The sequence below is a fragment of the Pseudomonas sp. GW821-FHT09A09 genome (assembly GCF_059418405.1).
This window is the reverse complement of sequence record NZ_JBWKPU010000024.1, coordinates 1-104,725: the sequence shown is the minus strand read 5'-3', so window position 1 is coordinate 104,725 and position 104,725 is coordinate 1. Positions and strand designations below refer to the sequence as shown.

The window sequence follows — 104,725 nt, the reverse complement described above, 5'->3', positions numbered from 1 at the left end:
GACATGCTCAAGGGCGCCATCGCCGGCAAGCCGGGCTCCTACAGGTCTCCTGTGGTGCTCGATAGGGGTGAAGGCAGCACTCGCCTGGTCGCGCGCCTCGCCGGCGACACGCACCTGCTGCTGGAAATCGGCGCGCCCGAACTGGACCTGGTGCTGCGCTTCCGCGCCCACGCCTTGATGCAAGCGCTGGAAGCCCGTGCCCTGCATGGCGTGATCGACCTGACGCCCGGCATCCGCTCGCTGCAAATCCACTACCAACCCGAGCAACTGCCCCTGGCCGAGTTGCTCACGCTAATCGCCAGCGAATGGACCGCCGTGTGCGCCACGCAAAACCTGCAGGTGCCGTCGCGCATCGTGCACCTGCCACTGTCGTGGGACGACCCGGCGTGCCAGCTGGCCATCGAAAAATACATGACCACCGTGCGCAAGGATGCGCCGTGGTGCCCGAGCAACCTGGAGTTCATCCGCCGCATCAATGACCTGGCCAATCTCGATGAAGTGCGCCACACGGTGTTCGATGCCAGCTACCTGGTGATGGGCCTGGGCGACGTTTACCTCGGCGCGCCCGTGGCCACGCCGCTGGATCCGCGCCATCGTTTGGTGACCACCAAGTACAACCCGGCGCGCACCTGGACGGCGGAAAACTCGGTGGGCATCGGCGGCGCCTATTTGTGTGTGTATGGCATGGAAGGCCCGGGGGGTTACCAGTTTGTCGGGCGCACCTTGCAGATGTGGAACCGCTATCGAGAAGTGGCGGCGTTCGACGGCAAGCCGTGGTTGTTGCGCTTCTTTGACCAGATCCGGTTTTACCCGGTGAGTGCTGAGGAGTTGCTGCGCATTCGTCGCGACTTCCCGCTGGGGCGCTATGACCTGACTATCGAGCAGAGCCAGTTGAACCTGGCGGATTACCAGGCCTTTTTGGCGTGCGAAGCCTCGGGCATCGACGCGTTTCGCGCGCAACAGCAGCAGGCGTTCAACGCCGAGCGCGAACGCTGGATCGCCAGCGGCCAGGCGCATTTCGACAGCGAGGAACTGGCGGCACCGCAGGCTGCGGACACACCGTTGCAGGCCAACGAGCACAGCATCGACAGCCCTATCGCGGGCAACCTCTGGCAGGTTCAGGTGGTGACAGGTGAGCGCGTGTCGGCGGGGGATGTGCTGGTGATTCTGGAGTCGATGAAAATGGAGATCCCGGTGCTGGCGCCGTTTGCCGGCGTGGTACGGGAAATCCCGGTGCAACCGGGCAGTGGCATCGGCGCCGGCCAACGGGTCGTGGTACTGGAACGGGACTGACCGGCGCTGTATCGTGCAGGCTCTGAACCGTCCTGCACGATACCCCCATGACCACACCCAGCCTCTGCCCGGCCTGCGGCGCCCGCAACGATTGCACCCTGGCCGACCCACGCACGGCCGACCAGGCGTGCTGGTGCTACAGCGTCACCATCGACCCTGCGGTGCTTGAAGCGTTGCCCGACGAACTGCGCAATAAAGCGTGCCTGTGCCCGCGCTGTGCCCAGGTGGACGCACAGTTACGCGGGGCCGAGCACTCGTAATGCGCGTTGATCGGTTCCTCAGCAATCTGCCGCGTTTCAATCGCAAGCAAGTCCGCCTGCTGTTGGTGGAACGGCGGGTGACGGTGGATGGCGCAGTGGTCAGCGATCCTCACCATGAGGTGCGGGCATTCAGCCGGGTGTGCGTGGGCGATGAGGTGCTGCAGGCGGGTAAGCCAGCGCGGTATTTCATGCTGCACAAACCCCAGGGCTGTGTGAGCGCCACGTCGGACCCGCAACACCCGACGGTGCTGGATTGGCTCGATGAGCCGGATAAGGATGAGCTGCACATTGCCGGTCGTCTGGATTTCAACACCACCGGTCTGATGGTCATCACCAATGACGGCCAATGGTCGCGCCGCCTGACCCAGCCCCAGACCAAGCTGCCCAAGGTCTACCTCGTCGAGACCGAACAGACCATCGGCGCCGAGTACGCTGAGACATTCGTCAAAGGCCTGTATTTCGCCTTCGAAGACCTCACCACCCAGCCCGCCGAGCTGGAGGTGCTGGGGCCGACCACAGCGCGGCTTAGCATTATCGAAGGCCGTTATCACCAGGTGAAGCGCATGTTCGGGCACTTTGATAACAAGGTGATCGGCCTGCACCGTGAGCGCATGGGGCCGCTGGAACTGGACGCCGCCCTGGCGCCAGGCGAGTACCGGGCACTGACCGACGACGAAATCCGACAGGTCTGATGACCGTTCGGCCGGTGATGGCAAAAACCCATTTGTGTGACTTGCGACATCCCGGGTCTGCTGCTTGAATCAAACCGTCAGCCAAATGATGACTGGCGAGTCACCCATAACCTCCAAGAGACACCTTGCCACGCCCGCGCTTGATCTACGGGCCTCTCAGGCAAACAGCCCGCCATAACAACACCCGTCGGCCAGCCGTCATCGGATCGACATGGGCCCACCTTTTCCAGGCGTATGCCTACCTGTCACAAAGCTCGTGCAGAGTGATCTGCGCGCCCTACCCGCTTGCCAGGAGTCTTACGACATGAGGCCAGAAATCGCTGTGTTGGATATACAGGGTCAGTATCGGGTTTACACGGAGTTCTATCGCGCGGACGCTGCTGAAAAGACCATCATCCTGGTCAACGGCTCGATGGCCACCACGGCATCCTTCGCCCAAACCGTGAAAAGCCTGTACCCGCAGTTCAATGTGGTTTTGTACGACCAGCCCTACGCTGGCCGCTCCAAGATCCATAACCGTCATGAGCAGATGCTGACGAAGGAAGTCGAAGGCCAGATCCTGCTGGAACTCATCGACCACTTCGCCGCTGAACACGTACTGTCATTTTCCTGGGGCGGCGCCGCCACCCTGGTCGCCCTCGCCCACCGGCCACGCCGTGTCGAGAAGGCGGTGATCAGTTCGTTCTCCCCGGTGATCAACGCGCCCATGCGCGACTACCTGGAGCGTGGGGTCGACTACCTCGGCAACCTCGACCGCGACCGCGTCGGGCACCTGGTCAACAGCACCATCGGCAAACACCTGCCGTCGCTGTTCAAGCGGTTCAACTACAAGCACGTGAGCAGCCTGGCCGAGCATGAGTATGGGCAGATGCACTTTCACATCAGCCACGTGCTCAACAGCGATCGCCTGTGCTACCTCAGGGCGGCCAAGCAGATCGACATCCCGGTGCTGTTCCTGAACGGTGAATGGGACGAGTACACCAGCGCCCAGGACGCCAAGCTGTTTGGCCAGCATGTGACCAACAGCAGCTTCAGCACCATCCAGGCCACCGGGCATTTCCTGGACATGGAGCACAAGGCGGCGTGCCGGGACAGCCGGGACGCAGTCGTCGGTTTCCTGAAACAACAGCGCCCGGTCAGTCGCTTGCGCTACCACCAGGGCCAGACGCAGCATGCCTTTGCAATCTGAAATGCAGTATCGGAGAGTTACCTGGTTATGCAGGAACTGGGCTCATGTGGGAGCTGGCTTGCCTGCGATAGCATCACCGAAGTGTGACTGACACACAGAAGTGCCGGTATCGCAGACAAGTCAGCCTCTGCACCTGTAACCCACACATTTTTGAAGAAAAACTTCAAATCCAGGCAAACATCTGGTACAAAGTCAGCCGCTCTGAGCGGGTATAGTTTAATGGTAGAACAGTAGCTTCCCAAGCTTCCGACGAGGGTTCGATTCCCTCTACCCGCTCCACTCAGATAGTGCGCCTCTGTCAGATTGATCTTGACGGAGGATGCGTAAAAAACCGGTCCTTGGTGGCCGGTTTTTTTATGGGCGCGATTTGATGTATCGGCTATTCGCCATGCAAAACCTGTACAAATCAAAATTTCTGTACAAGTATCAAGATTGGCGTTGGCGCTTCGCCGCGCGTGAACACGGAGCCGGGCAATGACACGTCTATTGGTTTCATTGTTGTTGGTATTGAGTGTGAGCAGTTGCGGCAACGTAGGGGTGGAGCACTACGCGGACCAGCAGCCGCAATTGGACCTGGTGCGATTCTTCAGCAAGCCCGTCAAGGCGTGGGGGATTTTCCAGAAGCGCTCGGGGGAAGTGGCCAAACGCTTTGAGGTCACTATCGCCAGCCGCCGCGAAGACAACGCGTTGATTCTTGACGAACGCTTCCTGTACAGCGATGGCACGCGCCAGCAACGGGTGTGGACGCTGACGCCGGATGGCCCGGGACGCTGGCGAGGGCGTGCCGGTGATGTGGTCGGCGAGGCGCTGGGTGAAGTGTCGGGTAACGCACTGCGTTGGCGCTACCGGCTGAACCTGCCAGTGGACGGCTCGGTCTACGAAGTCAGCTTTGATGACTGGATGTATTTGATGGACGACGACACCTTGATCAACCGTTCCAGCATGACCAAGTTCGGCGTCGAATGGGGCCAGGTCACGCTGTTCTTTCGTCGCCAATAAGTGACCCACAGCGAAGGTGAATCATGAATCTGCATAGGCTGACCGAACTGGCCGTGAACGGTGAGATACGCGAATTGGAACTGCTGTCTCTCGAGGGAGGTTTCTACATTGCGCGTGTCAGGCTGGAGCATGCCGAGGCGACACTGATGGACGATGATACCAAGCCACTGCGTATTGGCTCCACCACACATTTGCGCGGCCTGTTGAAACGGGTGCCGCCGTTTCCCTGTGTGCTGGTGCAGCACTGTGTGCACGACGAAATGTGCGGTACACGTGAAGGGCCCATCGGTGCAATGCGCATTCCGTTTTCGCTGACGTCGCCCCTTTAGATGCGCTGCAGTCAGTTAGCGACGCTAGTTGGGCAGGTTTTCGACAAACTCGCCGGTCATAGGGCCCGCGCCGGCGATCGCTTCCTAGGTGTTGGCGCAAGACTTTAAAACGCTCCAACTCTCCCGTTCCTACTGCAACTTTTGGCAATAGGAAACCCCTGAAGAACGTTTGAAACCGACACGCCCCTCGCATCATTCTCCCCCGCCTTCGACACAGTCATTTCTCTTGCCAGCTCGTATCCATATGGATACATTGAATTCCTGTGAGGCTCTTTGAACTATTTGATCCAGCAAACACAAACGTTCACGCACTGGCACTCAGCGATACGCGACCTGCGAGCAAAAATCGCCATTGCTCGGCGTATCGAAAGAGCCAGTCGGGGTAACCTGGGCGATATCAAGACGATGGGTGGCGGTATTTCAGAAATGCGGATAGACGTGGGTGTGGGCTATCGCGTGTATTTCACCTTGCGAGGCGGGGAGATCGTCATATTGCTGGCAGGCGGCGATAAATCTTCACAAGATGCCGATATCCGGCGAGCAAAGAAATTAGCAAAAGAGGTGTGATAATGACTCAAACACTGACGACATTTGATATGGCTGCACTGCTCGACAGTGACGAAGCGATCAGCGAATACCTCTCTCAGGTGCTTGCAGACGGCGACAACGAAGAGTTTCTTCGAGCCATCGGATACGTGGCCAAGGCCCGTGGAATGACGAAAATCGCTACAGACGCGGGCGTGGGCCGCGAGAGTTTGTACAAGGCATTTGCCCCTGGCGCGAAACCTCGCTTTGAAACGGTGCTCAAGGTGCTTCACTCACTCGGCATTGACCTATTGGCTCGGCCTGGTCATTGCACCCATCAACCCTCTTGAGAGGTGCAACCCTGCTGCACCACCCACGCCAACGGCAACGTCACCGACAACACCCCCGCCAACACCATCACCGCCACCGGCACGCCCAGCGCATCCCCCACGCCACCAAACACCACCGGCGCCAGCGCTCCGCCGCCGATGGTGCCGGTGTAGAACAGCGCAAACGCCTGCTCCCGCTTACCCGCGCCGGCCAGGTCGGGCACGGCGCCGTACAGCACCGAAGACGTGCCATTGAGCACCAGGCCGAGCAGCGGCAGCATCAGCATCAAGCCCTCCAGCGGCAGGTACACCGCCATAACGATCAGCGCGGCCGTGCTGGTTTCCGTCAGCCACACGGTCCTCATCATGCCGATGCGCGCGCCCAGGTAACCACAGAACAACTTGCCGAACGCACCGCCGATAAACAGCAGGGTCAGGGCCAGGCCGATGCCGGCGGTGCCAGCGCCTTTGGTTTGCAACAGGAACGGCAAGAACGTGAGGAAGCCCATGCGCACTGCGCTGTCGAGGGTGCCCAGAACGATCAAGGCCCGCAGGCCCGTAACAGAGCCGGCTCCGGCATGAAGCTTGGCGGCCACCGGGGCTGTGGCGATGCGCGGCTGACGGGGAATCAACCACCACAGTAACCCGGCCGATGCGAGCCCCAGCACGCCCAGCAACGTGGCGCTGGCGCGCCAACTGATCACCGTCAGCAGCAGGCCAACCAGGCCGGGCACCAAGGTCTTGCCGATATCGCCGGAAAAGTTGTACTGGGACAAGGCCTGCTTCACGCCCCCGCCGTCTTCGTAGGCATCGGTGATCATCGAGGAAGCCAGTGGATGTTGGGTACTGGCGCCCAGGCCGCCCAACAGCAACGCCAGGAGCAGCATGACCAGTCCCGTAGCTTGCCCAACGAGCAAGTAGGCAACCCCGGCCAGCGCAGTCCCGCCCACCAGCAACGGTACGCGGCCCCAGCGCCTGGCGGCTCGGCTTGCCATCAGTTGGAACACCGCCATCATCCCGGAATAGGCGCCGCGTAATAGCCCGATCTGAGCGTAGGACAAGGCGAACTGCGCTTGCCAGATCGGCAACAACACGTAGATCACATCGGTGAGACCATCGTGCACGGCATGGGCGCCGCAGCTGGCGACCAGGTGGCGACGGCGGGTGATTATTTCGCGGGCAGTCAGGGTCATGGTGTTGGGATCGGTTCAGATTTGGGGGGCTTCCAGCCGGTCAGGGCGATCAGCAGGGTCAACAGTTGAAAGGTGATTATCAGCACCACGCAGCCCGCCCAGCCCCAACGTTCCCAGATCAATGCCGGGACGATGGCGCCGCAACTGCCGCCCAGGTAATAGCAGGTCAGGTACACGCCCACCGCGCCGGCCTTGTTGTCGCGCGCAGTGGCGGTGGTAAAGGCATTCGCCGCCGCCTGCGCCAGGAACACACCGGTCGAACTGAGGGCCAGGCCCAACACGATGCACCACAAGGATGGCGCCAGGGTCAGGGCTGAGCCGACGACGCCCAGCACGGCGGCGATGCTCAGCAGTTCAGCATGGGGCCGGGCCTTGCTGAGACGGCCGGCGATGGGGATCACGATCAGCGCCAGCAAGAACACCATGTAAAGCGTGCCCAATGCGGCAGGCCCCAGGTTGAACGGCGGTAGGCCAAGGTACAGACCTGCGTAGGTAAAGGCGGCAACTTGGGAGAACAGCACGCAAAAACCGACGGCATAGGCAGCCAACAGCGGCCTGCGAAAAACACTCGAAACCGACGCGTTGACCTGCACAGGCCGAGAACGACTGGGCGGCAGCAGGAACTGAATGAACCCGCCCACCATCAGGCTCAGCACTGCCAGCAATTCAAAAGCCTCGCGCCAGCCCACGTATTCGGTCATCACGCCGGTCACGAAACGCCCGGCAAACCCACCCAATACGGTGCCCGCCACATACAGGCTGGTGACCTCCGTCACAGTGCCGCCGCGCCAGCGGTCGCCGATGTAAGCCACGCTGGTGGCAAACACCATCGGAATCAGCATGCCTTCGACAAATCGCCACACCAGCACTTCGGAAAAGCTGTCGGCATTGGCGGTCATCAGCGCTGGCACCGCCAGCAGCAACGCCGCCACGCTGATCACCGTTCGCTGCTCGAAACGGCCGGTCAGGCAGCTGACAAAGGGCGCGGTGATCGCCACGGCCAAGGTGGTGACGGTAATGCTCCACCCCGCCGCCCTGGCGCCGATATCAAACTGCGCGGCAAACACTTGGAGGATGCTCTGGGTGGCATAGAGGTTGAGAAACGCCGCGCAGCCACAGAGGAACAGGGCCAGGCGGGCACAATGCAGGTGCAGTTTCATGAAACCCCTCGTTTTATTTTGTGAGGTCTTTATAGAATGGCGGGCAGGTGCTGAACCAATACCGAATTCGGACCGATCAATACCCTGGGGCCAGGATGCTCGACCTACGCAAGCTGCGGTACTTTCTGACGGTCGCCGAAGAATTGCACTTCGGCCGCGCCGCCCTTCGCCTGCACCTCGCCCAGCCGCCGCTGACGCGACAGATTTCCGCGCTGGAAACCGAGCTGGGTTTCAAACTGTTTGATCGCACCAGCCGCACGGTGACCCTCACCGCGCAAGGCCGATCATTTCTGCCCTACGCGCGCGGTGTGCTGGAGCAAGTGGAGCTGGCGCAGGTGATCGCCGGCAAGCTCGCGGCAGGCACAGCCGGGCAGTTGGCGTTGGGCTATGTCAGCTCGATCGCCTTGTCGGACCTGTTCAGCCACGCCATCCAGGCGTTTGCCCAGCGCTTCCCGGACGTGCAACTGACCCTGGTGGAGTGCGCATCCGGCAGCCTGGGTGCTCAGGTCGCAGATGGCCGATTGGACATTGGCTTGAGCCGCCTGCTGCCCCAGGGCGACGAGGTCCAGGCGTTGTCCCTGGGTGAGGAACGCCTGGTAGCGGCAGTGTCCAAGGACAGCCCGCTGGCCGATCTTGATGCAGTCAGCCTGGCGCAACTCAGTGCCTATCCCTTGATCCTGTTTCCTGCCGATTATGGCTCTGGGCTGAACCAGTCCATCGAACAGCTTTACCGCCATCACGGCCAGCCCCTGCACCCAGGGCCGACCGGGCGGCAGATCACCTCGATCATTGCGCTGGTGGCGGCTGAGCAAGGCGTGGCACTGGTGCCGGCCTGTACGCAGAGCTTGATGAACAAGGGCGTGACATACAGGCCGTTGGTGGAGGTGGATGCGTGTGCGCAGTTGTTGGTGCTTACCCGAAATCAGGAACAAAGCTTATTGATACAAGCTTTTATGAACGTAATAAATGAAGCGACACAACCTCGTTAGCGCATTAAAAGCGCCACAAAACGCTCATACGCTTTTTTCGGAAAGTTCGTTCAATATGAATGGATACTGTCGCGTTGATTACCGGGTTTTGGTGGTTATAGTAAGTACCCTTTTGAGGGTTCAATGATGCTTTACCCCATCGCAATTTCAACCGGCGACGACGACCACGCATGGGGCGTGGAAGTACCGGACATCCCTGGCTGCTACTCGGCGGGTGACGACCTGGACAACGCCATGGCCATGGCTCGCGAAGCAATCGAAGGGCACTTCGAAATCCTTGCCGAAGATGGCGCACCGATTCCCACCGCGCAAAAAGTCACCTTGCATGCCGCCAACCCGCAATACGCGGGATGCACTTGGGCTGTCGTAGACATTGATGTCACCAAGTACCTGGGCAAGGCACAGAAGCTCAACATCACGCTGCCGGGTTATCTGCTCAACCGCATTGATGAATATGTACTGCACCACCCCGAAGAAAAAAGCCGCTCGGGCTTCCTCGCTTCGGCTGCGCTCAAGGTGCTCCAGCAGGCCAACTGACCGGGCCGAATTCAACCGCAAGAAACGTAGTTTGCCGATGTGCCCGTCGCCCTAGACTGCAACGACACCTCACCCAGGAGCCCGACCATGCTATTCCACTACACGCTCATGCCCTCCCCCGTCGGCCAGCTCACCCTGGTGGCACGCGACGGCAAACTCAACGCCATCCTGTGGGAAAAAGACCGGCCCAACCGCGTGCGCCTGGGGGATTTGCACGAAGCCAATGACAGCCCGGTGCTGCTGGAAACCCAGCGTCAGTTGAAGGAGTATTTTGCCGGCACGCGCAACCATTTCGAACTCGAACTGGACTTCACCGGCACCGATTTTCAGAAGCAGGTCTGGCAGGCGTTGTTGACCATTCCCTTCGGCGAAACCCGCAGCTACAGCGACATCGCCCGGCAGATCGGCAACCCGAAGGCCGTGCGTGCGGTCGGGGCGGCCAATGGGCGCAACCCCATCTCGATCATCGCGCCCTGCCATCGGGTCATCGGCGCTTCAGGCGAACTCACCGGTTTTGCCGGAGGGCTGGAAGCCAAGCAATATCTACTCGCGCTGGAAGGTACAGGCCAGGCGCGCTGGGCGTTCTGAGAAACCCTCCGACCCAAATGTAAAAAGAAATTTCAGAACGACCCTGCGGTCCATACTTTCATCACCCCCTTGTTCAAGGAATCACGGTCATGAAATTCTCCGCAGTGTCGCAATCCCTGTCCCGCTGGGCAGGCAGCCCCCGCACGTTCTACGCGGCGGTGGTGTTGATTCTGGCGTGGAGCCTGAGCGGGCCGTATTTCCATTACAACGACACGTGGCAGCTGATCATCAACACCTCGACCACCATCATCACCTTCCTGATGGTGTTCCTGATCCAGAACACGCAGAACCGCGACAACGACATCCTGCACATCAAGATCGACGAGCTGCTGCGGGTCTCCAAGGATGCACAGAATGCCGTGTTGAGCCTGGACGGCCTGGACCGCAAGGAGCTGGAAAAACTGCGCCAGGAATACCGCAGCATCGGCAACACCGGCACCGTGAACCTCAACAGCAGTTGCGGGCAGGCTGCCGATGATGCGGCGCCGAGCAAAACCGATTTGAACCAGGCCTAAAAAAACGGCGGTTGGAGAGAACTCTAACCGCCGTTTTTTTGTCAGGTGATGTGATCAACCGTCGCCTTGATGACCTTTGCCATAGGTCGACGCGAGGGCACGGGCTTTTTGCAGACGCTCTTCCAGCTTGGGCAGCGTCTCATCCACCAGTGCTTTTATTTCGGGCACATCCGACGCCGCGCCTTCCTGTTTGAACAGAGCGATGGCGTCTTCGTTTTCCTTGACCTGCTGGGCAGTGTAGGCGGCATCGAAGGAATCACCGTCCTTGAGTTCAGGCATCAAAGTCTCGGCCTTGTCGACGATCTTTTCCCGGGGCGCCACAGGCAAGTCGAGCTTCTTGGCGATCGCGGCCAAATGCTGGTTGGCCAGGGTGCGTTCGTTGATCACCTCGATGGTGTAGTCCTTGATTTCCTGGGACGAGGTTTTGGCGTGGGCCATGCGACTGGTTTCGATATCGGCCATACCTTTGGCCGAAGCCTGCTCGATGAATTCGGCAGGCGACTGGGCGAAAGCATTGCTGGCGCCGAGGCCCAGCAGCATCGCGAAACTGGCGGTGCGTAACCGGATAGCCATGCGGCTCATGATGGGTTCCTCCAGGGCAAAAATAAGTGCGGGGAGAATACGCCCCGCCCTGAATTCGAATTTTCAGGGCGGCAAAGGTTTAGAAAAAACTCGCCAGTGCGACGAACGGTCGTCGGTCTATCAGGCCGGTTTACTGCCAAACAGGCCCGGCAACGCGTGTGCCAGGGCATTGATGGCGAAACCGATGAACATCACGCCGCAGAGCTTGGTGATCAGGATTTCATGACGCTGGTACACCGTGCGCACGCGCTGGGCACCGACTACGCCGATGAGGATGGCGTAGGCCAGCAGACCGCCGACAAAGCTCAGGAAGATCAGCGAAGGCAGCATCGCCCAGGTCAACAATTCGGCGCGGCTGGACAGCAATGCCGTGAAGGTTGCCACTGCCACCGGGTAAGCCTTGGGGTTGGTCAGGCCAAACAGAATGCCGTGCCAGAACGGATGGCGGGCCGCCCCCTGGGGCGCATCGCTGCTGCGACGCTGGGTGCGGATCGCGCGCCAGCCGAGCCAGAACAGGTACAGGCCACTGAGTACGCCCAGCACATCAAACGCACTGCTGCCGACTTCCCGCGCGCCAACAATGGCGATCAGCGCCGTACTGCACCACACCACATCCCCCAGCAAGTGCCCGCACAGAAAACCCGCACCGGCACGACGGCCACGAGCGGCGCCAATACCGAATACGGCCAGTACTCCCGGGCCGGGTGTAATACCGTAGATAAAACCCGAAGCAAGGACGGCGAGCAGCAAGGATGGGGTCATGGGCGCGACTCAAACAAACGGTTGGAAGGTGATGGGATTCTGCACGTTCTGCCGAGGAGCGCAATCCTGAAAAAAACCCCGCCCTCCTGTAGGAGCCGGCTTGCCGGCGATTGGGGACTGTCAGGCAATACGTGGGCAAGCTGACCCGGCGCAATCGCTGGCAAGCCAGCTCCTACAGTTAGGGGGTGTAAGACAAGACGCCTTGCACCTGCTCGATCAACCATTGCAACCCCGAATCCCCGCCCCGCCGCGCATGCCACGCCAGTTCAACGGCAAACGAAGGAATATGAAACGGCGGCGGCACGCTCACCAGCGCCGGGTGATCGATGCTGAGCAAGCCCCGGGACGACACCGTCAAGATCAGGTCCGTGCCCTGGATCAACTGGGGCGCCACCCCCCAATGCGGCAGGCTGATTGCCACATGTCGCCGCTCACGAATGGCGCTCAGGGCGCGCTCGATTTCCGGCGTGCCGCTGCCGCGCATTTCCAGCAGTACATGGGGCCGCGACAGGTAAGTGGCCAACTCCAGCGAGCCGTCCTCCGGCAGGCTGCTGCGGTCCACCAGGCAGGTGTAGTGCTCTTCGAACAAGGGCGTGGTGCGTAATTCGGCGGGCATGTCGGGGAACACCCCGGCGGCCAAATCAAGGTCGCCATTGAGCACGCCATCGACCATGCCTTCACGGCTGGCCTGGACAATCTGCAAGTCGATACCCGGTGCTTCGCGGCGCAAGGTACGCACCAGGCCAGGCAGGAAAATCGCCGCGCTGTAGTCCGACATGGCCACCCGAAACCGGCGCTTGGCCGACGCCGGATCAAACCGGTTCGGCGCCAGCAGCGCCTGCACCTGCGCCAACGCCTCGGCCAGTGGGTTTGCCAGCTCCAAGGCACGGGCCGTGGGCACCAGGCTGCCGCCCTGGCGGACCAGCAGCGGGTCGCCCAGCAAGTCCCTCAAGCGCGCCAGCGCATGGCTCACGGCCGGCTGGCTCAGGTGTAAACGCTCGGCCGCGCGGGTGACATGTTGCTCAGTCAGCAACGCGTCGAGGATCACCAGCAGGTTGAGGTCGATGCGACGCAGATCATTCATCAGCTGCATGCTCACCATAAGAACTTGGAATTTAAATGTGCGTGACGAATACCTTAGAGTCCAGCAAAACCTCTGGGAGATTCGACATGACGACGTTGCATTGGGTGGGTTTGCTGGTGCTGGCAGTGATCGCCGGCGCGGTGGTGCCGTTTCAGAGCGCAATCAATGCCAACCTCGGGCGCGGGCTTGGCCACCCGTTGTGGGCCACCCTGGCCTCCTTGCTGGTGAGCATCATCGTGCTGCTGCCGGTGATCCTGGCACTGCGCCTGCCCTTGCCGAGCCTGGCCTTTATCAGCAAAGCGCCGCTGTGGATGTGGGCCGGTGGTGCGTTCGGCGTGTGCTTTATTTCCCTGGCATTGATGCTGCTGCCCAAGCTGGGCGCCTCAGGGTTTATCGCGCTGGCCATGGCCGGGCAAATTCTCGCCTCGCTGCTGCTCGATCACTTCGGCCTGTTCGGCCTGGTGGAGCGCCAACTGACAACGCCCCGCGTGTTGGGGGCGTTGTTATTGATCGGCGGCGTGGCGTTGATTCAGTTCAGCGCCACACCGGCCCGAGCCTTGGCAACGGCGGGCTGATCAGCCCTTGTCGAGGGTGCGCAATTTTTGCGGCAAGCCCCACAACAAGAGGGCCGCCGCCAACAGCGCACACACACCGATCACGTACAGCGCTGGTGTGGTACTGCCGGTCAGGTCCTTGATGCGCCCCACCATCACCGGGCTGACGATGCCGCCGAATTGCCCCAGCGTATTGATCACCGCGATGCCGCCCGCCGCACCTGCTCCGGCACCGGCCAGCAGCTTGGGTGGCAAGGTCCAGAAGGTTGGGATCGAGGCGATGATGCCGGCTCCCAACATGCCCAGGGCGATGATCAGGAAGGTGGTGTGGTCGGCAAAGATGCCGGCGCTGAAAAAGCCCACGGCACCGAGCAACACCAGGCCGCTGACAAACTTGCGTCGCTCGCCGGTAGCGTCCGACAAGCGCCCGATCACCACCATGCTGATCGCACCACATACATAGGGAATGGCCGTGAGCAAACCAATCATCACCGGGCTCTGGGTGCCGGCGCTGCGGATCAACTGCGGTGCCCAGAAGTTGAGACCGTAGGACGCGACCTGGATCAGGAAGTAGATAAAACCAAGCATCAGGAAACCGGGAATACGGATCGCCGACAGCAGCGAACCGCCGTGCGAGTTCGGCTCATGCTTGGCGATACGGCTCGACAGCAAGGCCTTCTCCGCCGTTGTCAGCCAATGGGCGTCTTCGATGCGGTCCTTGAGCAGGGTCAACACCATCAAGCCCAGGCCGATGCACGGCAAGCCGCCAAGCAGGAACAACCAGTGCCAGCCACGCATTTGCAGCACGCCGTCGAGGTGCTCCAGCACCAGGCCGGAAAACGGTGCGCCTACCAGCCCGGCAAAGGCCGAGGCCAGGAACAGCATCGAGGTGATGCGTCCACGGAAGTGTTGGGGAAACCACAGCGTCAGGTAATACAGCACGCCCGGCGCGAAACCCGCCTCCATGGCACCGATCAGAAAACGCAGCGCATAGAACTGCCACTCGGCAGTGACAAACACCATGGCCGCCGTGGCCAGCCCCCAGGACATCATGATCCGCGCAATCCAGCGCCGGGCGCCGACCTTGTACAGCATCATGTTGCTGGGCACTTCGAAGATCACATAGCCCACCACAAACAACCCGGCCCCCAGGCCGTAGGCGGTGTCGCTCAGGCTCAGGTCGGCCTGCAGCTGGAACTTGGCGAAGCTGATGTTGATCCGGTCAAAAAACGCGAACAGGTAGCACACCATGATCAGTGGCATCAGGCGCCAGGCGACCTTGCTGACCAGGGCTTTTTCCGCGTCAATCTCATCAGCCGTGCGCGCGCCAGCCTCTAACGTATTAGTGCTCATGGTTTCTCTCCAGCGGGCTGCTCACAGGCGCCCGATTGTTTTTGTTGTCTGGTGCGGCGTTACAACGTGGCGATGTACGCCGGTGGCGGATGCAGGTCGCAGTTGCGCCCGGCCTTGGCCACCTGGCCGGGTAATTCATGGCCCAGCAGGGCCGGCAAGCGACGAGACATGTCCAGCAGGTGCGGCAGGTCGATGCCGGTGGGAATGCCGACTTCGTCGCAGAGGTTCACCAAGTCTTCGGTGCAGATATTGCCCGATGCCCCCGGCGCGAACGGACAGCCACCCAGGCCGCCAAGGGCCGCATCAAAACGGCGGGCACCGGCTTCATAGGCGGCCAGCACATTGCATAGACCCAGGCCCCGGGTGTTATGGAAATGCAGGGTCAGGTCACTGGCGGGCACACGCTCCAGCACGCGTTTTACCAAGCGCGCTACCTGACGCGGGTTGGCCATGCCGGTGGTGTCAGCGAGGCTGATGCCCGGTATTCCCAACGCCAGGTAAGCGTCGACAATGTGCAGCACGCGGTCTTCATCAATCTTGCCTTCGAACGGGCAACCGAAGGTGGTGGCGATGCTGCCGTTAAGGCTCACCGGATGCTCGGCGGCAAAGCTGACAATGTCGCCAAACGCCGCCAACGACGCCTCGCAACGCATGCGCATGTTCGCCAGGTTGTGGGTCTGGCTGGCGGACATCACCAGGTTCAGTTCATCGGCGCGGGACTCGATGGCGCGCTGAGCGCCCTTGAGGTTGGGAATCAGCGCCACGTAGATCACACCCGGCGTGCGCGTGATGCCCTGGAACACCTGCTCGCCATCGCGCAGCGCCGGGATGGCCTTGGGCGAAACGAACGAGCCGGCTTCGATCCGCGAAAATCCGGCCTGGGACAGCCCGTCGATCAGGGCGATCTTGTCAGCGGTTTCAACCCAGGTCGGTTCGATCTGCAGGCCGTCACGCGGGGACACTTCCTGCACGATCAGCGCGTCGGAATAATCAGTAATCATTGCACCACTCCCGCGGTTTTCAGGCGTTGGATATCGGCCCCGGTCAGGCCCAGGCTGCCGAGGATATCGTCGGTGTGCTGGCCCAGGCTCGGCCCCTGCCAGTTCACGCCGCCCGGAGTTTCCGACAGCTTGGGCACGATGCCCGGCATTTTCACCGACACACCACCCGGCAGCTCGGCAGTGAGCAACATGTCGCGCGCCTGGTAGTGCGGGTCGCTGACGATATCGGCCACGGAGTAAATGCGCCCTGCCGGCACTTCGGCAGCTTCCAGGGCGCTGAGCACCTGGTCGATGGGCAAGCTGCTGGTCCAGTGGGTGATCGCCGCGTCGAGCAGACCGCTCTTGGCGGCGCGGCCATCGTTGTGGGCGAACTCGGGCGCGTCGGCCAGATCGGCGCGGCCGATGGTGGCCATCAGGCGCTTGTAGATCGGGTCGCTGTTGCCGGCGATCACCACATAGGCGCCGTCGGCGGTCAGGTAGGTGTTGGACGGCGCAATGCCGGGCAACGCCCCGCCGCTGCGCTCACGCACATGGCCGAGCATGTCGTATTCGGGCACCAGGCTTTCCATCAGGTTGAACACGCTTTCGGCCAGGGACACATCGACCACCTGCCCGTCGCCCTGCCCGGTCTTGACCCGCAGCAGCGACATCAGCGCGCCGATCACGCCGTGCAATGACGCCAGGGAATCGCCCAGGCTCACCCCGACCCGCGCAGGCGGTGAATCCGGGTTGCCGGTGGTGTAGCGAATGCCGCCCATGGCCTCGCCGATGGCGCCGAAGCCAGGACGATCGCGGTAAGGGCCGGTCTGGCCGTAGCCAGAGATGCGCACCAGGGTCAGCTTGGGGTTGATGGCCTGCAGCACATCCCAGCCCAGGCCGAGCTTTTCCAGGCCACCGGGGCGCAGGTTTTCAATCAGTACATCGGCGTCGCCAAGCAGTTGCTTGATCAGGTCCAGGCCTTCCGGGGACTTGAGGTCCAGGGCCAAGGACTTCTTGTTGCGCGATTGCAGGTACCACCACAGCGATGTGCCTTCGTGCAGCTTTCGCCATTTGCGAAGCGGGTCGCCCTGGCCCATGGCTTCGATCTTGATCACCTCGGCGCCAAACTCGGCCATCAGCCGGGCGGCGAACGGCGCGGCAATCAGGGTGCCGATCTCGATCACCTTGATACCGCTCAGGGGAGCCGTCATGGGGTGTACCTCTTGTTCTTGGAATGTGGGGCCAAGACTAGAGGGCAGCGCCAGGAGAAATCCAACCGTCAGTTGGCAACGAGCGTTCGCCAAACACGAACGATTAGGGAATTATCTGTAGGAGCCGGGCTTACCCGCGATGAGGCCGACAGGGTTTCAGTTACACCAGCGCCTTGCGCAGGTAGTCGTAGAGCAGGCGACTCACCGGCGACAGTTGCGCCTCATCGCGCACCACCAGGATCAGGCTGCGATCCGACCAGGCATCCGTCAACGGCACCGCGTGCAGGCCCAGCGCCCGCCCGAACAATTCATAGGCCTTGTGCGGCAGGATGCCAATGCCCATGTTCGCCTGGACCATCCGACACATCGCATCAAAGCCCGGCACATGAATGCGCAGGCGCAGCATCTTGCCCGCCTCGCGCGCGGCCGCGTGGGTGCGCATGTTGATCGAACTGGCGGCGTGCAAGCCGACGTAATCGCTGTCCAGAGTCTCGGCGAACGCCAGGCTGTCGCGCGTGGCCAGCGGATGATCGGCGGGCATCAGCACCACCAGTTTGTCGAGACGGTAGGTCACGCCGGGCAAGCCTTTGGTGTCGGTGTCACTGGAGCAAATGCCCAGGTCGGCCACGCCATCGAGCACGCCTTGCACCACGCCGTTGCTGGGGCGCTCTTCCAGATCGGTTTTCACTTCGGGGTGCAGTTGGGAAAAGTCCCGCAGGTCTTCGGGCAGAAACTGAATAATCGCCGACAGGTTGGCCAGCATCCGCACATACCCGCGCACGCCGTGGCTGTGCTCGCCCAGCTCCAGGCCCATTTTTTCGACGTTGAACAACATCTGCCGGGCGTGGTGCAACAGGGTTTCCCCGGCGGCGGTCAGGTCCATGCCCTTGGCACGGCGCACGAACAGGCTCACGCCGAGCACTTGCTCCAACTCCATCAAGCGCTTGCTGGCCGCCGACACGGCAATGGCTTCGCGGTTGGCGGCACGGGTCAGCGTGCCTTCTTCATACACCGCGACGAACAATTGCAGCGTAATCAAATCAAGACGGCGCACCAGGCTCTTGTGCAACATCAGTGACGCTCGTCAGCCAAGCGATTAATCCCGGCCTGCTCCACCACCGGCTGCGGCGCCCCCACGCTCGCCGCCTGCAACATCGCCCGGCCGACGGTCTCGGTGCTCACCACCCAATCCGGTTTGATCCGGCGAAAGAACGACAGCAACGGCCCGAGCACGGTATAGAACGACTGGTACAACGGCGTCTTCGAACGCACGCCATGCAACGGCTGGATCACCCCCGGCCGGAACAAGTACACCGCCTTGAACGGCAGGCGCAGCAAGGCGTTCTCGGTCTTGCCCTTGACCCGCGCCCACATCGACTTGCCGGCTTCGGAACTGTCGGTGCCAGCGCCGGACACGTAGATAAACGTCATCTGCGGATTGAGCCGCGCCAGGGTGCTGGCCGCGACCAGCGTGAGGTCGTAGGTGAGGTGTGTGTATTTGGTTTCATTCATCCCGGCCGAGGAAACGCCGAGGCAGAAGAAGCAGGCGTCGAAGCCTTGCAGCAGGTTTTCCAGTGGCTGGAAATCCAGCATGTCGCTGTGCAACACCTGATGCAGCTTGCCGTGCTCCTGGGTCAACGGCGTGCGGCCGACGGCGACGACTTCCTGGACGTCGGCGGCCAACAGGCACTCACGCAGCACGCCTTGGCCGACCATACCGGTGGCGCCGAATAGCAGAACTCTCATAGGGGTTGCTTCCTAAGTTACAAACGATAAGCCGCACGCTAGAGACAAACACACTATCAGCTTGTAGCGTACCGCTGAAAAGGATAAGTCAGCCCGTGAAGAATACCACCACACTCACCCTCGCCTGCTGCGCCGCCTTCCTCGGCCAAGTGGGCATCAGTAGCTACTTGCCCGCAGTCCCGGCCATCGCCCATTCTCTGCCCGCTGCAGAGGATCAGGTGGCGCTCGCACTCGCGATCTATTTGGCGGGCATGGCATTGCCAATGCTGTTATGGGGAAGCCTGGGTGAACGATTTGGCAGGAAGCCCGTACTGCTCGCCGCACTGGCGCTGTATGCGTTGGCGAGTGTGGCGATTCCATCGGCATTCAACATTGAGTCCTTTCTGTGTTTACGGCTGATCCAAGGCCTGGGCGCCGGGGGCGTTTCAGTGATGGCGCGCGTCCTGGTGCGGGACAGTTTCAGCGGCGCCTTGCTGGCCAAGGGTTTGTCGTGGCTGGGGATGACGTTTGTGATCGCGCTGGGTATCGGCCAGTTCATGGGGTCGATATTGCAGCTGGCGTTTGGCTGGAAAGCGATCTTTTATGCGTTGACGACCGGGGCTTTGGCGTTGATGGTGGTGTTGCAGCGGGTCACGTTCCCGACCTTGGTGAAGGCTGACTCGCCAGAGTCGACCTGGCGCATTTATACCAAGATCGTGCGGCATCCATCCTTTCTAAACGCGGCGTTGGCCGGTGGGCTGGGTTATGGGGTGATCATTGCGTTTAACACCTGCGCGCCGCTGATCTTGCAGGGGCATTTCGAATGGAGTGCGGCGCAATATGGCTGGCTAGGTTGGCCGATCAGCGGGGCATATTTGGCGGGGGCGTTGATGGTCAATCGTTTCGTTGCCCGCACGGGGCGGTCGACGATGATGAACTGGGGTGTGACGCTGGTGTTTCTGGGCACCGCGGTGATGCTGCTGGGCAGTGTGTTTGCCAGCGGGCTCGCAGTATTGCTATGGCTGCCGTATTGCCTCGCCGTGCTGGGCCAGTCGATGAGTTACCCGATCAGTTTGTCACTGGCCAACGATGAGTCGCCGGTAGGTGGCTCTTATGCGATGGCACTCAGTGGTTTTATGCATCAAATGATGGCCGCGCTGATTGGTGGCCTGGCAAGCCTGCTGGTAACCGCGCAGGCCTGGCCGTTGGCGCTGATGTGCATGGCGCTGGCGGGCGGCGCATTCGCGTGCGCCGCCCGATGCAGGTCCGATCAGAACGCGCTGCGAAAGATCTCCTCGATCTGACGCTGATCCGCGCGCCGCGGGTTGGTCAGCCCACATGCGTCCTTCAACGCATTGGTGGCCAGCAGGGGAATGTCCTGCAATTTGGCCCCCAGTTCCCGCAGGCCGGCCGGGATCTCGACGTCGTGGGACAAGCTGCGGATCGCGGCGATGGCGGCCTGGGCGCCCTCTTCCGGGGTGCGGCCCTTGATGTCGGCGCCCAATGCGCGCGCCACGTCGCTCAGGCGTTTGGCGCTGACGCTGGCATTGAAGCTCTGCACATGGGGCAGCAACACGGCGTTGCACACACCGTGGGGCAGGTCATACAGGCCGCCCAGTTGGTGGGCCATGGCGTGCACGAAACCCAGAGATGCGTTGTTGAAGGCCATGCCGGCGAGGAATTGCGCGTAGGCCATGTTTTCCCGCGCGGCCTTGTCGCTGCCGTCGCGGACCGCCAGGCGCAGGTTGGCGCTGATCAGTTCGATGGCCTTGATCGCACAAGCATCGGTGATCGGCGTGGCGGCGGTGGACACGTAGGCTTCGATGGCGTGGGTCAGGGCGTCCATGCCGGTGGCGGCGGTGAGGCCTTTGGGCATGCCGACCATCAGCGCCGGGTCGTTGACCGACAGCAGCGGCGTGACGTTGCGGTCGACAATGGCCATTTTCACGTGGCGGGTCTGGTCGGTGATGATGCAGAAGCGGGTCATCTCGCTGGCGGTGCCGGCCGTGGTGTTGATGGCCACCAGCGGCAGTTGCGGCTTACTCGATTGATCGACGCCCTCGTAGTCGCCGATGTGCCCGCCGTTGGTGGCACACAGGGCGATACCCTTGGCGCAGTCATGGGGCGAACCGCCGCCCAGGGACACCACGAAATCACAGGCGCTTTGCTGCAACAGCGCCAGGCCGTTCTCGACGTTCTCAACCGTGGGGTTGGGTTTGGCGCCGTCGTAGATCACCGAGTCGATGTCCTGCATCGCCAGTTTCTCGGCGATCATGGCCGCCACGCCGGCCTTGGCCAGGCCGGCGTCGGTGACGATCAGCGCCTTGCGAAAACCATAGTTGCGGATGGCGGTCATGGCTTCGTCGAGGCAGTCGATGCCCATGATGTTCACGGCGGGGATGAAGAAGGTGCTGCTCATGGTCAATCCTCAGAGGCGTTATGCCAACAGAATCCACCTCTACCGCGCGGCGTATCTTGATCAGGATCAACGCCCGCTCGTGATAAAGTCACCGCCCAGCCGATTTCGAGTAGACCCGCCGCAATGAAGGATTTCCAGGATAGTGACGCCCACCTAGAAGACTGGAATGCGCTGCGCAGCGCCGTCGACTTCAGCGCGATTTTGATCGGCAACGGTGCCAGCCGTACGATTTGGGAAGACTTCGCCTACGACTCGCTGTTCGAAAACGCGCGCACCGTCGAAGAAAAACCCCTGAGCCAGTCCGAGCTGAGTGTGTTCGACGCCCTGCAAACCCGCAGTTTCGAGCAGGCTTTGGGCGCGTTGAAAACCACCAGCCGGGTCAACAAGGCCCTGGCCGTCAGCTCGGCGGCGCCGCGTAATCGCTACTACGCGATCAAGGAAGCGCTGATCAACACCATCCACAGCGTGCACATTCCCTGGCGCCTGGTGCAGCCGTCGACATTGGCGACGATCAACGCTGAACTGGCGCGCTACGCTACGGTATTCACCAGCAACTACGACTTGCTCAACTACTGGGCGATCCTGCATACCCCGGGCATTGACGACCTGTTCCGCAGCGCCGACACCAGCTTCGACCTGCGCAATACCCGCACCGAAGCAACGCGCATCCTCTACCTGCACGGTGGCCTGCACCTGGTGCGCAACCTCGACGGCACCGCACGCAAATTGCCGTCCACCGACAGCACCCTGCTCAGCAGTTTTGCCATCAACAACACGCTCAAGACCCTGGACGATGTGCCGCTGTTTGTCAGCGAGGGCAAGGTTGAAGAGAAGCTCAAGACCATCCGCAGTTCGGATTACCTGTCGTTCTGTTATGAGCAGTTGCTGACCCATGAGGGGGCGCTGTGCATTTTTGGCCATGAGCTGGGCGCGCAGGACAAGCACCTGGTGGACGCGATTCGCCAGGCGAATGTATCGACCTTGGCGATCTCGGTGTCGGGGCGCAGTGACGGGTTTATTCGTCAGCAGAAGCGGCGGTATTCGGCGTTGTTCGAGGGTACGGGGGTGGAACTGAGGTTCTTTGCAGCACGCACCCATGCGCTGGGCAACCCTGCACTGTCCGTCCCTGTCGAACGCTGATCTCACGGGCGATTTCGCTCAACTGTGGGAGCTGGCTTGCCTGCGATAGCGATCTGTCAGTTAACCATGTGCAAGCTGGCCCACCGCTATCGCAGGCAAGCCAGCTCCCACAGTGGATTGCATTTCAGGTCATTGGCGTAGTCAGTCTTCCGAGCTGTGGACTACGACTAGCAGCTGCGCCTGAACATCGCCCACCGAACGCAGGCGATGAGGCTTCTGCGCATTAAAATGCAGCGCATCACCGCGCTCCAGAATCACCCGTTCGTTCATGAAGTCCACCTCCACCCGGCCTTCATGCACGAACAGAAACTCTTCCCCTACGTGCTCCTTGAAGGTCTTGTCGGTGAACTCCGCTGGCGGGTAGATGATGAACGGCAGCAGGCTGCGCTCGCTGACCTGATGGGCGAGCACCGCGTAACCCGGCGAGGTGTCGGGGCGCTCGTGGCTGCGCACTAGGCTGTAGCTGTCGAGGCTGACACTGTCTTCGCTGAACAGCTCCTCCACCTTCACGTTCAAGGCCTTGGCCAGCTTCAGCGCGGCGGCAATCGACGGCGTATTGAGCCCGCGTTCGACCTTGGACAGGTAACTCTTGGTCATCCCGGATTTTTCAGCCAGGGCTTCCAGGGTCACGCCAAGTTTTTTTCTCAATAATTTCAAACGGATAGACATGTGCTGCGGTTAATCCCTGCAGAAAGGCAAGAGCCATGCTTGCCAATGACACAAAGTGTCATATAGCATCGTTAGTGTCATTTGCAACCACCGAGGGCACCCGATATGGCCAAGACATTAGCACTCCCCAAAGACCAACTGGTCAAGCAAGCACTGATCCAGATGCAAAACACCCTGGCGGATAATACGTGGACTGACCGGCAAAAGCTGGCGCTCACGTGTCGCATCCTGTTCGAGCACGGTCACGACTCCGGCCTGGCCGGGCAGATCACTGCACGCGGGCCACAGCCTGGCACCTATTACACCCAGCAACTGGGCCTGGGCTTTGATGAGATCACGGCGAGCAATCTGTTGCTGGTCAACGAAGACCTGGAAGTATTGGAAGGCCATGGCATTCCCAACCCGGCCAACCGTTTTCACACCTGGGTGTACCGTGGGCGGCCGGATGTGAATTGCATCATCCACACCCACCCTACCCATATCGCGGCGCTGTCGATGCTGGAAGTGCCGCTGCAGGTGTCCCACATGGACCTCTGCCCGCTGTACGAGGATTGCGCGTTCCTGGAAGCCTGGCCCGGCGTGCCGGTGGGCAATGAAGAGGGGGAAATCATCACGGCGGCACTGGGGGACAAACGCGCGATTCTGCTTTCGCACCACGGCCAGTTGTCCACCGGGGCGAGCATCGAGGAGGCCTGCGTGATCGCGCAGTTGATCGAACGCGCAGCCAGGTTGCAGTTGCTGGCGATGGCCGCGGGCACGATCAAGCCGATCCTGCCGGAACTCGGGCGCGAGGCCCATGACTGGATCTCCAAGCCCAAACGCTTTGGTGCCGCGTTCAATTACTACGCCCGGCAGAACCTGCGCCAGCACGCCGATTGCCTGAACTGATTGCCCCTTTTTGACCGGAGACTGTTTATGTCCAGCCCAACGATTCACGGCATCATCGGCTACACCATCACCCCGTTCAGCGCCGACGGCCAGCGCATCGACCTTGACGCCCTGGGCCGCTCCATCGACCGCTTGATCGACAGCGGCGTACACGCCATCGCGCCCCTGGGCAGCACCGGCGAAGGCGCCTACTTGAGCGACGCCGAGTGGGACGAAGTGAGCGCCTACAGCCTGGCAAAGATTGCCCGGCGCGTGCCGACCATCGTCAGCGTGTCCGACCTGACCACCGCCAAGGCCGTGCGCCGCGCCCGTTACGCCGAAGCCAACGGCGCCGACGTGGTGATGGTGTTGCCGGCGTCGTACTGGAAGCTCAGTGAAGCGGAAATCCTCGCCCACTACGCCGCCATTGGCGACAGCATCGGCGTGCCAATCATGCTCTACAACAACCCGGCCACCAGTGGTACGGACATGTCGGTGGCGCTGATCCTGCGCATCATCAAGCAGGTGGCCAACGTAACCATGGTCAAGGAAAGCACCGGGGATGTTCAGCGCATGCATCAGCTGCATCGCCAGACGGAGGTGCCGTTCTACAACGGCTGCAACCCGCTGGCGCTGGAAGCCTTCGCGGCAGGTGCCAAGGGCTGGTGCACGGCGGCGCCGAACCTGATTCCGCAACTCAATCTGGATTTGTATGAGGCGGTATTGGCCAATGACCTGGTCAAGGCGCGAGAGCTGTTTTATCGCCAGTTGCCGTTGCTGGAGTTCATCCTCAAAGGTGGGTTGCCGGCGACGATCAAGGCGGGGTTGCGGTTGACCGGGCTGGAAGCGGGTGATCCTCGATTGCCGGTTTTCCCGCTGGGTGAAGCGGCGATCGAACAGCTGAAAACATTACTGCGCTAACCCTTGTAGGAGCTGGCTTGCCGGCTCCTACAGGGAACCCGTGCACAATTTTGGAAGGAGACATCCGATTCATAGAGACAAATGACAATGGTTCTCGATACCATTCACGACTTTTCTACGTCGTGCTTCCTCAAGAAGGGTCTCCATGTCTCGTCCCAAGCCCGACCCGTTGTCGGCCGATGCCTTTCGCGGGTTCTATACAGATATCCTGTATTTCCTGCGCAAACGCACGGACAACGCCAGCGACGCCGCGGACATGACCCAGGATGTCTTCACCCAATGGCTGGACTACCGCGACCGGGCCAAGGTCGAGCAGCCACGGGCGTTTCTGTTCCAGATGGCGCGCAACCTGCTGCGTGATCACTGGCGCAAGCAGAAGGTACGGCAGACCGTCCACTCAGATCCGGACGACATGGACGCCGAGCCGGTCACCGATGAGCAAAACGATCCCATGGCCGCCGCGCAGCGCTTGCAACGCCTGGAACAGTTGAAAGAAGTCCTCGCCGAACTCTCGCCCCGAAGGCGAGAAGCCCTTATGCTGCACCGCTTCGAAGGCTTGAGCCAGGCGCAGATCGCCGAGCGCATGGGCATTTCGACCAGCATGGTGGAAAAGCACATCGCCTTTGCCCTGCTGCACTGCAAGCGACGCCTTCACAACGAACCCGGCACGGAGCAGCCAGAATGAACCGCCTGAGCGACATCGACGCCCTGGACATCGAGCAGAGCGACTCCATCGATGCCCAAGCCGCCAGCTGGTTTGCCCGCAACCGCAACGAGGCGGGGCGTGCCGACCGCAAAGCCTTTGCCGCCTGGCAAGCGGAGCCTGCCCATGCCCGCGCCTACGCCGAATTCGAACAACTGTGGGCCGACCTCGCCCAGTTGCAGCAACTGAACAAACCCGTGGCGCTGCCCAAACGCAAACCCTCGGTGTGGCGCCCTGCCCTGGCGGTGGCCGCTGCCCTGGTCTGCGCCGTGATGGCCAGCGCTATCGACGCCCCACGTGCGCTCTACCACAGCCAGGTAGCCGCCCATGCCAAAGGCATGCGCACCTTGAACCTGCCCGATGGCAGCACCTTGTATGTGAATGCCAGTACCCGCGTGCGAATCGACTTCACCGCGCACCAACGCATCATTCATCTCGACAAAGGCCAGGTCTACATCGAGGTGGCCGCCGACAAGGAACGACCCCTCTACGTGCAGGCCGGCGAGGCGAATGTGCGGGTGGTGGGCACCGGTTTCGATGTGCGCCGCAGCCAGCAGCAACTGGTGGTGAGCGTGGCCCACGGCCAGGTGGCCTTCGAGCCGGACCCCAAGAGCCCGGTAGCCCTGCTCGGCGCCCAGCAGCGCGCCACCTACAGCTATGCCAAGGGCACGTTGCAGCAGCAAAGCCTGAACGCCGAAGAAGTCGCCGACTGGCGCAGCGGGCACCTCACGTTTCGCAATCGCGAGCTGGCCAGCCTGATCGACGAACTGAGCCTGTACCGCCCCCAGGCGCCGTTGCAAGTGAGCCGTGCGGTGGCGCAGTTGAAGGTGTCGGGCAACCTGGACGTGAATGACCCAGACGCCCTGCTCAACGCCCTGCCGGCCCTGCTTCCAGTGAAAACCGTGCCGTCAGCGGATGGCATCGTGCGAATCGAACCGAGCAAATAACCCCGCAAAAAACCCACACTTGAGAATATTTTGCATTCGCATGTGTGGATTTTTTTGCCTGCCCCGTCTTCCCCCCGTCTGCGTTTGATACGCACGCCTTTTTGGCCGTTTGGCCACTCCGGGGGATTTCATGTTTCGCGCGCCTTGCCACGTTTCGCACCTGTTTCTTAGACCGTCGATCATCGCCACCTGCCTGGCATTCAGCCTCAGCGCCCAGGCCGAGTCGCTCACGCTGCAACTGCCCGCCCAGCCGCTGGCGACATCCTTGAGCCAAGTGGCGCAACAGGCAAAAATCCAGTTGCTGTTCGATGAGACCCTGCTCAAGAACGTGCAGGCGCCGGCACTCAACGGTGACTTCACCCCGGAAGTGGCGATCCGCACCCTGCTGAAAAACGGCGAGTTCACCTTGATCAAAGTCGGCACCACCTACGTGGTACGCCCCGATGAAGGCAAAACCACCAACAGCGGTGCGATCCAATTGGACACCCTCAGCGTGATCGGCACCGGCACGGAAGTGAACTCCAGTACGGTCGGCCGCTCGACCCTGACCCAGGAAGACATCGACCGCTACCAGTCCAACAACATTCCCAGCCTGTTGCAGACCCTGCCCGGTGTCAGCCAGGGCGGTTCGCTCAAACCCGGTGGCCAGACCATCAACATCCGCGGTTTCGGCGATGCCGAAGACGTACCGCTGACCGTCGACGGCGCCACCAAGAGCGGCTTCGAGCGCTACCAGCAAGGCACGGTGTTTATCGAGCCCGAGCTGATCAAGAGCATTGAAGTGGAGAAAGGCCCCAACTCGCCCTTCACCGGCAATGGCGGGTTTGGCGGCACGGTCAACATGACCACCAAGGACGCCCCCGACTTGCTCAAGGACGGCCGCAACAGTGGCGCCATGCTCAAATACGGTTACTCCAGCAACGACCACGAACAGGTCTACAGCGGCGCAGTGTATGGCCGTACCGACGACGGCCGTTTTGACGCCCTCGCCTACCTGACCCAACGCGACGGCGGCGACATGAAGGTGGCCGCCGAACTGCCCAACGAGAACAACCAGTACCCGATCAACCCCAAGCGCCTGCCCAACACCGCCCAGGATGTGGACGGCAAGCTGTTCAAGGTCAACGCGCACCTCAGCGAGGAACACAGCGTCGGCCTTTCCTATTCACGCTCCCATAGCAACCGTTGGACGCCGTTCTCGGCCGCCAGCTATCCGACGCCGCCGACCCAGGCCAACATCGACCGCTACGGCTACGAAGGGGCGTTGAAGCGTTTTCTGGCCCATCGCGACACCGTCGACACCACGTGGTCGAGCAAGTATGAATTTACCCCGGTGGACAACCCGCTGGTGGACCTGACCGTCAAGTATTCGCAGTCCAACACCGAGCAGACCGACGAGCGCGACGCCACCGCGTTTTTCCAGCTGGCTACCGGTGGGCGCAAGATGGACACGTCCTACACCGACAAGAACCTCGATATCCGTAACGTCAGCCTGTTCGACACAGGTCCCTTGCAACACGCCGTCACCGTCGGCGGGCAGATCCGCAAGCACATCCGCGAAACCGAGATGTGGATGCCCGGCGCCACCTACAACACCCCGCGCTACAACTATGGGCACTTCCAGCCAGGCTTCATGCCCCACGGCAAGGTCGATACCAACAGCTTCTTTATCCAGGACGCGGTGACTATCGGCGATGTGACCATCACGCCATCCCTGCGCTACGACCACGTGCGCAACCGTGGTGAAGGCAACGATGCGCCTTACTACAACAATCCGGACCCGGCCGTCGGCCACGACTACAGCGACCGCACCTACACCGGTTGGTCGCCGCGCCTGGCGTTGTTCTGGACGGTCAACCCGAACCTGGGGCTGTTCGCCAACTGGAGCCAGACCTGGCGCGCCCCCGTGATCGACGAGCAATACGAAGTGCAGGGCCTGGGCAGTCGCACCGCCACCAGCGTAGACCTCGACCCGGAACGCATCACCTCGATCAGCGTGGGCAGCGTCAGCAGCTTCGACAACCTGATCGCCCGGGACGACAACCTGCAAGTGCGCACCACCTTCTTCCACAACAAGGTCGAGGACGAAATCTTCAAGGCCACCGGCGTCGGCTGCCAGAACCAGGCCATCAACGGCGGCACCATCTCCAGCGCCTGCCCACCCGGCGCAATGTCCAACTACCGCAACATCGGCGGGCTGACGATCAAGGGCTTTGAGCTGGAAACGTTCTACAACTCCACCTACCTGTTCGGCTCCGCCTCGTTCGCCTATGCCAAGGGCGATCACGAAGGCGCCTACACCAACCCATGGGGGCCGGATGTGGCCGCGCGGGATATTCCGCCGACCAAATGGGTGCTGGTGCTCGGTACCAACATCCCGGCGCTGGACGCGCAGGTAGGCTGGATGGGCCAGTTCATCGGCGCCACCAAACGCCTGCCCAGCGACAGCTATTCCGGTGGCCCGGGCAGCAGCGTCGGCGACCTGTTCTACGACCAGTACGGCAACAAGCGCTACAACACCCAGGGTTTGTTCGCCAAATGGAAACCGCAGCAGGCCTACCTCAAGGGCACCGAGGTGAACTTCACCATCGACAACCTGTTCAACAACAACTTCCGCCCGGCCTTGAGCGGCGACCGCGCCTACACCAAGGGCCGCGATGCGAAGATCAGCGTCACGCGCTTCTTCTAAACCCGCACACCTGTAGGAGCTGGCTTGCCAGCGATGGCATCCCCTCGGTCCAATTGAAAACCGAGTTGCCTGCATCGCCGGCAAGCCGGCTCCTACAGTGGATCTTTGTCGTTGCACACACCCAGCAGTTTTTGAAACTGTACGGATAAATCCGCACCCAGCTGTAGGCCCTGATTTGCCGGGGGTTGTGGCTAGATGGGTTTCCCTTGAAGCCCTCTTGATCCCGGTCCCACCACCATGAGTTCGCGCGAAAACACCGGCATGGCCCTCGGCCTGCTGGGCGTCATCATCTTCAGCCTGACCCTGCCGTTCACGCGCATCGTCGTGCAGGAAATCCACCCGCTGCTCAACGGCCTGGGCCGTGCGCTGTTCGCGGCGGTCCCGGCGGCGGCGTTGCTGCTGTGGCGCCGTGAACGCTGGCCGACCTGGCGCCAGGTGCGCGGGCTGTGCCTGGTGATTGCCGGTGTGATCCTGGGCTTTCCGGTGCTGTCGGCCTGGGCCATGCAAACCCTGCCGGCGTCCCATGGCGCGTTGGTCAACGGCCTGCAACCGCTGTGCGTGGCGCTGTACGCCGCCTGGCTGTCCCATGAGCGACCATCCAAAGCCTTTTGGGCCTGTGCCGCGCTCGGCAGTGCCCTGGTGCTCGGTTATGCATTGATCACCGGCGCCGGCAGTATCCAGGCCGGCGATCTGCTGATGCTTGGCGCGATTGCCGTGGGTGGCCTGGGTTATGCCGAAGGCGGTCGGTTGGCCAAGGAAATGGGTGGCTGGCAGGTGATCTGCTGGGCGCTGGTGCTCTCAACACCCGTGTTGATCGGCCCGGTGTGGTACCTGGCGGCTCAGCATCAAGGCGCAATCTCGATGCGTGCCTGGTGGGCGTTCGGCTATGTGTCGTTGTTCTCGCAGTTCCTGGGGTTCTTCGCCTGGTACGCCGGGCTGGCCATGGGCGGCATTGCACGGGTCAGCCAGATCCAACTGCTGCAGATCTTCTTCACCATCGCGTTTTCGGCGCTGTTCTTTGGTGAGCATATCGAGCCGATTACCTGGCTGTTTGCGTGCGGGGTGATCGTGACGGTGATGTTGGGGCGCAAAACCGCCGTACAGCCCGCGCCAATTCCAAGGCCGAACACAATCTAATGTGGGAGCTGGCTTGCCTGCGATAGCGGTGCTGACTGAACCACCGCCATCGCCGGCAAGCCGGCTCCTACAGGGGGTGTGTTCAGCTTAAGAAACCGTCGGCGCGCAGCAGGGTTTCCAGGCAGTGTTCGGTGATGTGGTAGAAGACCTTCAGTTCCTGGATTTTCTCCAGCAACTGCGCGTTGTCCACAGGCTCCGCGCGTTTCACCGCCAGGATCATCTTGTTCTTGTTGGTGTGTTCCAACGAGATGAACTCGAACACCTTGGTCTCATACCCACAGGCTTCCAAAAACAACGCGCGCAGGCTGTCGGTAACCATCTCGGCTTGCTGGCCCAGGTGCAAACCGTATTGCAGCATTGGCTTGAGCAGCACCGGGCTCTGGATCTGCAGGCGGATCTGTTTGTGGCAGCACGGCGAGCACATGATGATCGACGCACCGGAACGGATGCCGGTATGGATCGCGTAGTCGGTGGCGATGTCACAGGCGTGCAGCGCGATCATCACGTCCAGCTCGCTCGGCGCCACGCTGCGCACATCACCACACTTGAACACCAGCCCCGGGTGCTCCAGGCGCGCAGCAGCGGTGTTGCACAGGGTCACCATGTCTTCGCGCAACTCCACACCGGTGACTTCGCCCTCGGCCTTGAGGGTGTTGCGCAGGTAATCGTGGATGGCAAACGTCAGGTAACCCTTGCCCGAACCAAAATCGGCCACGCGCACCGGCTGGTCCAGCTTCAACGGTGACGAGGTCAGCGCATGGCTGAACACTTCGATGAACTTGTTGATCTGCTTCCACTTGCGCGACATCGACGGGATCAGCGCCTGCTTGGCGTCGGTCACGCCCAGGTCGGCGAGAAACGGCCGGCTCAGGTCGAGGTAGCGGTTCTTCTCACGGTTGTGCTCTGCCGACGGCGCCTCGCGCAACTGCTGCGGCTTGCTTTTGAACAGTGAGCTTTTGTTCTTCTTGCTGTATTCCAGCTGGGCTTCATCGGTCAGCGACAACAGGTGCGCGTTCTTGAACTGGGCCGGCAACAGCTCGGCAATCGCCGCCACGCCGTCGGCCAGGGGCAGGTTCTTGGTGATGTCGCGGGTCTTGTAGCGGTACACGAACGACAGGCAGGCCTGCTCCTTGACCACCACCTGCTTGATGATCAGCCGCTGCAATTCGGCTTCGGCACCGACGTACTTGGCCAGCACCAGCTTGATGAATGCATTCTGCGCAAGGCTGTCGCTCAGCAGTGCGATGAACTGGGCGTGATGATCCGGTTGAACAGTGACAGACATGAACAAAAACGCCTCGGGCAGGGAATGCCGGGCATTTTAGGGGGGATGGGGCTTGAGGGCACGGGGTTATTTGATCAACGGTCGATTAGCACACCTTGGAGCGGGCTTGTGTGGGAGCTGGCTTGCCTGCGATGGCATCACCTCGGTTTAACTGACAGGCCGAGTTGCCCGCATCGCAGGCAAGCCAGCTCCCACAGAGAGATCAGTGTGTCAGGGTCACTCCAACACGATTAACCGGTTAGGCAACTCATTGCGCGTCTGCGTCAACGGCACATGCACCTTGAGCAACTCGCCACAGGCCTCGATGCACGCGATGAACCCGGCCAGCGTCTGCCCCTGTTTCACCTGCTGGGTAAACGCCTTGACGATCACCTCCCAGCTGCTGTCATCCAGGCGCTGGGAAATCCCGTCATCCACCAAAATCTCCACGTACCGCTCGGCCTCGCTGACGAAAATCAGCACCCCGGTGCTGCCCAGCGTGTGATGCAGGTTCTGCTCCAGGAACTGGCGCCGCGCCAGGTTGGACGCGCGCCAGTGGCGAACCGAACGGGGGATCAACCGCGTGGTGACCTTGGGCAATCGGAACACCAGGCACAACACGATGAACGTCGCCCATTGCGCCAGCAGCAGGGTGTACATGGTCAGGTAGCCGGACAGGTAATGCACCACGCCCGGCACCACCAGGGCGATCAGGCTGGCCCACAACAACGGAATGTAGGCGTAGTCGTCGGCACGCGCCGCCAGCACGGTCACCAGTTCGGCGTCGGTGGTTTTCTCGACGCGGGCGATCGCCTCGGCGACTTGGCGCTGCTCGTGTTCAGTCAGTAAAGCCATGGTTGTCGATGCTCTTTTTTAGTTATTGTCATTACCACCCGCCTGAAGCCCCGCCGCCGCCAAAACCACCGCCGCCGCCCCGGAAGCCGCCACCGCCTCCCCCACCACCACCGCCACCACGCCCGCTGTTGCTGAGGATGGCCAGGAGCATGGCGCCCACGGGCAGGCCCATGCGATGGCACAACCACAAGACGCCGATCAGCAGAATGAACAGGCCGATGGAAAACCCGGGATTATCCTTGGCAAAGTTCGCGTCGGCTACATGCGCCGGCACCGCCAACGGGTCACCGCCCACCACCTGCAACATCGCCACCACGCCGTCGCTGATGCCCTGGCTGTAGTTGCCGGCCTTGAACTTGGGCGCGATCACTTGGTTGATGATGACCCACGACTGCGCATCCGTCAGCACGCCTTCAAGGCCATAGCCGACTTCGATGCGCAACTTGCGCTCATCCCGGGCGACGATCAACAGCGCGCCGTTGTCCTTGCCCTTCTGGCCGATGCCCCACTGGCGGCCCAACTGGTAACCGAAGTCTTCAATGGGCACACCTTGCAGGTTGGGCACGGTGACCACCACGATCTGGTCGCCCGAGGCCTGCTCCAGCGCCTGCAACTGCTGGGTCAGTTGCTGGCGCGTGGCCGGGTCGATCATCTGGGCATCGTCCACCACCCGCCCGGTCAACGCCGGAAAGGTGAGCGCCGCCTGGGCCGTCATGGCGCCGAGCAACAGCAACAGCGCCAGGCCCATTCGTATCATTCGCATCATGCCCCCTTGGCCTGTGAATGCCTGACTACCAATTGCCGGTCGCCCCTGCGCCACCGAAGCTGCCGCCGCCACCGCCAGAATCGGAGCGCTTGTCGCTGTCGCCTGGGCGCGGGGCGTCATCGTCATCGTCGGAGGGCGTGGTCCGGCGTCCGTACTTGATCACCACAAAACCGATCACCAGCACAAACAGGCCGGCCAACCCGAAGATCCACCCCACCCAGTTTTTGTGTGTGGCCTTGGCGTGCACCGGCTTACCGCCCAGCACCTGGACCATGGCGTTCACGCCTGCCGTGATCCCCTGGGCAAAGCGGTTCTGCTTGAACGGGGGAATGATCACCTGATTGATGATCACTGAACTCTGGGCATCGGTCAGGCGATCTTCCAGGCCATAACCCACTTCGATCCGCACCTGATGAGCCTTGGGCACCACGATCAACAACGCGCCGCTGTTCTTGCCCTTTTCGCCCACGCCCCAGTGCCGCCCCAGCTGATAGCCGAAGTCTTCCAGGGTGTTGCCGTGCAGGCTGTCCAGGGTGACCACCACAATCTGCTCGCCGGTCTGCTGCTCGTGGCTATCCAGCGTGCGCTTGAGCGCCGCCGTACTGGCGACGTCGAGCAGGCCGGCGCGGTCGACGATGCGACCGTCCAGCTGGGCAAACTGCTCGGCGATCAAGGCCTCGACCGACACCGGGGTGTCAGCCGCCATCACCTGACCGCACAGCAGCACGGCGGCGAACAACCAGCCCCGTGCGCCCATCAGAACTTCACTTGCGGCGCTTTATCAGCATCGGCGCTGGTGGCTTCGAAGTTGGCGCGGATCGGCAAGTCGCTGTACATCACGCTGTGCCACAGGCGGCCCGGGAAGGTGCGGATTTCAGTGTTGTAGGCCTGCACCGCCTGGATAAAGTCGCGACGGGCCACGGCAATCCGGTTTTCGGTGCCTTCAAGCTGCGATTGCAAGGCGAGGAAGTTCTGGTTGGCCTTGAGGTCCGGGTAGCGCTCGGACACCACCATCAACCGGTTGAGTGCACCGCTCAGGCCATCCTGGGCTTGCTGGAACTGCTTGAGTTTCTCGGGGTTGTCCAGGGTGCCGGCGTCCACCTGAATTGACGTGGCCTTGGCCCGCGCCTCGATCACAGCGGTGAGGGTGTCCTGTTCATGGGCCGCGTAGCCCTTCACCACTTCCACCAGGTTGGGAATCAGGTCGGCACGCCGTTGGTACTGGTTCTGCACCTGGGCCCAGGCCGCCTTGGCCTGTTCGTCGAGTGTGGGGATCTTGTTGATGCCGCAACCGCTCAACACCGCACCGATCAGCAGCATCGCCGCCGCCTTGAAGCCCCAGCGATATCCTTGAATAACTGACATAAGTCTCTCCGCAACCATTGCTGTGAAATTTGATAACCCTGTACATCGTGCGCCTGGGGCATAATCCGCCACCACGACTGGCATGCATCGACCCAATCAGCTAAAAAGATGCCCTGCGCGAATCAGAGTTCAGATGTGTGCTGCATTCGTCTGACATAACACTCGAACAACAACATATGTTCCAAACACTTTGGCCGAGCAGCGTTCCTTTTGTCGCTGCGCAGTACGCCACGAAAGGATATTCATGAAGAAGCTGTGTTTGCTCGGCCTTGTGGCCACGTTGGCCTGCCACCCCGCCTGGGCCGAAACAGGGTCCGCCGCGCCAAAGGACAAGGACGCGTTCGTCAACGACCTGCTCAAGCAGATGACCCTCGATGAAAAGATAGGCCAATTACGCCTGATCAGCATCGGCCCCGAGATGCCCCGCGAGATGATCCGCAAGGAAATCGCCGCCGGTCGCATCGGCGGCACGTTCAACTCTATCACTCGCCCGGAAAACCGTCCGATGCAGGACGCGGCCATGCGCAGCCGGTTGAAGATCCCGATGTTCTTCGCCTACGACGTGATCCACGGCCACCGCACCATTTTCCCGATCAGCCTGGCGCTCGCCTCCAGCTGGGACATGGACGCCATCGGCCGCTCCGGGCGCATTGCTGCCCAGGAAGCCGCCGCCGACAGCCTCGACATCACCTTTGCGCCGATGGTCGATATCTCCCGCGACCCGCGCTGGGGCCGCACCTCCGAAGGTTTTGGTGAAGACACCTACCTCGTTTCACGCATTGCCGAAGTGATGGTCAAGGCCTTCCAGGGTGTCGGCCCGGCCAACGCCGACAGCATCATGGCCAGCGTCAAGCACTTCGCCCTGTACGGCGCGGTGGAGGGCGGTCGCGACTACAACATGGTCGACATGAGCCCGGTCAAGATGTACCAGGACTACCTGCCGCCGTACCACGCGGCAATCAAGGCCGGCTCCGGCGGCGTAATGGTGGCGTTGAACTCGATCAACGGCGTGCCCGCCACCGCCAACACCTGGCTGATGAATGACCTGCTGCGCAAGGACTGGGGCTTCAAGGGCCTGGCCGTGAGTGACCATGGCGCAATCGTCGAGCTGATCAAGCACGGCGTGGCCAAGGACGGGCGCGAAGCCGCGAAGCTAGCGATCAAGGCCGGCATCGACATGAGCATGAACGACTCGCTGTACGGCAAGGAACTGCCCGGCTTGCTCAAGTCCGGTGAAATCGAACAGAGCGACATCGACAACGCCGTGCGTGAGGTGCTCGCTGCCAAGTACGACATGGGCCTGTTCAAGGACCCGTACCTGCGCATCGGCAAGGCCGAAGATGACCCGGCCGATACCTATTCCGAGGACCGACTGCACCGCGCCGATGCCCGTGATATCGCGCGCCGCAGCCTGGTGCTGCTGAAAAACCAGAACGACGCCCTGCCGCTGAAGAAGTCCGCGACCGTCGCGCTGGTCGGCCCGCTGGCCGATGCCCCGATCGACATCATGGGCAGTTGGGCCGCTGCCGGCCGCCCGGCACAATCGGTGACCCTGCTCAAAGGCATGACCGACGCCCTCGCAGGCAAAGGCAAGCTGGTGTATGCACGCGGTGCCAACATCACCAATGACAAGGCCGTGGTCGACTACCTCAACTTCCTCAACTTCGACACCCCGGAAGTGGTGGATGACCCTCGCTCGCCGCAAGCGTTGATCGACGAAGCGGTCAAGGCGGCCAAAAACGCCGACGTGGTCGTGGCGGCCGTGGGTGAGTCCCGTGGCATGTCCCACGAGTCGTCCAGCCGCACCGACCTGAACATCCCGCAAAGCCAGCGCGACCTGATCAAGGCCCTGAAGGCCACCGGCAAGCCATTGGTGCTGGTGCTGATGAACGGCCGTCCGCTGTCGATCCTGGAAGAGAACCAACAGGCCGACGCGATCCTGGAAACCTGGTTCGCCGGCACCGAAGGCGGCAACGCCATCGCCGACGTGCTGTTCGGTGACTACAACCCGTCGGGCAAGCTGCCGATCACCTTCCCACGTTCGGTGGGGCAGATTCCGACCTACTACAACCACCTGACCATCGGCCGCCCGTTCACCCCTGGCAAGCCGGGCAACTACACCTCGCAGTACTTCGATGACATCACCGGGCCGCTGTTTCCGTTCGGTTATGGCCTGAGCTACACCCGCTTCAGCCTGTCGGACATGGCGCTGTCGTCCACCACCCTGAACAAGACCGGCAAGCTCGACGCCAGCGTCACCGTCAAGAACACCGGCAAGGTGGATGGCGAAACCGTGGTGCAGTTGTACATCCAGGACGTGGCGGGCTCGATGATCCGCCCGATCAAGGAGCTGAAGAACTTCCAGAAAGTCATGCTCAAGGCCGGTGAAGAACGCACGTTGCACTTCACCATCACCGAGGACGACTTGAAGTTCTACAACACCCAGCTCAAGTACGCGGCAGAACCGGGCGAGTTCAATGTGCAGATCGGGCTGGATTCCCAGGATGTGCAGCAGCAGACCTTCGAACTGCTGTAACCCAAGGCTGTAAATCCGGCTTGTGTGGGAGCTGGCTTGCCTGCGATGGCATCACCTCGGTATGACTGACACACCGAGGTGCCTGCATCGCGGGCAAGCCCGGCTCCCACAGAAGCCCGCTCCCACATTTGTTTTGCGGTGTGCTTCTTAGCCGCGTCGGTCGAGCAAATTGACCACCAACCGGTCAATCCACCCCCACACCCGCTGCTTCACCCGCCGCCATAACGGTCGCGCCTTCCACGCCTCCAGGCTCACCGCCTGGCTCTGCTCGAAATCCCGCTCGAAACTGCCCGCCACGGCCAGCGTCAATTCCGGGTCCAGCGCTTCCAGGTTGGCATCCAGGTTAAAACGCAGGTTCCAGTGATCGAAGTTGCACGAGCCCACGCTGACCCAATCGTCCACCAGCACCATCTTCAGGTGCAGGAAGCACGGCTGGTATTCAAAGATCTGCACGCCCGAGCGCAGCAGGCGCGGGTAATAGCGATGCCCGGCGTAGCGCACGGACGGGTGATCGGTGCGCGGGCCGGTGAGCAACAAACGCACATCCACCCCGCGCCCGGCCGCACGGCGCAGGGCCCGGCGCACGCTCCAGGTGGGCAGGAAGTACGGCGTGGCCAGCCAGATACGGGTCTGGCTGCTGTTCAGGGCGCGAATCAACGATTGCAGGATGTCGCGATGCTGGCGGGCGTCGGCATAGGCAACACGGCCCAGACCTGGCCCGGTCGCCGGCAGTTTGGGCAACCGTGGCAAACCAAAATGGGTGGCAGGTTTCCACTCACGGCGGGCCGCGTTGGCATGCCATTGACGGTCGAACAACGCCTGCCAATCCATCACCAGCGGGCCGCTGATCTGCACCATCACTTCATGCCAGTCGGCGGGGTCTTGCCCCGGTGTCCAGAACTCATCGGTGACGCCAGTGCCACCGACAAACGTGACGTCCTGATCGATCAGCAACACCTTGCGATGGTCGCGGTACAGGTTGCGCATCCAGCGACGCCAGCTCAGGCGGTTGTAAAAGCGCAGCTCCACACCGGCGTCGGTCAGGCGTTTTCGCAAGCCGAGGGTAAAGGCCAGACTGCCGTAATCATCAAACAGGCAACGCACGCGCACACCGCGTTCAGCGGCCTGCACCAGGGCGCTGACCATGGCGTCGGCGCAGGCGCCGGCTTCCACCAGGTACAACTCCAGATCGACTTGGCGCTCGGCCCGGGCAATGCCCACCAGCATCTGCGGAAAGAACTGTGGCCCGTCGATCAACAACTCGAAACGGTTGGCGCTGCGCCAGGGGAACACTGCGCCGCTCATGTCAGCGCGCCGTGAAAATCAGTACCGCACCCACCGGCACCGACAGGCTGATCGACTCGAGCCCAGCGGCCTGGCGCAACGCCGCCACGCCTGGCACCAGGTCAAAGTCCTCGGCATGCACCACCAGCGGTTCCAGGGTCACCACCTGGAAACGTCGGTCATCCAGGCGCGTGGCCAGCAGCTCGGCGTTGTAGGTCTGGGTCTTGCCGTGCAGGGTCACGGCCAACGGCAGGCGCAACTCCAGTTGTGCGCCGGGCGCCAAATCATTGATCGGCTGCAGGTTGATCTGCGCGTTGATCAGCGCGTCGGGGAATGTCTTGATGTCGAACAGTTGATTGCGCATGCGCTCGTCGCGCAATGGAACGCCGCTGTTGACCGACTCCAACTCGACTTCCAATTGCGCAGCACCTTTGCTGTCGACCTTGCCGTGCAGCACCAGGAAGCGCTGCACTTCGGCGATTTCGGTGTTCTTGGTGGTGACGAACGACAGGCGTGACGATTCGTTATCCAGGTACCAGTCGGCCTGGGCAGGCGCAGCAGCGGCGGCCAGCAGGGCGAAGGCCAGGGGTTTGATTGACATTGAAGACTCGTGGGACGAAAAACCTGAACGAACCTTAAGCGCATGTCACAAGCGACGCAAACCCAATGTGGGAGCTGGCTTGCCTGCGATGGCATCGACTGGGTATCACTGACAGACCGAGTTGCCTGCATCGCGGGCAAGCCCGGGTCCCACATAAACCACCATTCCCTCAGTGAGGAGGCGGTGACTGTCAGGCCAATGCGCGCTGCACTTCCCGCACGGTCTGCTCCAGACTGGCCATGTGCAGGTTCAACACGCGCTCCACCGGCGCCTGGTGCATCGGCCAATGCAGCGCCATGCTGCCTACCAGGCGGCCGTTGGCTTGTACCGGCAAGGCTACGGCGCGGATCAGGAACGGCAGGCGCACCGGGTATTCCCAATAGCCTTCGGTGCGCTGGCCGAAACCCTGGTGCTGGGTTCTCTCGCAGGCATCGTATTGCTCGTGCGCCGCCACATGGTCACGGCCTGCCAGGCGCTGCACTTCCTCGGCCGGCAATTGCGTGAGGCACGCCTTGCCCATGGCCGAATGAAACAGGCTGGCGTGCTGGCCGACGATCTGGCAATTGTTGGGATACAGCTTGCGCAGCACGCCGGGAATCGCGCTTTCCATGACCTCCAGACGCTCACCATCAAAGCATGACAAATCCACCACCAGCCCGGTGCGTTCGCTGAGTTCCAGCAGCCACGGCGCAGCACTTTCCACCACCTGGCGCTTGAAGCGCTGCTGGCTGTCACCGAACAGGCGTTGGGCACGCAGGCGATAGCGCCGGTCGCTCAAGCCGCGGTAGACCCAGCCCTGGTCCTGCAAGGTCAGCAACATGCGCGACACCGTGGCCTTGGGCAGGCGCGTGAGGTAGTGCAGTTCCTCCAGCCCCAGGGCCTGGTGTTCGCCCAGCAGCTCGACGATTGCCAGTGCGCGTTCAACCGAGCGTACCGTGCCTGTCTCCATGTTCGATCTCCCTGATGCCGGTGGATGATCATTGTTCACAGCAAGATACAGGCCCGGTCGTGCCTCAACACGTCGACTCAAGGCAGGTCGGCGGGCGACGCTGCACCCATTGCGTCAGCTGTTCATGGGCGTAAGCCAGTTGCAACACCGCCCGGTCCGCCTGGGCCGGGCCAATGATTTGCACGCCCATGGGCAAGCCTTGAGGGTTGAAGCCCACCGGCACGCTCATGCTGGGCAAGCCGGCCAGGGTGGGGCCGATCACCACTTCCATCCAGCGGTGGTAGGTGTCCATTTCGCGCCCACCGACGAGGCGTGGCCAGGGCTGTTGTGCATCGAAAGGGAACACTTGGGCGGTGGGCAATAGCAGGAAATCGTAACGCTCGAACAGCTTGGCCAGGGCGCGATACCACTCGCTGCGGTCCACCGACGCCTGGTACACCTGCTGGGCACTCAAGCCCTGGCCGCCCTCCACTTCCCACTGCGCCTCAGGTTTGAGCAGCGCGCGTTTTTGCGGGTTGGCGTAGGCCGCGCCGAGGTTGCCGTGCACCAGCCAGTGGCGATGCACCAACCAGCTGCGCCACAGGCGCGCCAGGGAAAAATCCGGTTGGCAGCTTTCAACTTCACAGCCCAGCGCGGTGAAGTCGCCGAGGGCCGATTCGCACAGGCTCATCACGCCGTCATCCATCGGCAGGTAGCCGTTGTAATCCCCCAGCCAGCCCAGGCGCGCACCCTTGAAGTCACGCTGCAACGGCTGGCCCAGCACAGTGGCGTCGTCCTTGGAGGACAGCGGCACCCGTGGGTCGTAACCCGCCTGGATGCTCAGCAGCCGCGCCACATCCGTCACGCTGCGCCCCATCGGGCCTTCGGTGCCCAGTTGCTGCACGAACAGTTCCGGCATCGGCCCGTGGGGCACGCGCCCTTGGGACGGGCGCAGGCCGAACACGTTGTTGAATGCAGCCGGATTGCGCAACGAGCCCATCATGTCGCTGCCATCGGCCACCGGCAGCATGCGCAACGCCAACGCGACCGCCGCCCCGCCGCTGCTGCCACCGGCGCTCAAGCGCGGGTCATAGGCGTTGCCGGTGGTGCCAAACAGGCTGTTGTAGGTGTGCGAGCCCAGGCCGAATTCCGGCACGTTGGTCTTGCCGATGATGATCGCGCCACTGGCCCGCACCCGCGCCACGCTGATGGCGTCTTCGCTCGGCACCTGCTCGGCGAACAGCGGCGAGCCCAAGGTGGTACGCAAACCTTTGGTGGCCGCCAGGTCCTTGATCGCCTGGGGCATGCCGTGCATCCAGCCGCGTGACTGGCCCTGATCCAACTCACTGTCACAGGCCCGGGCTTCGGCCAGTACCTCATCGGCATCGCGCAGCGACACCAGCGCATTCACGCCCGGGTTGAAGCGTTGGATCTGCGCCAGATACGCCTGCATCACGTCTTCACACGACACCTGCCGCGCATGGATCGCCTGCGACAGCTGCGTGGCATCCCAATCGACAATACTCAAGGCTTCACCTCTTTGGAAAACGGCTGCGGCTGCTTGGCCCGCGGTGCTTCCTGCATACAGTAAGTGCCCAGCAGCGTGAGCACGCACGCGAACAACACATAGAAGGCTGGCGCCACCGGCGTGCCCAGCACCTTGCTCAACCAGGTGACGATCAGCGGTGCAAACCCGCCAAACACCATGACCGCCACGTTATAGGCCACCGACACGCCCGTCGAGCGCACTTCGATGGGGAACTGCTCGGCCAGCGCGGTCGGCGCGGGGCCGAAGAACCCGCCAATGGCCGTGCACAGCAGCACCTGCATCACCAGCAAGCGCTCGATGGATGGCGCGGCGGCCACCCACACATACAGCGGGTAGACCATCACAAAAAACGCCAAGGTGAACGCCATCAACACCGGCCGCCGTCCAAAGCGATCGGAAGCCAGGCCCGACAGCGGGATCACCACGGTCATCAGCGCCACCGCGAACATCTGCACCATCAACACCTGGTCCAGCGGCAGGCCGAGGTTCTTGTGGGCGAAGGTCGGCATGTTCACCAGCACTACGTAGAACGACACCGTTGCGCCACAGGCCAGGCCCATCGACACGAGAATGCTGCGCCGGTGTTCGCGCACCACCTGCATCAGGCTCGGCGCGGGGCCGGTGGCTTGCTTGCGGGCTTCGATGAATGCCTCCGGGTCTTCCATGTGCCGGCGAATCCACAGCCCCACTGGGCCGATCAGCAAGCCGAACACGAACGGCAGGCGCCAGCCCCACAGGTCAAGCGTTGCCGGCGAGAAGAAGTGCGTAACCGCTGCCACCATGGCCGCGCCGCCAAACACCGCCAGGCACTGCCCCACCAATTGCCAGGAGCCATACAAGCCCTTGCGATGGGCCGGTGCACTTTCCACCAGAAACGCTGTGGCGCTGGCGTACTCACCGCCGGTGGCAAAGCCTTGCAGCATGCGCGCCACCACGATCAACAGCGGCGCGCCCATGCCGATGGCGGCGTAGTTAGGTGCAAAGGCGATCAACGCGATGGACACCGTCATCAGCCGGATAATCAACTGCATCGCGGCCTTGCGGCCTTTGCGGTCGGCGTAGATGCCCAGCAGGATGCCGCCCACCGGGCGCATGAAAAAGCCCACGCCAAAGGTGGCCAGGGCCATCAACAGCGACGCGTACTCATCGTCCGAGGGGAAAAACTGCCGGGCGATGATGCTGGCCAGAAAGCCATAAACGATGAAGTCATACCATTCCAGCGCATTGCCGATCACGGCCGCCACGACCTGGCGGGTGCGGGAGACGCCTGTGTGTGAAGTCTGCATGAGGAACACTCCATTCAACCGAACGTGGGAAAGGGTCCAGCGGCAGAAAAAAGTGAGGGGCGTCAGGCAGGCTTGAGCCAGCTCTCGGCCAGCGCGCCCCAGTAGGCGGCGCCGGTCAGCAGGATGTCGTCGTTAAAGTCATAGGCGGGGTTATGCACCATCGGCCGCGACACGCCGTTGCCGATAAACAGGTAACTGCCGGGGCAGCGTTGCAGCATCCAGGCAAAGTCTTCACTGCCCATCAGCGTGCGGGTGTGGCCGTCCACCGCGTCGGCGCCGAGCAAGGCAACGCCGACCTGGCGCGCGAACTCGGTTTCTTCGGGGTGGTTGACCAGCACCGGGTAGGCCGGGCGATGCTCGATCTGCACGGTGCAGCCGAAGCTGGCGGCCTGGGTGTGGATGATGGCGAACACGCGCTCCAGCATCTGCTCGCGGATCGTCGGGTTGAGTGCGCGCAGGCTCAAACGCAACAACGCTTGCTGCGGAATCACGTTGGCGGCCTGGCCCGCCTGCAGGGCACCGACGGTAACCACGGCGGCTTCCTGGGTGTCGATGTTGCGCGCCACTACCGTCTGCAACGCCATGACCATGCTCGCGGCCGCCACCAGCGGGTCCACCGTGAGGTGCGGCATGGAACCGTGGCCGCCGACGCCTTCGAGGGTCACGGTGAGCAAATCCTGGGAGGCCATCATCGGCCCGACGCGCAAGCCCAGATGCCCCGCGGGCAGCCCCGGCATGTTGTGCATGCCGAACAGTCCGTCACAGGGGAAGCGCTCCAGCAAGCCGTCGGCGAGCATGGCTTCGGCACCGCCCTGGCCTTCTTCGGCGGGCTGGAAGATCAGGTTCAACGTGCCGTCGAACTGCCGCGTGGCCGCCAGGTAGCGGGCGGCACCGAGCAGCATGGTGGTGTGGCCGTCGTGGCCGCAGGCGTGCATGCAACCGGCGTGTTGGCTGGTGTAGGCCGCGCCGGTGTTTTCGATGATGGGCAAGGCGTCCATGTCGGCACGAATGCCCAGGGTGCGTGGGCTGCTGCCATTGCGCAGTACCCCGACCACACCGGTCTTGCCGATACCGGTGTGCACTTCGTAGCCCCATTCCTTTAAGGATCGGGCGACCAGTGCGCTGGTGCGATTCTCTTCAAAGCCGAGTTCAGGATGGGCGTGGATGTCGTGGCGCACGGCGTGCAAGTCGCCGGCGACGTCGCTGAGCCAATCCAGGATGTGCTGGTGTGGGCGCATGGTGATTCTCCTCACAGGCGGGTATTCCCGTTCTTGTTTGCTGCACACCGCCAGCTAACCGCGATGTGCGCAGGAGGACAATCAAAGGTGGTTCCACCCTGTGGAACCTCAGGGTTTTACTGTTGGTCAGCGAACCCTGTGGGAGCGGGCTTGCCCGCGATGGCGGTGGATCAGTCACCGCATGCAGCGTCTGACCTGGCCTCATCGCGGGCAAGCCCGCTCCCACAAGGGGATGGGGGGTGGGTCAGGGCGTCAGGCGGCAGCCGTGGCGGTCGCCGAGCCAGCGGGCGGTGTGGGTGCGGCCCAGCCCGCTGGCGGTGACTTCGCTGCGCTCGGGGTTGTCGCTGAACGCGCTGGTGGGCACGTATTGCTTCACGTAGCCCCGGCAATAGTCAGCCGGGTTGTTCTCGACATAGCGGCACGAGCAGTACTCCTTGGCCGTGTACGCCGCGATGATGTCCGGGAAGGCTTGCAGGTTGACGCGCTCGTGCCAGATCCAGCCCAGCAAAGCGAGCAACAGCAACAGAAACACACTGGTAAACGGCCGGCGACGGATCATGGTTGCACCGCCGCGAGCACGTGCTTGAGCAGGTCGTTGTGGCGGTAGCTGCCGTCGCGGTCATCGCCGTAGCGCACGATCACCAAGTGTTCGGCGGGCATCACGTACAGCGCCTGTCCCCAGTGGCCGAGGGCAGCGAGCGTGTCACCGGGAGCATCCGGCCAAGGCCGCGGCGCACCTTTATTGAGCCACCAATGGCCACCCGGCACGGCCTCATCCTGGCCCGCCCGGTAATTGGTGAAGGGTTGGCGATTGAAGGCGACCCAGTCCTTGGGCAGCAATTGCTGCTCGCCCCAGCGACCATCGCGCGCCATCAGCAGGCCGACGCGGGCCAGGTCGCGGGCGGTGAGGTAGGCGTAGGACGAGGCCACGAACGTCTCGTCGGCATCAGTTTCCCAGGTGGCGCTACGAATGCCCAATGGTTTGAACAGCGCGTCCCACGGGTAGCTCATATACGCCTTGTGGCCGAGCATGCCTTTAAGCGTGGCGGACAGGATGTTGGTGTCACCGCTGGAATAGCGGAACACCTGGCCGGGCGCGCTGGCGGCGTCCGTATCGGCGGCGAAGTCGGCCATGTCGGCGCGGCCGCGGGTGTAAAGCATCGCCACCACCGAGGATTTCAGCGGGGCGAATTCATAGTCTTCCTGCCAGTCCAGGCCCGACGCCCAGTGCAGCAAGTCGGCCATGGTGACTTTGGGATGCTGCTTCATCGGCGGGTAAAAGCGTGCGGCGGGGTCGGTCAGTTTGAAGCGATTTTCGCCGTAGGCCACGCCCAATACAGTCGCCATCAGGCTCTTGCTGACGGACCAGGTCAGGTGCGGCGTGCTGACGGTGGTGGGCGCTGCGTAGCGTTCGTAGATGACTTCGCCGTCGCGGATCACCAACAGCGCGTCGGTGCGGATGCCCTTGCGGGTGTTGTCGTCACGAGGGGGGAAAGCGTAGGCATTCAGGGCATCGACGGCGGGACCTGCGAGCGGCGTGCCCTTGGCCCAGTCCTTGTCTGGCCAGGTTTCGGCGTGGGCGGTAACGGTGACGGTGACTAGCAGGAGGGCGACGGATAGCAGGCCTCTGAACATGGATACGGACTCACGGGGGGCATTCGTGGTCGCGAGGCTAGATGAGGGGGATGACGGTTTTGTGACCGGGGGGTTGGGGGCATATCCGTTATATGGGTGATGGCTGATATGGGTTCCGCCCTTACGGCGGGTCACTTTTGGAAAAGAGCCCGGAATGCCGGCCCAGCCAAAAGGGCTCTTGCCCCAACACTCGGCACCTCGCTTAGGCTCGGTGTGCCCTCACTCCGGCTTGAATCCGTGGGCCGCCGTCATGGGCCATCCATGGCCCAGGACGGCTAACCCGGCGTCCTGCCGGGTTACCCACGGATTCAAGCCTGCGTTCGGCCAGCGTGTTTGACGGGGCGCCTAAGATCAAAATCAAGATCAACAGCAAGAGCACGGCGGCCTGGTAGCCGACCTGAGTGGTTAGATCAAAGGCAGATACGTGTAGGAGCTGGCTTGCCGGCGATGCAGACACCTCGGTGAATCAGGCATACCCGGTTGATGCCATCGCAGGCAAGCCAGCTCCCACAATGAGGGCACCGGATTCTGCCTGGTTTTTAGTGTCATCGTTGACGACCATCGCCGGCAAGCCGGCTCCTACAGTGGACCGCGTTGGCCTTTGCTCTTGCTCTACACCACTCAAGCCGGCTGTCAGGCCGCTGTGCTTTTGCTTTTGACTTTGATCTTAGGCGCCCCGTCAAACACGCTGGCCGGAATTCGGCAGGGATTTGGGGGGTAAACCGGCAGGGATGCCGGTTTAGCCGCCCCGCGCCATGGATGGCGCGTGGCGGCGGCCCCCCAAATCACTGTCGGATTACGGGCACACCGAGCCTGGGCGAGGTGCCGAGTGTTGGGGCAAGAGCCCTTTTGGTTACTTTTGGCTGGGCCGGCATTCCGGGCTCTTTTCCAAAAGTGACCCGCCGTAAGGGCGGAACCCTAAGTAGCCATCACCGAAATAACGGATAAACCCCCTGTCATCCAACCGTCACCGGAACTTCATGGAGATGACACCGAGCCTACATAGCCTGAGTTTGGACAAACAAGTCGACCGGCCGAAAGTGGCTGGCACTCGGAGATTCGCCATGACTCAGATCGCCCGCATCAGCGACACCGGCAATGAACGCCGTCTGCAAGCCGAACGCCTGATTGGCGCCAAGGCTTTGCAGGAAGCCCAGGCCTTGCGTTTCAACGTGTTCAGCGGCGAGTTCAACGCCAAGCTGAAAGGTGCGGAACAGGGTCTGGACATGGATGACTATGATGTTCACTGCAGCCACATCGGCGTGCGGGACTTGAACACCGGCCGCTTGGTGGCGACCACCCGTTTGCTCGACCACCAGGCGGCCAGCACCCTGGGTCGTTTCTACAGCGAAGAAGAATTCAGCCTGCATGGCCTGCTACACCTGCAAGGCCCGATCCTCGAAATCGGCCGTACTTGCGTCGACCCGGCTTACCGCAACGGCGGCACCATCGCGGTGTTGTGGGGCGAGTTGGCCGAGGTGCTGAACCAGGGCGGCTACAGCTACCTGATGGGCTGCGCGAGCATCCCGATGCACGACGGCGGCATCCAGGCCCACGCGATCATGCAGCGCCTGCGCGAACGCTACCTGTGCAACGAACACCTGCGCGCCGAACCGAAGAAGCCACTGCCGGCACTGGATCTGCCGTCCAACGTGATCGCCGAGATGCCGCCCTTGCTCAAGGCCTACATGCGCCTGGGCGCGAAGATCTGCGGCGAGCCGTGCTGGGATGAAGATTTTCAGGTGGCCGACGTGTTCATCCTGCTCAAGCGCGACGAGTTGTGCCCCCGCTATGCCCGTCACTTCAAGGCTGCAATGTGATGAGCCGCCTGCGGGTGTACGGGCGCATTGCCCGCGTGCTGCTGGTGGTGGCGCTGGGCTTGAGCATGGCCAGTGTGTTTGGTGTGTTCGAGCGTTTGGGCATTGCCAACTCGATGGTGCGTCGCCAGCGTTGGTCGCGGTTTTTCATGGCACGGCTGACCAACGCCCTGCCCTTTCGCGTGACGGTGCACGGTGAGTTGCCACAAACCCCGATGCTGTGGGTGAGCAATCACGTGTCCTGGACCGACATCCCGTTGCTGGGGATGGTCACGCCGATGTCGTTCCTGTCCAAGGCCGAAGTGCGCACCTGGCCGGTGGCCGGCTGGTTGGCGGCCAAGGCGGGCAGCTTGTTTATCCGCCGCGGTTCGGGCGACAGCCAGTTGATCCGCAAGCAGATGACCCGCCATCTGGAGCAACAGCACCCGTTGCTGATGTTCCCCGAAGGCACCACCACCGACGGACGCAGCCTGCGCACCTTCCACGGGCGCTTGCTGGCCAGTGCCATCGATGCAGACGTGTCGCTGCAACCGGTGGCGATCCGGTATCTGCGTGATGGGCAGGTGGATTCGTTGGCTCCGTTTATTGGCGATGATGATTTGCTATCGCACTTGATGCGACTGTTTGCCAATGATCAGGGCGATGTGGAAATCCATGTGCTCAAGCCAATTGCCTGTGCCGGGCAGGAGCGTGCAGCGCTGGCGTTCCAGGCGCAGCAGGCGGTGCAGAAGGCGTTGTTTGGGCCGGTGCCGGAAGCAGAGCAGATCGCGGTTCGACCGGCATTCGCGGCTTAAAGCGGGCACGGTTAAACATGTGGGAGCTGGCTTGCCTGCGATGGCGGTGTTGAATTCACCGACGCCATCGCAGGCAAGCCAGCTCCCACATTTAGATCTCGGTGGTCAGTTGATTTTGTGCAAAGGCCTGCAATTCGGGATAGAAGATCCGGAAGTCTTCACTCAGCGGCTCGTAGAGCTCGCGCAACTCCTGCATCGCAAACCCCAATTCCCCCGGCTGTGACAGCCGCCGCGAAATCCCGCGCAACACCTGCTCCATCACCGCAAACTCGCGATACGACCCCAACCAATCATCCGCCGCCATCCACGGTGCAATCTGCGCCAATCGCCCTGGCAATTGCGGCTCGGCCGCCAGCACGCGGTACACCTGCGACGTGAAATGCTCCAGCGGCTGGTCGGCGTAAAACGCCCAATCCCGCGCCAGGCAGTGGTCGAAAAACACATCGAGGACGATCCCGGCGTAGCGCTTGCGGGTCAGGGTGAAACGCGACAGCGCCTCCCCTACCAACGGATGGCTGTCGGTGAAACGGTCGATGCTGCGGTGCAGCGCAATCGACGCTTCGATTTGCGGGCTGAACTGGCCGTGCAGACGGCCTTTGACGAAGTCGCCATACAAACTCCCCAGCAGTTGCGCAGGAAGTTGGCCGCCCAGGTGCAGATGTGCGAGATAATTCATGGTGCGCAGTCTAACACTGCCATCAACGTATCGTTATAACCCGATATACCGATTTGAGCTGGACTCAGATCAAATTCATATTGGTATATCGAGATATAACGATTTAAAGTTCGCCTCATCGCGATATAACGCTGCACGACACCGAGCACCTGCCATGTCCATCGACCTCGACGAAATAATAAAAGCCCTGGCGCACCCAGTACGGCGAGACATCCTCAACTGGCTGAAAGACCCGAAAGTGCAATTCCCCGAGCAAGTGCACAACCACGAATACGGCATCTGCGCCGGGCAGATCGACCAGCGCTGCGGCCTGTCCCAGTCGACCGTGTCGGCCCACCTGGCCACGTTGCAACGGGCGGGTCTGATCAGCAGCCAGAAGGCCGGACAGTGGAATTTTTTCAAACGCAACGAGGACACCATCCGCGCGTTCCTCGATGCGCTCATCACTGAGCTAACCCCCGATATCAGCGAACCGCTGTAACCAAGGAAACGATAATGCCCCTCTCGCTACTCATACTGGCCCTGAGCGCCTTCGCCATCGGCACCACCGAGTTCGTCATCATGGGCCTGCTGCCCGATGTGGCGACGGACCTGGGCGTCTCGATCCCTGGCGCCGGCTGGCTGGTCACCGGCTACGCCCTCGGCGTGGCCATCGGTGCGCCCTTCATGGCACTGGCCACCGCCAAGCTGCCACGCAAGGCCGCTCTGGTAGCGTTGATGGGGATCTTCATTATCGGCAACCTGCTCTGCGCCCTGGCCAGTGACTACAACGTGCTGATGTTTGCCCGTGTGGTCACCGCGCTGTGCCACGGTGCGTTCTTTGGGATTGGTTCTGTGGTAGCGGCCAACCTGGTGCCGGCCAACAAGCGGGCTTCGGCCGTGGCCTTGATGTTCACCGGTTTGACCCTGGCCAACGTGCTGGGCGTGCCACTGGGTACCGCGCTGGGCCAGGAAGCCGGCTGGCGTTCGACCTTCTGGGCCGTGACCGTGATTGGCGTCGTGGCACTGATCGGCCTTATCCGCTTCCTGCCGGCCAAGCGTGACGAAGAAAAACTCGACATGCGCGCCGAACTCAAAGCCCTCAAGGGCGCCGGTATCTGGTTGTCGCTGACCATGACCGCGCTGTTCTCCGCGTCGATGTTCACCCTCTTCACCTACGTCGCGCCGCTGCTGGGCGATGTGACCGGCGTGTCGCCAAAAGGCGTGACCTGGACCCTGTTGCTGATCGGCCTGGGCCTCACCGTGGGCAACATCATCGGCGGCAAGCTGGCGGACAAACGCCTGGCAGCCACCCTGATTGGCGTGTTCGCCAGCATGGCGGTGGTCTCCACGCTGTTGACCTGGACCAGCGTTGCGGTGATCCCGACTGAAATCACCCTGTTCCTGTGGGCTGCCGCTTCGTTTGCCGCCGTACCGGCGCTGCAAATCAACGTGGTGACCTTCGGCAAGGCGGCACCGAACCTGGTGTCCACCCTGAACATCGGCGCGTTCAACATCGGCAACGCCCTCGGCGCCTGGGTCGGCGGCACGGTGATCGCCCACGGTTTCGGCCTGACCAGCGTGCCCTTGGCCGCGGCAGCCCTGGCGATCCTCGCGCTGCTGGTGACCCTGATTACCTTCCGTCAGAACGGCGATGCCGACCTGGCCCCTGCGACCCACTGATCAATCCACTTAAAGAGAAGGGTGTTATCCCATGACGACTATTTTCGATCCCATCAAACTGGGCGACCTGGAACTGTCGAACCGCATCATCATGGCACCGCTGACCCGCTGCCGCGCCGATGACGGTCGTGTACCCAACGCGCTGATGGCCGAGTACTACGTGCAACGCGCATCTGCTGGCTTGATCCTCAGCGAAGCCACCTCCGTGACGCCGCTGGGCGTGGGCTACCCGGACACCCCGGGCATCTGGTCCAACGACCAGGTGCGTGGCTGGGCCAATGTGACCAAGGCCATCCACGGCGCGGGCGGCAAGATCTTCCTGCAACTGTGGCACGTGGGCCGTATCTCCCATGAGTCGTACCTGAACGGCGAAAGCCCGGTGGCCCCGAGCGCGATCCAACCCAAAGGCCACGTCAGCCTGGTTCGCCCACTCGCCGACTACCCAACCCCACGCGCCCTGGAAACCGCTGAAATCGCCGACATCGTCGACGCCTACCGCACCGGTGCCGAAAATGCCAAGGCTGCTGGCTTTGACGGCGTGGAAATCCACGGCGCCAACGGCTACCTGCTTGACCAGTTCCTGCAGAGCAGCACCAACAAGCGTACCGATAACTACGGTGGCTCCCTGGAAAACCGTGCGCGCCTGCTGCTGGAAGTGACTGACGCTGCCATCGAAGTCTGGGGCGCAGGCCGTGTGGGTGTGCACCTGGCACCACGCGCCGATTCCCACGACATGGGCGACGACAACCTGGCTGAAACCTTCACTTACGTCGCCAGCGAGCTGGGCAAGCGCGGCATCGCGTTCATCTGCTCCCGTGAAAAAGAAGGCGCCGACAGCCTCGGCCCACAACTGAAAAAAGCCTTCGGCGGCCCGTACATCGCCAACGAACGCTTCACCAAGGACAGCGCCAATGCGTGGCTGGCGTCGGGCAAGGCTGACGCAGTGGCCTTCGGCGTACCGTTCATTGCCAACCCGGACCTGCCGGCTCGCCTGAAGGCCGATGCGCCGTTGAACGAACCGCACCCGGAAACCTTCTACGGCAAAGGCCCGGTCGGCTACATCGACTACCCGACCCTGGCGATCTGATGTAACTCGCTGAAACGAAAAAGCCCCGGTTCGCAGGAACCGGGGCTTTTTCATTGGCGCGGGGAAACATTCCTTCACAGCCTTGCAACAAAATCGCTACAAAATACTTAGGCGGCTACCTATCAACCGCCCGCCAGCCCGTATATAAAGTCACCCCACCTATCAGTCGAAGGGGCGATTGACTGCCTCTGGGCTTTACTGTTGACACAACTGGATGCAATTACGCATTTTGTCTTAATTGCGCAGGCTGGGGCTCAAGCGCAGCATGTCCAACCCTGCATCCACCCAGCGTTCGGCGTCCTGATGCAACTGGAAGCTGTCGGGCACCAGCAGCCACTGGCCGATCAGCCCGTGAATGTAGGCATGGATGCACACCGCGCCGCGGGTTGTGTCCAGGTTTTCCGGAAGCTGCCCGCGATGGACCGCGTTGCGCAATGTCAGCCCGATGCGCAGGTTGCACTCAAGACTGTGGGTTTGGCGTTGACGCCGCATGTCACACATTTCATCGGTGAACTCGCACTTATGAAACAGGATTTCGTTGATGCGCCGGGTTTTCGGGTCCAGTGCCACTTGATGATAGAGATGAATGAGCAACTTGCGCATACAGCCCAGCGGGTCGACTTCATCTTCGCTTTCACTCGCCCGGGCCAACTCGTCCAGCGGCTCGTGCAGCGTGTCGAGCAGCGCCTGGAGCAAGTCGGACTTGTTGCTGAAATGCCAGTAGATGGCCCCCCGCGTCACGCCCGCCAGCGCGGCGATGTCTGCCAGCGTAGTCCGCGCGACACCGCGTTGGTAAAAGGCTTGCTCGGCGGCATCGAGAATCTGGCTGCGCGTTTCCTGAGCTTCCTCTTTGGTGCGACGAACCATGGCAGTAAAACCTCTATCAGGACACTGTGGATGGTGCTGGACCATCATCTGAATAATTGTGGGACGACGCCGTCATGGGCGCCGAACGTACTAAAATCGAGGCTTTCGGAGCTGCTTTGTCAACATTTCGCAAAGCCTGTCAAGAGTTTACAAACAACCGTGAACGTAAGTATATTGCGTAGCAAGCTACTTATCTACTCACAGCTTGTTTTTTACCCTTCCACACTTCTTGTGCGCAGTCTGCGCGCCTGACCCGAGGATCTTCATGCAACTTAAGCCAGCTGTTACCGCTCTGGTTACTGCCGTCGCCCTGGCATCGCTGCTCAGCGGATGTAAAAAGGAAGAAGCGGCTCCGCCCGCTCAAACCCCTCAGGTCGGCGTGGTCACCATTCAACCGCAAGCCTTTACCCTGACGTCCGAACTGCCAGGCCGCACCACCGCCTACCGCATTGCGGAAGTTCGCCCACAGGTCAACGGCATCATTCTCAAGCGCCTGTTCAAGGAAGGCGGCGACGTGAAGGAAGGGCAACAGCTCTACCAGATCGACCCGTCGGTGTATGAAGCCACCCTGAAAAGCGCACAAGCCAGCCTGACCCAGACCAAGTCCATCACCGACCGCTACAAGCAGTTGGTCGATGAACAAGCCGTCAGCCGTCAGGAATACGACACCGCCGTCGCCAACCGCATGACCGCAGAAGCAAACGTTCAAACCGCCCAGATCAACGTGCGCTACACCAAAGTGTTCGCGCCGATCTCCGGGCGTATTGGCCGTTCTTCGGTGACCGAAGGCGCGCTGGTCAGCAACGGCCAGACCGATGCCATGGCCGTGATCCAGCAACTCGACCCGATCTACGTCGACGTCACGCAGTCCTCGGCCGAGATGCTGAAACTGCGCCGCGACCTGGAAAGCGGCCAGCTGCAGAAAGCCGGCGACAATGCCGCCAAGGTCAAGCTGACCCTGGAAGACGGCAGTTCCTACGCCCAGGACGGCAAGCTGGAATTCTCCGAAGTGTCGGTTGACCAGACCACCGGTTCCGTGACCCTGCGCGCCGTGTTCCCCAACCCTGACCACACCCTGCTGCCAGGCATGTTCGTACACGCCCAACTGCAAGCCGGCGTGAACAGCAAGGCCATCCTCGCACCGCAGCAAGGCGTGACCCGCGACCTCAAGGGCATCCCGACTGCGCTGATCGTGAACAAGGACAACAAGGTCGAGCAACGCGTACTGGTTGCCAACCGTACGGCCGGTGCTTACTGGCTGGTGGAAAAAGGCCTGGACGCCGGTGACCGCGTGATCACCGAAGGCTTGCAATTCATCAAGCCGGGCATCGAAGTCAAGGTCAAGGACGCCGACAACGCCAAACCTGCAGGTTCCGCTCCAGCTCCTGCTGCCGCAGCTGGCAAAGGGGAGTAACCCATGTCGAAATTTTTTATCGACCGTCCCATTTTCGCCTGGGTAATTGCCCTGGTGATCATGCTGGTCGGGGCACTGTCGATCCTGAAGTTGCCCATCAACCAGTACCCGGCCATTGCGCCAACCGCCATCGATATCCAGGTGACCTACCCGGGTGCCTCTGCACAAACCGTGCAGGACACCGTGGTTCAGGTGATCGAGCAACAGCTCAACGGTATCGACAACCTGCGTTATGTCGCCTCGGACAGTAACTCCGACGGCAGCATGACCATCACCGCGACGTTCAACCAGGGTACCAACCCGGACATCGCCCAGGTTCAGGTGCAGAACAAGCTGAACCTGGCGACCCCACTGCTGCCGCAAGAAGTGCAGCAGCAGGGTATCCGCGTGACCAAGTCGGTGAAGAACTTCCTGATGGTGATCGGTCTGGTGTCGGAAGACGGCAGCATGACCAAGGACGACCTGTCCAACTACATCGTGTCCAACATCCAGGACCCGATCTCCCGTACCGCAGGTGTGGGTGACTTCCAGGTGTTCGGTTCGCAGTACGCCATGCGTATCTGGCTCGACCCGGCCAAGCTGAACAACTACCAGCTCACGCCGGTGGATGTCAGTAACGCCATCGCGGCCCAGAACGTTCAGGTGGCCACCGGCCAACTCGGCGGCCTGCCTGCCCTGCCCGGTACCCAGCTGAACGCCACCATCATCGGCAAGACCCGTCTGCAAACCGCGGAAGCGTTCGGCAAGATCCTGATGAAGGTCAATGCCGACGGCTCGCAGGTTCGACTGGGCGATGTTGCCCGTATCGAACTGGGCGGCCAGAACTACAGCATCAGCGCACAGTTCAACGGCAAGCCGGCTTCCGGTATGGCGATCAAGCTGGCAGCAGGCGCCAACGCCCTGGACACCGGCAAGGCCATCCGCGCCACCGTGGCGTCCCTGGAACCGTTCTTCCCGCCAGGCATGAAGGCCGTGGTGCCGTACGACACCACGCCTGTGGTGACCGAATCGATCTCCGGTGTGGTTGACACCCTGGTCGAAGCGATCGTCCTGGTGTTCCTGGTGATGTTCCTGTTCCTGCAGAACTTCCGCGCCACCATCATCACCACCATGACCGTACCGGTGGTATTGCTGGGTACGTTCGGGATCCTCGCGGCCTTTGGCTTCACCATCAACACCCTGACCATGTTCGGCATGATCCTGGCCATCGGCTTGCTGGTGGACGACGCCATCGTCGTGGTGGAAAACGTCGAGCGGGTGATGGCCGAGGAGCATTTGTCGCCTAAAGAAGCGACGATCAAATCCATGGGCCAGATCCAGGGCGCCCTGGTGGGTATCGCACTGGTACTGTCGGCGGTACTGCTGCCGATGGCATTCTTCGGCGGCTCCACGGGTGTGATCTACCGACAGTTCTCCATCACCATTGTGTCGGCGATGGCGTTGTCGGTACTGGTTGCCCTGATCTTCACCCCGGCCTTGTGCGCCACCATGCTCAAGGACATCGACCCGGAAAAACACGGCCAACCCAAGCGCGGTTTCTTCGGCTGGTTCAACCGTACCTTCGACAGCGGCGTGCTGAAATACGAGCGTGGCGTCGGCGGCATGATCAAGCACAAGATCCCGGCGTTCCTGGTGTACGCGTTGATCCTGGCCGGCATGATCTGGATGTTCACCCGTATTCCGAGCGCGTTCCTGCCCGAGGAAGACCAGGGTGTGATCTTTGCCCAGGTGCAGACGCCAGTCGGTTCGTCGGCTGAACGTACGCAAAAAGTCATCGACGACATGCGTGCCTTCCTGCTCAACGACAAGGAAGGCGAGCCTGGCGAAGGCAAGGCCGTGAAGTCGGTGTTCACCGTGAACGGCTTCAACTTCGCCGGCCGTGGCCAGAGCTCGGGCCTTGCGTTCGTGATGCTCAAGCCGTGGGGCGAGCGGGATGCCACGCAATCGGTATTTGAAGTGGCCAAGCGTGCCCAGGGTTACTTCTTCGGGGCCTTCAAGGACGCCATGGTCTTCGCCATTGTGCCGCCTTCGGTTCTGGAACTGGGTAACGCCACCGGTTTCGACGTGTTCCTGCAAGACCAGGGTGGCGTCGGCCACGAGAAGCTGATGGCTGCACGTAACCAGTTCCTCGGTGCCGCAGCGCAAAGCAAGGTCCTGGCGGGCGTGCGCCCCAACGGCGTAAACGATGAGCCGCAATACGAACTCACCGTTGACGACGAAAAAGCCAGTGCCCAGGGCATCAGCCTGTCGGACATCCAGCAGACCCTGGCGATTGCCCTGGGTGGCAGCTACGTCAATGACTTCATCGACCGTGGTCGTGTGAAGAAGGTGTACGTGCAGGGTGACGCCGCCAGCCGTATGTCCCCGGAAGACCTGAACAAATGGTACGTGCGCAGCAACTCCGGGAAGATGGTGCCGCTGTCGGCCATCTCGTCGGGCAAGTGGATCTACGGCTCGCCGAAGCTCTCGCGTTACAACGGTGTAGCGGCGATGGAAATCCTCGGTACGCCAGCACCGGGCTACAGTACCGGTGACGCGATGGCCGAAGTCGAGCGTATTGCCAAGGACTTGCCAGCCGGCGTGGGCTACGCCTGGACCGGCCTGTCGTACGAAGAACGCCTGTCCGGCTCCCAGGCGCCAGCGTTGTACGCCCTGTCGCTGCTGGTGGTGTTCCTGTGCCTTGCGGCCCTGTACGAAAGCTGGTCGATCCCGATCGCGGTGATCCTGGTGGTGCCACTGGGTGTGATCGGTGCATTGATCGCCACCAGCCTGCGCGGCCTGTCCAACGACGTGTTCTTCCAGGTGGGCTTGTTGGTGACGGTGGGCCTGGCGGCGAAAAACGCCATCCTGATCGTCGAGTTCGCCAAGGAGCTGCATGAACAAGGCAAGGGCATCGTGGAGGCGGCCATCGAGGCGTCCCGCATGCGTCTGCGTCCGATCATCATGACCTCCATGGCGTTCATGCTCGGCGTACTGCCCCTGGCGATTTCCACTGGTGCCGGCTCGGGCAGCCAGCACGCCATCGGTACGGGCGTAATTGGCGGTATGATCACCGCCACCGTGCTGGCGATCTTCTGGGTGCCACTGTTCTATGCAACCGTGTCCTCGGCTGGCGAACGTAAAAAGAAAGACACCACTGAAACTCCTAAAGAGGCTGGCCAATGAGCAAGTCGCTACTCTCCTTAGCCGTCACGGCATTCGTGCTCAGTGGCTGCTCGCTGATACCTGACTATCAGCGCCCTGAGGCGCCGGTGGCCGCCCAGTTCCCGCAGGGGCCGGCGTATTCGTCGGCCCAGGCGCCGAACCAGGCCGCGGCGGAGCAAGGCTGGAAGCAGTTTTTCCATGACCCTGCCCTGCAACAGCTGATCCAGACGGCACTGGTGAACAACCGCGACCTGCGTGTCGCGGCCCTGAACATCGATGCCTACGCCGCGCAGTACCAGATCCAGCGCGCCGACCTGTTCCCGGCCGTCTCGGCCACGGGCAGCGGCAGCCGTTCGCGTACCCCGGCCAAGCTGTCGCAGACCGGCGAATCGACCATCAGCAGCCAATACTCGGCTGGCCTGGGTATCAGCTCCTATGAGCTGGACCTGTTCGGTCGCGTGCGCAGCTTGAGCGAAGAAGCCCTGCAGAAGTACTTCGCCACTGAAGAAGCACGGCGCAGCACCCAGATCAGCCTGGTGGCCAGCGTAGCCAACGCCTACCTGACCTGGCAGGCCGACAAAGAACTGCTCAAGCTCACCCAGGACACCCTGGGCGCGTTCGAGCAGAGCTACAAGCTGACCTCGCGCAGCAATGAAGTCGGCGTGGCCTCGGCCCTCGACCTCAGCCAGGCGCGCACCTCGGTGGAAAACGCCCGTGTGCAACTGGCGCGTTATACGCGCCAGGTGGCCCAGGACGAAAACAGCCTGACCCTGCTGCTGGGCACCGGCTTGCCGGCCAACATCACCAGCAAGCCGCTGGCGGATGACCTGCTCAGCGAAGTGCCCGCCGGGTTGCCTTCGGACCTGCTGCAACGTCGTCCCGACATCGTGCAGGCCGAGTACAACCTCAAGGCCGCCAACGCCAATATCGGCGCAGCCCGGGCAGCGTTCTTCCCGAGCATCAGCCTGACGGCCAGCGCCGGCACCGCCAGCCCGACCCTGGGCGGCCTGTTCAAGGGCGGTTCGGGTACCTGGTCGTTTGCCCCGCAGATCAACATCCCGATCTTCAACGCCGGTAGCCTGCGCGCAAGCCTGGACTACTCGAAGATCCAGAAAGAGATCAACGTGGCCAACTACGAGAAGGCCATCCAGACCGGCTTCCAGGAAGTCTCCGACGGCCTCGCCGCGCGTGAGACCTACAAGCAGCAGCTGGATGCCCAACGTGGCTTCGTCGCGGCCAACCAGGATTACTACCGCCTGGCCGAGCGTCGCTACCGCATTGGTGTCGACAGCAACCTGACGTTCCTCGATGCCCAGCGCCAACTGTTCAGTGCCCAGCAATCGCTGATCACCGACCGCCTGGCGCAACTCACCAGCGAGGTCAACCTGTACAAGGCCCTCGGCGGTGGCTGGAACGAGCAGACGGCCAAAAACGAGCCTTTGAAAGAAGAAGCGCCGGCGCTGAAGTTGTTCTGATAGCCGCGCAATAAACAAAACCGCTTCCCTCACCGGAAGCGGTTTTTTTATGCCCGCCGCTCTCTGTAGGAGCTGGCTTGCCAGCGATGGCGATCTGTCAGCAACTACATTTTTAGCTGACACACCGCTATCGCCGGCAAGCCGGCTCCTACAGAGAGCGGCGTAGCGTTGTTGCCTTGCTTTTCGCCCAACCCTTCAGGGTAAAATTGGTAACAGATTCTTACAGACCACAGAGGGAGCTTGTCGTAATGATCGTAGGAATCGACCTGGGAACGACCAACAGCCTGGCCGCCGTCTGGCGCGGCGATGCCGCCGAAATGGTGCCCAATGCCCTTGGCCAGCTGCTGACCCCCAGTGTGGTCGGCCTGGATGATCAAGGCCGCGTCCTGGTGGGCCAAGCCGCCAAGGAACGCCTGCACACCCACCCGCACCTGACCACCTCACTGTTCAAGCGCTACATGGGCAGCGCCACCGAAGTGCGCCTGGGCGACCGCTCGTTCCGTCCCGAAGAACTCTCGGCGCTGGTGCTCAAGAGCCTCAAGGAAGACATCGAGCGCACCTACGGCCAGACCGTCACCGACGCCGTGATCAGCGTGCCCGCCTACTTCAGCGACGGCCAACGCAAGGCCACGCGCATCGCCGGCGAGCTGGCGGGTCTCAACGTTGAAAAACTGATCAATGAACCCACTGCCGCCGCCTTGGCCTACGGCCTGCACCAGCGGGACAAGGAAACCTCGTTCCTGGTGTTCGACCTGGGTGGCGGCACCTTCGACGTGTCGATCATCGAGCTGTTCGACGGTGTGATGGAAGTGCGTGCCAGCGCAGGCGACAACTTCCTTGGCGGCGAAGATTTCGACACCCTGCTGCTGGAACACTTCGTCGACAGCCAGCGTAACGCCCAAGGCTTCCCGCCCACCAGCAGCGTGCTGCAAGCCCTGCGCCGCGAAGCCGAGCGCGTGCGTAAAGCCCTGGGCCAGGACGACAGCGCCGAGTTCAGCCTGCGCGTCGACGGCCAGCAATGGGTCAAGACCATCACCCAGCAAGAACTCGCCAAGCTCTACACGCCCCTGCTGGAACGCCTGCGCGCGCCGATCGAACGCGCCCTGCGTGATGCGCGGATCCGCGTGGGCGACCTCGATGAAATCCTGCTGGTCGGCGGCACCACGCGCATGCCGCTGGTGCGCAAGCTCGCCGCCGGCCTGTTCGGGCGCTTCCCGTCCATCAGCCTCGATCCGGACCAGGTCGTCGCCCACGGCGCGGCGATTCAGGCAGCACTGAAGGCCCGCTCGGCGGCCCTGGAAGAAGTGGTGCTCACCGACGTCTGCCCCTACACCCTGGGCATCGAGACCTCGAACCAGTACGGCGGCCATATCGAAAGCGGGCACTACCTGCCGTTGATCGAACGCAACAGCAGCGTGCCGGTGAGCCGGGTCAAGTCAGTCGTGACCCTGCATGACAACCAGAGCCAGGTGCTGCTCAAGATCTTCCAGGGCGAAAGCCGCCTGGTCAAAGACAACATCGAACTCGGCCAACTGGACATCGCGGTGCCCAAGCGCAAGGCCGGCGAAGTCTCGCTGGACGTGCGCTTCACCTACGACAACAACGGCCTGCTGGAAGCCCAGGTGAAGATCCCGCTGACCGGCGAGCAACATTCGCTGGTCATCGAGAACAACCCTGGCGTGTTGAGTCCGGAGGAGATCCAGCAACGCCTGCAAGCCCTGGCGCAGTTGAAGGTTCACCCGCGTGACCAGCAGGTCAACACGGTACTGGTCGCCCGCCTCGAACGTCTCTACCAGGAAAGCCTGGGCGAGGTGCGCGAACAACTCGGCCACTGGGCCGCACAGTTCCAGCAAGTGCTCGACACCCAGGATGAACGCCGCATTCGCGAGGCGCGCAGTGAACTCACCCGTCACCTTGAGCAACTCGACAACGGGTTCTGGCGCTAAAGGAAAACAACATGGATTGTTGGACAGTGTTGCAACTGGCAGACGATGCCGACGAGCGCACGATCAAGCGCGCCTACGCGCGCCTGCTCAAGGGCTGCCGGCCGGACGATGATCCCGAAGGCTTCCAGCGCCTGCGCGAAGCCTACGAAGCAGCGTTGAATGAAGCGCGCTGGCGCACGGATGACGAGGCCGAGGAGACCGTTCACGCGCCTGTCGCCGAACCGGCCTACGCCAACCTCAGCGATCTGGCCGAACTGATGGACGTACGGCCTCTCAGCCCTGCGCCGTTTGACGCCCCAGCACCGAGCCCGGCCCAGGCCCTGCTCGCTGGCCTCAATGTGCACAACCTCGATGAACGCTGGGCCCATGCCCAACTTCAAGGGTGCGCCGACGCCTTCCAGGACGGCCTGTTGCGCCACTGCTTCGACGCGCCAGGCGAGCGCAGCGCCATCGCGCGCTGGGCGGTTCAGCACCTGGAATGGCTGACACCCTGGCAACAGGTGAGCATGACGCCCTGGCAGCACGAGGCCCTGAGCGCCGAACTGTTGCAGGACTATCGCCTCACCTTGCAAGAAATGCTGGAGCAAAAGGCCGAGCGCGAATTCATCACCCAGCTCACGCAGTACAACAGCCAGCCCTGGCTGCGCGTGTTCGACCTGCAGCAACAGTGGCAGCGCATCGTCCTTCAACTACTGTACGACACCCAGTGGAGCGTGCCGCTGTTCGAGCGGGTGTGCCAGGCGTTTGGCTGGGACGACCAGAAAGGCGTGTTCCCGGAACCCGCGTGGATGTGGCGCCAACTGGTCTCGCGCTGCGAGCAGGAAAGCTTCTTCGCCAATCTGCAAGACAAGGCCCAGGACCCTCGGCGTACGTCTCCGGATGCCTTGGCGGCGCGGCTGTTGCTGACGCCAATGTCGGCCACCCAACACAAACGCGTCATCGACCAGTTCGGCGAAAACGAGTGGAACGCGTGCCAGCACCTGGCCGAGACCCTGACCTGGCGTTACCCGCAACTGGCTGAACGCGTGCCGCAAGACGACCTGTTTTTCTGGCGCAGATTTGTCCCTCGGCCGATCTACACCCAGGTGTTTATCCGACTGTGGGCCGTCTTTGCATTAGGCCTCGGCCTGAGCATCGCCCACGACAAACCCGACCGCATGGACCTGATGTCGATCGTGATCTTCATGCTGATGGCGTTCGTTCCGGCCGGGATTGGCTTTCGCGTCACGCAGCTGTGGGCAGGAATGAGTTCGACCTTCAAGGTCCCGGACCTGTGGCTGACTGAGCGCCTGGTGCCCAAGCGGTTCAACCCCAACAGTTATTGGCTGGTGATACGCCACGGCGTGCCGCAGGCCGTCATGCTGCTGGCCTGCGGGCTGATGCTCGGCGTGCTGGGCATGGTCACCTACGCCGGCATGGTGCTGATCAACCTGCTGCATAAAAAACGCATCGGCCACATCAGCCAGGCATTCAGCCACGGCTACCCGTGGCTCAACGGTTTGCACTGGGCGTTCTGGAGCCCGCTGCAAGTGGTGTTCCTGGTGGTGATGGTGAGCGCGATTGTTGCGGCCCAGCATTACTTGCCGGCGGTTCCCTGGACCCACTTCGACCTGCCCCGGCGTTAAGCCCAAAGGCGGGCCTGAGCGCAACGCACAGGCCCGCCAACTTGCGTTCGATCATCGCCCACAACCCGCCTTCCCCCACTTTCAACGCCCCTGCACCGCCCTTCACCATGGCCGGCACCTGCATAACCCCAATAACAACAGGTCCTACACCATGAGCATTTTCCACCCGCGCCAGTTCGTGCTGGCGACCGCTGTCGCGTGCGTTACCCTACCCGTCCTCGCCGAGGAACACGGCTTTCTCGAAGACGCCAGCGCCAACCTCAACCTGCGCAATTTTTTCTTCAACCGTAACTACACCAACCCGACCAAAGCCCAGGGCGGCGCGCAGGAGTGGACGCAGAGTTTCATCCTCGACGCCAAGTCCGGCTTCACCCAGGGCACCGTGGGTTTTGGTATGGATGTACTCGGCTTGTACTCGCTCAAGCTCGACGGCGGGCGCGGCACGGGCGGTACGCAGTTGCTGCCGCTGGACCACGACGGCCGCCCTGCCGATGAATTCGGGCGCCTGGGCGTGGCGTTCAAGGCACGTATTTCGAAGACCGAAGTGAAGGTCGGCGAGTGGATGCCGGTGCTGCCAATCCTGCGCTCCGACGATGGCCGCTCCCTGCCGCAAACCCTGCGCGGCGGGCAGATCACCTCCAAGGAAATCAGCGGCCTGACGCTGTACGGCGGCCAGTTCCGCGCCAACAGCCCGCGTGACGACAGCAGCATGAGCGATATGTCGATGTTCGGTAAAACCGCCTTCACCTCCGACCGCTTCAACTTCCAGGGCCTGGAATACGCGTTCAACGACAAACGGACCCAGGTCGGCCTGTGGAATGCCCAGCTCAAGGACATCTACAGCCAGCAATACCTCAACCTCACCCACAGCCAACCCGTGGGCGACTGGACCCTGGGCGCCAACCTCGGGTTCTTCTACGGCAAGGATGACGGCAGCGCCCGCGCCGGGGAACTGGACAACAAGACCTGGTCCGGCCTGTTCTCGGCGCGTTACGGCGGCAACACCTTCTACGTCGGCCTGCAACGACTCGCCGGCAACAGCGCCTGGATGCGCGTCAACGGCACCAGCGGCGGCACCCTAGCCAACGACAGCTACAACGCCAGCTACGACAATGCCCAGGAAAAATCCTGGCAAGTGCGCCACGACTTCAACTTCGTCACCCTCGGCGTGCCGGGCCTGACCCTGATGAACCGCTACATCAGTGGCAGCAACGTGCACACCGGCACCGTCACCGATGGCAAGGAATGGGGCCGCGAGAGCGAGCTGGGTTACACCGTGCAAAGCGGGCCACTGCGCGACCTCAACGTACGCTGGCGCAATTCGAGCATGCGCCGCGACTACAGCAACAACGAGTTCGATGAAAACCGGTTGATCGTCAGTTACCCGCTCAGCCTGCTGTAAACCGGCGCGGCAGTTGCTGTATGGTGCGCGCCTGCCGCTGCTGATCCACCCAGCAGCGGCCTTTATTCGAGCCCGTGCACACCATGAAATCCCTCGCCTTAGCGTCTGCCCTCCTGGCCGTGGCACTGAGCCTCAGCGGCTGCATCGGCGCGCCCATCGCCCTGACGCCGCAGACCGAGCAACGCCTGCAAGCCCAGGCGCCGATCCGTTTTCTGCTGACTTTCGATGACGGCCCCAGCGCGTCGGGCTATAACAACCCAAGCCGCTCGGTGGTGGCAGACCTGGCAAACAACCCGATACTGCCGGGCATCAAGGCGGTGTTTTTCCTGCAGACCGAAGCCTCCCGCTCCGGTGGCAGCCCGCGCGGTCACAAGACCATGGAGCGCGAATATGCCGCCGGGCACATCCTGGCCTTTCACACCGCCACGGCGTTTCACACCAATCACCGTTGGCTGAACGATACCGAGCTGGAAAGCACCCTCACCCAGGGCGCGGTGGACATTGCCGCGATCACTGGCAGCCCGCCCAATCTGGTGCGCCCGCCCTTCTGGAACTACGACAAGCGCACCTTCGCCGCCTACCAGCGCCATGGCATGCACGTGCTGCTGACCGACCTGAGTGCCAACGACGGCAAGATCTGGGGTTTCAACGGCAGCCCGCGCCGCCGCGCCAACCTGTACCGGCAACTGTCGGTGTTGCGTGAGCACATTGCCTTGGGTGAGCTGCCGACGGTGGGCGGGGTGATCCCGGTGGTGGTGACCTTCCACGACATCAACCGCTACACCGCGCGGCATATGCAGGAGTACCTGCAGATCCTGCTGGACAGTGCGCGGATTAATGGCATGAAGACGGCCGCCGAGCCGTTCTATACCGACCATGACGCGTTGGAACGCGCTGCATTGGCACGTACGGTCAAGGACGTGAATGAGCCGGTGCACCTGCCCGGTGTGTGGAATTGGGTGTGGAGCGCCGATACCCGCTGACCCCACGGTTAAATGAGCTTTTCTGTGGGAGCTGGCTTGCCTGCGATGCAAGCACCTCGGTCTGTCAGGCAGACCAGGGTGATCCTATCGCAGGCAAGCCAGCTCCCACAGGTTGATCGCATTTCAATTCAGGCTTCGCGGGACTCGACGCCCAGCTCATCCCACACCGACTCAGCCAGATGAAAGGTGGCGTTCGCCGCCGGAATCCCGCAGTAGATCGCGCTCTGCATCAGCACTTCCTTGATCTCGGCCCGGGTCACGCCGTTGCTCGCGGCGGCGCGCAGGTGCAGCTTGAGTTCTTCGCTTCGGTTCATGCCGATCAGCATGGCGATGGTGATCAGGCTGCGGGTGTGTCGCGGCAAGCCGGGGCGGGTCCAGATGTCGCCCCAGGCGTGGCGGGTGATCATTTCCTGGAACTCGCTGTTGAACTCGGTCAGGGCATTGAGGCTGCGGTCGACGTGGGCATCGCCCAGCACTTCGCGGCGCACTTGCAGGCCCTCGGCATAACGTTGTTTCTCGTCCAAAAAAACTACTCCTCTACACCTGTAGTGAGCGGGCTTGCCCCGCGCCGCGGTATGTCAGGCACCTCATACGAAACTGACACACCGCCGCGCGGGGCAAGCCCGCTCACTCCATTATTGGGCTGACAGAAATTCCAGGACGCGCGTGCTGAACGCAGCGCCGGCCTGGACGTTGGACAGGTGCGCCGCATAGAACTCGGCGTACTCGGCGCCCCGCACATGGGCCTGGATAAAATGGCTGCCGGCAGGCGGTGTAACGGCGTCTTCAGTGCCGGCAATCACCAGGGTCGGCACCTGGATCGACGCCAGTTGCTCACGAAAATCCGCATCCCGCACCGCCGTGCAGTTCGCGGCGTAGCCCTCAGGCGAAGTGGCCGCCAGCATGTCGGTGATCTGCTTGGCCTGGTGCGGGTTGGCCGCCGCAAAATCAGCGGTAAACCAGCGCGCAATCGATGCATCACGCAGGGCAACCATCGCCGCCGCGCCATCGCGCAGTACCATTTCGATGCGTGGGTTCCACACCTCGGGCGTGCCGATCTTGGCGGCGGTGTTGCACACCACCAAGCGGTTCAAGCGATCGCCCGCGTTAATCCCCAGCCATTGGCCAATCAAACCGCCCATGGACAAACCGCAAAAATGCGCACGCTGAATATCCAGCGCATCCAGCAGCGTAATCACGTCGCGCCCCAGTTTCTCGATGCTGTAAGGGCCCTCGGTGACCAGGGATTTGCCGTGGCCACGGGTATCAAAGCGCAGCACACGGAAATGCTCGGTGAAGGCCGGAATCTGGATGTCCCACATATGCAGGTCGGTGCCCAGGGAGTTAGACAGCACCAACACCGGTGCCCCCTCAGGGCCATCCAGTTGGTAATGCAGTTCGCCCTCGGCGAGTTGTACAAAGGCCACGGTGGTCTCCTCAAGCAAAGTGTTCTGTCACGGCGCGGGTGACCCAGGTACGGGCCTGACCCAGGTAGTGGGCCGGGTCGAGCAGGCGGTCGAGTTCGGCCGCAGACAGCTCGGTGGTGATCTGTGCTTCGTCCGCCAGCACTGCGCGCAAATGGCGACCTTCTGCGACGGCGCGCTTGCAGCACTGCTCCAGCACGTGGTGCGCGGTTTCCCGGCCCAGGCGCTGGGCGAGCACGATGCTGACGGCTTCGGCCAGCACCAGGCCCTGGGTCAGGTCAAGGTTTTTGCCCATGCGCTCAGCGTCGACCTCAAGCCCTTCGCTCACCAGCAGCGCCTGCTGCAACGCGCCAGACACCAAACGGCAGATCTCTGGCAGGGTTTCCCATTCGGCATGCCACAGGCCCAGGCTGCGCTCGTGCTCCTGGGGCATGGCGCTGAACATCGTCGACACCAACCCCGGCACGCGGGTGGCGGCGCTGATCAGCACAGCGGCGCCCACCGGGTTGCGTTTGTGCGGCATGGTCGACGAACCACCCTTGCCCGGCGCGGAAGGCTCAAACACCTCAGCCGCTTCGGTCTGCATCAGCAGGCTGATATCGCGGCCCAGTTTACCGAGGCTGCCGGCGATCAGGCCGAGGACGCTGGCGAACTCCACCAGGCGATCACGCTGGGTGTGCCAGGGTTGCTCGGGCAACGCCAGTTGCAGCTCCGCCGCCAGGGCTTCGGCCACCGGCATGGCGTGCTCGCCCAACGCAGCCAAAGTCCCGGACGCGCCGCCAAATTGCAGCACCAGCAGGCGCGGTTTCAATTGGGCAAGACGCTGCCGGCTGCGGGTCAGCGCCCCCAGCCACCCGGCGATTTTCATCCCCAGGGTCACGGGCGTTGCGTGCTGCAACCAGGTGCGCCCCGCCAATGGCACGTCGGCATAACGCTGGGCCTGGGCCGCCAGGATGTCGCCCAGGCGCGCCAGGTCGGTCTCGATCAGTGCCACGGCCTGGCGCAGTTGCAGCACCAGGCCGGTGTCCATCACGTCCTGGCTGGTAGCGCCCAGGTGCACATAGCGCTCGGCGCCGGCATCTTCACTGGCAATCAACTTGCCCAGCGCCTTCACCAGCGGTATCGCCGAATTGCCCGCCGTGGCAATCGCCACACCCAGGGCATCCACGTCGTACAACGAAGCCAGGCACGCCTGGGCAATTGGCGCGACGGCAGCCTGGGGGATCAACCCCACCTGGGCCTCGGCCCGGGCCAGTGCGGCTTCGAAATCCAGCATGCCCTGCAGGCGCCCTGTGTCGCAGAACACCTCGGCCATGCTGCCCGCCGTGAAGTAAGCGTCGAACAATTGATTGCTCGTGCGCAGCGTCATAACACGTCCCTTACAAATCGTGGTGCAGGTACTCCGCCTGCTTCGGCAGGCGCAGGCTGAACAGGAAGGCCACCGCCATCATGCCGGTGACGTACCAGTAGAAGGTGTTTTCCATGCCCATGGATTTGAGGCCCAAGGCCACGTATTCCGCCGAACCACCGAAGATCGCATTGGCCACGGCATAAGCCAAGCCCACACCCAAGGCACGCACGTGCGGCGGGAACATCTCGGCTTTCACCAGGCCGCTGATGGAGGTGTAGAAACTCACGATGGCCAGGGCCAGGGAGATCAGCACAAACGCCAGGAACGGGCTGGTGACGGTTTTCAGGGTCAGCAGGATCGGCACGGTGCACAGGGTTCCGAGGGCGCCGAACCAGAGCATGGAATTACGACGGCCGATCTTGTCCGAGAGCATGCCGAACAGCGGCTGCATGCACATGTACACGAACAGCGCGCCGGTCATGATGTAGCTGGCGGTCTTGGCGTGCATGCCGGCGGTGTTCACCAGGTACTTCTGCATGTAGGTGGTAAAGGTGTAGAAAATCAGCGAACCGCCCGCGGTGTAGCCCAGCACGGTGATGAACGCCGCTTTGTGGTTACGGAACAGCGCAGCCATGCTGCCGGCGTCTTTGTCCTGGCGCGTTTCCTTGCTGGTGGTTTCCTTGAGGGTGCGACGCAGCAGCAGAGAGATCACTGCCGCAATGGCGCCGATCACGAACGGAATGCGCCAGCCCCAGGCACGCAATTCTTCTTCGGTGAGCAGTTGTTGCAGGATCACCACCACCAGCACCGCCAGCAGTTGCCCGCCGATCAGGGTCACGTACTGGAACGAGGCGAAGAAGCCCCGCTGGCCCTTGAGCGCGACTTCACTCATGTAGGTCGCGGTGGTGCCGTATTCGCCACCCACCGACAAGCCCTGGAACAGCCGCGCCACCAATAGCAACGCCGGGGCCCAGGCGCCGATGTCTTTGTAGGTCGGCAAAAAGGCGATGACCAGCGAGCCGGCGCACATCATCAGCACCGAGATCATCATCGAGTTTTTACGCCCGTGCTTGTCGGCCACTCGGCCAAACAGCCAGCCGCCAATGGGGCGCATCAGGAAGCCAGCGGCGAACACACCGGCGGTGTTGAGCAGTTGCACCGTCGGGTCGTCCGAGGGGAAAAACGCCGGGGCGAAATAGATGGCGCAGAAGGCATAGACGTAGAAGTCGAACCATTCGACAAGGTTGCCGGAGGACGCACCGACAATCGCAAAAATCCGTTTGCTGCGTTCTTCTCCGGTGTAGTGACTCGTTGTTGTTGTCATGTTTTTTTCACTCAGTGGGAACGGTTATAGCCTAGACATACTTTGCAACAACCATGTCATGCAAGCAGACTTTTGGATGGGTGTTGCCTGAGCGGGCCTCATCGCCGGCAAGCCGGCTCCTACAGTTGATTGCATTCCAGAGTTGGAACTCGATCAAATGTGGGAGCTGGCTTGCCTGCGATAGCGTCCTCAAGGCCAACTCAATAATCGAAGAACACCGTTTCTTTATCTGTGCCCTGCAAAATCACATTCCACTGATACACACCCTCTGCATCAGGCTTGGCAATCAAGGTGCCGCGCCGCTCGGCAGGCACACACGCCAACAGTGGGTCATCCCCATTCAATGCCTCACCGTCAAAATAGATCCGCGTGAGCAGGTGCTTCACCAACCCACGGGCAAACACCAACACCACCAAATGCGGCGCTTGGGTCGTGCCCTTCAACCCCGGTACGGCACCGGGCTTGATGGTGGTAAAGCGAAACCGCCCTTCCCCATCCACCGGGACCCGGCCGAAGCCTTCGAAGTTAGGGTCGACGGCCTTGTCTTGTTCATCTTCCGGGTGGTCGTACTTGCCGGCGGCGTTGGCCTGCCAGACTTCAAGCATGGCGTCGTTGACGACATCACCGTTGCCATCCACCACTTGCCCGCTGATCGCCACGCGTTCGCCGAGGGTGGCGGCGGTGGTCAAATCTTCACGGTTCAGCCAGGTCAGGCCGATGTGGTAATACGGCCCGACGGTGTGGGACGTGGTCGCGTTGAGTGTCATCTCATTTCTCCATCGGCGTGGCGTCGCGGCCGCGCAGGACGATGTCCCAGCGGTAGCCGAGGGCATAGGAAGGAATGGTTTTTTCCAGGTCGAAGCGCGCGATCAGGCGCTCCTTGGCCGAGGTGTCCGGCACGCAGTTGTAGATCGGGTCGTATTCCAGCAGCGGGTCGCCGGGGAAATACATCTGCGTGACCAGGCGCGTCAGCACGCTGGGGCCGAACAGCGAAAAGTGGATATGCGCCGGGCGCCACGCGTTGTGGTGGTTGCCCCACGGGTAGGCGCCTGGCTTGATGGTCTGGAACTGGTACCAGCCGTCGGCATCGGTGACGGTGCGGCCGGTGCCGGTGAAGTTCGGGTCCAGGGGCGCATCGTGCAGATCGCGCTTGTGGTTGTAGCGGCCGGCCGCGTTGGCCTGCCAGATCTCCACCAGAATGCCCGGCACTGGCAAGCCGTTTTCATCCAGCACGCGGCCATGGATGATGATGCGTTCGCCTTGCGGCTCGCCGTCGTGCTGCGCGGTGAGGTCATTGTCCTTCTCGTTGACCCGTTCGGCACCGATGGTCGGGCCGGTGATTTCCGACAACGAATGGGGCAGGAACACCAACGGCTGGGACGGCGAACGCAGGTTCGTCGACTGATAGGCCGGGTGCAGGTAATCAGGTTGAGTGCCCGCTTGCGGGCGCCGGTAACCGGGCTTGTCACTCATGGAGCAATCCTCTCTTATTAGATGCGTTCAATCGCCAGCGCCAGGCCTTGGCCAACGCCCACACACATGGTTGCCAGGCCTTTGCTGCCACCCGTGTTCTCAAGCTGATGCAGGGCCGTCAACACCAGGCGCGCGCCGCTCATGCCCAGCGGGTGACCGAGGGCGATGGCGCCACCGTTCGGGTTGACCTGCGGCGCGTCGTCGGCAATGCCCAGCTCGCGCAACACCGCCAGGCCTTGGCTGGCGAAGGCTTCGTTGAGTTCGATCACGTCAAAATCAGTGACCGCCAAACCCAGGCGCTCCACCAGCTTGCGCACTGCAGGCACCGGGCCGATGCCCATCACCCGTGGCGCCACGCCAGCGCTGGCCATGCCCAGTACCCGGGCGCGGGCGGTCAGGCCGTGTTTCTTGACGGCTTCGGCGGAGGCCAGAATCAGCGCCGCCGCACCGTCGTTCACACCCGAGGCATTGCCGGCGGTCACGGTTTTGTCCGGGCCGTTGACGGGTTTGAGTTTGGCCAGGGCTTCCAGGGTGGTGTCGGCGCGGGGGTGCTCATCGTGCTCCACCACGGTCTCGCCTTTTTTATGGGCGACGCGTACCGGCACGATTTCTTCGGCGAAGAAGCCGGCAGCCTGGGCGGCAGCGGTGCGTTGCTGGCTGCGCAAGGCAAACGCGTCCTGGTCGGCACGGGACACGCCGTAGTCATCGGCCACGTTGTCGGCGGTCTGCGGCATCGCATCCACGCCGTACTGGGCCTTCATTAACGGGTTGATGAAACGCCAGCCGATGGTGGTGTCTTCCAGCTTCATGTCACGCGAAAACGCCGCGCCCGCCTTGCCCATCACAAACGGGGCACGGGACATCGACTCGACACCACCGGCAATCGCCAGCTCCATTTCGCCGCTGGCAATGGCGCGAAACGCCGTGCCAATGGCGTCCATCCCCGAGGCGCACAAGCGGTTGAGGGTTACGCCAGGAATGCTCTCCGGCAGGCCCGCCAGCAACAGCGCCATGCGCGCGACGTTGCGGTTGTCTTCGCCGGCCTGGTTGGCGCAGCCGAGGAACACTTCATCGACCGCGTTCCAGTCCACCGACGGGTTGCGCTCGATCAGTGCCTTGATCGGCAACGCCGCCAGGTCATCGGCGCGCACGGTGGACAGGCCACCGCCAAAACGGCCGATGGGGGTACGAATGGCATCACAGATAAATACGTCGCGCATCAGGCTTCTCCCGGCGCTTGGCCATGGGCGGCGGCGGTGCGGGCTTCGAGGTCACGCAACGCGGTGAGTTCTACTTCGGTCGGTTCGTCGGTGGTGCTCACCTGCGGGGCAAACCGTATCGGCCAGCCCGTAGCGGCAACCACTTGCTCGCGGGTCACGCCTGGGTGCAAGGCGGTGACGACAAATTCATGGGTGCCGGCTTCGGGTTCCATGATGCACAAGTCAGTAATGATGCCGACGGGACCGGCGCCCGGCAGGCCCAGGCGTTTGCGCGAATCGCCGCCTTCGCCGTGGCCCACGGAGGTGATGAAGTCCAGCTTGTCGACAAACGAACGGGCCGACTGCTTGAGGATGATCAACACGCTCTTGGCCGAACCGGCGATCTCCGGCGCGCCACCGGCACCCGGCAGGCGCACTTTGGGCTGGTGATAGTCACCGACCACGGTGGTGTTGATGTTGCCGAAACGGTCGACCTGGGCCGCGCCGAGGAAGCCCACGTCGATGCGTCCGCCTTGCAGCCAGTAGCGGAAGATCTCGCCGGTCGGCACCACGGTGTCGGCGGTTTCTGCCAGTTCGCCGTCACCGATGGACAGCGGCAGTACCGACGGTTTGGCGCCAATCGGGCCGGACTCGTATATCAGCACCACGTCCGGCGACGAGGTCAGGCGCGCCAGGTTGGCCGCCTTGGACGGCAGGCCGATGCCGACAAAGCAGACAGAGCCATTCTTGAGGCGTCGCGCGGCGGCGACGGTCATCATTTCATTGGTGGAGTAAGCCATTACTTGGCCTCCTGCGCGGTGGCCAACTTGGCCTGGAATTCGGTGAAATCGGCAGTGCCATGGATGTATTCGTCGATCCAGGCGGTAAAGGTCCCACGGTCACGGGCAATCGGATCCCACGCCTGGTAGAAGCGGTTATCCCGCTCGTTGTAGCCATGGGCGTAGGACGGGTGCGCGCCACCGGGTACATGGCATACCGCTGTCAGCGCCCAGGTCGGCAGCACGCAGCTGTTCATGGGGGCGTTGAGGTCATCGACGATTTCCTCGACGGTGACGATGCAGCGCTTGGCTGCCAGGGCGGCTTCTTTTTGCACACCGAGGATGCCCCAGAGCAGTACGTTGCCCTTGCGGTCAGCCTTTTGCGCATGGATCACGGTGACATCCGGACGCACCGACGGCACCGCTGCCAGCACTTCGCCGGTGAATGGGCAGGTGACGGTCTTGATCAGCGGGTTGACCTTGGGCAGGTCGGAACCGGCGTAGGCACGCAGCACCGCGAACGGCAGGCCCGACGCCCCGGCCACGTAGGCATTGGCCAGGTCGGCATGGCTGTGTTCTTCGATTTCCAGCGGTTGCGGCCATTGTTTCTCCACCGCGTCACGCAGGCGGTGCAAGGAGCCCACGCCCGGGTTGCCGCCCCAGGAGAAAATCAGCTTCCTGGCGCAACCGGCCCCGATCAACTGGTCGTAGATCAGGTCAGGCGTCATACGCACCAGTGTCAGGTCTTTCTTGCCCTGACGAATGATTTCATGACCCGCTGCTGTGGGGATCAGGTGGGTGAAGCCTTCCAGTGCGACGGTATCGCCGTCGTTCACGAATCGCTTCACCGCGTCGCGCAGCGCAAGAATTTCAGCCATGGGGTTCGGGCTCCCGGTGTGGATCGAAAAAGGCGCTGAGGTGGCGCCGGAGTGCTTGAAGATTAAGCCGGGGAAATGACCCGAACAATCCGATAATCGACGCAGTGTTCGATTATCGAACGGATTGTTGTCTAGCTAATCTTTTGTGCTGACTCGGTCCTCTGTGCGATGCAGGCACCTCGGTCAATCAGGCTTATCGAGGTGATGCCATCGCCGGCAAGCCGGCTCCTACAAAGGCCTATTTCAACAGGGGCGATCATCAGCCTCAGGTAGCGTCGGCGTGGCTGACCATGCCTTTGATCACGACGGCAGTGGTGGCCAGTGCGGCGGGGATGACCAGCGCAGTGAGCACTTGCTCGAAGTTCCAGCCCAGGCCCAGCAAGGTCGCCCCCATCCAGGCGCCGAGGATCGCGCCAAAGCGGCCGATGCCGAGCATCCACGACACGCCAGTGGCACGCCCTTGGGTCGGGTAGAAACGCGCCGCCAGTGACGGCATCGCCGACTGCGCGCCGTTCACACACATCCCCGCAATCAACACCAGGGTCGCCAGCAGCGTGATGTTGCCCAGGCTCTGCCCTACCGCGTAGGCAAACACCCCTGCCAGCAGGTAGAAAGTGCCGATGACCTTGTGAGGGTTGAACCGGTCCATCGCCCAGCCCACACCTACGGCGCTGAGGACCCCGCCAAACTGGAACAGCGCGCCGATGAAGGCCGCCTGCTCCAGGCTGGCGCCGCTGTCACGCATCAGCGTCGGCAGCCAACTGGTCAACAGGTAAACAATCACCAGCCCCATGAAGTAGGTGAGCCACAACAGCAAGGTTCCAGCGCTGTAGGTGCCGGAGAAAATCACCGCGAAGACATTGCGTGCCTTGACGCTCTTCTGTTCGGGAACACTGAAACTGGTGGCCTGCGCCACCACATGGGGCTCGATGGGCGACAGGGTCTTGCGCACTTTGTCGGTGCCACGGTTGCGCACCACCAGGTAGCGCGCCGACTCCGGCAGCCACAGCATCAGGACCACCACCAGGATCAAGGGCAGGATGCCGCCGATCATCAACAACGCGTGCCAGCCGAACGCCGGAATCAGCTTGGCCGAGATAAACCCGCCACCGGCCATGCCCAGGTTGAAGCCGCAGAACATGCTGGTCACCAGCAGCGACTTGTGGCGTTCAGGGGTGTATTCGGAGAGCAGCGTGGTGGCGTTCGGCATGCCTGCCCCGAGGCCCAGCCCGGTGAGGAAGCGCAGCACCAGCAACTGGTCGACATTGGTGCTGTAGGCCGAGGCCAGGCTGAATGCACCGAACACCAGCACCGCACCCACCAGTACCACCTTGCGCCCGAAGCGGTCGGCCAACGGGCCGGAACCCAGTGCGCCGAATACCATGCCGATCAACGCGGCGCTCATCACCGGGCCCAGGCTGGCGCGGTCGATGCCCCAATCCTGGGACAGGGCGGGCGCGATAAAGCCCATGGCGGCCGTATCGAGGCCGTCGAGGAAGACGATCAGGAAACACAGGATGACTACGCGCCACTGATAGCGTGACAGCGGCTGGGCGTTGATAAAGGACTGCACGTCCAGGTTGGTACCGACAGAAGGCTGATTCATTATTCTTATTTCCACACCGATGGGCGGGCCAACGACCTGGGGTCGTCATTATTATTGGGCGGCGCACAGAGCGCTGCCGCACCTTAATAAGCCAGGGGAAACATCGTCAATTCATCGAAACGGGATCTGTGCGGTCACCGCACACTTAGGCAAACAACTGCGCACTCAACTCACGGCTGGCACTGAGCATGCTCGGTAAAAAACGCTGTTCCAGCTCGCTGCGGCTGACCCGTGCCGCGTGGGTGCTGACGTTGAGCGCAGCCAGCACCTGGCCGGATGCGTCATACACCGGCACGGCGATGGAGCGCAGGCCCTGCTCCAGTTCCTGGTCGACGATGCACCAGCCCTGCTGACGCACCTGTTGCAGGCATTCGAGCAAGGCGTCCGGGGTGGTGAGGGTGCGGCTGGTCTTGGTTTGCAGGTCGGCGTGGTCGAGGTAGTCACGCAGCGAGGCGTCATCCAGCGCCGCCAGCAGGATGCGGCCCATGGAGGTGCAATACGCCGGCAGCCGCCCGCCCACCGACAGGTCCACGGAAATCAGGCGCTGGGTCGTCGCTGAACGGGCAATGTAGAGGATGTCATCGCCTTCCAGGGTCGCCATGTTGCAGGCTTCGTGGAGCTGCTCGCTCATGCGGTCCAGGTAGGGTTGGGCCGACACCGCCAAGGGTGTCGAGGATAAATAGGCATGGCCCAGGGTCAGCACCTTGGGCAGCAGCGAGTAGGTACGCCCGTCGGTGGTGGCGTAGCCGAGTTTGATCAAGGTGTGCAGGCAACGGCGCACGGCGGCGCGGGGGATTTCCGTGCGGTGGCTGATCTGGGCGATGGTCAGGTGGCGCTTGCGCTCCTGGAAGGCCTGCACCACCGCCAGGCCACGGGCCAACGAGGTCATGAAATCCGGATCGCCGGTAAACGCCTGGATGCGCTTGGCCGGCGAGGCCACGATCGGCGGCGCCACTGACGCGAAGGAGTTGCGCAATTGATCGTTCATTTCAAGGGTCCTTTCTCTTGTTTTCAACCGCTGGGAGGGTTGGCCGCTATTACAAGCCGCGCCGCTTGGGATGCACAAGGCGGGGCCGGCAAGATTGGGCGATTATCGGACGATCATTCGATTATCGCAATTTGGCCGACCCGCGCCGGCGACGGGCAGATAGGCCAAGTTGGGGCGTTACCCAATAACGCGATAAAAAGCGCGCATACCGTGGTAGTTAGAACGTGTGGGGAATTTATGACGCCAGAATTGTGCAACTACTGACGCAGCCATGTAACAAAACGCTCACACAACGCTGGCACCTTTTAACTTCATGGAGATAGTGTTATTCAAACACGCCGCTATAATGCAACCTGTGCAGAGGTCAGCCCGGTATCATAATCGGGATCGGAGCTCGCCGGACGATGCAGGCTATGTGCATCACCGACCACAAGTACCGGCTTAAAAGAAATCACGTTCGGCAGCCTTTCAAACTTGAACCGCTCAATCGTTCAACTTGAAACACCCCGAGGGCGACTTTCAGGCAAGACGCTGCACGGTAATTAAACTCAACTCAATTAGGTAACACTGTGACGAAAGATGAACTGCGCGCGGAACTTGAGCGCCAGGAGCAACGTTACAAGGACGTTTACGGCGGGGAAGTCACCACCTACGCCGCCCAGCCTGAACCTGAGCGCAAGCCATGGCGCAAACGAGCCAGCCTGTTGGATCAGGCATTTGCCCAGGAAATCCAAAAGATTGAACAGGAGCTCAAAGCCGAAGAGCCATAAGCGCTTCGATTCGAGCCTCCAGGGTTTGCTGTCTCTGCCGGTCCACCGCCGGCGGAGGGCACCTCGCTTACACCTGATTATTCAATATCCTGCTGCCGGCAGCGAAATTTCATACAAATGTTTCACGCAGGCCATTTGCCTGGCAAAACCCCACCTTTTCAGCCCCGTGCTTTAAAAATCAAAGACTTGCCAAAGCCCCGAAAACCCTGGGATGCGCCTCTTTTCGGCGTACCTTTGGGTCGAGAAATGTTACCGATGAGCAGCTAATGCATCGATTACTGAGGTTTTCTGGCATAATCGCGCCCCCTTACGACCGGGTCAGAAAACCTTCATGATCGATTTATTCAGCGGACTGGATGCTTGGGTTCTAGTGAGCCTGTTGCTCGCCCTGGCCTTTGTCCTCGCCTTCGAGTTCATCAATGGCTTTCATGACACCGCTAACGCGGTGGCCACAGTCATCTATACCAAAGCCATGCCGCCGCACCTGGCCGTGTTCTTCTCCGGGGTGTTCAACTTCCTCGGCGTGTTGCTCGGCGGTGTGGGCGTCGCCTACGCCATCGTGCACTTGCTGCCGGTGGAGTTGCTGATCAATGTGAACACTGGCCACGGCCTGGCCATGGTCTTCTCTTTATTGGCAGCCGCGATCACCTGGAACCTGGGCACCTGGTACTTCGGTATCCCGGCGTCCAGCTCCCACACCCTGATCGGCTCGATCCTCGGTGTCGGCCTGGCCAACGCCTTGATCAACGACATCCCCCTGGCGGACGGTGTGAACTGGCAGAAAGCGATCGATATCGGCGCTTCCCTGGTGTTCTCGCCGATGGCCGGTTTCCTGGTCGCAGCTCTGGTGCTGATCGGCCTGAAATGGTGGCGCCCACTGTCGAAGATGCACAAGACCCCGGACCAGCGCCGCAAGCTCGACGACAAGAAACACCCGCCGTTCTGGAACCGCCTGGTGCTGGTGATTTCCGCCATGGCCGTGAGCTTCGTGCACGGCTCCAACGATGGCCAGAAAGGCATCGGCCTGATCATGCTGGTGCTCATCGGTATCGTGCCGGCGCAGTTCGTGCTCGACCTGGGCAGCACCACCTACCAGATCGAACGCACCCGTGATGCCACCGTGCACCTGAGCCAGTTCTACCAGCGCAACAATGCCACCCTCGGCGAGTTCCTGGCCCTGGGCAAGAGCGTGAAGAACGACCTGCCAGGCAAGTTCCAGTGCAACCCGCAGCAGACCGAGCCGACCATCAGCGCGCTGATGGAGACCCTCAAAGGTGTGTCCGACTATCACTCGCTGACCGCCGAGCACCGCATTGAAGTGCGTCGCTACCTGCTCTGCCTGGACGACACCGCGAAGAAAGTCGGCAAGCTGCCGGGCCTGGATGCGCGTGAGAAGTCCGACCTGGACAAGCTGCGCAAAGACCTGACCGCCACCACCGAGTACGCGCCGTTCTGGGTGATCCTGGCCGTTGCACTGGCCCTGGGCCTGGGCACCATGGTCGGCTGGAAACGCGTGGTACTGACCATCGGTGAGAAGATCGGCAAGCAGGGCATGACCTACGCCCAGGGCATGTCGGCACAAATCACCACCGCCAGCATGATCGGCCTAGCCAACATCTTCAGCCTGCCGGTGTCGACCACTCACGTGCTGTCGTCCGGTGTGGCCGGCACCATGGTTGCCAACAAGAGCGGCCTGCAAGGTGGCACCGTCAAGACCATCCTGATGGCCTGGGTGTTGACCCTGCCCGCCACGGTTGGCCTGTCGGCCGGTTTGTTCTGGCTGGCGTCGAAGGCGCTGGGCAGTTGATCGTTTCCCGGTAATGAAAAAAGGTGCGAACCGCGAGGTTCGTACCTTTTTTTATGGCTGCCCGTTAACCGTTTTTACCTGTTCAACCCAAACTTGTAGGAGCCGGCTTGCCGGCGATGGCGCCCTAACCATCACCGCAACTTTCAAGATCGCTATCGCCGGCAAGCCGGCTCCTACAGTGGGACAGCGTTATTCCTGGCACAAAAAAAAGGGCGACCGAAGTCGCCCAAAATGCCTTGCGTGCTCATGTAACCTGGAAAGAACTAAGGTTTTTTCCGCTTGTTCGCGTCTTTCCAGATAAAAATTCCAAACCCTACAAAAAACAGCACCATGAGGCTGACTGTCAGCACTCCGGCGAATACCACATTATCGATAAACATGACCGGCCTCCCGTGCTTGCCCTGTTGCGATAGGGCTAAGTTAATGGAGAAGGCACTTGGGAAAATTGACGGGGATCAATGTCGCCCGCAACGGGGCGTAAAGAAGGGCAATAACTGACCTGCATCAATAGATGCAGGGCGTTTCAACGCTTTTTCGGTTTGTTCTTTGGTTTTTTCTTAACTTTGCCGAGGGGCATCGCCTGTTCAAACGCCTGGCGCACTTCATTCAGGCGCTTATCGTTGAGGTCATGAACCCGCTTGGCGCGTTCGGCATTCAGGTCGATCAGCTTGTCGTCATCACTCATGGCTTGGCTTACGTCGTGGCGGGAATGGCCCAATAATGCGGCCTCCTCTTCTCGACGGCAAATCAGCGGGCGACAAAAGGCGGGCCATCGCACAAAATCGGCCTATCTCCCCGGCTCAAGAGGCACATTCAGGTGGCACTGCACAAGGACCTTCCCCCGCTGCTGGCCCTGCGCGCGTTCGAAGCCGTGGCGCGGCACTTGAGCTTTATCAAGGCGGCGAACGAGTTGTCAGTGACCCAGAGTGCCCTGAGCCATCAGGTGCAAAAACTGGAACAGCACCTGGGCAAAGCGCTGTTTATCCGACGCACCCGTGCGATCGATCTGACCACCGACGGCCAACACTACTACGACGAAATCCGCCCTGCCCTCGATGCCATCGCCGCCGCCACCCGCGCCCAGAAAACAGCCCCCAGCAGCACCGTGCTGCGCGTCGGCTTGCTCGCATCCTTTGCCACCCTGTGGCTGGCCCCACGCCTGGCCGTGTTTCTCAACCGCTACCCGCATATCCAGGTGGAGTTGCTGCCGGCGATTCAACTGGCAGACGTCGCGGCAGCCGAGGTCGACCTGGCGATTCGCTACGGCAAGGGCGACTGGCCCGACGTGCAGGCCACACGACTGATGCCCGAAGTGATCTCCCCGGTGTGCAGCCCGGCGTTCAAGGCCAGCCACCTGCGCAACGGCCCGCTGTTGATGGCCACCTCGCACCGCCCGTTTGAATGGACAGACTGGTCCGCCCATTATCAAGTCGACCTGGAGCGCCACCCCCGCGTGATGCTGCATGACTACAACATCGTGGTCGAAGCCGCCGTGGCCGGCCAAGGCATCGCCATGGGCCGACATCGCTTGATCGAGCGCAGGCTCCAGGACGGCAGTTTGGTCGAGGCATTCGACTGGCCGCCCTACCACAGTGAAATCGGCTACTGGCTGATCGCCCCGCAAGGCCCGTCCAGCGAAGCGGCGGCCTGCTTCGGCGCATGGTTGAAGGAAGCCTGCAGCGACGTGTGAGTTATTTCGATACGTCAGGTGAGATCTATCCGTTTGTCGCCCATCGGTGCAGCCAACATGCTGGAACCTCTCAACCCAGGAGGATTCACCATGAGCAACTCCATCCGCGAACGCGTACAAGCCCTCGGCCTGACCCTGCCCACGCCCGGCCAGCCGATCGCCAACTACATCAACTACGTGGTCAGCGGGAATCAGCTGTTCGTTTCCGGGCAGATTCCGCTGGTCGAGGGTAACCCGGCCTACGTCGGCCGCCTGGGCGAATCCCTCAGCGATGAAGAAGGCGCCCAGGCCGCAGAGTTGGCCGCATTGGGCCTGCTGGGGCAATTGAGCCACGCCTTGGGCGATGACCTCACGCGTCTTGTGCGCACCGTGCGCCTGGGCGTCTTCATCGCCAGCAGCGGCGACTTCCAGCGTCAGAGCGTGGTCGCCAATGGCGCTTCGAACCTGGTGGTCAACGCCCTGGGCGACAAGGGCCGTCATGTGCGCACCGCCGTGGGGGTGTCCAGCCTGCCGGCCGGTGTTGCCGTGGAGGTGGACGGGATTTTCGAGTTGCTGCCGTGAGCCCGCTGGAAGTCCAACACCTGCGCGACGACACGCCCGGCTGCCAATCCGGCATCGTGCATTTCAACCACGCCGGTGCGTCCCTGCCGAGCCAGGCAACCCTCGACGCCATCATCGACCAACTGCAACGCGAAGCCCGCGACGGCCCGATGGAAGCCGGTGAACATGGCGCCGTGCTGGTGGAAAAAGCCCGCCGCGCAGCCGGGCAATTGCTCAACGCGCCAGCGTCCTCGATTGCCTTCACCAGCAGCGGCTCGACCGCCTGGAGCATGGCGTTCCAGGCCTTGGGCCCGTGGCAACCTGGCGACCGCATTCTGGTGGGTCGCCATGAATGGGGCGGCAACCTGGCGAGCATGCAGGTGGCATTGCAAGCCGGCGCGCGGGTGGAGGTGATCCCCTGCGATGAGACTGGCGCGGTGTGCCCACAGGCGCTGGAAACCATGATCGACGCGCGCGTAAAGCTGATCGACCTGACCTGGCTGCCGGCCAACGGCGGCCTGATCAACCCGGCCCAGGCCATTGGCGAAGTGGCCCGGCGCCACGGCATCGCCTACTTCATCGACGCCGGCCAGGCCGTCGGCCAGTTGCCGGTGGATGTACAAGCCTTGCACTGCGATGTGCTCAAGTCGGCCGGTCGCAAACACCTGCGCGGGCCACGCGGTACGGCGCTGTTGTATGTGCGGCCGGATTTTCTCCCGCGCATGAACCCGGCCCAGCGTGATGTGCTCTCGGCGCCTTGGACCGAGGAAGGTTTCGACCTGCGCGACGACGCCCGACGCTTTGAAACCAGCGAAGCCTCCTACGCCCTGCTGGCCGGATTGGGCAATGCGTTACAGGAAGCCAATCGACTGGGGGTGGAGCGGACGTGGGAAAGGGTTTTGCAAATCAGTGGGCACTTTCGCGAAGCGTTGCGTGAGATGCCAGGGATTTCCCTGCATGACCTGGGCACGCAGCATTCAGGGCTGATCGCCTTCAACCTGGACGGCTGGGACGCCTTTGAACTCAAGCGAAGATTGGGGCTCAAGCGCATCAACATTGGCGCCAACGGTGTGGCCTACACCCCGCTGGACATGCAGGCGCGCGGCCTTGAGAGTATTGCGCGGATTTCGGTGAGCCCGCTCAACACCGAGCACGATGTCGAATTACTGATGGCGGCGCTGCGAGAACTGCGCAGCTAGATCTCGATGTCCACCCACAACCCCTGGCGCGGCGCATCTTCAATCAGCGGCACCACCGGCACGGTGTTGTCGGCGTTGAGCACATCGCCGGGGATTGCCAGGTGCGCCTCGGGGTCTTCATCGGCCTCACGCCGGCGTTTCTGCTGCTCTTGCTGGCGGCGTTGCTCTTCGCGCAGCAGAAAGGTCGACTGCTCGGCATCGCCCTTTTTCAGGTCGATCGTGCTTTCGTTGGAGCCCGCCTGGACTGGCACCACGGGCGGGATATCCGGCTTCTGGCGGACCGGATCGAGTTGTGACGTGACCGGCACAACGCTGACGGGCAGCATGGGTGGCAGCATAAGGTTTGTTCTCCTGATCAACAGGCTGTCGGCGGGTTGCAGGGTGACTTGAGCACAGGCTTGCCAACCTGTGACTCAGTCGACACTTGCAAGTGCCCGCCACCCGTCGATTCGACTCCCGATCCTCCCCCCAAACAGAGTAGTTTTTGCCAGAGTCCTTTGGATGAGGGCCTTGTTCCGTTAAGATAGTCGGCTTTTTCACGGCGGGAGTCAGGCAGCATGGCGCAGCAGTATCAACCGGGGCAACGCTGGATTAGTGACAGCGAAGCAGAGCTGGGGTTAGGCACCGTTCTGGCACAGGACGGCCGCTTGTTGACCGTGCTCTATCCGGCCACTGGCGACACGCGCCAGTACGCGCTACGGAATGCGCCCCTCACCCGCGTGCGGTTCTCGCCGGGTGACACCATTACCCATTTCGAAGGCTGGAAAATGACCGTACAGGAAGTCGACGACGTCGACGGCCTGCTGGTGTACCACGGCCTCAATGGGCAGAACGAGCAGGTCACCCTGCCGGAAACCCAACTCTCCAACTTCATCCAGTTCCGCCTGGCCAGCGACCGCCTGTTCGCCGGGCAGATCGACCCGTTGGCCTGGTTCTCCCTGCGCTACCACACCCTGGAACACACCAGCCGCCAATTGCAGTCCTCGCTGTGGGGCCTGGGTGGCGTGCGTGCGCAACCCATCGCTCACCAACTGCACATTGCCCGTGAAGTCGCTGACCGTATCGCGCCACGGGTATTGCTGGCCGACGAAGTGGGCCTGGGCAAGACCATCGAAGCCGGCCTGGTGATCCATCGCCAGCTGCTGTCGGGCCGCGCCAACCGCGTGCTGATCCTGGTGCCGGAAAACCTGCAGCACCAGTGGCTGGTGGAAATGCGCCGCCGCTTCAACCTGCAAGTGGCCTTGTTCGACGAAGAACGCTTCATCGAAAGCGATGCGACCAACCCATTCGAAGACACCCAGCTCGCCCTCGTGGCCCTGGAGTGGCTGGTGGACGACGAGAAGGCCCAAGACGCGCTGTTCGCCGCCGGCTGGGACCTGCTGGTAGTCGACGAAGCCCACCACCTGGTGTGGCATGAAGATAAAGTCAGCCCGGAATACGCGTTGGTCGAGCAACTGGCTGAGGTGATTCCCGGCGTCCTGTTGCTCACCGCCACCCCGGAACAACTGGGCCAGGACAGCCACTTCGCGCGCCTGCGCCTGCTGGACCCGAACCGCTTCCACGACCTGGCCGCCTTCCGCGCCGAGAGCGAGAACTATCGCCCGGTGGCCGAAGCCGTGCAGGAGCTGCTGGACAAGGGCCGCCTGTCACCGGCCGCCCACAAGACCATCCAGGGTTTCCTCGGTGACGAAGGTGAAGCCCTGCTCACCGCCGTCAACGATGGCGACACCGAAGCCAGCGCACGCCTGGTGCGCGAGCTGCTCGACCGCCACGGCACCGGCCGCGTGCTGTTCCGCAACACCCGCGCCGCGGTGCAAGGTTTCCCGGAGCGCAAGCTGCACGCCTACCCGCTGCCAAACCCCGACGAATACCTGGAACTGCCGCTGGGCGAACACGCCGAGCTGTACCCGGAAGTCAGCTTCCAGTCGCAACCGGATATCGAGGAAGAGAACCGCTGGTGGCGCTTCGACCCACGCGTGGAGTGGCTGATCGACCAGCTGAAAATGCTCAAGCGCACCAAGGTCCTGGTGATCTGCGCCCACGCCGAAACCGCCATGGACCTGGAAGACGCCCTGCGCGTGCGCTCCGGCATTCCGGCCACGGTGTTCCACGAGGGCATGAACATCCTTGAGCGTGACCGCGCGGCTGCTTACTTCGCGGATGAAGAGTTCGGCGCCCAGGTGCTGATCTGCTCCGAGATCGGCAGTGAAGGTCGCAACTTCCAGTTCTCCCACCACCTGGTGCTGTTCGACCTGCCGTCCCACCCGGACCTGCTGGAACAACGCATCGGTCGCCTGGACCGGATCGGCCAGAAGCACGTGATCGAACTGCACGTACCGTACCTGGAAACCAGCCCGCAGGAGCGTCTGTTCCAGTGGTACAACGAGGCACTCAACGCCTTCCTCAACACCTGCCCGACCGGCAACGCCCTGCAGCACCAGTTCGGCCCGCGCCTGCTGCCGCTGCTGGAAAACGCCGACGACGGCGAGTGGCAAGCCCTGATCGACGAGGCCCGTGCCGAGCGCGAGCGCCTGGAAGAAGAGCTGCACACCGGCCGCGACCGCCTGCTGGAGCTCAACTCCGGTGGCGCCGGTGAAGGCGATGCGCTGGTGGAAGACATCCTTGAGCAAGACGACCAGTTCGCCCTGCCGATCTACATGGAAACCCTGTTCGACGCCTTTGGCATCGACAGCGAAGACCACTCGGAAAACGCGCTGATCCTCAAGCCAAGCGAAAAAATGCTCGACGCCAGCTTCCCCCTGGGCGACGACGAAGGCGTGACCATCACCTACGACCGCAACCAGGCGCTGTCGCGCGAAGACATGCAGTTCATCACCTGGGAACACCCGATGGTGCAAGGCGGCATGGACCTGGTGCTGTCCGGCTCCATGGGCAACACCGCTGTGGCGCTGATCAAGAACAAGGCGCTCAAGCCGGGCACCGTGTTGCTGGAGCTGCTCTACGTGAGTGAAGTGGTTGCGCCGCGCTCGCTGCAACTGGGTCGCTACCTGCCACCGGCCGCCCTGCGCTGCCTGTTGGATACCAATGGCAACGACCTGTCGAGCCGTGTGTCATTCGTGACCCTCAACGACCAGTTGGAGAGCGTGCCGCGGGCCAGCGCCAACAAGTTCATCCAGGCCCAGCGCGACCAGCTGACGCCGCGGATCAACGCCGGTGAAGACAAGATCACCCCGCAACACGCCGAGCGCGTGGCCGAGGCCAAGCGTCGCCTGGCGGCAGACACCGACGAAGAACTGGCGCGCTTGACCGCGTTGCAAGCGGTCAACCCGACCGTGCGTGACAGCGAGCTGGTGGCGCTGCGTCACCAGCGCGAGCAAGGTTTGGCGATGCTGGATAAGGCGGCGTTGCGTCTGGAAGCGATTCGGGTGTTGGTCGCGGGTTAATCACCGCCTTACCGTGACAAATGAAGGCCCGCGCAATGCGGGCCTTTTTTATTGGCCTTCAGGGCCTCATCGCCGGCAAGCCGGCTCCTACAGGTATACGCAATCCCTTGTAGGAGCCGGCTTGCCGGCGATAGCGTCACCTCGGTTCTAAGCCGTCACCGCCGAAGCCGGCACCTCCACCCCACTCAACCCCTCCTTCATCTTCTTGGCATCGCGTACAAAACTGCGCGACGCCTGGAACAGGAACAGCATGGTCAAGAACAGCGCCACCGGGATCAGGTACATGGCGTCGTGCAGGCCCACCGCCTTGTATGCCTCGGTCATCTGATCAGCGCCCGCCGCATACATCGCCGAATGGGCAAAATGATCGGATAACCCGCCAACGACAATCGGCCCCATGCCACCGCCCAACAGGTACAACCCGGCAAAGAACAGTGCCATCGCCGTCGCCCGCAGGCGCGGTTCCACCACGTCCTGGATCGCCGTGTACACGCAGGTGTAGAAGTTATAGGCAAACAGCCAGCCCACGCTGAACAGCGCCACGAACACACCGATCTCGATGCGCCCGGCGTGCAATGCCCAAGCAGTGGTGACGGTAGAGATGATCAGGCTACACGCGGCAAACAACAGCCGGCCGTTGGCCACCCGCTGGTGGATCTTGTCGGCGATCCAACCGCCCAAGGTCAGGCCCACCAGGCCGGTGATGCCGACGATGACACCGGTGGCGACGGCCGCGTCCTGCAACGGCAGCAGGAAATAACGTTGCAGCATCGGCACCAGGAACGAGTTGCACGCATAGGTCGCGAAGTTGAAGCACAACCCGGCCAGCACCAGCCAGAGGAACGTCGGCACCGCCAGCACACGGCGGATCGGGCGGTCGACGCGCTCTTGGGAAACCTGCACGGTTTCGGCCGCGCCACGCTTGGGTTCCTTGATATAGAACATGAACACCGCGAGGATCAGCCCCGGCACGGCCGCGATAAAGAACGGCGCGCGCCAGCTGTCGAACGCCTTGACCATCGCGCCGATGGTGAAGAACGCCAGCAACAGACCCAGGGGCAGGCCGAGCATGAAAATCCCCATGGCCCGGGCGCGACGGTGGGCCGGGAACAGGTCGCCGATCAGCGAGTTGGCAGCCGGCGCATAACTGGCCTCGCCAATGCCGATGCCCATGCGCACCAGCAGGAATGTCCAGAAACTGCCGACCAAGCCGTTGACCGCCGTCAGCCCGCTCCAGGCGAACAGGCCCCAGCCCATCAGCTTGCTGCGCGAGCCGGTGTCGGCCAGGCGCCCGAGGGGCAAGCCGGCAATGGCGTAGACGATGGTGAAAGCGGTGCCGATGATGCCGAGCTGGAAGTCGCTCAGGTGCCATTCCATGCGGATGGGTTCGATGATAATCGCCGGGATGGTGCGGTCGAAGAAATTGAACAGGTTGGCGAGGAACAACAGGAACAGAATGCGCCAGGCATTCGCCGCTTGGGTCGAGTTCTGCATGGGTCCGTCTCTTTTATTGTTATGAGAGCTGCGATGCCCGATGCATCCTGCCCGGTACCTGCAACATAGTCAGGCGGGCTCCGGTTGTCTGTAATGATTCGTAAAGCTGATAGGGCATGATTTCACCCGGCAGCGCGGGACTTCGCCTACAAAAATATAAGTTCCTGCCCCCCTTCCCAACGGCCATGGCCCGGATAGAATGGCGAGCCTTCCGTATCACCCCAATCCTACTTTTCTTATCGATGACGCCCATGTCCGAAGCCAGTCCGTGTCTGAATTGCGGTGCCTGCTGTTCACACTTTCGTGTGTCTTTCTTCTGGGGTGAGTGCGCCTCGTCAGGGGGCACGGTGCCCGATGACCTGGTGGTGCAGATCAACCCCACCCGTGTGGCAATGATCGGCACCGACCAGAAGCCCGCCCGCTGCTGCAGCCTTGAAGGCGAAGTGGGCAAAAGCACCAGCTGCTCGATTTACGAGCTGCGCTCAAGCCCTTGCCGCGAATTTGATGCGTCCTGGAGCCAGGGCGAACAGAACGTCGACTGCGATGCAGCCCGCGCCGCCTTTGGCCTGGCGCCCCTGGAAGCACCCTTCGAGATGGAGCTGCCCATCAGCGCTTAGCATCAAACGCTATGGCCGGCATGCCAAAATCGTTGAGAGCAAAGTGCCATTATCCATGGCAAACCCCGTGAGGCTTCTATACTCGATGTCGTAGGTCATCGCCGTAGGCAATGACGTAATGACGCTATGACGGGACATGCTATGGAATGGCTTGGTCTGCATTTTTTTACCGACCTTCCAGACAACGGGCACTTATTACTCAATTGCAGTCATAACCCCTTTCTGGTGCTACTGGCTTACCTGGTCGCGTGTGCGGCCGGGTTCGGCACGCTGGACATGGCCGAACGTGTCGGCCATGTGGAAGACCCCACCGCTCGCCGCCACTGGCGCTGGCTGGGTGCGGGGTGCCTCGCCGGAGGTATCTGGTCGACTCACTTCATCAGCATGCTGGCCTTCCAGGCACCGATTGCCATTCATTACGAATTGCTCATCACGTTTGCCTCGCTGCTGATCGCCCTGATCGCATCGCTGTTTGCCATGCAAACCCTCAGTCACGCCCAGCTCAAGTTCCATCAATACCTGTTGGCCTCGGTATGGATGGGCCTTGGCATCGCGCTGATGCACTACGTCGGCATGTCGGCGATGCGCTCCCAGGCTCAGGTGTATTTCGAGTCGGGACTGTTCGTGGCCTCGGTCGGCATTGCGATTGGCGCGAGCCTGGCGGCGTTACTGCTGTCCAGCTACCTGCGCAACGGCTCTGGCGTGTTTCATCAGTTGCTCAAATACGCCGCCAGCCTGGTGCTGGGCGCGGGCATCCTGAGCATGCACTTCACCGGCATGGCCGCCATGCAGATGCTGGTGCCCAATGGCGCGGACCTGTCATTGCCAGTGGATAACAACCCGATTCAGCTGGGTTTGTCGGTGGCGGTCATTACGTTATTGGTGATCGGTAGCAGCATCAGCGCAGCCTTGGCGGATAAAAAATTGCAGCACAAGGAGCGCGACCTGCGCCGGGTAAATGCCCTGCTCAGTGAACTCGACCAGGCGCGAGCCTCGCTGCAACAGGTGGCGCACTTCGATGCGCTGACCAGCCTGCTCAACCGTCGCGGTTTCAATCAGATCTTCGCTGAGAAACTCGCCGAAAAAACCGCTTCACACGGCATGATGGCGGTGATCTTCCTGGATATCGACCATTTCAAGCGCATCAACGACAGCCTTGGCCACGATGCCGGTGACCAACTGCTCACCGTGCTGGCCGGGCATATCAAGGGCTCGGTGCGCAGCCATGAAGACGTGGTCGCCCGCTTTGGCGGGGATGAGTTCTGCATCCTGATCAGCATCCATCACCGCGATGAAGCGCGGCACATGGCCCAGCGCATCATGCAAAGGATGAAAGACCCGATCGAACTGGCCGGCCGGCGCATGGTAATGACCACCAGCATCGGTATCAGCCTGTTTCCCGATGACGGCCTGACCTGCGAAGAGCTGTTGAAAACTGCAGACCTGGCGCTGTATCAATCCAAGGACACCGGGCGCAACAGCCTGAACTTCTTCAGCTCCAACCTGAAAACCCGCGCCTTTCTCGAACTGCAACTGGAAGAAGAGTTGCGCGCCGCCCTGCGCACGCGCAACGAACTGGTGCTGTTCTACCAGCCGATCTTTGACATGAAGCTCGGCAAGGTGACCCGCCTGGAAGCCCTGGTGCGCTGGCAGCACCCGCAACACGGCTTGCTGGCCCCGGACCGCTTCATCGGCATCGCCGAAAGCAACGGGCTGATCGCCGAACTGGATCACTGGGTATTGCGCCAGGCCTGCCACGACTTGAGCCTGCTGTCGGATCGCGGTTACACCGAACTGACCATGGCGGTGAACTGCTCGGCCCTGAACCTGGCCCGTGACGAATTGGCCGATGAAATCGAAGACGCCCTGCGCTTCGCCGGTGTGGCCGCCAACCGCCTGGAACTGGAGGTCACCGAAAACGCGTTGATGGGCAATATCAGCAGCACCCTGGCGCTGTTGCGGCAAATTCGCTCGCTGGGCGTGTCTTTGGCCATCGACGATTTCGGCACGGGTTATTCCTCCCTGGCCTACCTCAAGCGCCTGCCCCTCAATACCTTGAAGATCGACCGCTCGTTTATCCAGGACATCCCCAAGTCCACCGCCGACATCGAAATTGTCCAGGCCATTATCGGCATGGCCCACACCCTGCACCTGCAAGTCGTCACCGAAGGCGTGGAAACCCAAGCGCAATTCGACCTGCTGCTCAAACACGGTTGCGACTACATTCAGGGGTACTTGCTGAGCCCGGCCGTGCCCGCCAGTGACATCATCGGCGTAATGCAAGGCATCCAGATGCGCAACCCGCTCTACCCTTTTAGCGTGGAGGGCAACAAGGACGTCCCCTCCCCCAAAGACCCCTCCCCCACACGGGTAGGCCCCGCCTCTATCGTCAGGCCAATTCGCTGACGCCTAAACTTTGGCATTTCGCCATCATTTGGCTAAAGAACGCCGACGAACGGCCGATTCATCAGAGTCCGGCCAGGATTTCCCGTGAAAAATCAGGGTTGAACCCGACTGTCCCGGACTAAGACGCACTGTAAAAGTCGCGAACTCTCATTCAGTGATGGCTTCTTGATTCTTTTTGGCCATCCGTCCAGGTACATGGCGCCCAATGACTTCCAACAATAACTCTGCCACCGTAATCTCCGACGTGTTGCCGACAGCTCCTGCGGAAAAACCCTCAGGTTCCAAGTCATTGAGCAGCGCCCGCCCGCTGGCCACCCAGCAATACCTGTACTTCACCGAAACCAACACCGACCGCATCCTCGATAACCTCGACGGCCTGCGCGACATGGTGTTCCCGCGCCTGCCTCACCTGGAAGGTGACAACGATCCGCGCAACGAGCAGGAATTCCCCTCGGTGTGCCTGATCGGCCTGGGCCGTTGCGGCTCCAATATCGCGCTGGACGTGGCGGAACTGGTGTACAACGCGCGCAAGTTCTACCTGAACGAGTTCAGCAACGAAGATAAGTCGCAGGACAAGGGCTACAGCCCGGCCCAGTGGATCCGCAATAACCTGCGCCTGGGCGGCGGCAAGGCCAGTAAACCGGTATTCCTGGTGGAACCGCTGGTGATGTTGGGCGACCTGGACAAGGACATCGCCGGGCGTATCCGTTTCTCGCGCAAGGGCGAAAAAAGCGGCTTTTTGCGCGACTACAGCAAAATGAAAATCATGGACCTCTCGGAAGTCCATGCCGGTGGTGCCGGTAACGCACCGATCCTCGGCCAGTACCTGGCCAAGATTATCCTGAATAAAGACACCCAGCGTTTTTCCAGCCCCGACTGGAAGATGATCCACTCGTACCTGATCGACTCCTGCGGCATCAAGGCCAACCAGTCGCGCCTGTACTTCTCGATCTTCAGCGCCGGCGGCGGTACCGGTTCGGGCATGGCCTCGGAGTTCGGTCTGGCCCAGCAGCACTCGTACATGAACAAGACGTTCGACACCAAGCCCGCCGACGAGCATGACAGCAAGAGCGGCCACGCGTTTGTGTTCGAGCCGATCTTCACCAGTGGTATCTGCGTATTGCCGAATATTTCCGATCACCGCAGTGAAATGTCCGAGGCGCTGCACATCAACGCCGGGCGACTGCTGTGCAAATACCTGTCGGAAGAATGGGATTTCTCGTACAACTTTGCCAATGAAGACAGCAGCGAAGCCAGCGTGAAGGGGCGTATCCGGCCGTGGAACGCCATGATGCTGATTTCCAACGACATCATGCGTTACGCCGAAGAAAGCGATGACGGCAACATCCAGAACATTGACGTCAATGCCATGGAAAAACACGCCAACCAGTACATCTCGCAGCAGATCTTCAACATCCTCACGGCCCAGGCCGTGACCACCGACTACGACCAGAACTACTTCAGGCGTGCGGGCATCGACATTGGCGAGACCATCCGCCTGGACGCCAACGACCTGTTCATGAGCCTGGCCGGCCCGGTCGCGATTGCCTACGCCGAGTCTGTGGTGCCGGAAACCCCGGCACCGTCCAACGACAAGTTCAAGGTGTTCGACAAAGAGCCACAGCGCCTGAACATCGATGACCTGTTCTTCCGCTCCATCGACCTGCCGCACTTCAACAAGGTCACCCAGGCTATCGAGGGCATCAGCCTGTTGCCGATCGAGTCCAAGCGCTACAAGGCGTCCCTGGAGCAATACAAGAATTCCGGCTACGACGCCGCCGCGCTGCACGACCTGCACTTCTTCAAGAACTGCTCGTCGGTGGTGTCGATCGTCTCGCTGCCCAAGGACTACAAGCTGTCCTACATGGACCTGAACCGGCTCAAGACCCACCTCAACAGCCTGTTCCCCAACACCACGCTCAAGCGTTATGCGTTAGTGATCGGTGCGTCGGCCAACCTGTCGCTGACCACGTTGATCGCTAAAAGCCCGTGCCTGTCGGATGATTTCCTGACCTTGATCGTGGCGTTCATCAAACGCTGCTTTGCGCGCAACCCGTACCGTTTCGACGACACGCTGGACAACTCGATCCTGGATTTCATCATCCACGAGGACTTCGACGAAGACCGTATCGACGAATTGCTCAACGAGTTTGAAAACCCGGCGAAGATCCTCGACACCAACTGGTATGCGATCAAGCCGATGTACGAGAAGAAGTACCGCGAGCTGATCAACGACAAAGAGAAGTTCGTGTCGATCAATGACATTCGCCTGTCACGGGATTGCGTGAAGAAGTCGATCAAGTACCTGCGCGAGATTTACCGTCACCGGATTGGCAAGACCAAGGTTATCTCGTTGAACAACCATACCGGCAAGACCGCCTAGACCGAGGCGCGCCCTTCGCAGGCAAGCCAGCTCCCACACTTGGAATGCATTTCAAATGTGGGAGCTGGGGTGCCTGCGATGACGGTCTGTATTGCAACAAAAATGTATAGCCTTGCCACACCAAGAAACAATTCCGCAGCCGTTTAGCCGCCCGCCCAACTGTTCCCGTGACGCGCACGTCACCCTCGGCTGTGACCTTTCTCTACGGCAAGATGCCATCACCGCCTCAGCGGTTACTCCGCTACACACTTAGGGCGACAAAAAAGACGCACCTTTTCAGTGCGAGCCTTTCTTACGCCGCCCTTTCCTGGATCAGAATCCACGGCGACACAACCACTGCCCAAAGGCTTGGATCGCGCTCCACCAGGTCCAATGCCCGCGTCGCAGACACTTCGCCAAGGCTCCCCGAAGCCAGCCACGCAGCGACTTTGTCACGGTTATCCTCAGCCATTCCCTCGGCCGCTTCGATCAAATCCAGGCGGGCGTCGACCCACAATAGGGCACCCTTGGCGAAGAACGGTTCAAGCTCCTTCCAGGAAATTTCGGCGGTTTCACCGAGCAGCTTGGCATAGAGGGTGCTAGGTTCTTGCGTCATGGGAATTCACCTGAGTAAAAAATCGGCGCAATCATAACGTCGTGGCTCTTGCGGAAAAACCCAGTTGCAAATGAGGCATCGATCGAAAGTGTCAGGAAAGCCAAGGATTGCCCGAAACTCTGGCATCACCCCGCCGCAATTCTGTCTTTTTCTTTCATTTAAGCGACATACCCGGCTTTTGCCCCCAGCAGCCAGCTTTTCAAGCGATCAACCGGCGCTCTACACTGTACCGGTACAGTTGCCAGGGCACTGCCGGGGGGATATCCGAGATATCTGATCCGGTTCTGCAGCTCACAAGGCCGCTAGAACTATAAAAAATACAACAGTAAGAGTGGAGCACTATGAATAAGGCTACTAAGCAGATTTCCAAACTGTTTGCCGCTATGGTCCTGGCTGGGGTTGCCGGCCATTCGTTCGCAGCCGACACCATCAAGATCGGTATCGCAGGCCCTAAAACCGGTCCTGTGACGCAATACGGCGACATGCAATTCATGGGTGCCAAGCAAGCCATCGCCGACATCAACGCCAAAGGCGGCGTAGACGGCAAGATGCTTGAAGCCAAGGAATACGACGACGCTTGCGATCCAAAACAAGCCGTTGCCGTAGCCAACAAAGTGGTCAACGACGGCGTCAAGTTCGTAGTCGGTCACCTGTGCTCCAGCTCCACTCAGCCTGCGTCGGATATCTATGAAGACGAAGGCGTCATCATGATTACCCCGGCTGCCACCAGCCCGGAAATCACTTCCCGTGGTTACAAACTGGTGTTCCGTACCATCGGTCTGGACAGCGCCCAGGGCCCTGCAGCCGGTAACTACATCGCCGACCACGTGAAGCCAAAAGTCGTTGCGGTCATTCACGACAAGCAGCAGTACGGTGAAGGCATCGCCACCGCCGTTAAACAGACCCTTGAGAAGAAAGGCGTGAAAGTTGCCCTCTTCGAAGGCATCAACGCTGGCGACAAAGACTTCGGCTCGCTCATTCAGAAGCTCAAGCAAGCCAACGTCGACTTCGTCTATTACGGCGGCTACCACCCTGAGCTGGGCCTGATCCTGCGCCAAGCCAAGGAAAAAGGCGTGAACGCCAAGTTCATGGGCCCGGAAGGCGTCGGCAACGACTCCATCTCGCAGATCGCCCAGAACGCCTCCGAAGGCCTGCTGGTGACCCTGCCGAAATCCTTCGACGCAGACCCGGCGAACAAAGCCATCGTCGATGCGCTCGTAGCAGACAAGAAAGACCCAAGCGGCCCGTTCGTGTTCCCGGCCTACTCGGCTGTTGAAGTCATCGCTGGCGGTATCGCTGCCGCGAAGAGCGAAGACACCGCCAAAGTGGCTGCTGCCATCCACGCAGGCACCTTCAAGACCCCAACCGGCGACCTGAGCTTCGACGCCAAGGGCGACCTGAAGGACTTCAAGTTCGTGGTCTACGAATGGCACTTCGGTAAACCAAAAACCGAAGTTTCCCCTCAGTAAGCCAGGCGTTACTGGTCCAACAAGCCCACTGTGAGAGCAGTGGGCTTTGTTTTACGAGGTTTATGGGCCTGACACCCGCGATCCGGGCGCTGGCTCACCTGAAAATCTTAAAACCGTCACCAGCGGTTCGCTGGCAAACGCTTTGTGCAAATGTGCTCATAGAACACAGCGCAGGGCCGGAACATGACTCCACCAGTGAAATGCGTATCGGGTTTTTAGGAGCGCTGTAATGCCTGAGATCTATCATTTTTTCCAAACGCTGGTTAACGGGATGACCGTTGGCAGCACCTATGCCTTGATAGCCATTGGCTACACAATGGTTTACGGCATCATTGGAATGATTAACTTCGCCCATGGCGAGGTGTACATGATTGGCTCCTACGTGGCCTTCATCGCCCTTGCCGGGCTGGCCATGCTGGGTATCCACTCCCTGCCGCTGTTGATGACCGCTGCGTTCCTGGCGTCGATCATCGTGACCAGTGCCTATGGCTACAGTATCGAGCGCGTTGCCTACCGTCCCTTGCGTGGCAGCAACCGTTTGATCCCGCTGATTTCCGCCATCGGCATGTCGATTTTCCTGCAGAACACTGTATTGCTGTCCCAGGACTCCAAGGACAAGTCCATTCCCAACCTGATCCCGGGGAGCTTCTCCTTCGGCCCAGGTGGCGCACAAGAAGTGCTGATTTCGTACATGCAGGTCCTCGTTTTCGTCGTCACCCTGGTGGCGATGCTGGGCCTGACCCTGTTCATCTCCCGCTCCCGTCTGGGGCGCGCCTGCCGGGCCTGCGCCGAAGACATCAAGATGGCCAACCTGTTGGGCATCAACACCAACAACATCATCGCCCTGACCTTCGTGATCGGTGCTGCGCTGGCCGCCGTAGCGGCGGTGCTGCTGAGCATGCAGTACGGCGTGATCAACCCCAACGCCGGCTTCCTGGTAGGTCTCAAGGCCTTTACCGCAGCGGTATTGGGCGGCATCGGCAGTATCCCGGGCGCGATGCTCGGTGGCCTGGTGCTGGGTGTGGCCGAAGCGTTCGGCGCCGATATTTTCGGCGACCAGTACAAGGACGTCGTGGCGTTCGGCCTGTTGGTTCTGGTGCTGTTGTTCCGTCCGACCGGCATTTTGGGCCGTCCGGAGGTTGAGAAAGTATGAGCAGATATCTTAAATCGGCGTTTTTCAGCGCCTTGCTGGTATGGGCCGTGGCCTTCCCGGTACTCGGCCTCAAGCTGAGCATTGTCGGCATCAACCTGGAAGTGCATGGCACCGGTCCCGTGACCCTGACCGTCATCGCCCTGTGTTCGGTGCTGATGTTCCTGCGCGTGTTGTTCAGCGATCAGTTCAATGCCTTGCTCAAGAGCAACCGTGGCCCGTTGGTATCGCCCAAGGTCAGCCAATTTCTGACCCTGCCGCGTACCCAGCGCTACATCATCATCGCGTTGATCATCGCCGCGTTGATCTGGCCGTTCTTCGGTTCGCGCGGTGCGGTCGATATCGCCACCCTGATCCTGATCTACGTGTTGCTGGGCCTGGGCCTGAACATCGTGGTAGGCCTGGCTGGCCTATTGGACTTGGGTTATGTGGGCTTCTACGCCGTGGGTGCCTACACCTACGCGTTGCTGTCGCACTACCTGGGCTGGAGCTTCTGGATCTGCCTGCCGCTGGCCGGCATGGCGGCGGCCACGTTCGGCTTCCTGCTGGGCTTCCCGGTACTGCGCCTGCGCGGTGACTACCTGGCGATCGTGACCCTGGGCTTCGGTGAAATCATCCGACTGTTCCTGCGTAACCTCACCGATATCACCGGCGGCCCCAACGGTATCAGCAGCATCCCCAAGCCAACGTTCTTCGGGCTGTCGTTCGACCGCAGCGCTGCCGAGGGCATGCAGACTTTCCACGAGTACTTCGGGATCGACTACAACCCGGTGAGCAAAGTGGTGTTCCTGTACCTGGTGGCGCTGTTGCTGGCGCTGGCGGCCCTGTTCGTGATCAACCGCCTGCTGCGCATGCCGATCGGCCGTGCGTGGGAAGCGCTGCGCGAAGATGAAATCGCCTGCCGTGCCCTGGGCCTGAACCCGACCATCATCAAGCTCTCCGCGTTCACCCTGGGCGCCGCGTTCGCCGGTTTCGCCGGCAGCTTCTTCGCGGCTCGCCAAGGCCTGGTAACGCCAGAGTCGTTCACCTTCATCGAGTCGGCGATCATCCTCGCCATCGTGGTACTGGGTGGCATGGGCTCGCAGCTGGGTGTGATCCTGGCGGCCATCGTGATGATCCTGCTGCCGGAAATGATGCGTGAGTTCAGCGAATACCGCATGTTGATGTTCGGCGCCATGATGGTGCTGATGATGATCTGGCGCCCTCAAGGCCTGCTGCCCATGCAACGTCCACACATGGAGCTGCGCAAATGAGCCGCGAGATCCTGAAAGTCGAAAACTTGAGCATGCGCTTCGGCGGCTTGCTGGCGGTCAATGGCGTGGCCCTGACCGTGAAAGAGAAACAAGTGGTTGCCCTGATCGGCCCTAACGGCGCCGGCAAGACCACGGTGTTCAACTGCCTCACCGGGTTCTACAAGCCGAGCGGTGGCAGCATCCTGCTGGACGGCCAGCCGATCCAGGGCCTGGCCGGTCACGAGATCGCCCGCAAGGGCGTCGTGCGGACCTTCCAGAACGTGCGGCTGTTCAAGGACATGACGGCGGTCGAGAACCTGCTGATCGCCCAGCACCGTCACCTGAACACCAACTTCTTTGCCGGCCTGTTCAAGACCCCGTCGTTCCGCAAAAGCGAGCGCGAGGCCATGGAATATGCAGCGTACTGGCTCGACAAGGTCAACCTGACCGAGTTCGCCAACCGCCCTGCTGGCACCCTGGCCTACGGTCAGCAACGTCGCCTGGAAATCGCCCGCTGCATGATGACCCGCCCGCGGATCCTCATGCTCGACGAACCGGCTGCCGGCCTGAACCCCAAGGAAACCGAAGACCTCAAGGCGCTGATCAGCGTGTTGCGTGAGGAAAACAACGCCACGGTGTTGTTGATCGAACACGACATGAAACTGGTCATGAGCATTTCCGACCACATCGTGGTGATCAACCAGGGCACGCCGCTCGCCGACGGGACCCCGGAGCAGATCCGCGACAATCCTGAAGTGATCAAAGCCTATTTGGGGGAAGCGTAAAATGCTGCAATTCGAAAACGTTTCCACTTTCTACGGCAAGATCCAAGCCTTGCACAGCGTCAACGTGGAAGTGCGCCAGGGTGAGATCGTCACGCTGATCGGTGCCAACGGTGCCGGCAAATCGACCTTGCTGATGACCCTGTGCGGTTCACCCCAGGCTCACAGTGGCAGCATCCGCTACATGGGTGAAGAACTGGTCGGCAAGCATTCCGCTGAAATCATGCGCAAGAGCATTGCCGTGGTGCCCGAAGGCCGCCGCGTGTTCTCGCGCCTGACCGTGGAAGAGAACCTGGCCATGGGCGGGTTCTTCACCGACAAGGGCGACTACCAGGAGCAGATGGACAAGGTGCTGCACCTGTTCCCTCGGCTCAAGGAGCGCTTCAGCCAACGTGGCGGCACCATGTCCGGCGGCGAACAGCAAATGCTCGCCATCGGCCGGGCGCTGATGAGCAAACCCAAGCTGCTGCTGCTGGACGAGCCGTCCCTGGGCCTGGCACCGATCATCATCCAGCAGATCTTCGACATCATCGAACAGCTGCGCAAAGACGGTGTAACGGTGTTCTTGGTGGAGCAGAACGCCAACCAGGCGCTGAAAATCGCTGACCGTGCCTATGTGCTGGAAAACGGCCGGGTGGTAATGCAGGGCACGGGTGAGCAGTTGCTGACCGATCCGAAAGTGCGCGAGGCGTACCTCGGGGGCTAAATAGCCGGTAGCGGTATGAACCGGATCTAAAATGTGGGAGCGGGCTTGTGTGGGAGCTGGCTTGCCTGCGATGGCATCACTGCGGTGTGACTGACACACCGAGGTGACTGCATCGCGGGCAAGCCCGGCTCTCACACACGCCCGCTCCCACTTTTTTTGTGTGCCCCAGAATTTTTTAAATTATTTTCAATGAGTGTGTAACGAAACCCAGCCTGCTGCCTCTAGTGGAGTAAGCAGGCAAACAAGCCTGATACCTCAACCCACTGCTGGAGATACACCATGACCACCAAACTGTCCGCCGCTACCCTCGTCCTGGCCCTGGGTTCCGCCCTGAGCCTGTCCGCCCTGACCACCACCGCCCACGCCGCCGACGACATGCAGAAGTGCTTCGGCGTCGCTGAAGCCGGCAAGAACGATTGCGCCGCTGGCGCTGGCACTTCCTGCGCCGGCACCTCGAAAGTCAAAGACCAGGCCAATGCCTGGAAACTGGTCCCGGCCGGCACCTGCGCCAAGACGCCAAGCTCCACCTCGCCGACCGGTTTCGGCCAGGAAGCCGCCTTCACTGCCAAGTCCTGATTCAACTTGCAACCTGAGTACTGATGATGACGCTTTCACCCCAACACACCGTCTCACCGGCTCAGGTGCCCGGCCTCCCCTACAGGGCCGGGCTGGGGCTGAAGAACGAGCACTTCAGCGAAGTGCTCGAGACCTCACCCGACATCGGTTTTTTTGAAGTGCACGCCGAAAACTACATGGTGGCCGGCGGCCCGTTCCATCACTACCTGGGGCTGATTCGCGAGCAGTACCCTCTGTCGCTGCACGGCGTGGGGCTGTCCATCGGCGGTGAAGGCCCGTTGAACCGTGAGCACCTGGGGCGGCTGGCCACGTTGATCGAGCGCTATCAACCCCACTCTTTTTCCGAACACCTGGCCTGGTCCAGCCATGGCCCGGTGTTTCTCAATGACTTGCTGCCCCTGGCGTATGACGCGTCGACCCTGAACCGGGTGTGCGAACACATCGACCAGGTGCAAAGCACCCTCAAGCGGCCAATGCTGCTGGAGAATCCGTCGACTTACCTGCAGTTCGAGCGCTCGACCCTGGATGAGACTGACTTCATCAGCGAGATCATCCGTCGCACCGGCTGCGGCCTGTTGCTGGACGTCAATAACGTCTACGTGTCGTGCATCAACCATCAGCGCGATCCGCTGGCCTACATCAATGCGTTGCCTTTGCACGCTGTGGGTGAGATTCATCTGGCAGGCTTTGCCGAAGATACCGACAGCCTGGGCGACCGACTGTTGATTGATGACCATGGCGCGCCCATCGACAACGCCGTATGGCAGCTGTACGAGCAGGTACTGGCACGGACCGGCCCGGTGGCCACGTTAATCGAAAGGGACAACCAGGTGCCGGCGTTCAGCGTGCTGCTGGCTGAAGCCCAACACGCCGAATGGCACCTGGCGCAGGTGAACCCATGAGCCTGCATGAAGCGTTTGCCAATGCGTTGATATCGCCTGACCTGCCCTGCCCCGACGGCCTGTTCAGCAGCAACGGCGCCGACCCGGCCAGCCGTTTTGCGGTGTATCGCAACAACGTTCACAGCTCGTTGATCAATGCACTGGTAACGGCCTACCCCGTGACCTTTCAATTGGTCGGCGAGGCGTTTTTCCGCGCGATGGCCGGCCTGTTTGTACAGGCATGCCCGCCCACCCAACCGCTGATCAGTGAGTATGGCAGCGCCTTCCCGGCGTTCATCCAGGACTTTGAACCCGCCGCCAGCGTGCCCTACCTGGCTGACGTGGCGAGGCTTGAGCGCCTGCGGGTGCGTGCTTATCACGCGGCCGATACACCATCGCTGGATCAGCAGGCCGTGCTTCAAGCCCTGCAAGGTCAAACCGACCTGGGAAAACTGCGCCTGCAACTGCATCCGTCCCTGGCCACCTTGAATTCTGCCTATGCGGTCGTGGCGGTGTGGGCTGCCCACCAGACCGAGGGTGCCATGGCCACGCTGAACCCCTGGCACGCTCAAGGAGCGCTGGTGCTACGCCAGGGCCTGGCGGTCAAGGTGTTCACGATTGACGCGGGTTCGGTCGCGTTTATCGACAGCCTCAGCCACGGCACCGAATTGGAAATGGCCGTGACACACGCCTTGGAAGCCTCGGCCGAATTCGACCTGCACCAGTGCCTCACGGTGCTGATCAGCCACGACGCCATCACTCATTTGCACCTGGAAGAAAAGGTATCGCCATGAACGCATCCCCAACGTGCCTGATCAAACGGGCCATCGCATTGTTTGAAAAAATCCCCTACAGCCTGATCGCCTTTCTCGCACGCTTTTCGATTGCGGCGGTGTTCTGGAAGTCCGGGCAGACCAAAGTTGAAGGCTTTGCCATCGATCTGATCAGCGGCACCTTCCAACTCGGAGAACCGCGGCTGGCCGCGTCGACACTGCCGCTGTTTCGCAGCGAATACCATGTGCCGTTGCTGTCGCCAGAATTGGCCGCGCACATGGCGGCGTTTGCCGAGCACTTTTTCCCGGTGCTTATCCTGGTGGGCTTTGCCACCCGCTTCTCAGCCTTGGCGCTGATCGGCATGACCCTGACCATTCAGTTGTTCGTGTACCCGGACGCCTACCCGACCCACGGCACTTGGATCGCCTTATTGTTGCTGCTGGTTGCCAAGGGCCCGGGCTGCCTGTCCATCGATCAGCTGATCGCACGTCGCTACCGTTAAAGACGGTCGAGGGCCTCGCCGCTGCGCTTGAACCAGTCCACCAGGTAATCGGCCAGGACCTGGGTGCGGCGCGGCAGCCCTCCCTGGTAGGGGTGAACGAGGTACATCGGCAGGCTCCGCGTCTGATAGTCGCGCAGGAGCCAGCGCAGTCGACCGTCAGCCAGTTCGGCAGGTAATACGTAGGACGGCAGGCGCGCAATACCCGCCCCCACCAGTGCAGCTTTCTTCAACAAGTTGTAGTGGTTGGACGCGAATGTTCCGCTGACCCGCACCCGTAGCAGTTCATGTTGCTGGTGATACAGCCATTCTTCACGCCCGCTGTAATGGCTGTTGAGCAGGCAGGTGTGGGCGGCCAGGTCCGCCGGGGTCTGCGGCTCGCCATGCTGTTCCAGGTAGGCCGGGCTGGCGCAGGTCATCTCATGCCAGGCCAGCAGCGGCTTGGCCACCAGTCGCTCGTTTTCAATCGCCCCCGAACGTACCCCCAGATCGAACCCGTCCCGCGCCAGGTCGCGATAGCTGTTGTTCAACTCCAGTTCGATCTGCACCTGGGGATAGCGCTTGGTGAACTCCAGCAACAAGCCATCAAAGAAGGTTTCGCCCAATGACACCGGAACCGTCATACGCACCGGCCCGGCCAAATCGTCCTTGAGCCGCGCCAATGCCTGACGGGCGCGGTCCACTTGGACGACGAGCGCCTGGGCCTGGGGCAACAAGGCCGCACCGGCGGCGGTGAGGCTGAGCTTGCGGGTGGTGCGGTGCAGCAACACCACGGAATACTGTGCTTCCAATTGGCTTATGCGCTTGGACAACTGGCCCTTGCTGCACCCCAGTTGCTCGGCCGCCACGGTGAAACTGCCGGCCTCGATCAGAACGGCAAAGGCAGCCAGGTCATCCATTTCGCTCATCGATTGTTTCCATTTGAAAACCAAAGGTTGCCTATTAGCACGTTTATCCACCCAAAAAGCCACACTAGACTGAACCTTCACTTACCCCCTGGAGGAACAGCACGATGAAAATCCTATTGATTGGTGCCAGCGGCACGGTTGGTTCAGCGGTCAAGGCAGAGCTGGCGCAGCGTCACGAAGTGATCAGCGTCGGCCGCAGCAGCGGCGACTTCCAGGTGGATATCAGCGACAGCAACTCAATCCGCAAACTGTTCGAACAGACCGGCAAGTTCGACGCGCTGGTCTGCGCAGCGGGCAGCGTCAACTTCGTGCCACTGGCTGACATGAGCGAAACTGACTTTGAACTGGGCCTGCGCGACAAGCTGATGGGCCAGGTCAATCTGCTGTTGATCGGCCGCGAGTACGCCAACGATGGCGCGTCTTTTACCTTCACCAGCGGTATCTTGAACCGTGACCCGATTCGTACCGGCGCCTCGGCAGCACTGGTCAATGGCGCACTGGATGCCTTCGTCAAAGCAGCGGCGATCGAATTGCCGCGCGGCCTGCGTATCAACTCGGTGAGCCCGACGGTCCTGCTGGAAGCCATGGACAGCTATGCGCCGTACTTCCGCGGGTTCAAACCGGCGACAGGTGCCGATGTGGCGCTGGCCTACGCTAAAAGTGTCGAAGGCTTGCAAACCGGCCAGACCTTTATTGTCGGTTGACCTTTTGCGACTGTAAGAAACGCCTGAAGCTGGGCGGCGGGCTTGTGATGCAGCGCCAGCCTGCGTAACGTGGCGGCACTTGTTTGGAGACCGATCAATGCGTGCCGTCCGTACCCTCGCCCTGTTTGCCCTGCTGCCCTTGTTCACCGCTTGCCAGATGTTCGAGAGCGAGCCGACTAAACCCTCTACCGCCGGAATGACCCGCATGCAGGGTGAACTGACAGCGGTCGGCGGCAAGCTGCTGTTCCAGCCGTGCGGCGACCAGCGTAACTACGTCGTCAACGATACGGGCGGCACTAGCGTGCTGCAGGAAGCCGCGTCCCTGGCCGGCCAGCAAGGCGCACTGTTCGCCGACCTGCGCGGCAAGTTCTCTGGCGTGGCGGCCGGCACCCAGGGCTCGGTGGAGCTGCAACAGCTCTACCGCGTCGAGCGCTCGACCTCGGCCTGCAACGACCCGGACTTCAAGCGCATGATCCTGCGGGCCAACGGCCATAAACCGGCCTGGGCGATGAACGTCACGGCCAAGGGCATGGTGCTCGAACGCGAAGGCCAACCACCGTTGGCGGTGCCCTACGTGGAAGAGCAGATCGGCGACGGCCGCTTCAACCTGATGACCGAAGCCAACAACCAGCACGTCGAGCTGTGGGTGGCCCCGCAGCGTTGCGTCGACCCGGTCAGCGGCAGCCTGCAGCACATGACCGCCGAATTGCGCGTGAACGGCCAGGTGCAGCGCGGTTGCGCGGCGTTCGGCGGCTCCCGCGACGACTGATTCGGCCCGGCGCTGTTTTAACCTGACCGAAATCCGCCATTGGGGCTTATAATCGCCGGTTTGCAAAACAGCCGGCCTCTTTGCCCGCCGCCTACCCGGACCCTGTCATGTTACGAATCACCGAACTCAAGCTGCCCATCGACCATCCCGAAGAAGACCTGCGCCCTGCCATCGTGCAGCGCTTGGGCATCGCCAGTGATGACCTGCTCGATTTCACCCTGTTCAAACGCAGCTACGACGCCCGCAAGAAGTCCTCGGAGTTGTGCTTCATCTACACCATCGATTTGAACGTGAAGGGCGAAGCCGCCCTGCTGCTCAAGTTCGCTGATGACCGCAACGTCAACCCGGCGCCGGATGTCAGCTACAAAGTGGTAGGCCAGGCGCCGGAAGGCCTGGCAGAGCGTCCAATCGTGGTGGGCTTTGGCCCATGCGGGATTTTCGCTGGGCTGTTGCTGGCCCAGATGGGCTTCAAGCCGATCATCCTCGAGCGCGGCAAGGAAGTGCGCCAGCGCACCAAGGACACCTGGGGCCTGTGGCGCAAAAGCGTGCTCAACCCCGAGTCCAACGTGCAGTTCGGTGAAGGCGGTGCCGGGACCTTCTCCGACGGCAAGCTCTACAGCCAGATCAAGGACCCGAAATTCCACGGTCGCAAAGTGCTGCACGAGTTCGTCAAGGCCGGCGCACCGGAAGAGATCCTCTACGTCAGCAAACCGCACATCGGTACCTTCCGCCTGACGGGCGTGGTGGAAAACATGCGCGAGCAGATCATCGCCCTGGGCGGTGAAGTGCGTTTTGAGCAGCGTGTGACCGATGTGCTGATCGACGACGGCCAACTGAACGGCGTTGTAGTGGATGGCGGCGAGCAGATCCTCTCCAAACACGTGATCCTGGCCCTGGGCCACAGTGCCCGCGACACCTTCCGCATGCTCCACGGCCGCGGTGTGTACATGGAGGCCAAGCCGTTCTCGGTGGGCTTCCGTATCGAACACCCGCAATCGTTGATCGACGCCGCGCGCCTGGGCAAGTACGCCGGGCACCCGAAACTCGGCGCGGCCGACTACAAACTGGTGCACCACGCCAAGAACGGTCGTTCGGTCTACAGCTTCTGCATGTGCCCGGGCGGTACCGTGGTGGCAGCCACTTCCGAGCCGAACCGCGTCGTCACCAACGGCATGAGCCAATACTCGCGTAACGAGCGCAATGCCAACTCGGGCATCGTGGTGGGCATCACCCCTGAGGTGGACTACCCGGGCGGCCCGCTGGCCGGTATCGAGTTGCAGGAGCGCCTGGAGTCCCACGCCTACATCCTTGGCGGCAGCAACTACGAGGCACCGGCACAGTTGGTGGGTGACTTCATCGCCGGCAAGCCGTCCACGGCCCTCGGCAGTGTGGAACCTTCCTACAAGCCAGGGGTGTCCCTGGGTGACTTGGCGCTCGCGCTGCCGGACTTTGCCATCGAAGCCATTCGTGAAGCGTTGCCGGCGTTCGAGAAACAGATCAAGGGCTATTCGCTGCACGACGCGGTATTGACCGGGATCGAGACGCGCACGTCGTCGCCGCTGCGGATTACCCGTAACGAATCGATGCAGAGCCTGAACGTCAAAGGGCTGTTCCCAGCCGGTGAAGGTGCCGGTTATGCCGGTGGGATCCTGTCGGCAGGTGTGGACGGCATCCGTATTGCCGAAGCCTTGGCCCGGGATATGTTGGGCCTGGAGGCCTGACCCATCACTTTGTAGGAGCCCGGCTTGCCGGCGATGGCGGTCTTGAAATCAACGTTGAATTCAAGGGCCTCATCGCCGGCAAGCCGG

At 61.7% G+C, this 104,725-nt stretch carries 99 protein-coding genes and 1 tRNA gene; 56 read left to right on the top strand and 44 right to left on the bottom strand.

What is annotated here, in order from left to right; all coding sequences use genetic code 11:
* The 9 genes from AC07OV_RS20605 to AC07OV_RS20565 form a co-directional block, all read left to right on the top strand.
* On the top strand, nucleotides 1–1,293 hold a 1,293-nt coding region (locus AC07OV_RS20605; protein ID WP_495092874.1), incomplete at its 5' end, for a carboxyltransferase domain-containing protein.
* A gap of 47 nt (nucleotides 1,294–1,340) precedes the next feature.
* Complete coding sequence (locus AC07OV_RS20600) at nucleotides 1,341–1,553, top strand: cysteine-rich CWC family protein (RefSeq protein ID WP_495092873.1); 213 nt, start codon at nucleotides 1,341–1,343, stop codon at nucleotides 1,551–1,553.
* Entirely contained in the window at nucleotides 1,553–2,245 is a 693-nt protein-coding gene (locus AC07OV_RS20595; RefSeq protein WP_494997671.1) for a 16S rRNA pseudouridine(516) synthase, read from the top strand. Before AC07OV_RS20600 ends, AC07OV_RS20595 begins: the two co-directional genes overlap by 1 nt.
* Nucleotides 2,246–2,549: 304 nt before the next feature.
* On the top strand, nucleotides 2,550–3,434 hold the full coding sequence (locus AC07OV_RS20590; RefSeq protein WP_494997670.1) for an alpha/beta fold hydrolase: 885 nt from the start codon (nucleotides 2,550–2,552) through the stop codon (nucleotides 3,432–3,434).
* Nucleotides 3,435–3,639: 205 nt separating this feature from the next.
* Nucleotides 3,640–3,713: transfer RNA gene (locus AC07OV_RS20585), tRNA-Gly, on the top strand.
* A gap of 195 nt (nucleotides 3,714–3,908) precedes the next feature.
* A complete protein-coding gene (locus AC07OV_RS20580) occupies nucleotides 3,909–4,433 on the top strand; it encodes a DUF3833 domain-containing protein (protein ID WP_495092872.1) in 525 nt (174 codons plus the stop codon).
* Between the two features lie 23 nt (nucleotides 4,434–4,456).
* Entirely contained in the window at nucleotides 4,457–4,762 is a 306-nt protein-coding gene (locus tag AC07OV_RS20575; RefSeq protein WP_495092871.1) for a DUF6482 family protein, read from the top strand.
* Nucleotides 4,763–5,035: 273 nt separating this feature from the next.
* Nucleotides 5,036–5,329: a type II toxin-antitoxin system RelE/ParE family toxin gene (locus tag AC07OV_RS20570; RefSeq protein ID WP_494997667.1), complete on the top strand. Its 294-nt coding sequence runs from the start codon at nucleotides 5,036–5,038 to the stop codon at nucleotides 5,327–5,329.
* A gap of 2 nt (nucleotides 5,330–5,331) precedes the next feature.
* Nucleotides 5,332–5,637 (top strand): addiction module antidote protein, encoded by a 306-nt coding sequence (locus AC07OV_RS20565; protein ID WP_494997666.1) that lies wholly within the window; start codon nucleotides 5,332–5,334, stop codon nucleotides 5,635–5,637.
* Here AC07OV_RS20565 and AC07OV_RS20560 read toward each other — a convergent pair.
* Together AC07OV_RS20560 and AC07OV_RS20555 are read right to left on the bottom strand one after the other, a co-directional pair.
* A complete protein-coding gene (locus tag AC07OV_RS20560) occupies nucleotides 5,625–6,809 on the bottom strand; it encodes an MFS transporter (protein WP_494997665.1) in 1,185 nt (394 codons plus the stop codon). The two genes, AC07OV_RS20565 and AC07OV_RS20560, sit on opposite strands and share 13 nt — an antisense overlap.
* Complete coding sequence (locus AC07OV_RS20555; protein ID WP_494997664.1) at nucleotides 6,806–7,969, bottom strand: MFS transporter; 1,164 nt, start codon at nucleotides 7,967–7,969, stop codon at nucleotides 6,806–6,808. The genes AC07OV_RS20560 and AC07OV_RS20555 overlap by 4 nt, the downstream gene beginning before the upstream one ends.
* Before the next feature lie 95 nt (nucleotides 7,970–8,064).
* Here AC07OV_RS20555 and AC07OV_RS20550 point away from each other — a divergent pair, with 95 nt between their 5' ends.
* The 4 genes from AC07OV_RS20550 to AC07OV_RS20535 all read left to right on the top strand — a co-directional run bounded on the left by AC07OV_RS20550 (nucleotide 8,065) and on the right by AC07OV_RS20535 (nucleotide 10,598).
* Complete coding sequence (locus tag AC07OV_RS20550; RefSeq protein WP_495092870.1) at nucleotides 8,065–8,958, top strand: LysR family transcriptional regulator; 894 nt, start codon at nucleotides 8,065–8,067, stop codon at nucleotides 8,956–8,958.
* Between the two features lie 126 nt (nucleotides 8,959–9,084).
* Nucleotides 9,085–9,495, top strand: a complete 411-nt coding sequence (locus AC07OV_RS20545) for a type II toxin-antitoxin system HicB family antitoxin (RefSeq protein ID WP_495092869.1) — start codon at nucleotides 9,085–9,087, stop codon at nucleotides 9,493–9,495.
* Nucleotides 9,496–9,582: 87 nt separating this feature from the next.
* Nucleotides 9,583–10,083: a methylated-DNA--[protein]-cysteine S-methyltransferase gene (locus AC07OV_RS20540; RefSeq protein ID WP_176999212.1), complete on the top strand. Its 501-nt coding sequence runs from the start codon at nucleotides 9,583–9,585 to the stop codon at nucleotides 10,081–10,083.
* Nucleotides 10,084–10,172: 89 nt separating this feature from the next.
* Nucleotides 10,173–10,598: a low affinity iron permease family protein gene (locus tag AC07OV_RS20535; RefSeq protein WP_176999213.1), complete on the top strand. Its 426-nt coding sequence runs from the start codon at nucleotides 10,173–10,175 to the stop codon at nucleotides 10,596–10,598.
* 54 nt (nucleotides 10,599–10,652) lie between these two features.
* On the opposite strand, the gene AC07OV_RS20530 is transcribed toward AC07OV_RS20535, so the two are convergent.
* From AC07OV_RS20530 to AC07OV_RS20520, 3 genes are all read right to left on the bottom strand, one after another.
* Nucleotides 10,653–11,180 carry a DUF4142 domain-containing protein gene (locus tag AC07OV_RS20530; RefSeq protein WP_016975135.1) on the bottom strand — a complete coding sequence of 176 codons (528 nt, stop codon included), beginning with the start codon at nucleotides 11,178–11,180 and terminating at the stop codon, nucleotides 10,653–10,655.
* Nucleotides 11,181–11,300: 120 nt separating this feature from the next.
* The gene (locus AC07OV_RS20525) at nucleotides 11,301–11,942 is read right to left on the bottom strand and encodes a LysE family translocator (protein WP_176999214.1); all 642 of its coding nucleotides are present in this window, start codon (nucleotides 11,940–11,942) and stop codon (nucleotides 11,301–11,303) included.
* Nucleotides 11,943–12,120: 178 nt separating this feature from the next.
* Nucleotides 12,121–13,035, bottom strand: coding sequence for a LysR family transcriptional regulator (locus tag AC07OV_RS20520; RefSeq protein ID WP_494997663.1), 915 nt, complete (start codon nucleotides 13,033–13,035; stop codon nucleotides 12,121–12,123).
* A 77-nt stretch (nucleotides 13,036–13,112) separates the two neighbouring features.
* On the opposite strand from AC07OV_RS20520, the gene AC07OV_RS20515 reads away from it, so the two are divergent.
* On the top strand, nucleotides 13,113–13,601 hold the full coding sequence (locus AC07OV_RS20515) for a DMT family transporter (protein ID WP_457409610.1): 489 nt from the start codon (nucleotides 13,113–13,115) through the stop codon (nucleotides 13,599–13,601).
* On the opposite strand, the gene AC07OV_RS20510 is transcribed toward AC07OV_RS20515, so the two are convergent.
* From AC07OV_RS20510 to AC07OV_RS20490, 5 genes are all read right to left on the bottom strand, one after another.
* On the bottom strand, nucleotides 13,602–14,933 hold the full coding sequence (locus tag AC07OV_RS20510; RefSeq protein ID WP_494997662.1) for an MFS transporter: 1,332 nt from the start codon (nucleotides 14,931–14,933) through the stop codon (nucleotides 13,602–13,604). It abuts the gene before it with no gap.
* A gap of 59 nt (nucleotides 14,934–14,992) precedes the next feature.
* The gene (locus AC07OV_RS20505; protein ID WP_495092868.1) at nucleotides 14,993–15,934 is read right to left on the bottom strand and encodes a hydroxymethylglutaryl-CoA lyase; all 942 of its coding nucleotides are present in this window, start codon (nucleotides 15,932–15,934) and stop codon (nucleotides 14,993–14,995) included.
* A complete protein-coding gene (locus tag AC07OV_RS20500; RefSeq protein WP_494997660.1) occupies nucleotides 15,931–17,124 on the bottom strand; it encodes a CaiB/BaiF CoA transferase family protein in 1,194 nt (397 codons plus the stop codon). The genes AC07OV_RS20505 and AC07OV_RS20500 overlap by 4 nt, the downstream gene beginning before the upstream one ends.
* 160 nt (nucleotides 17,125–17,284) lie before the next feature.
* Nucleotides 17,285–18,196, bottom strand: a complete 912-nt coding sequence (locus AC07OV_RS20495; RefSeq protein WP_495092867.1) for a LysR family transcriptional regulator — start codon at nucleotides 18,194–18,196, stop codon at nucleotides 17,285–17,287.
* Nucleotides 18,196–18,870, bottom strand: a complete 675-nt coding sequence (locus AC07OV_RS20490) for an NAD(P)H-binding protein (protein WP_495092866.1) — start codon at nucleotides 18,868–18,870, stop codon at nucleotides 18,196–18,198. Before AC07OV_RS20490 ends, AC07OV_RS20495 begins: the two co-directional genes overlap by 1 nt.
* Nucleotides 18,871–18,965: 95 nt before the next feature.
* Between AC07OV_RS20490 and AC07OV_RS20485 the strand changes: the two genes are divergently transcribed.
* Entirely contained in the window at nucleotides 18,966–20,153 is a 1,188-nt protein-coding gene (locus AC07OV_RS20485) for an MFS transporter (protein WP_495092865.1), read from the top strand.
* On the opposite strand, the gene yiaY is transcribed toward AC07OV_RS20485, so the two are convergent.
* A complete protein-coding gene (gene yiaY, locus AC07OV_RS20480; protein WP_495092864.1) occupies nucleotides 20,120–21,268 on the bottom strand; it encodes an L-threonine dehydrogenase in 1,149 nt (382 codons plus the stop codon). The genes AC07OV_RS20485 and yiaY overlap by 34 nt on opposite strands.
* Nucleotides 21,269–21,391: 123 nt before the next feature.
* Here yiaY and AC07OV_RS20475 point away from each other — a divergent pair, with 123 nt between their 5' ends.
* Entirely contained in the window at nucleotides 21,392–22,408 is a 1,017-nt protein-coding gene (locus tag AC07OV_RS20475) for a DUF4917 family protein (protein ID WP_176999225.1), read from the top strand.
* Between the two features lie 141 nt (nucleotides 22,409–22,549).
* Here the strand turns inward: AC07OV_RS20475 and AC07OV_RS20470 are convergent, their stop codons facing one another.
* Nucleotides 22,550–23,077 carry a helix-turn-helix domain-containing protein gene (locus AC07OV_RS20470; protein WP_176999226.1) on the bottom strand — a complete coding sequence of 176 codons (528 nt, stop codon included), beginning with the start codon at nucleotides 23,075–23,077 and terminating at the stop codon, nucleotides 22,550–22,552.
* 105 nt (nucleotides 23,078–23,182) lie between these two features.
* Between AC07OV_RS20470 and AC07OV_RS20465 the strand changes: the two genes are divergently transcribed.
* From AC07OV_RS20465 to AC07OV_RS20440, 6 genes are all read left to right on the top strand, one after another.
* Nucleotides 23,183–23,965, top strand: a complete 783-nt coding sequence (locus tag AC07OV_RS20465) for an aldolase (RefSeq protein ID WP_176999227.1) — start codon at nucleotides 23,183–23,185, stop codon at nucleotides 23,963–23,965.
* Nucleotides 23,966–23,992: 27 nt separating this feature from the next.
* Nucleotides 23,993–24,865: a dihydrodipicolinate synthase family protein gene (locus tag AC07OV_RS20460; protein ID WP_494997653.1), complete on the top strand. Its 873-nt coding sequence runs from the start codon at nucleotides 23,993–23,995 to the stop codon at nucleotides 24,863–24,865.
* A gap of 145 nt (nucleotides 24,866–25,010) precedes the next feature.
* Entirely contained in the window at nucleotides 25,011–25,550 is a 540-nt protein-coding gene (locus AC07OV_RS20455) for an RNA polymerase sigma factor (protein ID WP_495092863.1), read from the top strand.
* Nucleotides 25,547–26,515, top strand: coding sequence for a FecR family protein (locus AC07OV_RS20450; RefSeq protein ID WP_495092862.1), 969 nt, complete (start codon nucleotides 25,547–25,549; stop codon nucleotides 26,513–26,515). The genes AC07OV_RS20455 and AC07OV_RS20450 overlap by 4 nt, the downstream gene beginning before the upstream one ends.
* A gap of 130 nt (nucleotides 26,516–26,645) precedes the next feature.
* The gene (locus AC07OV_RS20445) at nucleotides 26,646–29,204 is read left to right on the top strand and encodes a TonB-dependent receptor (protein WP_495092861.1); all 2,559 of its coding nucleotides are present in this window, start codon (nucleotides 26,646–26,648) and stop codon (nucleotides 29,202–29,204) included.
* Between the two features lie 237 nt (nucleotides 29,205–29,441).
* Complete coding sequence (locus AC07OV_RS20440; RefSeq protein WP_495092860.1) at nucleotides 29,442–30,341, top strand: DMT family transporter; 900 nt, start codon at nucleotides 29,442–29,444, stop codon at nucleotides 30,339–30,341.
* Nucleotides 30,342–30,423: 82 nt separating this feature from the next.
* On the opposite strand, the gene AC07OV_RS20435 is transcribed toward AC07OV_RS20440, so the two are convergent.
* The 5 genes from AC07OV_RS20435 to AC07OV_RS20415 all read right to left on the bottom strand — a co-directional run bounded on the left by AC07OV_RS20435 (nucleotide 30,424) and on the right by AC07OV_RS20415 (nucleotide 34,591).
* Nucleotides 30,424–31,626 carry a class I SAM-dependent methyltransferase gene (locus tag AC07OV_RS20435; protein WP_495092859.1) on the bottom strand — a complete coding sequence of 401 codons (1,203 nt, stop codon included), beginning with the start codon at nucleotides 31,624–31,626 and terminating at the stop codon, nucleotides 30,424–30,426.
* A 216-nt stretch (nucleotides 31,627–31,842) separates the two neighbouring features.
* Entirely contained in the window at nucleotides 31,843–32,460 is a 618-nt protein-coding gene (locus AC07OV_RS20430; RefSeq protein WP_494997648.1) for a TPM domain-containing protein, read from the bottom strand.
* Nucleotides 32,461–32,491: 31 nt separating this feature from the next.
* On the bottom strand, nucleotides 32,492–33,223 hold the full coding sequence (locus tag AC07OV_RS20425) for a TPM domain-containing protein (protein ID WP_494997647.1): 732 nt from the start codon (nucleotides 33,221–33,223) through the stop codon (nucleotides 32,492–32,494).
* 28 nt (nucleotides 33,224–33,251) lie between these two features.
* The gene (locus tag AC07OV_RS20420) at nucleotides 33,252–33,983 is read right to left on the bottom strand and encodes a TPM domain-containing protein (RefSeq protein ID WP_495092858.1); all 732 of its coding nucleotides are present in this window, start codon (nucleotides 33,981–33,983) and stop codon (nucleotides 33,252–33,254) included.
* Nucleotides 33,983–34,591, bottom strand: coding sequence for a LemA family protein (locus tag AC07OV_RS20415; RefSeq protein WP_176999237.1), 609 nt, complete (start codon nucleotides 34,589–34,591; stop codon nucleotides 33,983–33,985). Before AC07OV_RS20415 ends, AC07OV_RS20420 begins: the two co-directional genes overlap by 1 nt.
* Nucleotides 34,592–34,835: 244 nt before the next feature.
* On the opposite strand from AC07OV_RS20415, the gene bglX reads away from it, so the two are divergent.
* The gene (bglX, locus tag AC07OV_RS20410; RefSeq protein WP_495092857.1) at nucleotides 34,836–37,127 is read left to right on the top strand and encodes a beta-glucosidase BglX; all 2,292 of its coding nucleotides are present in this window, start codon (nucleotides 34,836–34,838) and stop codon (nucleotides 37,125–37,127) included.
* Nucleotides 37,128–37,274: 147 nt separating this feature from the next.
* Here bglX and AC07OV_RS20405 read toward each other — a convergent pair whose 3' ends face one another.
* The 8 genes from AC07OV_RS20405 to AC07OV_RS20370 form a co-directional block, all read right to left on the bottom strand.
* A complete protein-coding gene (locus AC07OV_RS20405) occupies nucleotides 37,275–38,432 on the bottom strand; it encodes a phospholipase D-like domain-containing protein (protein ID WP_494997645.1) in 1,158 nt (385 codons plus the stop codon).
* A gap of 1 nt (nucleotide 38,433) precedes the next feature.
* The gene (locus tag AC07OV_RS20400; protein WP_494997644.1) at nucleotides 38,434–39,012 is read right to left on the bottom strand and encodes a YceI family protein; all 579 of its coding nucleotides are present in this window, start codon (nucleotides 39,010–39,012) and stop codon (nucleotides 38,434–38,436) included.
* A 190-nt stretch (nucleotides 39,013–39,202) separates the two neighbouring features.
* Entirely contained in the window at nucleotides 39,203–39,961 is a 759-nt protein-coding gene (locus AC07OV_RS20395; protein ID WP_259171755.1) for an IclR family transcriptional regulator, read from the bottom strand.
* Between the two features lie 64 nt (nucleotides 39,962–40,025).
* On the bottom strand, nucleotides 40,026–41,468 hold the full coding sequence (locus AC07OV_RS20390) for an amidase (protein WP_495092856.1): 1,443 nt from the start codon (nucleotides 41,466–41,468) through the stop codon (nucleotides 40,026–40,028).
* On the bottom strand, nucleotides 41,465–42,775 hold the full coding sequence (locus tag AC07OV_RS20385) for a citrate-proton symporter (protein WP_494997642.1): 1,311 nt from the start codon (nucleotides 42,773–42,775) through the stop codon (nucleotides 41,465–41,467). The genes AC07OV_RS20390 and AC07OV_RS20385 overlap by 4 nt, the downstream gene beginning before the upstream one ends.
* 62 nt (nucleotides 42,776–42,837) lie before the next feature.
* Nucleotides 42,838–44,013 carry a M20 aminoacylase family protein gene (locus AC07OV_RS20380; RefSeq protein WP_176999244.1) on the bottom strand — a complete coding sequence of 392 codons (1,176 nt, stop codon included), beginning with the start codon at nucleotides 44,011–44,013 and terminating at the stop codon, nucleotides 42,838–42,840.
* Between the two features lie 244 nt (nucleotides 44,014–44,257).
* On the bottom strand, nucleotides 44,258–44,572 hold the full coding sequence (locus AC07OV_RS20375) for an amidase (RefSeq protein ID WP_495092855.1): 315 nt from the start codon (nucleotides 44,570–44,572) through the stop codon (nucleotides 44,258–44,260).
* On the bottom strand, nucleotides 44,569–45,648 hold the full coding sequence (locus tag AC07OV_RS20370) for a serine hydrolase domain-containing protein (protein WP_495092854.1): 1,080 nt from the start codon (nucleotides 45,646–45,648) through the stop codon (nucleotides 44,569–44,571). The genes AC07OV_RS20375 and AC07OV_RS20370 overlap by 4 nt, the downstream gene beginning before the upstream one ends.
* Nucleotides 45,649–46,712: 1,064 nt before the next feature.
* On the opposite strand from AC07OV_RS20370, the gene olsB reads away from it, so the two are divergent.
* Nucleotides 46,713–47,468, top strand: coding sequence for an L-ornithine N(alpha)-acyltransferase (olsB, locus tag AC07OV_RS20365; RefSeq protein ID WP_495092853.1), 756 nt, complete (start codon nucleotides 46,713–46,715; stop codon nucleotides 47,466–47,468).
* Nucleotides 47,468–48,259 carry a lysophospholipid acyltransferase family protein gene (locus tag AC07OV_RS20360; protein WP_176994785.1) on the top strand — a complete coding sequence of 264 codons (792 nt, stop codon included), beginning with the start codon at nucleotides 47,468–47,470 and terminating at the stop codon, nucleotides 48,257–48,259. Before olsB ends, AC07OV_RS20360 begins: the two co-directional genes overlap by 1 nt.
* A 91-nt stretch (nucleotides 48,260–48,350) precedes the next feature.
* Here AC07OV_RS20360 and AC07OV_RS20355 read toward each other — a convergent pair whose 3' ends face one another.
* Nucleotides 48,351–48,935 carry an acyl carrier protein phosphodiesterase gene (locus AC07OV_RS20355; protein ID WP_495092852.1) on the bottom strand — a complete coding sequence of 195 codons (585 nt, stop codon included), beginning with the start codon at nucleotides 48,933–48,935 and terminating at the stop codon, nucleotides 48,351–48,353.
* A gap of 154 nt (nucleotides 48,936–49,089) precedes the next feature.
* Here AC07OV_RS20355 and AC07OV_RS20350 point away from each other — a divergent pair, with 154 nt between their 5' ends.
* From AC07OV_RS20350 to AC07OV_RS20340, 3 genes are read left to right on the top strand one after another with little or no spacing between them, the layout of a single operon-like run.
* The gene (locus AC07OV_RS20350) at nucleotides 49,090–49,416 is read left to right on the top strand and encodes an ArsR/SmtB family transcription factor (RefSeq protein ID WP_176994783.1); all 327 of its coding nucleotides are present in this window, start codon (nucleotides 49,090–49,092) and stop codon (nucleotides 49,414–49,416) included.
* Nucleotides 49,417–49,430: 14 nt separating this feature from the next.
* On the top strand, nucleotides 49,431–50,597 hold the full coding sequence (locus tag AC07OV_RS20345) for an MFS transporter (RefSeq protein WP_495092851.1): 1,167 nt from the start codon (nucleotides 49,431–49,433) through the stop codon (nucleotides 50,595–50,597).
* A 31-nt stretch (nucleotides 50,598–50,628) separates the two neighbouring features.
* A complete protein-coding gene (locus AC07OV_RS20340; RefSeq protein ID WP_176994781.1) occupies nucleotides 50,629–51,684 on the top strand; it encodes an alkene reductase in 1,056 nt (351 codons plus the stop codon).
* A 234-nt stretch (nucleotides 51,685–51,918) separates the two neighbouring features.
* Here AC07OV_RS20340 and AC07OV_RS20335 read toward each other — a convergent pair whose 3' ends face one another.
* A complete protein-coding gene (locus AC07OV_RS20335) occupies nucleotides 51,919–52,551 on the bottom strand; it encodes a TetR family transcriptional regulator (RefSeq protein WP_056857447.1) in 633 nt (210 codons plus the stop codon).
* A 265-nt stretch (nucleotides 52,552–52,816) separates the two neighbouring features.
* Between AC07OV_RS20335 and AC07OV_RS20330 the strand changes: the two genes are divergently transcribed.
* The 7 genes from AC07OV_RS20330 (at nucleotide 52,817) to AC07OV_RS20300 (ending at nucleotide 64,540) form a co-directional block, all read left to right on the top strand.
* Entirely contained in the window at nucleotides 52,817–53,965 is a 1,149-nt protein-coding gene (locus AC07OV_RS20330) for an efflux RND transporter periplasmic adaptor subunit (protein ID WP_494997636.1), read from the top strand.
* 3 nt (nucleotides 53,966–53,968) lie between these two features.
* The gene (locus AC07OV_RS20325) at nucleotides 53,969–57,130 is read left to right on the top strand and encodes an efflux RND transporter permease subunit (RefSeq protein WP_176994779.1); all 3,162 of its coding nucleotides are present in this window, start codon (nucleotides 53,969–53,971) and stop codon (nucleotides 57,128–57,130) included.
* Nucleotides 57,127–58,584, top strand: coding sequence for an AdeC/AdeK/OprM family multidrug efflux complex outer membrane factor (adeC, locus tag AC07OV_RS20320; protein ID WP_494997635.1), 1,458 nt, complete (start codon nucleotides 57,127–57,129; stop codon nucleotides 58,582–58,584). Before AC07OV_RS20325 ends, adeC begins: the two co-directional genes overlap by 4 nt.
* A gap of 248 nt (nucleotides 58,585–58,832) precedes the next feature.
* Nucleotides 58,833–60,530, top strand: a complete 1,698-nt coding sequence (locus tag AC07OV_RS20315) for a molecular chaperone HscC (RefSeq protein WP_176994777.1) — start codon at nucleotides 58,833–58,835, stop codon at nucleotides 60,528–60,530.
* A gap of 11 nt (nucleotides 60,531–60,541) precedes the next feature.
* The gene (locus AC07OV_RS20310; protein WP_495092850.1) at nucleotides 60,542–62,155 is read left to right on the top strand and encodes a J domain-containing protein; all 1,614 of its coding nucleotides are present in this window, start codon (nucleotides 60,542–60,544) and stop codon (nucleotides 62,153–62,155) included.
* A gap of 151 nt (nucleotides 62,156–62,306) precedes the next feature.
* Nucleotides 62,307–63,557 carry an OprD family porin gene (locus AC07OV_RS20305; protein WP_495092849.1) on the top strand — a complete coding sequence of 417 codons (1,251 nt, stop codon included), beginning with the start codon at nucleotides 62,307–62,309 and terminating at the stop codon, nucleotides 63,555–63,557.
* 83 nt (nucleotides 63,558–63,640) lie between these two features.
* Nucleotides 63,641–64,540, top strand: coding sequence for a polysaccharide deacetylase family protein (locus tag AC07OV_RS20300; RefSeq protein ID WP_494997632.1), 900 nt, complete (start codon nucleotides 63,641–63,643; stop codon nucleotides 64,538–64,540).
* 128 nt (nucleotides 64,541–64,668) lie between these two features.
* Here AC07OV_RS20300 and pcaC read toward each other — a convergent pair whose 3' ends face one another.
* The 11 genes from pcaC to pcaR all read right to left on the bottom strand — a co-directional run bounded on the left by pcaC (nucleotide 64,669) and on the right by pcaR (nucleotide 75,562).
* Nucleotides 64,669–65,064: a 4-carboxymuconolactone decarboxylase gene (pcaC, locus tag AC07OV_RS20295; protein ID WP_457344566.1), complete on the bottom strand. Its 396-nt coding sequence runs from the start codon at nucleotides 65,062–65,064 to the stop codon at nucleotides 64,669–64,671.
* A 111-nt stretch (nucleotides 65,065–65,175) separates the two neighbouring features.
* Entirely contained in the window at nucleotides 65,176–65,967 is a 792-nt protein-coding gene (gene pcaD, locus AC07OV_RS20290) for a 3-oxoadipate enol-lactonase (protein WP_495092848.1), read from the bottom strand.
* A gap of 10 nt (nucleotides 65,968–65,977) precedes the next feature.
* Nucleotides 65,978–67,333, bottom strand: a complete 1,356-nt coding sequence (locus tag AC07OV_RS20285; RefSeq protein WP_495092847.1) for a 3-carboxy-cis,cis-muconate cycloisomerase — start codon at nucleotides 67,331–67,333, stop codon at nucleotides 65,978–65,980.
* 10 nt (nucleotides 67,334–67,343) lie between these two features.
* On the bottom strand, nucleotides 67,344–68,639 hold the full coding sequence (locus AC07OV_RS20280) for an MFS family transporter (protein WP_176994770.1): 1,296 nt from the start codon (nucleotides 68,637–68,639) through the stop codon (nucleotides 67,344–67,346).
* A 200-nt stretch (nucleotides 68,640–68,839) separates the two neighbouring features.
* Entirely contained in the window at nucleotides 68,840–69,406 is a 567-nt protein-coding gene (gene pcaG, locus AC07OV_RS20275) for a protocatechuate 3,4-dioxygenase subunit alpha (RefSeq protein ID WP_494997629.1), read from the bottom strand.
* Between the two features lies 1 nt (nucleotide 69,407).
* Nucleotides 69,408–70,112: a protocatechuate 3,4-dioxygenase subunit beta gene (gene pcaH / locus AC07OV_RS20270; protein ID WP_176994768.1), complete on the bottom strand. Its 705-nt coding sequence runs from the start codon at nucleotides 70,110–70,112 to the stop codon at nucleotides 69,408–69,410.
* A 17-nt stretch (nucleotides 70,113–70,129) separates the two neighbouring features.
* Nucleotides 70,130–71,335: a 3-oxoadipyl-CoA thiolase gene (gene pcaF, locus AC07OV_RS20265; RefSeq protein ID WP_494997692.1), complete on the bottom strand. Its 1,206-nt coding sequence runs from the start codon at nucleotides 71,333–71,335 to the stop codon at nucleotides 70,130–70,132.
* Nucleotides 71,332–72,111: a CoA-transferase subunit beta gene (locus tag AC07OV_RS20260; protein ID WP_494997628.1), complete on the bottom strand. Its 780-nt coding sequence runs from the start codon at nucleotides 72,109–72,111 to the stop codon at nucleotides 71,332–71,334. Before AC07OV_RS20260 ends, pcaF begins: the two co-directional genes overlap by 4 nt.
* Nucleotides 72,111–72,968: a CoA transferase subunit A gene (locus AC07OV_RS20255; RefSeq protein WP_494997627.1), complete on the bottom strand. Its 858-nt coding sequence runs from the start codon at nucleotides 72,966–72,968 to the stop codon at nucleotides 72,111–72,113. The genes AC07OV_RS20260 and AC07OV_RS20255 overlap by 1 nt, the downstream gene beginning before the upstream one ends.
* A 265-nt stretch (nucleotides 72,969–73,233) precedes the next feature.
* Nucleotides 73,234–74,574 (bottom strand): 4-hydroxybenzoate transporter PcaK, encoded by a 1,341-nt coding sequence (gene pcaK / locus AC07OV_RS20250; protein ID WP_494997626.1) that lies wholly within the window; start codon nucleotides 74,572–74,574, stop codon nucleotides 73,234–73,236.
* Between the two features lie 145 nt (nucleotides 74,575–74,719).
* On the bottom strand, nucleotides 74,720–75,562 hold the full coding sequence (gene pcaR / locus AC07OV_RS20245) for a pca regulon transcriptional regulator PcaR (RefSeq protein ID WP_176994765.1): 843 nt from the start codon (nucleotides 75,560–75,562) through the stop codon (nucleotides 74,720–74,722).
* 569 nt (nucleotides 75,563–76,131) lie between these two features.
* On the opposite strand from pcaR, the gene AC07OV_RS20240 reads away from it, so the two are divergent.
* Together AC07OV_RS20240 and AC07OV_RS20235 are read left to right on the top strand one after the other, a co-directional pair.
* Nucleotides 76,132–76,332, top strand: a complete 201-nt coding sequence (locus AC07OV_RS20240; protein ID WP_003172389.1) for a hypothetical protein — start codon at nucleotides 76,132–76,134, stop codon at nucleotides 76,330–76,332.
* A gap of 331 nt (nucleotides 76,333–76,663) precedes the next feature.
* Nucleotides 76,664–78,139 carry an inorganic phosphate transporter gene (locus AC07OV_RS20235; protein WP_176994764.1) on the top strand — a complete coding sequence of 492 codons (1,476 nt, stop codon included), beginning with the start codon at nucleotides 76,664–76,666 and terminating at the stop codon, nucleotides 78,137–78,139.
* 263 nt (nucleotides 78,140–78,402) lie between these two features.
* Here the strand turns inward: AC07OV_RS20235 and ccoM are convergent, their stop codons facing one another.
* Nucleotides 78,403–78,519: a cytochrome c oxidase subunit CcoM gene (ccoM, locus tag AC07OV_RS20230; RefSeq protein ID WP_003172387.1), complete on the bottom strand. Its 117-nt coding sequence runs from the start codon at nucleotides 78,517–78,519 to the stop codon at nucleotides 78,403–78,405.
* Nucleotides 78,520–78,662: 143 nt separating this feature from the next.
* Complete coding sequence (locus AC07OV_RS20225; protein WP_494997693.1) at nucleotides 78,663–78,857, bottom strand: hypothetical protein; 195 nt, start codon at nucleotides 78,855–78,857, stop codon at nucleotides 78,663–78,665.
* Between the two features lie 99 nt (nucleotides 78,858–78,956).
* On the opposite strand from AC07OV_RS20225, the gene AC07OV_RS20220 reads away from it, so the two are divergent.
* The 3 genes from AC07OV_RS20220 (at nucleotide 78,957) to AC07OV_RS20210 (ending at nucleotide 81,568) form a co-directional block, all read left to right on the top strand.
* A complete protein-coding gene (locus tag AC07OV_RS20220) occupies nucleotides 78,957–79,829 on the top strand; it encodes a LysR substrate-binding domain-containing protein (RefSeq protein ID WP_176994763.1) in 873 nt (290 codons plus the stop codon).
* A gap of 90 nt (nucleotides 79,830–79,919) precedes the next feature.
* Complete coding sequence (locus AC07OV_RS20215; RefSeq protein ID WP_494997625.1) at nucleotides 79,920–80,390, top strand: RidA family protein; 471 nt, start codon at nucleotides 79,920–79,922, stop codon at nucleotides 80,388–80,390.
* Nucleotides 80,387–81,568, top strand: a complete 1,182-nt coding sequence (locus tag AC07OV_RS20210) for an aminotransferase class V-fold PLP-dependent enzyme (protein WP_494997624.1) — start codon at nucleotides 80,387–80,389, stop codon at nucleotides 81,566–81,568. The genes AC07OV_RS20215 and AC07OV_RS20210 overlap by 4 nt, the downstream gene beginning before the upstream one ends.
* On the opposite strand, the gene AC07OV_RS20205 is transcribed toward AC07OV_RS20210, so the two are convergent.
* Nucleotides 81,565–81,906: an aspartate-semialdehyde dehydrogenase gene (locus tag AC07OV_RS20205; RefSeq protein ID WP_176994760.1), complete on the bottom strand. Its 342-nt coding sequence runs from the start codon at nucleotides 81,904–81,906 to the stop codon at nucleotides 81,565–81,567. The genes AC07OV_RS20210 and AC07OV_RS20205 overlap by 4 nt on opposite strands.
* A 219-nt stretch (nucleotides 81,907–82,125) precedes the next feature.
* Here AC07OV_RS20205 and rapA point away from each other — a divergent pair, with 219 nt between their 5' ends.
* The gene (gene rapA, locus AC07OV_RS20200) at nucleotides 82,126–84,972 is read left to right on the top strand and encodes an RNA polymerase-associated protein RapA (protein WP_494997622.1); all 2,847 of its coding nucleotides are present in this window, start codon (nucleotides 82,126–82,128) and stop codon (nucleotides 84,970–84,972) included.
* Between the two features lie 147 nt (nucleotides 84,973–85,119).
* Here rapA and AC07OV_RS20195 read toward each other — a convergent pair whose 3' ends face one another.
* Nucleotides 85,120–86,466, bottom strand: a complete 1,347-nt coding sequence (locus AC07OV_RS20195) for a spinster family MFS transporter (RefSeq protein ID WP_495092846.1) — start codon at nucleotides 86,464–86,466, stop codon at nucleotides 85,120–85,122.
* Between the two features lie 251 nt (nucleotides 86,467–86,717).
* Between AC07OV_RS20195 and AC07OV_RS20190 the strand changes: the two genes are divergently transcribed.
* The 3 genes from AC07OV_RS20190 to AC07OV_RS20180 all read left to right on the top strand — a co-directional run bounded on the left by AC07OV_RS20190 (nucleotide 86,718) and on the right by AC07OV_RS20180 (nucleotide 91,872).
* Nucleotides 86,718–87,083: a YkgJ family cysteine cluster protein gene (locus AC07OV_RS20190; protein WP_176994757.1), complete on the top strand. Its 366-nt coding sequence runs from the start codon at nucleotides 86,718–86,720 to the stop codon at nucleotides 87,081–87,083.
* A 141-nt stretch (nucleotides 87,084–87,224) separates the two neighbouring features.
* Nucleotides 87,225–89,489: a putative bifunctional diguanylate cyclase/phosphodiesterase gene (locus tag AC07OV_RS20185; protein WP_495092845.1), complete on the top strand. Its 2,265-nt coding sequence runs from the start codon at nucleotides 87,225–87,227 to the stop codon at nucleotides 89,487–89,489.
* Nucleotides 89,490–89,694: 205 nt separating this feature from the next.
* Nucleotides 89,695–91,872, top strand: coding sequence for a hypothetical protein (locus AC07OV_RS20180; protein ID WP_494997620.1), 2,178 nt, complete (start codon nucleotides 89,695–89,697; stop codon nucleotides 91,870–91,872).
* Nucleotides 91,873–92,164: 292 nt separating this feature from the next.
* Here AC07OV_RS20180 and AC07OV_RS20175 read toward each other — a convergent pair whose 3' ends face one another.
* Nucleotides 92,165–92,467: a DUF2288 domain-containing protein gene (locus AC07OV_RS20175; RefSeq protein WP_495092844.1), complete on the bottom strand. Its 303-nt coding sequence runs from the start codon at nucleotides 92,465–92,467 to the stop codon at nucleotides 92,165–92,167.
* A 341-nt stretch (nucleotides 92,468–92,808) separates the two neighbouring features.
* Here AC07OV_RS20175 and AC07OV_RS20170 point away from each other — a divergent pair, with 341 nt between their 5' ends.
* The 9 genes from AC07OV_RS20170 (at nucleotide 92,809) to AC07OV_RS20130 (ending at nucleotide 100,539) form a co-directional block, all read left to right on the top strand.
* Nucleotides 92,809–93,936 (top strand): branched-chain amino acid ABC transporter substrate-binding protein, encoded by a 1,128-nt coding sequence (locus tag AC07OV_RS20170; protein ID WP_176994754.1) that lies wholly within the window; start codon nucleotides 92,809–92,811, stop codon nucleotides 93,934–93,936.
* A gap of 229 nt (nucleotides 93,937–94,165) precedes the next feature.
* Nucleotides 94,166–95,089, top strand: a complete 924-nt coding sequence (gene livH / locus AC07OV_RS20165) for a high-affinity branched-chain amino acid ABC transporter permease LivH (RefSeq protein WP_176994753.1) — start codon at nucleotides 94,166–94,168, stop codon at nucleotides 95,087–95,089.
* The gene (locus AC07OV_RS20160) at nucleotides 95,086–96,339 is read left to right on the top strand and encodes a high-affinity branched-chain amino acid ABC transporter permease LivM (RefSeq protein ID WP_058425230.1); all 1,254 of its coding nucleotides are present in this window, start codon (nucleotides 95,086–95,088) and stop codon (nucleotides 96,337–96,339) included. Before livH ends, AC07OV_RS20160 begins: the two co-directional genes overlap by 4 nt.
* Nucleotides 96,336–97,103 (top strand): high-affinity branched-chain amino acid ABC transporter ATP-binding protein LivG, encoded by a 768-nt coding sequence (livG, locus tag AC07OV_RS20155; protein ID WP_078741162.1) that lies wholly within the window; start codon nucleotides 96,336–96,338, stop codon nucleotides 97,101–97,103. The genes AC07OV_RS20160 and livG overlap by 4 nt, the downstream gene beginning before the upstream one ends.
* 1 nt (nucleotide 97,104) lies before the next feature.
* Nucleotides 97,105–97,806: an ABC transporter ATP-binding protein gene (locus AC07OV_RS20150; protein ID WP_065932826.1), complete on the top strand. Its 702-nt coding sequence runs from the start codon at nucleotides 97,105–97,107 to the stop codon at nucleotides 97,804–97,806.
* A gap of 279 nt (nucleotides 97,807–98,085) precedes the next feature.
* Nucleotides 98,086–98,382 carry a BufA1 family periplasmic bufferin-type metallophore gene (locus tag AC07OV_RS20145; RefSeq protein WP_116628314.1) on the top strand — a complete coding sequence of 99 codons (297 nt, stop codon included), beginning with the start codon at nucleotides 98,086–98,088 and terminating at the stop codon, nucleotides 98,380–98,382.
* Between the two features lie 23 nt (nucleotides 98,383–98,405).
* Complete coding sequence (gene bufB, locus AC07OV_RS20140; RefSeq protein WP_176994751.1) at nucleotides 98,406–99,284, top strand: MNIO family bufferin maturase; 879 nt, start codon at nucleotides 98,406–98,408, stop codon at nucleotides 99,282–99,284.
* Complete coding sequence (locus AC07OV_RS20135) at nucleotides 99,281–100,057, top strand: HvfC/BufC N-terminal domain-containing protein (RefSeq protein WP_176994750.1); 777 nt, start codon at nucleotides 99,281–99,283, stop codon at nucleotides 100,055–100,057. The genes bufB and AC07OV_RS20135 overlap by 4 nt, the downstream gene beginning before the upstream one ends.
* Nucleotides 100,054–100,539, top strand: a complete 486-nt coding sequence (locus tag AC07OV_RS20130; RefSeq protein ID WP_495092843.1) for a DoxX family protein — start codon at nucleotides 100,054–100,056, stop codon at nucleotides 100,537–100,539. Before AC07OV_RS20135 ends, AC07OV_RS20130 begins: the two co-directional genes overlap by 4 nt.
* Here the strand turns inward: AC07OV_RS20130 and AC07OV_RS20125 are convergent.
* Nucleotides 100,536–101,444, bottom strand: a complete 909-nt coding sequence (locus tag AC07OV_RS20125) for a LysR family transcriptional regulator (RefSeq protein WP_495092842.1) — start codon at nucleotides 101,442–101,444, stop codon at nucleotides 100,536–100,538. The two genes, AC07OV_RS20130 and AC07OV_RS20125, sit on opposite strands and share 4 nt — an antisense overlap.
* A 104-nt stretch (nucleotides 101,445–101,548) precedes the next feature.
* Here AC07OV_RS20125 and AC07OV_RS20120 point away from each other — a divergent pair, with 104 nt between their 5' ends.
* The 3 genes from AC07OV_RS20120 (at nucleotide 101,549) to AC07OV_RS20110 (ending at nucleotide 104,638) form a co-directional block, all read left to right on the top strand.
* Nucleotides 101,549–102,148: a short chain dehydrogenase gene (locus AC07OV_RS20120; RefSeq protein ID WP_495092841.1), complete on the top strand. Its 600-nt coding sequence runs from the start codon at nucleotides 101,549–101,551 to the stop codon at nucleotides 102,146–102,148.
* A gap of 97 nt (nucleotides 102,149–102,245) precedes the next feature.
* Nucleotides 102,246–102,917, top strand: a complete 672-nt coding sequence (locus AC07OV_RS20115; protein WP_495092840.1) for a COG3650 family protein — start codon at nucleotides 102,246–102,248, stop codon at nucleotides 102,915–102,917.
* Between the two features lie 107 nt (nucleotides 102,918–103,024).
* Nucleotides 103,025–104,638: an NAD(P)/FAD-dependent oxidoreductase gene (locus AC07OV_RS20110; protein ID WP_495092839.1), complete on the top strand. Its 1,614-nt coding sequence runs from the start codon at nucleotides 103,025–103,027 to the stop codon at nucleotides 104,636–104,638.
* The last annotated feature ends 87 nt before the right edge of the window (nucleotides 104,639–104,725 follow it).

Coding starts and splice junctions, on each gene's coding strand:
- pcaK (WP_494997626.1), bottom strand. CDS start 74,574: ATGAATCAGCCTTCTGTCGGTACCAACCTGGACGTGCAGTCCTTTATC.
- AC07OV_RS20500 (WP_494997660.1), bottom strand. CDS start 17,124: ATGACGGCTCCCCTGAGCGGTATCAAGGTGATCGAGATCGGCACCCTG.
- AC07OV_RS20335 (WP_056857447.1), bottom strand. CDS start 52,551: ATGGTTCGTCGCACCAAAGAGGAAGCTCAGGAAACGCGCAGCCAGATT.
- AC07OV_RS20130 (WP_495092843.1), top strand. CDS start 100,054: ATGAACGCATCCCCAACGTGCCTGATCAAACGGGCCATCGCATTGTTT.
- AC07OV_RS20340 (WP_176994781.1), top strand. CDS start 50,629: ATGACGACTATTTTCGATCCCATCAAACTGGGCGACCTGGAACTGTCG.
- AC07OV_RS20430 (WP_494997648.1), bottom strand. CDS start 32,460: ATGGCTTTACTGACTGAACACGAGCAGCGCCAAGTCGCCGAGGCGATC.
- AC07OV_RS20110 (WP_495092839.1), top strand. CDS start 103,025: ATGTTACGAATCACCGAACTCAAGCTGCCCATCGACCATCCCGAAGAA.
- AC07OV_RS20460 (WP_494997653.1), top strand. CDS start 23,993: ATGTCCAGCCCAACGATTCACGGCATCATCGGCTACACCATCACCCCG.
- olsB (WP_495092853.1), top strand. CDS start 46,713: ATGACTCAGATCGCCCGCATCAGCGACACCGGCAATGAACGCCGTCTG.
- AC07OV_RS20515 (WP_457409610.1), top strand. CDS start 13,113: ATGACGACGTTGCATTGGGTGGGTTTGCTGGTGCTGGCAGTGATCGCC.
- AC07OV_RS20160 (WP_058425230.1), top strand. CDS start 95,086: ATGAGCAGATATCTTAAATCGGCGTTTTTCAGCGCCTTGCTGGTATGG.
- AC07OV_RS20310 (WP_495092850.1), top strand. CDS start 60,542: ATGGATTGTTGGACAGTGTTGCAACTGGCAGACGATGCCGACGAGCGC.
- AC07OV_RS20470 (WP_176999226.1), bottom strand. CDS start 23,077: ATGTCTATCCGTTTGAAATTATTGAGAAAAAAACTTGGCGTGACCCTG.
- AC07OV_RS20150 (WP_065932826.1), top strand. CDS start 97,105: ATGCTGCAATTCGAAAACGTTTCCACTTTCTACGGCAAGATCCAAGCC.
- AC07OV_RS20190 (WP_176994757.1), top strand. CDS start 86,718: ATGTCCGAAGCCAGTCCGTGTCTGAATTGCGGTGCCTGCTGTTCACAC.
- AC07OV_RS20510 (WP_494997662.1), bottom strand. CDS start 14,933: ATGAGCACTAATACGTTAGAGGCTGGCGCGCGCACGGCTGATGAGATT.
- AC07OV_RS20175 (WP_495092844.1), bottom strand. CDS start 92,467: ATGACGCAAGAACCTAGCACCCTCTATGCCAAGCTGCTCGGTGAAACC.
- AC07OV_RS20215 (WP_494997625.1), top strand. CDS start 79,920: ATGAGCAACTCCATCCGCGAACGCGTACAAGCCCTCGGCCTGACCCTG.
- bglX (WP_495092857.1), top strand. CDS start 34,836: ATGAAGAAGCTGTGTTTGCTCGGCCTTGTGGCCACGTTGGCCTGCCAC.
- AC07OV_RS20315 (WP_176994777.1), top strand. CDS start 58,833: ATGATCGTAGGAATCGACCTGGGAACGACCAACAGCCTGGCCGCCGTC.
- livG (WP_078741162.1), top strand. CDS start 96,336: ATGAGCCGCGAGATCCTGAAAGTCGAAAACTTGAGCATGCGCTTCGGC.
- AC07OV_RS20305 (WP_495092849.1), top strand. CDS start 62,307: ATGAGCATTTTCCACCCGCGCCAGTTCGTGCTGGCGACCGCTGTCGCG.
- AC07OV_RS20120 (WP_495092841.1), top strand. CDS start 101,549: ATGAAAATCCTATTGATTGGTGCCAGCGGCACGGTTGGTTCAGCGGTC.
- AC07OV_RS20235 (WP_176994764.1), top strand. CDS start 76,664: ATGATCGATTTATTCAGCGGACTGGATGCTTGGGTTCTAGTGAGCCTG.
- AC07OV_RS20280 (WP_176994770.1), bottom strand. CDS start 68,639: ATGACAACAACAACGAGTCACTACACCGGAGAAGAACGCAGCAAACGG.
- AC07OV_RS20520 (WP_494997663.1), bottom strand. CDS start 13,035: ATGCAGCTGATGAATGATCTGCGTCGCATCGACCTCAACCTGCTGGTG.
- AC07OV_RS20385 (WP_494997642.1), bottom strand. CDS start 42,775: ATGCAGACTTCACACACAGGCGTCTCCCGCACCCGCCAGGTCGTGGCG.
- adeC (WP_494997635.1), top strand. CDS start 57,127: ATGAGCAAGTCGCTACTCTCCTTAGCCGTCACGGCATTCGTGCTCAGT.
- pcaG (WP_494997629.1), bottom strand. CDS start 69,406: ATGACACTCAACGCGACCACGTCCCACACCGTCGGGCCGTATTACCAC.
- AC07OV_RS20425 (WP_494997647.1), bottom strand. CDS start 33,223: ATGCGAATGATACGAATGGGCCTGGCGCTGTTGCTGTTGCTCGGCGCC.
- AC07OV_RS20415 (WP_176999237.1), bottom strand. CDS start 34,591: ATGTCAGTTATTCAAGGATATCGCTGGGGCTTCAAGGCGGCGGCGATG.
- AC07OV_RS20565 (WP_494997666.1), top strand. CDS start 5,332: ATGACTCAAACACTGACGACATTTGATATGGCTGCACTGCTCGACAGT.
- AC07OV_RS20600 (WP_495092873.1), top strand. CDS start 1,341: ATGACCACACCCAGCCTCTGCCCGGCCTGCGGCGCCCGCAACGATTGC.
- AC07OV_RS20445 (WP_495092861.1), top strand. CDS start 26,646: ATGTTTCGCGCGCCTTGCCACGTTTCGCACCTGTTTCTTAGACCGTCG.
- AC07OV_RS20495 (WP_495092867.1), bottom strand. CDS start 18,196: ATGTTGCACAAGAGCCTGGTGCGCCGTCTTGATTTGATTACGCTGCAA.
- AC07OV_RS20185 (WP_495092845.1), top strand. CDS start 87,225: ATGGAATGGCTTGGTCTGCATTTTTTTACCGACCTTCCAGACAACGGG.
- AC07OV_RS20575 (WP_495092871.1), top strand. CDS start 4,457: ATGAATCTGCATAGGCTGACCGAACTGGCCGTGAACGGTGAGATACGC.
- AC07OV_RS20255 (WP_494997627.1), bottom strand. CDS start 72,968: ATGGCTGAAATTCTTGCGCTGCGCGACGCGGTGAAGCGATTCGTGAAC.
- AC07OV_RS20355 (WP_495092852.1), bottom strand. CDS start 48,935: ATGAATTATCTCGCACATCTGCACCTGGGCGGCCAACTTCCTGCGCAA.
- pcaR (WP_176994765.1), bottom strand. CDS start 75,562: ATGAACGATCAATTGCGCAACTCCTTCGCGTCAGTGGCGCCGCCGATC.
- AC07OV_RS20325 (WP_176994779.1), top strand. CDS start 53,969: ATGTCGAAATTTTTTATCGACCGTCCCATTTTCGCCTGGGTAATTGCC.
- AC07OV_RS20170 (WP_176994754.1), top strand. CDS start 92,809: ATGAATAAGGCTACTAAGCAGATTTCCAAACTGTTTGCCGCTATGGTC.
- AC07OV_RS20125 (WP_495092842.1), bottom strand. CDS start 101,444: ATGAGCGAAATGGATGACCTGGCTGCCTTTGCCGTTCTGATCGAGGCC.
- AC07OV_RS20115 (WP_495092840.1), top strand. CDS start 102,246: ATGCGTGCCGTCCGTACCCTCGCCCTGTTTGCCCTGCTGCCCTTGTTC.
- AC07OV_RS20490 (WP_495092866.1), bottom strand. CDS start 18,870: ATGAGAGTTCTGCTATTCGGCGCCACCGGTATGGTCGGCCAAGGCGTG.
- AC07OV_RS20380 (WP_176999244.1), bottom strand. CDS start 44,013: ATGCGCCCACACCAGCACATCCTGGATTGGCTCAGCGACGTCGCCGGC.
- pcaH (WP_176994768.1), bottom strand. CDS start 70,112: ATGAGTGACAAGCCCGGTTACCGGCGCCCGCAAGCGGGCACTCAACCT.
- AC07OV_RS20285 (WP_495092847.1), bottom strand. CDS start 67,333: ATGACGCTGCGCACGAGCAATCAATTGTTCGACGCTTACTTCACGGCG.
- AC07OV_RS20465 (WP_176999227.1), top strand. CDS start 23,183: ATGGCCAAGACATTAGCACTCCCCAAAGACCAACTGGTCAAGCAAGCA.
- AC07OV_RS20525 (WP_176999214.1), bottom strand. CDS start 11,942: ATGACCCCATCCTTGCTGCTCGCCGTCCTTGCTTCGGGTTTTATCTAC.
- AC07OV_RS20405 (WP_494997645.1), bottom strand. CDS start 38,432: ATGAGCGGCGCAGTGTTCCCCTGGCGCAGCGCCAACCGTTTCGAGTTG.
- AC07OV_RS20555 (WP_494997664.1), bottom strand. CDS start 7,969: ATGAAACTGCACCTGCATTGTGCCCGCCTGGCCCTGTTCCTCTGTGGC.
- AC07OV_RS20135 (WP_176994750.1), top strand. CDS start 99,281: ATGAGCCTGCATGAAGCGTTTGCCAATGCGTTGATATCGCCTGACCTG.
- AC07OV_RS20435 (WP_495092859.1), bottom strand. CDS start 31,626: ATGTCTGTCACTGTTCAACCGGATCATCACGCCCAGTTCATCGCACTG.
- AC07OV_RS20195 (WP_495092846.1), bottom strand. CDS start 86,466: ATGCAGAACTCGACCCAAGCGGCGAATGCCTGGCGCATTCTGTTCCTG.
- yiaY (WP_495092864.1), bottom strand. CDS start 21,268: ATGAGCAGCACCTTCTTCATCCCCGCCGTGAACATCATGGGCATCGAC.
- AC07OV_RS20475 (WP_176999225.1), top strand. CDS start 21,392: ATGAAGGATTTCCAGGATAGTGACGCCCACCTAGAAGACTGGAATGCG.
- AC07OV_RS20370 (WP_495092854.1), bottom strand. CDS start 45,648: ATGTTCAGAGGCCTGCTATCCGTCGCCCTCCTGCTAGTCACCGTCACC.
- AC07OV_RS20535 (WP_176999213.1), top strand. CDS start 10,173: ATGAAATTCTCCGCAGTGTCGCAATCCCTGTCCCGCTGGGCAGGCAGC.
- AC07OV_RS20590 (WP_494997670.1), top strand. CDS start 2,550: ATGAGGCCAGAAATCGCTGTGTTGGATATACAGGGTCAGTATCGGGTT.
- AC07OV_RS20205 (WP_176994760.1), bottom strand. CDS start 81,906: ATGCTGCCACCCATGCTGCCCGTCAGCGTTGTGCCGGTCACGTCACAA.
- AC07OV_RS20440 (WP_495092860.1), top strand. CDS start 29,442: ATGAGTTCGCGCGAAAACACCGGCATGGCCCTCGGCCTGCTGGGCGTC.
- AC07OV_RS20260 (WP_494997628.1), bottom strand. CDS start 72,111: ATGGCTTACTCCACCAATGAAATGATGACCGTCGCCGCCGCGCGACGC.
- AC07OV_RS20330 (WP_494997636.1), top strand. CDS start 52,817: ATGCAACTTAAGCCAGCTGTTACCGCTCTGGTTACTGCCGTCGCCCTG.
- AC07OV_RS20455 (WP_495092863.1), top strand. CDS start 25,011: ATGTCTCGTCCCAAGCCCGACCCGTTGTCGGCCGATGCCTTTCGCGGG.
- AC07OV_RS20400 (WP_494997644.1), bottom strand. CDS start 39,012: ATGTCAATCAAACCCCTGGCCTTCGCCCTGCTGGCCGCCGCTGCTGCG.
- AC07OV_RS20580 (WP_495092872.1), top strand. CDS start 3,909: ATGACACGTCTATTGGTTTCATTGTTGTTGGTATTGAGTGTGAGCAGT.
- AC07OV_RS20545 (WP_495092869.1), top strand. CDS start 9,085: ATGCTTTACCCCATCGCAATTTCAACCGGCGACGACGACCACGCATGG.
- AC07OV_RS20360 (WP_176994785.1), top strand. CDS start 47,468: ATGAGCCGCCTGCGGGTGTACGGGCGCATTGCCCGCGTGCTGCTGGTG.
- AC07OV_RS20420 (WP_495092858.1), bottom strand. CDS start 33,983: ATGGGCGCACGGGGCTGGTTGTTCGCCGCCGTGCTGCTGTGCGGTCAG.
- AC07OV_RS20145 (WP_116628314.1), top strand. CDS start 98,086: ATGACCACCAAACTGTCCGCCGCTACCCTCGTCCTGGCCCTGGGTTCC.
- AC07OV_RS20450 (WP_495092862.1), top strand. CDS start 25,547: ATGAACCGCCTGAGCGACATCGACGCCCTGGACATCGAGCAGAGCGAC.
- rapA (WP_494997622.1), top strand. CDS start 82,126: ATGGCGCAGCAGTATCAACCGGGGCAACGCTGGATTAGTGACAGCGAA.
- AC07OV_RS20560 (WP_494997665.1), bottom strand. CDS start 6,809: ATGACCCTGACTGCCCGCGAAATAATCACCCGCCGTCGCCACCTGGTC.
- bufB (WP_176994751.1), top strand. CDS start 98,406: ATGATGACGCTTTCACCCCAACACACCGTCTCACCGGCTCAGGTGCCC.
- AC07OV_RS20345 (WP_495092851.1), top strand. CDS start 49,431: ATGCCCCTCTCGCTACTCATACTGGCCCTGAGCGCCTTCGCCATCGGC.
- AC07OV_RS20540 (WP_176999212.1), top strand. CDS start 9,583: ATGCTATTCCACTACACGCTCATGCCCTCCCCCGTCGGCCAGCTCACC.
- AC07OV_RS20350 (WP_176994783.1), top strand. CDS start 49,090: ATGTCCATCGACCTCGACGAAATAATAAAAGCCCTGGCGCACCCAGTA.
- livH (WP_176994753.1), top strand. CDS start 94,166: ATGCCTGAGATCTATCATTTTTTCCAAACGCTGGTTAACGGGATGACC.
- ccoM (WP_003172387.1), bottom strand. CDS start 78,519: ATGTTTATCGATAATGTGGTATTCGCCGGAGTGCTGACAGTCAGCCTC.
- AC07OV_RS20180 (WP_494997620.1), top strand. CDS start 89,695: ATGACTTCCAACAATAACTCTGCCACCGTAATCTCCGACGTGTTGCCG.
- AC07OV_RS20395 (WP_259171755.1), bottom strand. CDS start 39,961: ATGGAGACAGGCACGGTACGCTCGGTTGAACGCGCACTGGCAATCGTC.
- AC07OV_RS20530 (WP_016975135.1), bottom strand. CDS start 11,180: ATGAGCCGCATGGCTATCCGGTTACGCACCGCCAGTTTCGCGATGCTG.
- AC07OV_RS20375 (WP_495092855.1), bottom strand. CDS start 44,572: ATGATCCGTCGCCGGCCGTTTACCAGTGTGTTTCTGTTGCTGTTGCTC.
- AC07OV_RS20550 (WP_495092870.1), top strand. CDS start 8,065: ATGCTCGACCTACGCAAGCTGCGGTACTTTCTGACGGTCGCCGAAGAA.
- AC07OV_RS20505 (WP_495092868.1), bottom strand. CDS start 15,934: ATGATTACTGATTATTCCGACGCGCTGATCGTGCAGGAAGTGTCCCCG.
- AC07OV_RS20300 (WP_494997632.1), top strand. CDS start 63,641: ATGAAATCCCTCGCCTTAGCGTCTGCCCTCCTGGCCGTGGCACTGAGC.
- AC07OV_RS20595 (WP_494997671.1), top strand. CDS start 1,553: ATGCGCGTTGATCGGTTCCTCAGCAATCTGCCGCGTTTCAATCGCAAG.